The sequence below is a fragment of the Vogesella amnigena genome, assembly GCF_042648905.1.
Classification (GTDB): Bacteria; Pseudomonadota; Gammaproteobacteria; order Burkholderiales; family Chromobacteriaceae; genus Vogesella; species Vogesella amnigena.
The window spans coordinates 108,847-221,668 of the sequence record NZ_JBHRYH010000045.1 but is presented as its reverse complement, the minus strand read 5'-3'; the positions used below and the strand labels follow the sequence as shown (position 1 = coordinate 221,668).

Here is a 112,822-nt window from a genome sequence, read left to right as displayed (position 1 = left end):
CGTCTTGCCGCGGCCTGGCGGGTGGGTCCGGTTGGTGCGGCAGCATATCCTGCCGGCACCCGTCCTCTCGTGTTGGCCGGGAAACCCGGTCGCTCTCTGCTCTATTCCAATGGCAGTTCAGTAACGAGATTAGAAATTCGCCGTAAAAAAACAAGGATTTATCATGACGCAGCGCAGCATGAAATTGCCGTCGTTGCGGGGAAAACCAGCGCCAGCGCTACCGTGGATGGCAGCGGCAGCACCCAGCCCATCGGCATGAAAGCTGTGCTTCAGGCGCCGTAGGGTATTTCCAGCAGCGGCTCGCCAAGGTACTGCTTGAGCGTGGCCAGGTTGTCGGCATAGGCCAGCTGATTGGGCACCACGCGGTTGGCTATCCAGCCTGCCAGCTGGCAGCCGGATGCCTGAATCGCCTGCGCGCTCAACAAGGCATGGTTGATACAGCCCAGGCGCATGCCCACTACCAGGATCACCGGCAGCTGCAGCTGCTGCGCCAGCTCCTGCATGCGGTAGCGGTCGGACAGCGGCGCCAGCCAGCCGCCGGCGCCTTCCACCAGCACCACGTCGGCCTGTGCGGCCAACCTTTGATAGTGATCGGCAATCACCGCCAGGTCGATCTCCACCCCGGCCTCGCGCGCCGCGATATGCGGCGATACCGGCGGCAGAAACCGGTACGGGTTCATCAACGCCAGGTCGGTCTGGCCGGTAGCCGCCACCAGCCGCGCCACGTCGTCGTTGTGCCAGCTGCCATCCGGCAGGATGTCGCAGCCGGAAGCCACCGGCTTCATCGCCAGCACCCGCTTGCCCTGCGCCTGCCAGTGCCGCACCAGCTGCACCGCGCTATGGGTCTTGCCGATCTCGGTGTCGGTGCCGGTAATGAAATAGCCTTGTGCCACGGCGTGCTTCCTGTAGTTGTATCGCCGCTAGATGCGGGCAGAACGGAAAAACTAAAGGGCGCCTCGAAAAGCCGTGATTTCTAAGCTAGACAAGGCGCGAACGAAAAATTTCGACGCAGCATATATTTGATATGTAAGGAGAAATTTTTCGTGAGCAACGCAGTATCGCGACGAAAGCAGGAGATTTTCGAGATGCCCAAAAGCAGACGCGACAATGCCGACCTTGTGGGTCGGCTGTCAGTGTCTGCCCGATATGGCAGCCAGCTTCATAAGGCGGCTTCGTGAGCCTTTGATCTTTAACGCTGCGGCCAACCTTTCCGGGTGGGATGTCCTGCCGCAACGTTTGCGCGCTCTTTAGACCGGACCTTGCGCGTACACCCGCTCGGTCTTGCTATGCAGCTTGTTCAGCGCCGCCAGGTAAGCCTTGGCACTGGCCACGATGATGTCGGTATCGGCGCCCTGGCCATTGGCGATGCGGCCATCCTTGGTCAGACGCACGGTCACTTCACCCTGCGACTCGGTACCCTTGGTGATGGCGTTCACCGAGTACAGTTCCAGCTCGGCCTCGCTCTTCACCACGCTTTCGATCGCCTTGAAGGCGGCATCCACCGGGCCGGAGCCGGTCGACTCGGCACGGCACTCGTTGCCATGCTCCACGAACACGATCTGCGCCTGCGGTGCCTCGCCGGTTTCGGTCGCCACTTTCAGCGATACGAACTTGTAGTCTTCCTGCTCGACGGTCACCAGCTGATCGGACACCAGCGCGTGCAGATCTTCGTCGAAAATCTCGCGTTTCTTGTCGGCCAGCTCCTTGAAGCGGGCAAAAGCGGCATTCAGCGCTTCTTCGCTATCCAGCACGATGCCCAGATCCTGCAGCTTGGTGCGGAAGGCATTGCGGCCGGAGAGCTTGCCCAGCGTCAGGCGGTTGGCAGTCCAGCCCACCGACTCTGCCGACATGATTTCGTAGGTTTCACGATGCTTGAGCACGCCATCCTGGTGGATGCCGGACTCGTGGGCGAAGGCGTTGGCGCCGACGATGGCCTTGTTCGGCTGCACCGGGTAGCCGGTAATGGTGGACACCAGTTTGGACGCTGGCACAATCTGCGTGCTGTCGATCTTGGTTTCCACGCCGAACACGTCCTTGCGGGTTTTCACCGCCATCACGATTTCTTCCATCGCGGCATTGCCGGCGCGCTCGCCCAGGCCGTTGATGGTGCACTCCACCTGACGGGCGCCACCCAGCACGGCAGCCAGGCTGTTGGCCACCGCCATGCCCAGGTCGTTGTGGCAGTGGGCGGACCACACCACCTTGTCGCCGCCCTCGGTCTTGGCGATAAGCTCGCGGAAGAAGGCCTCGGTAATGCGCGGCACGGCGTAGCCAACGGTATCCGGCACGTTGAGCGTCGTGGCGCCGGCCTTGATCACCTCACCGAAGATACGGGCGAGGAAGTCGATATCGGAGCGCAGCGCATCCTCGGCGGAGAATTCCACGTCGTCGGTGTATTCCCGTGCCAGCTTCACTGCCTTCACTGCCGCGGCGACCACTTCGTCCGGGCTCATGCGCAGCTTTTTCTCCATGTGGATCGGGCTGGTGGCAATGAAGGTGTGGATACGCTTCTTCGGCGCCGGGGCCACGGCCTCACCGGCAGCGCGGATATCGCGCTCGTTGGCGCGTGCCAGCGAACAGACGGTGGACTCCTTCACCACTTCGGCAATAGCGCGAATCGCGTCGGCATCGCCAGGGCTGGCAGCAGCAAAGCCAGCCTCGATCACGTCCACACCCAGGCGTTCCAGCTGACGGGCGATACGGACTTTTTCTTCCTTGGTCATGGCAGCGCCCGGCGACTGCTCGCCATCACGCAAGGTGGTATCGAAAATGATGAGACGGTCGCCCATGTCTGGTGATCTCCATTGTCCCGCCGGCTGTACCCCGGTCAGATAGTCGTTGAAATCGAATCGCTTGCCCTGTTGTGCGGCGAGCAGCGCCAGCTTGTTCAGCTGCGCCAGCGGCAGGCTGCCGCGCTCGCGCCATTTGTAGACAGCAGCACGCGTCACCGGCTCGTCGGGGAAGCCTGCCGTCAGCGCGTCCGCGAGTGCGCTGGGGCCGCCGAAATCCTCGATTAGACGCTCGATGTCCAATTGCATTGCTGTCTCCTGTTTATTTCTGGGTCTACCTTAGCGAAATCGAAGACATAGTGTCAAACAAATTTGGTGAAATCAGTATGATTTTCACAAAGCGCCACTGTCAAACCAAGATATTTGGACATATTGTCCAAGCCATGCCAACAAAAAAGGGCGCCGAAGCGCCCGTTTGTCTGTCCGCCACACCGGCACAGCTTCTATTCCGCCCTTACCGGCACAGTCTTGCGGCCCATTCCCAGTGCCGCCATCACGTAGCCGGACAGCGCATAGCAGACAAAGAAGCCGAACAATACCAGCGGCGGCTCCGACATCAGCAACAGCAGCACCACCACCAGCCCCAGCAGCATCACGAACGGCACGCGGCGACGCAGATGAATCTCCTTGAAGCTCCAGAACTTCACATTGGTCACCATGGTGATGCCGGAGAAGGCGGTAAAGCCCAGCGCGATCCACTTCAGCCCCGGCAGGTCGTTGTAGCCGTAGGCATGACAGATCCACACCAGGCCGGCCACCAGCGCCGCAGCAGCCGGGCTAGGCAGGCCGATGAACCAGCGCTTGTCGGTGGAGCCGATCATGGTGTTGAAGCGCGCCAGGCGCAGTGCAGCGCCGGCACAGTGGATGAATGCCACCATCCAGCCCAGCTTGCCCAGGTCCTTCAGCATCCACTCGTAGGCCACCAGCGCCGGCGCCACGCCAAAACTCACCATGTCGGAGAGGCTGTCGAACTCGGCACCGAATGCGCTCTGGCTGTGGGTAAGCCGCGCCACGCGGCCATCCATGCCGTCCAGGATCATGGCGAGGAAAATCGCCACCGCGGCATGTTCGAAATTCTGGTTCATCGCCTGCACGATGGCGTAAAAACCGGCAAACAACGCCGCCAGGGTAAAGGAGTTGGGCAGCAGGTAGATGCCCTGGCGGCGCAGGGACAGCTTGTTCGGGGCCGGATCGATATGCATGGGCTCGCCCTAGTCGTTATTGTTGGCTACAGGTTGATGGCGCGCGGCCAAAGCTTGGCCGCAATCAGCCGTTCATTCTAAAGCGGCGGCCGGCACGGCAAAAGCCAAAGCTGCCGCACAAAACGCAAAAAAGCCGGACAAAGTCCGGCTTTGGCTGACAGCTGACTGGTCCAGATTAGTTCTTGGACTGGTCAACCAGCTTGTTCTTGGAGATCCACGGCATCATTGCGCGCAGTTCGGCGCCAACCTTCTCGATCGGATGCTCGGCGTTCAGACGACGACGAGCAGTCATGCTCGGGTAGTTGGTCTTGCCTTCCAGGATGAACATCTTGGCGTATTCGCCGGACTGGATGCGGTACAGCGCTTTCTTCATCGCTTCCTTGGTGGCGGAGGTCACCACTTCCGGGCCGGTCACGTACTCGCCATACTCCGCGTTGTTGGAGATGGAGTAGTTCATGTTGGCGATGCCGCCTTCGTACATCAGGTCAACGATCAGCTTCAGTTCGTGCAGACATTCGAAGTAGGCCATTTCCGGAGCGTAACCAGCTTCGGTCAGGGTTTCGAAGCCGGCTTTCACCAACTCAACCGCGCCACCACACAGTACCGCCTGCTCACCGAACAGATCGGTTTCGGTTTCTTCGCGGAAGTTGGTTTCGATCACGCCGCCCTTGGTGCCGCCGTTGGCCGCAGCGTAGGACAGGGCGATGTCGCGTGCCTTGCCGGACTTGTCCTGGTACACGGCGATCAGGGTCGGCACGCCGCCGCCCTTCACGTACTCGGAGCGCACGGTGTGGCCCGGGCCTTTCGGGGCGATCATGATCACGTCCAGGTCGGCGCGCGGCACGATCTGGTTGTAGTGAATGTTGAAGCCGTGAGCGAAGGCCAGTGCTGCACCCTGCTTGATGTTGGCCGCGATTTCGTTGTTGTACACCTCCGGCTGCGACTCGTCCGGCAGCAGGATCATTACCACGTCAGCGGCTTTTACCGCGTCGGCAACTTCTTGTACCTGATGGCCGGCGGCCTCAGCTTTTTTCCACGATGCGCCATTCTTGCGCAGACCGACGATCACGTTGACGCCGGATTCCTTCAGGTTCTGCGCGTGGGCGTGGCCTTGGGAGCCGTAACCGATAATGGCGACCTGCTTGCCCTTGATGATGGAGAGGTCAGCGTCTTTGTCGTAGAAAACTTTCATTTTATGTCCCTAGTTGTTCTTGGGCAGCGGGTAGCCGCCCAGGTGATTCAGATCTTCAAAATACGTTCGCCGCGACCAATGCCGGATGCACCGGTACGCACCGTTTCCAGGATCACTGAACGGTCGATCGCCTCGATAAAGGCGTTGAGCTTTTCGCTGGTACCAGTGAGCTCGATGGTGTAGGTCTTTTCCGTCACGTCGATGATGCGGCCACGGAAGATGTCGGCCATGCGCTTCATCTCCTCGCGGTCCTTGCCGGTGGCGCGGACCTTGATCAGCATCATCTCACGTTCGATATGGTCGGACTCGTTGAGGTCAATCACCTTGACCACCTCGATCAGCTTGTTGAGCTGCTTGGTGATCTGTTCGATGACTTCGTCAGACCCGTGGGTGACGATGGTCATGCGAGACAGTGTCGGATCTTCGGTAGTCGACACCGTCAGCGAATCGATATTGTATGCGCGGGCGGAAAAAAGTCCTACTACTCGCGAGAGTGCGCCCGCTTCGTTTTCCAGAAGAATTGAAAGGATGTGTCGCATTCTTACGCCTCAGCACATGTTGCCGTAGTCACGGTTGTTCTCGAACGGAGCGATCTGCAGCTCGCGCATGTGCGGCGGCAAGTCCATCTGGTCCAGGCCCTTGCCGTTCTGGATCATCGGGAACACGTTCTCGGACTGATCGGTACGGAAGTCCAGGAATACCAGACGTTCCTTCAGTGCCGGGCTGAAGGCTTCACGCAACACCGGCTCGACATCGGCCGGGTTTTCCACCTTGATGCCGACGTGACCGTAGGCTTCGGCGATCTTAACGAAATCCGGCAGCGCGTCCATATAGGACTCGGAGTAACGGGTACCGTAGAAGAACTCCTGCCACTGACGCACCATGCCCAGGTAACGGTTATTGAGCGCAATCACCTTCACCGGGGTGTGGTACTGCTTGGCGGTGGACAGCTCCTGGATATTCATCTGGATGGAGCCTTCGCCGGTGATACAGGCCACCTGCGCGTTCGGGTTGGCCAGCTGCGCGCCGATGGCGGCCGGCAGGCCAAAGCCCATGGTGCCGAGGCCACCGGAGTTAAGCCACTGCTTCGGGCGCTTGAACGGGTAGTACTGCGCCGCCCACATCTGGTGCTGGCCCACGTCGGAGGTGATGATGGCATCGCCGCCGGTGATCTCGTACAGCTTCTGCACCACGTACTGCGGCTTGATCAGCTCGCTGGACGGGGTGTACAGCAGGCTGTTGTAGCTGCGCCATTGCTCGATCTGTTTCCACCAGCCAGCCAGATGCTGCTCGTTGGTCTTCAGGCCGGTCTGCTTGAACAGGTCGATCATGTCGCGCAACACGTGTTTCACGTCGCCAACGATAGGCACATCCACCTTCACACGCTTGGCGATGGAGGACGGGTCCACGTCGATGTGCACGATCTTCTTCGGCTGCGACAGGAAGTGCGACGGGATACTGATCACACGGTCATCGAAACGCGCGCCCACGGCAATCAGTACATCGCAGTACTGCATGGCCATGTTGGCCTCGTAGGTGCCGTGCATGCCCAGCATGCCGAGGAACTGCTGATCCTGCCCCGGATAGGCGCCCAGGCCCATCAGGGTGTTGGTACACGGCACGCCCAGCATCTTCACCAGCTCGGTGACTTCTTCCGCGGCATTGCCCTGCACCGCGCCACCGCCCACATAGATGTAGGGGCGCTTGGCTTCGGCCAGCAGGTTGACGGCTTTCTTGATCTGGCCCGGATGACCACGGGTAACCGGTACGTAGGAGCGGATGCTCACGCTTTCCGGGTAGTGGAATTCGGCCTTGGCCTGGGTCACATCCTTGGGCACGTCCACCACCACCGGGCCGGGGCGGCCGGTCTTGGCGATGTAGAACGCCTTCTTGATGGTGGCTGCCAGCTCGTTGATGTCCTTCACCAGGAAGTTGTGCTTCACGCACGGGCGGGTGATGCCCACCATGTCCACTTCCTGGAACGCGTCCAGACCGATGGCGGGTGTCGGCACCTGGCCGGAAATCACCACCATCGGAATGGAGTCCATATAAGCAGTGGCGATGCCGGTGACCGCGTTGGTTGCGCCCGGGCCGGAAGTGACCAGTGCCACGCCGACCTTGTCGCTGGAACGCGAGTAAGCATCAGCGGCATGGACCGCGGCCTGCTCGTGGCGGACCAGTACATGCTTGAACTGCTGCTGACGGAAAATTGCGTCATATATTTCGAGTACCGCGCCGCCGGGGTAGCCGAATACGAATTCGACTCCTTCTTCCTGCAGGCTGCGAACTACGATCTCCGCGCCCGATATCTGCATTTTTGCCTCTTTGTATTTCAGGTTATTTTTGTCCCGTGATGAATGAACTTAACCCAAGCCAGAAAGCACGGTCAAGCGCTTTTGTGCAGGTGCAAAAAAGCGCCAAAAACATTCAAAAACAGCCACTTTTCGGGGGTAGGCGGGGCAAGGGGGCTTTGATACCATGCCGTGCTGACCGCAGATGCGGCCAACCTTTTCGATAACGACACGCTATTTCATGACATCCGCAGCCACGCCTGGTCTTCCCCGCCGCTTTGCCTCCCTCGGCTATGAACTGCTGCTGCTGGCAGCCATCATCTTCACTACCGCTGCGCTGTTCACGCCCTTGCTGGCCTGGGGCAACCATGCGCTGCCTCTGGAATGGCTATACCGCCTCACCATGGCCGGCGTGCTGTACGCTTATTTTGGCTACTGCTGGGTGAAAAGCGGCCAGACGCCGGCGATGAAAACCTGGCGCATCAAGCTGGAACGCGCCGATGGCGGCAAGCTGGACTGGCAATTAGCCGGGGTGCGCTTCGGCATCGCCCTGCTGCTGTTTGTCGGCGTGCCCATCCTGTCCTTCCAGGCCTGGCAGCGCGTCAGCGGCGACACCCGCATCGCGCTGTGGCTGTCACTGGCCTGGTGGCTGCTGCCGCTCATGTGGCCATTGTTCGACCCGCAGCGCCAGTTCCTGCACGACCGCCTGGCCGGCACCCGACTGGTCAGCCTGCGCAAGGGCGAGCGCAGCTAGCATTGCCGCGCCGCCTTGAGCACTTAAGCCGCCCGGCGTTGCCGGCTCCGGTGGCGCCTTCAAATGACAAAGCCCCCGCATTGGCGGGGGCTTTGTCATGCAGCATTCACAGCGTCATCAAAATGCGGCGGCCAACTTGTCTCCACTGGGAGGCAACCATAACCAGTGCCGCTTCCAGGCCCCCACCACCAGGTTGGGATAGGTCGCCTGCCCCAGGCTGCCGTTGTAGCGGCCCAGCGCACGAAACAGGTTGCCGCCTTCCATATCGATGTAATGGCGCAGGATGGTGCAGCCGTAACGCAGATTGGTGGTGAGCTCGAACAGGTTGTGACCCGGCGCGCCGATGCTGCGCACCCAGAACGGCATCACCTGCATCAGCCCACGCGCGCCCACCGGCGAGATGGCGTACTTGTTGAAGCCGCTTTCCACCTGGATCAGGCCCAGCACCAGTTGCGGGTCCAGCCCGGCACGGGTGGCCTCGTACTGTACCGCGGTCAGCAGCCGCTCGCGCATCCACTGGTCCGGAATGCGCGATTGCAGCCGGCGCGACATCTCCGCCAGCCACAGCGGGCCTTCACGCGGGTCTTCAAACACCAGCCGCGGCGCGTTGATATCCGACACACTGCGCGACATCGCCGAGGCCACGTTGGCCGCCAACGCCTCTTCGCGCTGCGCACCTGCCCAGGCCGGGGTAGCGGCAAGCAGGGCAACAGCGAGAACGGCAAACAGCGGAGCGCGCATGACGAGGCAGCCTTGGTTGGTAAGGTAGCGGCGGGCATGGCCAGATGGCCTTTGCCCACCCTACGGTTTAGCCCAGTTTCGCCAGCAGGTGGGCCAGAATCTCGCCGGCAGCCACCGCGGTGGCTTCGCTGTCGCGACGATGCTGGTATTCCACCTTGCCTTCCTTCAGGCCACGGTCACCGATGGTGACGCGGTGTGGCGCACCGATCAGCTCCCAGTCGGCAAACATCGCGCCCGGGCGCTCGCCGCGGTCGTCGATGATCACGTCCACACCCTTGGCCAGCAGTTCGCCGTACAGCTGGTCGGCGGCAGCCTTCACGGCCTCGGAGCGGTCGTAGCCCACCGGACAGATCACCACGTTGAACGGCGCAATGCTGTCCGGCCAGATCATGCCCTTGCCGTCGAAGTTCTGTTCGATGGCGGCGCCCAGGATACGGGTCACGCCGATGCCGTAGCAGCCCATCTCGAAGTGCTTGGGCTTGCCGTCTTCATCCAGGAAGGTGGCGTCCATGGCCTGGGAGTACTTGGTGCCCAGGTAGAACACATGGCCAACTTCGATACCGCGCTGGATCGCCAGCAAACCTTTGCCGTCCGGCGAGGCATCGCCCACCACCACGTTGCGGATGTCGGCCACTTCCGGCTCCACACAATCGCGCACGAAGTTGGCGCCGGTGTAGTGCTGGTCGTCCTCGTTGGCGCCGATCACGAAATCGGCCATCTTGGCCACGGTGCGGTCGGCAATGATGCGGCCCTTGAAGCCCACCGGGCCCAGCGAGCCGGGGTTGGCACCGAAGGCCTTGTTGATCAGCGCCGGGGTGGCCATGGTCAGCGGCTTCTTGATGCCGGCGATCTTCTCGGCTTTCACCTCGTTCAGCTCGTGGTCGCCGCGCACCAGCATCAGCACGGCAGAGCCCTCTTCCTCGCCTTCCACCACCAGCGCCTTCACGGTGGCAGTGATGTCGATGTTCAGGAAGCGCACCAGGTCGGCGATGGTTTTCACGCCCGGAGTGTGCACCTTGGTCAGCGGCTGGCTGGCAGCCGGGCGCTCGCCAGCCGGCGCTACCGCCTCGGCCAGCTCGATGTTGGCCGCGTAGTCGGAATCCGGGCAGTAGACGATAGCGTCTTCGCCGGTTTCGGCAATCACCTGGAATTCATGCGAGCGGTCACCACCGATGGCGCCAGTATCGGCTGCCACCGCACGGTAGGTCAGACCCAGGCGGTCAAAAATGCGGCAGTAGGCGGCGAACATATTGTCGTAGCTCTTGCCGGCGTCCTCGGCGCTGCGGTCGAAGGAGTAGGCATCCTTCATGGTGAACTCGCGGCCACGCATCACGCCAAAGCGCGGACGGCGCTCGTCGCGGAACTTGGTCTGGATCTGGTAGAAGTTCTTCGGCAGCGCGCGGTAGCTGCGCAGCTCGTTGCGGGCGATGTCGGTCACCACTTCCTCGGAAGTCGGCTGGATCACGAAATCGCGCTCGTGGCGATCCTTGAAGCGCAACAGCTCCGGGCCCATGCCGTCGAAGCGGCCGGTTTCCTGCCACAGGCCGGCCGGCTGCACCATCGGCATCACAATCTCGATGGCGCCAGCGCGGTTCATTTCCTCGCGCACGATGTTTTCCACCTTGCGCAACGAGCGCAGGCCCATCGGCATCCAGTTATAGACACCGGCGGCAACTTTACGGATGAAGCCGGCGCGCAGCATCAGCTTCTGGCTGACGATGTCGGCATCGGCGGGGGCTTCCTTCAGGGTGGAAATGAAAAACTGCGAGGCGCGCATGGCTGATCCTTGAAAATTCTGCGAAACAGCGGCGATTGTAGCGGTTAGCGACGCCTGCGCGAAAGCGTGGCTACCGTGTTTGCACTCTACAAACCAGTACTAATCTCTCTTGGCATGCATAATTAATGGCAAGATTTATCCAAATTACATATTGTCGTTGCCGGCAGCGATAGGCACCACTACAACGATGTCACATCTTGTCCTAAGCAAGTCGGTCTCAAAGACAAACCCTCCCCCTGCTTACCACTGACGTAGCCGCACGCGCAGTAGCTTATTGCCAGTAACATGCCATCACCATCTCGACCGCTAAGCCGCTACCCACTACGTGGTGTCACGCATCCGGATAGCGGTAATCCAGCTTCATCCGTCCTTCCGGTGTCAGGGTAAAACTCAGGCCGTCAGGTGCGACACCACCTTGGCTCGTGAGGCTGTCGTACAAAGCATAGGCACCATCTGCAGCAGCTACCATCGCGGCATGATCTGGCACCTTAGGCGCGCGCTGTTTCCCGGCGGCAGTCTCTTGCCAGAAATGCATCCGCACTTGACGTCCTGGCTGATATGTCAGGTCTACGCCGGCCAGGTGCCAGCCGGCTTCATCCTGTGCCTGAAACACACATTGACCAATTGCCTGGTAGGCTTGTTCGGCGGTCATTTGCATGGGTAACGGCTCCGTTGCCAGCAAACCACCAAGCGACTGATTGATTTCATCGCCGGAAATCGTGTCCTCGGTATCTTCATAATCTGCGGGTTTGTTATAGTCGTATTCAATTTCGTACTTGCCACCTGGATACAAAGTAAAGGTCAATCCCCAAATGCGGCATCCACCTTCATTCATAATGCAATCTCGAATACGAAGAAACAATTCTTCAAGCTTAAAAACCATTCTCCCGACTGGCAAATCCTCCACAACTCCATCACATATTTTAATTGACTCAACAGAACTAATGAAATTAGAAAATATTCTGCACTTCAATTTAGTGACTATGATTTTTGAATCAAGCACTTCAGGAAAGGCTCCTTTTATTAATTCTATAATTTTCTCAGCTATTTCTTTCATGATCACTCACTATTGATAAAATGGGTAGCGTTTTATACTACCGTTGATATTTGCTTCAACATAAAATTCACTAGGCCTTAATCCACCCCCAGTCGGATACCCAACATCAATCTTCACACTGACGGTCTTGCCTTCCTTCAATGCTTGTCGGAGCTCATTCTCCATGGCTTTCCAAGCCCCCCTATTCAACATCGATGCCTGCGGCACCAGGTTCACTCGGTCACCCGCACCACCCAGACTGGATGCAATCAGATGGCCGCCATCGTCTCCAGCCTCGCCACACTTGCCTGCGACGCATTGCTGGTAACCATTACGGTCCATTTTGTTCAAGCTCAGTTCGCCCTCTACCGATTTCACTCGACCTGCCGTATCCGTTATATAGGCATGCCCATTATCCAGCACATATGCTGCCTCATACTCCAGTTTGCCGTTGATAGCCCCCTACCACTGTCCAGTCTTATATTTATTGTTCAAATCTCATCAACATTTAAGGGGATATTCCTCACCAAAACCGAGCCCACATCACAATCTGGATAAACCCAATAACTCCAATTCATGATAAGCCACTGAATATCAAAATGACGATTATCGCCACTACCTGTGATACATACACCAGGGAGATTTTGGTAGGGGTTAATTCCTGCCTTGTAGCCAGTTATGGCAACAAGGCTCATCGGAAAATCAACATTACCCGGATTCATGCACAACATCATCACAACAGCATCTTCAAAAGGATAGATTGCAGGGAATTTAAATAACGTCCCCCTTGGCATTTCCTCATCACCATTAAAATCCACAAGCCTTTTCCATTTACTTTCCATATTATTTCACTTTCAAATTATGCCTACCAGAGGTGTCAACTGATCTCTCAACCAACTCCAAAGGGTTTAGCATCTTGTACTCACCCTCATGCGCTCCATTCTTTGGATTAATCCTTTCCCATGCTCCATGCTGAGTATCCAACGAATAAATCTTACCATCTGGCGCTTTATAAACAGCACGACCAGGATTCAATTTCTCAAGTTGCTTATCCCTTTTCCAGCCATACGCATTAACTACTTGTGGAACAATTTCTTTTATCTTTGCTACACGTTCCCCAGGCGGAAGATCAGAAATTCCCTTTGCGAAGTCCACAGACTGTGATGCCAACTGCTCACGCTTGGCAACAATCTCCGCCGCGGCCCTGGCAACCTCTTCACCAGCTTTACCGCTCTTGCCAAGTACTTGCCCGATCTTTTGCAGCACCTTGTTGCCTGGCACTGCCTCTGTTGCCAGACCAATGGCGATTCCTGCTGCAATCTCTTTCGCGTCTTCGTTACGGCCTTCCCGTAATGCCTTGTCCAGCTGCCAGGCGTCATAGGCCGTGATTCCCTTGTCTACCAGCTCCAGTGCCAGCGGTATCAACATCAGCGCGTTGTTACGCATTTCGATGTTGGCCGCATTGCCAGCGCTGCTGGCATCTCCGCCACTCGCTCCTGCAATACCACTGATGAGGGAGGTCAATAGATTACTGCGAGCCTCTCGCTCTTCGGCGCTCAGCGGCCCACTTTGCCCATTGACCTGGTTTAGCAGGTTGTTCAATACCACCGCTGCGCCGGCTCCAGCAGCAGCTCCACCACAGCCTCTCCCTTGTAACGCTGCGCCGGCACATGCATTCAAGGCTTGCAGCGCCGCACGGGCAACCTCTGAGTCGAGGGCATCGGCTAGATGCTTGATTTCCTGCGCCCCCAGGCTCTGCAGGTAGTTCACTGCCATTGCCTGGAAGAATGCGCTGTCCGTGGCGCTGATATTGCCGCCAGCCGCTGCCGTCAGTGCGGTCAGTACGGTGTGACCGATGCCGCCCATGGCCCAAATTTGATTGGCTTGTTGCTGTGATGTCAGTGCTTCCAGCCGTGCCGCATCTCGCTGTCCTGCTGGCTTCTCCAATTCCGCATCAATCTGTTGCTGAACATGATCTTTCTCAAGGGCCCGGTTGTTCAAGAAGGTGGCAGTCTCTCGCTGCAACGCGCCCACGACCTCAAAGCCAGCCTTCAGCTCCTGTTCGTTGAAGATCGGCTTGAGTGCATGCGTGCTGTCCTGCCCGGTCTCTACGTCGCGGTTTAGCCCGGCAACGGTTTGTTCCGCTGTTTGCCCGTTCAGCGTTTGTTGTTGCTGACTATCCCGAATCTCGATCGCACCGCCGCTGATGCCTGACTGGGTGGTACTACTGCTGCTGCCGTTGGCGTTCATGGCAAGCGGCGCGGTGGCCGATAGGCCATTCAGGCTGGGCAGGCTGCTGCCGGGGGTCTGGCTGCCATCGCTGCTTGCCTGTCCTTGCTGGTTTTTACCGACCCCGCTGCCATTGCTGCTGTAACCACCGCCCAGGCTGACGCTCTGCCCGCTGTAGCTGGCGTGGTTGTCGATGTCGCTGTGCGTCAGGGTGCCGGTACTGAGCTGGTTCTTGCCATCCCGCACCGCCTGCTCGCTGCTGCTGATCACCGCGCCCTTGAGGTCGGTATTGCCTTGTACTTGTAGCTGGAAACCGCCGTCGCCGGCTGTCAGACCGGTCTGTTCTGTGACGCTGGCGTAGTCGCTGCCCAGCTTGCTGTTGCCAATGTTGACGCTGCCGGACACCACGCCAGCCCCTACCGAGAGGCTGCCGCCCTGGCTTTGCTGTTTGCTGACGTAGTGGCTGCTGTCTTGCAGGCTTTCGAGTTTGAGGTCGCCGCCAACCTTGGCGGTGATCTGCTTGCCGCTGGCAACGGCGCCTTTGAGGGTGGTGTCGCCGCCGCTTTGCAGTGTGAGTTGTTGCCCGGCGTCGATATGGGTGTTGCGCCAGCTGGTGTCGCTGCCGTCGGCATTGCCGCGATTGCCGCTGGCGCTGACGTTGAGCTGAGGGCCGACGGGGCCGATGCTGACGCCCAGGCTGGCACTGCTGCCGCTGTTAGTGCTGTGCTGGCTGGCGCTGTGTTGTGCGGCCAACAGTTGGATCTGGTTGTCGGCCTGCAGGCTGACGTTGCCCGCCGCCTGGATGTCGCTGCCCTGTACGGTGAGGTTGCTGTGCTGGCCGTCACCCGTGGCGCGCAGGCTGAGGTTGCCGCCGGCACGCAGGGTGGAGGCGCTGCTGCTGTCCTGTTGTTGTTCGCTGTGACTCTGGCTCTGGCTGCTGCCTACGCTGATGCTGAGGTTGATACCGCCGGCCTGGGCCGGGTTCTGGCTGACGGCGTCGTAGGCGTTCTTGCTGGCCAGGGCGGTGGTGGCGGCGGCCAGTGTTTGCATGCGGCTGTCGCTGGTCTGGCTGGCGGCTTGCTGCATTTGCTGCCCGGTTTGCAGGGCGCTGACGACGGGGTTGCTGATGGCGACGCTGAGGCCGTTTTGCTTGAACCGGGTGTCGGTGGTGGTCTGGCTGTGCTGCTGGGCGGCGCTGATGTCGATCTGTTTGGCGGCGATGTCGATGTTGCCTTGCGGCGCCAGTACGTGGCTGCCGCTTTGCTGGTAGTGCTGCCCGGCCTGCAGGGTGACGTCGCCCTGGGTGCTGCCGATAGTGGCAGCGGCGGCCTGGGTGCTGCTGCCGCGCTGGTCTACGCTCTGCTGCCGGGTACCCAGGGTGAAGCCGAGGCCGCCGCCGCTGAACAGGCCGCTTTGGCTTTCGGCACGGTCGTGCTGCTGGCTGAGGGTGTCGGTGGCGGCGGTGATGGCGATGTCGCGTCCGGCCTGCAGTGCGGTGCCGGCGGTGCTGACCACGTTGCTGCCGCTGACGGCGATGTCGCGCCCGGCCTGCAGGCTGGTGGTGTTGCCGGACAGGGTGGTGGCGACGGCCTGGGTCTGGTCCAGGCTGTCGCGGGTGCTGATGGTGGTACTGGAGAAGGCGCTGCTGCTGCCGGTGTGCTGGTGCGCTTCGTCTACGGTTTGGCGGCGGCTGCCTGCGGTCAGCTGGATGTCGTTGCCGGCCCGTGCCTGCACGGCGCCCTGCTCGCTGCCAACGTTGGCCGCACGGGCGGTGAGGTCGTGGCCTGCCAGCAGGGCGATGTCGCCCTTGGCGTGCACCTGGCTGCCGATGTCCTGGCTGCTGCTGTCCCGGCGCTGGTTGTTGTCATCCCACACGATGTGTTGTTGCTGGCTGGTGGTGATGGTGTCCAGTACCAGGTCGTTGCCGGCTGCCAGCTGGGTGCTGCCGCTGCCGCTATTGCCGATGTCGGCAGCGGTGAGGTGCAGGTTGCGCCCAGCGCTGGCGACTAGGGTGCTGCCGGACGGGTTGGTGACGTACAGGCCGGCCACGCGGTTGAGGTGGGTTTCGCTGCCCTGGGCGTTGCTGTTGCTGCGGGTGGTGCTGGTGAGGTTGAGGTCGCGCCCGGCGGTCACTTGCAGGCTGTTGCCGGCATCGATGCTGCCACCGATATTGTTGAGGTCGTTGCGGGCGGCGGCCAACACGTCGTTGCCGGTGATGCGCCCGCCAAGGTTGTTGACGGTGTCGGCGGTAAGAGTAAGCAGGCGACGCCCCGCCAGGGTGCCCTGGTTGTCGAGCTGGCCGCGCAGTTGCAGGTTCAGGCTGTCGCCAGCGATCAGCGCGCCGCTGCTGGCAAGATCGGTGCGGCCTGGACGCAGGTACAGCTGTGGCACCAGCGCCTTGGCGGTGCGGCCGTCCGGCAGGGTCACATCCTGTTCGACCAGCCAGACGATGTCGCTGGTCAGTTGTGCCACTTGCTGCGCGCTCAGTGCCACGCCCGGCCGCAGGCTCCAGGCTTTGGCCACGGTAATGCCCTGGTCCATCAGCGCCTGGTATTGCGCCTGATCACTGGCATAGCCATCCAGGAAACGCCGCCCTGTCAGCTGCGCCACTTGTTCGCGCAGCAGTTTCTGTTCGTAGAAGCCATCGCCCAGGCGTTTTTGTACGCTAGTGGGGTCTACCGACAGGGCCGCCAGCATGTAGTCGGAACCCAGCCATTGCCGGTAGTTGCTAAAACGCGGGTCGGTTTCCACCAGGTAGCCCAGCTTCGGGTCGCTGCTAAGGTGGTAAAGGCTGCTGTCAGGTACGGTCAGCGTCCCGAGGTCGCCGATCTTGGTGCCGGACGCAGGCGGCTGGCTGTTCTGCTGGTAGCGGAAAGGGGCCAGCGAAATGTCGCTGATCGCCACGGGCGGCTGATAGGTACTGGTGCTGCTGCCAGTACTGTCGCGGCCTTTCTGGTGGTCGCGCCAGTAGTTGGTGACTACGCCGATATCGGTGACGTAGTGCTGCCCGGTAACATCAATATTCTGCAAGTCCGTGACATTGGCGGTAAGTTGGCCGCCGGCAATGATGTGGCTTTTGTCGTTGCGCAAGGTGTCGGCGGTAAGGCTCATGTCGCCACCTGCGGTGATCTTGCCCGGGTCGGTCTGGGTGATGGTGGTTTCCTGGATGCTGCGGGTGTAGTCGTATTGGCTCCAGGTTTCAAACGGGCCTTCCGGTGTCATCAGGTGATCGGATTCATCGTTAAAGATGTAGACCCCTGGGTCGCCAGGCCGGTAGCGGTTGGGAGAGCCCGACCCTTGGTATTCGATGATGTGTTCTGGGGTGCCCACCGGTAAGACTTCGGTGGCGAAATGCTCGTTGGTGTTGTTGATGGTATGTGCGGCGATAGCCAGCTTGCCCAAGGCCTCGATGCTGGCGCTGTTGTTGTTGATGCTGCCCGCCAACCCTGTGGCATGGAAGCCGGCATCCAGCGCGCCACCGAATGCCATGTCGCCGGCGCTGAAAATCAGCGCATGCTCCCGGTTGTTGACGGTACCGGCGCCGATATCCAGCTGCGTGCGAGCGGCAATGGTAGGTGCTACGCCGTTTTCAGACAGATTGTTCAGTGTGCCAGCCGCAATGGCCAGTTGATCGCCATAGATGCGGCCACTGCCCAGATTGTTCAGGGTGGCGGCAGACAGCCGGGTCTGCTCGCCATCAATCAGGCCACGATTGGTCAGGTTGTTGCTTAGCGTCAACTGGGTGGATGCGGCACTGATTTCGCCACTGGCTCTGTTATCCAGTGCATCGGCCGTCAGTTGCAAGCTGGCGCCCGCCTGTACGCTACCGCTATTTTCCATGCCGCTGGCAGCCAGGTTGGTATTGCCTACCGCGCCCAGGGTTGCACCCTGCTGGTTATCCAGCTGCAAGGCGCGGATATCCGCATTGCCGCCGGCAATCACCATGCCACTGTTGTCGAATGTGGCTGCTGTCTGCAGCGTGATATCGCCTTGTGCGGAGACAGTGCCGCTGTTCTGGATGCCCGCACTGGCTTGTACCTGGATGTCACCCGTTGCGGCCAGCTTGCCGCTATTGCTGATCTCGCCATCCTGGCGCACCACTATCTCGCCGGCAGCAGCACCAAGCTGGCCGACAAAGCGGGCGCCCAAGCCGTGCTCGGTACCTACCAGCCAGATTTTGCCGGCATACATACCGCCCAGTGCGGCCACATCCAGCGAATAGGCCGGCGCAGGACTAGTGTTGGCCGCAAGCAGTGCCGATGTCTGACTCAAATCGGCATTGCTCTGCCCGGCGCCGCTATGCACACGTAGTTGTGTGGCCCAAATGCCGGCATTTACCTGTATGGCACGCGCCAGCAGGTCGGTGTATTCGGCCTGCCGCCCATCCAGGCCGACGCCGGATATCGTGATGTTGCCCTGCTGTACCCGGTAGCCTTCCAGGCTGCCGTTGTTGAGAATCGGGCTGCCCGTAGTCAACGTTGCCCGGTTCGCGTTAATGAAACCACAGCCATCACAGCTGATGCCTGCCGGGTTGGCGATGACGACCTGTGCGCGATCGCCGGCCACTTCAACGTAACCACGCAATTGACTGGGCAGGCTGCTGTTGACCTCGTTCAGAATCACTCTGGCGGTACCAGCCGCTAGCCAGGGGTTGCCTGCCACCCAGCCACCCAATTGTGTCTGGGCACTGCCACGAGCATTGTTGAGAATCACCCCTTGCTGACCGACATCGAACTGCGTGTAACTGTTGCGAGATACCCCGGCTGCGCTGGGGGTCTGGATATTGACCTGTGGCACACCATTGGCGGTGTTCAGGATCGTTGGCTGCTGCGTCTTCGGGGCATTGCCATCCGCTACCACCTGCGTGGCAGAGGGCATGGCATGCACCAGCCCGCTCGCCACCAAGAGACTAAAGCACACTGGCCGCAGCGCTAGACAGAGCGGCACCGAGCGGCCTGATGCAGCGGTGGTACCAGCACTGGCTTTGCCGTGGCTGGCAACGTTTTCCGCTACCACCATCAACAAGCCACGCGCCTTATTGAACACTATGCGATATAGATGCTTGTTCATGATGCTTACACCTTGTTGTTTCGTTGAGTCTGCTGCGTGTTATCTGCTGGCCAGCAAACTGGATTTGCCGCCTGCCAGGCTCGGGCTTCTACCGGCAGTACCGCCAAGCCGCTGAAGGCTTTTACCTGCAGCCCCCGCTGATTTCCCTTGTGGTACAAGCCGCGCCAACAGCGGGTGGCAAACAGTTGCTGCACCAGTCTGCGCATGCCATTGCTGTGGCCAAATGGCGCAACCCAGTCCAGCACCCACATGCGATCTCCGCTTTGCCAGTCGGTCTCAGGCAGCTGTGACGGATGCAGTTGCAGGTAACGTGCTTCAGCGGCGGGGCTGAACTGTGCCCAGGACAGGTAGAACACCGGTTTGTCAGCGTGGGTAACCAGAATGAATTGCCCGCTCTTGATGGCGGGCAGCAACAGGCGCTGCAGATCCATCAGCGGCGTACGACGGTGAGAAGCCGAATGCATCCACAGCCAGACCACAGCGCCCAGCACGGTAGCCTCGCTGTATGTCCCACCTTGCAGAGCCGGTGCGAGTACTTGTTGGCCAATCATCCGGCTCACCATGTCCAGCTGGCCTGGAAGCCGGTGGTGACGCCAGACGTATGGAAGCCGTCCGGTTTTTTGACGGGGACGCCGGCGAACAAGTCATAGCTCAGGCCACGGTAGCCGCCATGCAGGCCGACCACCGCGCCAGTGAGTCGGGTCCCTAGCTGCATGTCACGGGAAGCGCCGCCAATTTCCCCATGGTCCAGCCCCAGGTAGAGCTCTTGACCGCTCTGACCCAAGGCCAGGCCAAGTTCGTTGCGCCACAGCCAGCCACGTTCGGCGATCAGACTGCTTTCCCCATCAAAACCCCGCACGGTATAGCGGCCACCGATGGCAAAACGATCTTGCGGTACTAGCGGCGTCCGGTTCCATTGCGCGCGCCAGCTGGTCATTACCCGCCAATTACCTCCCCACAGGCGGAAAGGCTGGGCGAACTGAGCATCCGCCGTGATCATCCGCAAACGAGAGGTCCCCCCCCCCAAATGCCTGCTCAGGAGCAGCCAGCGCTGCCAGCGCCCCGGTACCCTGGCGGTAACCCAGGTGTACATCCAGCGACCCGCTGCCCAGGTACTCGCGGTGAGTGATACCGGCCTCCCAACCCGCCATGCGGCGGTGCTGCACCTGCACCTCGGTATCGTCGATATAGTTGCGGGACTCTCGCACCCAGCCGAGCAGATAGCCGCCCGTCTTGCGCTGCGCGTCGCGGTACAGCACTCGGGAAAGCTTCAGTTCGCCATTGCTGCTGTCGCCGCTGTAGACGATGCTCTGGTTACGCCCTGATGCTGTCTGGTGATAACGGGATTGGCTGGCGCTAGCGCCAAGCAACCAATAACCCATGGGAAATTCGTAGTGTGCGGTATAACCTTCGGTGCCCTTGCTGGGGCCATCCGGTATCAAGACGCTGCGATTGGCACTGAGGTAGAACAGGTCGTTGAGCGTCCACCAGTTGTCGTAGGAAACCGTCACCCCGGCTTGGTAGCGGCCTGTCGCCCGGCTGCCGCTGTCATCCAGCGCAACACTCAATCGCAACGGAAACGCTTGCTGCCATTGCACCACCAGGTCGCTATCTCCTGGCTGGGCATCGCTACCGACAGCTGGTGCGATCTTGATGTCGGCATCTACCGTAGGTACACGTTTGAGGTTTTCCAGGCCTTGTTCGATATCCCGCAGGTTGAGCGTATCGCCAGGCTTGGCGGGGATAGCATTTCGCAGCGTGGCACGCCCCGAGGTGCCATCAGCCAGGTGAATGGCATGTATGCGGCCCGGCAGCACGGCGATGTTAAGCGTGCCGCTGGCGAGGTTTTGTGGGGGCACCAGTACCCGAGTAGTGACATAGCCCTTGGCAATCAACGCATTTTGCATGCGGTTGAGCAACACGTTGATACCTTGCGTGCCCAGGCAGCGGCCCACGACTGCCTCCCCGCCATGCTCACTTGCCGGCAGTAACCATGCAAACGAAGGCGCAAGTTCGCCTTGCAGCTGCACCCGCTGAATCACAAAGCAAGGTGACTCACTATCCGGTAATGAATCTGCAAGTTGTTGCTGCTGAGCAGGCTCCGGGCGGATATCAGCAGCCGTCTCTTGCTGTTGGCGCAAGGCGCGCTCGCGCTGTTGCTGGCGGATAAATTCCTGATCCGCTCTTACTGCATCTGGACTTGCTGCCTGAACCTGGGCAACAGCACCCAATGTCATGGCAACAACTAACAGCCCTTGGCGATGAAAGGGGGTAATGCTTGGCATGGGACATCGTATTTCTGGTGAAAAATATCGCCCAGAATCTATAGAAAACAGCCAAGCCAGATTCTAAAAAACCATTAAATGTCGGGCGATTTATTCCCCGCAGCGATTTCCGTCATTTCGTATTGTCTGCCGTTGATTACAGCCATTTACCGCGGTCGCGCCATGTCAAATTGCTGCCGCGTACTGCAATAGCCATCGCCCCCCAGCTTGCCTATGGTGTCCAGCAATGCAGCATCCACCACCCCGTCTTGCAGCAACGCGTCGGCCACGCTGATGCCTACCACATCCAGCAGCAGCAGGCTGCCGCCCATCGGGCCATCACCGATGCGCTGGATATCGCGCAGCCGGCATTCGATGCGTGCGCTGGCCGCCGCCACCCCGGGCGCGGCCACCCACTGGCTGCTGCACGCGGCCAGGCCGGCAGCGGCAAACTCGCTGCTGCCGTAGGGTAATGGGGCGCAGCTGGCGTTCATTGCGCCAGCCAGATCGTGGCTGACCATGTTCACCACGCACTCACCGTTGGCCGCAAGGTTGCGCAAGGTGTCCTTGTCGCCGCCATGGCACGGGTTAACCTGGCTGACCAGCAGCACCGGCGGCGCCAGGCTGGCCACGGTAAAAAAGGAGTATGGCGCCAGGTTAGTAGCGCCATCCGGGCCGGAGGTGCTGATCCAGGCAATAGGGCGTGGCGTTATCAGAGAGGTCAGCAAGCGATAGGCTTGATCTGGTTCCAGTTGGTCATGGCGAAAATGCATGGAAAGCTACCGGCAGCAATGGAAGAACCAATGATGCCTGCTGACGCCAGCTGACGACAATTCAGCGCGGCAGCTGGTAGCAACGCTGCATCTGCTGCTGCAGTTGCTCGGCCAGCTGTGGCTGCTGTACCAGGAAATGGCGCGCCAGGTACAGCCCCAGCGGTTTGTCCTGCAGCAGCACCGAACGCACGCGGTTTTCCGCGCCACGCGACGTGATCAGCGCTTCCATCGCCAGGTTGGCCGCCAACACCGCATCGGCGCGCCCGGCCAGCAGCACGTCCAGCATCTGGTCATGCCCGGGCGGGCTGACGCTGATGTGGTAGCCGTGATCCAGCAGCCACTGGTGCATATTGGAGCCGGCATAGGCGCCAACCTTCGCCTGCTGGATGAACTCCGGCGCCGCCGGATCCAGCCGGCTGTCGCGGCGCAGATACCAGCGCCATTGCTGCTGTGCCGCCGGGCCGATCCACAGCGCACGCTCATCGCGCTGCGGGTTGCGTGAGGCCGGGAAATAACCATCGGCCTCGCCACTCTCCACCAGCCGCTGTGCCCGTGACCAGGACACGAAGCGGATCACCGCCGTCTGCCCGCTGCGCTGCAAGGCGCAACGTATGGTCTGCAGGGCCAGGCCCTGCTGGCTACCATCCGCCATTTGCACGGAATACGGAGCCTGTTGCTGGGTAAGCAGCAGCATGGGGCTGGCGCTGGCTAGGGCGGACAGCAGCATGCTGCCTAGTAGAAGCAAGGCGCGCACGTGGAAAAACTCTCTGCAATAGGTTCAGGCCGTCAGCATAATCAAATCGCCACAGTTGCGAATATTTTTTATTGAAAAATCTCAATTTCGGTAGAAATTCTTGCCGAATCATAAGCGGCGGCACGGCCATGTTCACGATTGTGGCAAACCGTCTACTTCATATGCATAAAACAGCAGACAAAGCGCACTAAGCCATGGCAGTTTGCCTTGCCGCGGAGTACGCTGCGCGCTCACCTGTGGCAACAATATTGCGGCGCAACATTCACTGTGCCGCCGGACACGACTCAATATACAAAAATCATGCAGTCAACAAACAAGCAAGCCCTTGCCGGCATTACCCTGGCAGCCATGGGCGTGGTCTATGGCGACATCGGCACCAGCCCGCTGTACACGCTGAAGGAGTGCTTCAGCCCGCACCTGGGCCTGGAGGTGAACGAGGCCAATGTGCTGGGCATCCTGTCGCTGATCGTCTGGGGTCTGCTGCTGGTGGTATCGCTGAAGTATCTGGCCTTTGTATTGCGCGCAGATAACCGCGGCGAAGGCGGCATCCTCACCCTGATGGCGCTGGCGCGCCGCTACGTTGGCCCCAAGGCCTGGCTGCTGGGAGCGCTGGGCCTGATGGGCGGCGGCTTCTTCTATGGCGAGGTGGTGATCACACCGGCCATCTCGGTGCTGTCGGCGGTGGAAGGTCTGGAGGTGATTACCCCGGCCTTCAAACCTTACGTGCTGCCGATCGCCATCACCGTGCTGGTGGGCCTGTTCCTGATCCAGAAACATGGCACCGCCAGCGTGGGCAAGCTGTTCGGCCCGGTGATGATGCTGTGGTTCGCCGCGCTGGCCGCGCTGGGACTGCATGGCATTGCTGGTAATACGGCGGTACTGGCGGCGCTCAATCCGGCCTGGGGGCTGCAATTCCTGCTGCACCACCAGGCGGTAGGCTTCCTGGCGCTGGGTTCGGTAGTGCTGGCGCTGACTGGCGCCGAGGCACTGTATGCCGACATGGGCCACTTTGGCGCCAAGCCGATCCGCCTGGCGTGGTTCAGTTTCGTACTGCCGGCGCTGCTGCTGAATTACTTTGGCCAGGGCGCGGAGATTCTGGCCAGCCCGGAGGCACGCGCCAACCCGTTCTTCCACCTGGCACCACAATGGGCACTGCTGCCGATGGTGATCCTGTCCACCTGCGCCACCGTCATCGCCTCGCAGGCGGTAATTTCCGGCGTGTTCTCGCTGACGCGTCAGGCAGTGCAGCTGGGCTTTCTGCCACGCATGGAGATCACCCACACTTCCGATCATGAAATCGGCCAGATCTATATCCCGCTGATCAACTGGGGCCTGCTGGTGGCGGTGGTGGCGGTGGTGGTGATGTTCCAGAATTCCAGCGCGCTGGCTGGTGCCTATGGCATTGCCGTTACCGGCACCATGGTGATTACCTCGATTCTGGCCTGCACCGTGGCGCTGCGTGGCTGGCACTGGCCGGCCTGGCTGGTGGCGCCGCTCCTGGCGGCACTGCTTACCATCGACGTGCCGCTGTTTGCGGCCAACGTGGTGAAGATTCTGGCCGGTGGCTGGCTGCCGCTGCTGATCGGCATTGCCGCTTTCATGCTGATGAGCACCTGGAAACAGGGCCGCAAGCTGCTGATGCAACGCCTGAACGAGATGGCCATTCCGCTGGATGGTTTCATCGAGAACATGGAAACCTATTCGCCAGACCGGGTGCAGGGCACCGCGGTATTCCTCACCAGTACCACCGATGGCGTGCCACATGCGCTGCTGCATAACCTGAAGCACAACAAGGTGCTGCACGAGCGCGTGGTGCTGATGACGATACGCAGCGAGGAAGTGCCGTATGTCGAGCAGGCGCAGCGGGTACGCATCGAACGGTTGTCCAACAGCTTCTGGCGGGTGCTGGCGTCCTACGGTTTCAAAGAAACGCCGAACGTGCAGGAAATCCTGGAGCTGTGCGAGCAGCAGGAACTGCATTTCGAGCTGATGGATACCTCGTTCTTCCTGTCGCGCGAAACGCTGATCCAGACCGACCGCGAGGGCATGGCGCCGTGGCGCGAGAAGCTGTTCGTGTGGATGAGCAAGAACGCGCTGCGCGCCACCGACTTCTTCCAGATTCCCTCCAACCGCGTGGTGGAAATGGGCGCGCAGGTAGAGCTGTAAGGGCGCAAGGCTGGCCGCAGGGTTGGCCATAAGCAACAAGGGCAAGCCGCATGACTTGCCCTTGCTTTTTGCCGCTACCGGCTCAGTTCTCCGGCAAGTGCCGACCGAGGCTGGCCGACAGCCGCGCCCAGTCGAAATACGGGCCGGGATCGGTCTTGCGTCCCGGGGCGATGTGCTCGTGGCCGGTAATGGCCGTCACGCCACAGTCACGCTGCAGCAAGGCCGCCAGCGCCGCCAGCGTGCGGTACTGCGCATGGCTGAACGGTTCGAAATCGCAGCCTTCCAGCTCGATACCCAGCGAGAAATCATTGCAGCGCTCGCGGCCGCGCCACTGCGATACCCCGGCATGCCAGGCGCGGCGCGTGGTGGGTACGAACTGCAGCAGGCTGCCATCGCGGCGGATGAAGAAATGGCAGGACACCCGCAGGCCGGCGATGGCGGCGTAATACGGGTGTTCCTGCGGGTCCAGACTATTGCTGAACAGCTGCGGCACGCCCGGCCCGCCGTACTGGTAGGGCGGCAGGCTGATGTTGTGGATCACCAGCAGCGGGGTAGCGCACGGTTCCGCATAGTCATCGCAATTGGGCGACGGCAGTTTTTGCGCCTCCAGCACCCAGCCATCGGCATCCAGCTGCAGCGGCAATGGGCTATCGTCGCGCTGCCAGGCCAGCGCCACTAGCGGCAAGCCATCCGGTGCGGCAAATTCACGCTCCACGCTGAAGCCGGCCTTGCGGTAGCAGCGCAGCGCCGCCCGGTTGGCCGCAGCTGTCATTACCGTGGCCTGCGCCACCGGCGCCAGCGCAGCGGTGAGCAGGCGCCCGGCCCAGCCTTCGCCCAGCCGCTGCGGCGACACCAGCGTGCGCTCGATATCGATAGCGCCATCCGGCTGCGTGCTGGCCAGCAGCAGACCGCACAGCACACCGGCCTCGTCATACGCTGCCAGCAGCTGTCGCGACTCGGCGGCAATGTCCGCCACACCCTGCCACAGCCGGGGCAGCGGGTAGCCCTGCAGCCAGGCCACTTCCAGCGCGTGGGCGGCATCATGCAGCGCCAGCGCGGCGTCCAGGTTGGCCGCATCGCGCGGCAGCGGGCAGACATGGAAGGGAACGGTCATCGCGGCAATCCGTCTCACGGGCAAAGGCGCACTTTACCGCAACAGTCGGCACTGCGGCATACGGCAGAAATTGAGCGGCGTCATACGCCAGCAACCATGGCCGCGCGATACTGCGGCCAACCCTTAATCGCAGGAGACTGCCATGCTCAAGCTTGATTCGCTGTCCGCCGCCGCGCCGTCGTTCGATGCCCCGCTGGAAATGCTGCACGCCTGTCACGACAAGGTACGCCACTTCTGCCAGCAGCTGGATGCGCTGCCGGCCTACATTGCGGCCAACGGCAACAGCCCGGCGGTTGGCAACACCATCACCGGCATCGTGCGCTATTTCGAGGTGGCCGGCCCGGCGCATCACCAGGACGAAGAAGACGAGCTGTTTCCGCTGATCATGGCGCGCCAGCCGGAGGCCGCCCCCAAGATCGAACAGCTGCTGGGCGAGCACGGCTATCTGCACGCCCGCTGGAACGCCATCCGCGACGACCTGAACGCCTACGCCGCCGGCACCCTGGGCACGCTGAATGCCGGCGAGATCCACGAGTTCACCCGCCTGTACCGCGAGCACGCCGCCCGCGAGGAAGCCTGGCTGTTCCCCACTGCCGGCGCGCTGATCAGCGAGCAGGAGCTGCGCACCGCCGGCCAGCGCATGGCGGCACGGCGTGGCGGCAAATAAGCGGCCACGCCAACAGGTTTCGATAACACTGCCGATCCGCGTCTGGCGTGCTACGGTAAAGGCAGGGCAGTTGTACTGCGACCGCGCAGTCGACTGCGTCTCCTGTCCGCATGAAGCAAGGCCATGACGCAATCCCCGCTCTCCAACGACCAGCTTGCCGCCATCCTGGCGGCACTGCCCGACCCGGTGTTCATCCTGACCCGCAGCGGCCGCTATGCCTCGGTATTCGGCGGCGCCGACCAGCGCTACTACCACGATGGCAGCAGCCTGGTGGGGCTGAAGATAGGCGATGTGATTAATGCGGAAAAAGCGAACTGGTTCCTGGGCGAGATTGCCACCGCCCTGGCCAGCGGCGGTCTGCACATTGTCGAGTACACCCTGTCCGGCGCCGATGTGAAAGGCCTGCCGGCCGGCGGGCCGGAACAGCCGATCTGGTTTGAAGGCCGCGTGCAGGCGCTACCGTTCCCGGTGGCCGGCGAAGACGCAGTGCTGTGGGTAGCCAGTAATATCACCCCGCGCCACGCACTGGAAGCCCAGCTGCGCGCGCAAAGCGAAACCGACCCGCTGACCGGGCTGGCCAATCGCCGCAAGCTGATGCAGGCGCTACAGCAGCAGTTCGAACTGTTCTGCCGCTATGGCACGCCGGCAACGATCCTGGCGTTCGATATCGACCACCTGAAGCAGATCAACGATGTACACGGCCACCTGGTAGGCGATCGGGTGATTACCACCCTGGCAAGCGTATGCCGCGCGGAGCTGCGGCAGGCCGACCTACCGGCCCGCTACGGCGGCGACGAATTCGTGGCGCTGCTGCCGCAGACCAGGCTGCAGCAGGCACACGCCATTGCCCAGCGCCTGCGCGAACAGGCGCAACAGGCGTTTGCCGCGCTTGGCATTGCCGGCGCCACAGCCACCATCAGCATCGGGCTGAGTGAGTTCAGCAGCAGCGATCAGGATTTCGAGGCCGCACTGGAACGGGCCGACAATGCCCTATACCGCGCCAAGGATCAGGGCCGCAACCAGGTGGTGTACTAGCCAGGTGGTGTACTAGCAGGCTGCCACCCGCAAACCACAAGGGCTCCTGCAGGGAGCCCTTGTTCATTACCTCAACCGCCGCCTCAAGCAGTCAGTAGCAGCAGCTCGGCAAACGCTTTCTCGAACAGTACCAGGCCATCCTGCTGCAGCTTCTCGCCCACCGCATCGAAATCCACACCGGCAGCAGCCGCTGCGGCCAACGTTGCCTGCGCCGCAGCCACGTCCTGCGTCAGGGTGGCGGCGGCGTTGCCATGGTCGCGGAACAGCGCAAGGGTGGCATCCGGCACGGTGTTCACGGTTTCGTCGCCGATCAGGCTTTCCACGTACAGCACGTCGGAGTAGGCCTTGTTCTTGGTGCCGGTGGAGGCCCACAACAGGAACTGCGCACGGGCACCGGCGGCTTTCAGCGCGGCGAATTCTGCGCCGTGGAAGCGCTCCAGGTAGCGCTGGTAGGCCACGCGCGACAGCGCCACCGCCACCTTGCCCTGCAGCTCGCCCGGTAATTGTTCGTCCAGCAGGCTGTCCACCCGCGACAGGAAGAAGCTGGCCACCGCCTTGACGTGGCCCAGCGGCTGGCCGGCGGCGTGGCGCGCGGCCAGGCCAGCGATGTAGGCATCCCACACCGCCTCTACCTGGCGCAAAGAGAACAGCAGGGTGATATTGACGTTGACGCCCTCGGCGGTGAGCTGGCGGAAGGCGGCGATGCCCTCGGCAGTGGCCGGGATCTTGATCATGGCGTTGGGACGATCGATCGCCGCCCACAGCCGGCGCGCGGCGGCCAGGGTGCCGGCCTCGTCGCGCGACAGTGCCGGCGACACTTCCAGCGATACATAGCCGTCGTCGCCAGCGGTAGCGCGGTACTGCGGCAGGTTCAGATCACAGGCAGCCTGGATGTCGGCAATCACCAGCGTCTCGTAGCGCTGCTCGGCGCTGAGAGAGGCATTGGTTTTCAGCTGCGCCAGTTCTTCGCGGTAGCGCGGGTCGGTGCTGATGGCCTTGTGGAAGATCGCCGGGTTGGAAGTAACGCCGGCGATGCCGTCTTCCTGCAGCAGGCGGGCGAGCTCGCCGGAGGCCAGCAGTTCACGGGACAGGTTGTCCAGCCAGATGCGCTGGCCGAACGGGCGGATGGCTTGCAGTCGATTCATGTGTGCTACTCGAAAATGGCTGGAAAACAGGGCATGTGGACACGCCGGCAACAGGGAATGGCGTCAGGCCATCCTAACCCGATGCTGCGCTGAAGCAAAGCCACTACAGCGTGCTGGCCGGGTCGATAAAATCGAATACCAGCGCCGCCGCCAGCAAGGGCTGCACCATGGCGACGAATTGCTGGTGCGCCGGGTGCACCAGGTAGGCATCACGCTCGGCGCTGCCGGCAAACTGCAGCAGCCAGCCGTGGGTAAAGCCCTGCGCCAGCCCTTCCGGGCTGCAATCCGGACCGTGGCGGAAGTCGCGGATCAGGCCGGTGGCCGCCACCAGCGCGGCAAATTCGGCATGCACCATGGCGATAGTGTCGGCGTCGATATGGTCGTGAAAGCGGAACAGCACGATGTGATGCAGCATGGCGATCCTTTCAAAATAAAAAAGGTTGGCCGCGGCCAACCTTTTTACTGTAACTCAAGGGCGCCTCGAAAAACCCGGATTTCTAAGCGAGACAAGGCGCGAACGAAAAATTTCGACGCAGCATATGTTTGATATGTAAGGAGAAGTTTTTCGTGAGCAACGCAGTATCGCGACGAAAGCAGGAATTTTTCGAGATGCCCTCAAGCTACCTGCTCGGGGCTGAACACTACGCTGAACTCGCTGCCCTTGTCCGGCTCGCTGCGAATCTCCAGCCTGGCGTGATGCCGCATCAACACATGCTTGACGATGGCCAGGCCGAGGCCGGTGCCGCCGCTGCTGCGCGAGCGGCCGCGATCCACGCGGTAGAAACGCTCGGTAAGGCGCGGCAGGTGCTCGGCCGGAATGCCGATGCCGGTATCCGCCACCGAGAACGCCATGCGGCCATCGTCCAGCTCGCGCCAGCGCAAGGTGATGCTGCCGCCTTCCGGCGTATAGCGCACCGCATTGGACACCAGGTTGCCGAATGCCGAGTGCAGCTCCTGCTGGTTGCCCAGCAGCTTGCGACTGCTGTCGCGCTGCAGTTCGATGTGGTGCCGCCCCTGCGACAGGCCCTCGGCCTCCACCTGCAGCGTATCGAGCAAGGCCTCCATGTCCACCGGCTCCTGCACCGCTTGCAGCGGGCTGTTCTCGATACGCGACAGGGTGAGCAGGTCTTCCACCAGGCCCTGCATGCGCCGCGACTGTTCCAGCATCATCGGCAGGAAGTGCTGCAGCGTGGCGGCATCCACTTGCTCCATGTCCGACAGCGTTTCCAGAAAGCCGCCTACCACGGTGAGCGGCGTACGCAGCTCGTGCGACACGTTGGCCACAAAGTCGCGGTGCACGGTCTGCACCCGCTCCAGCTGGGTGATGTCGCGCGTCAGCAGCAGCTTGCGCTTGATGTCGAATGGCACCAGCTGCACGGACAGCACCAGCTCCTGGCCGCTGACGCTGTTACGCAGGATCAACGGCTGGCTGTAGCGCTGCTCGGCCATGTACTCGTGGAATTCCGGCTCACGCACCAGGTTCAGGATCTGGCTGCCGATATCGCGGCGGCGGTCCAGCCCCAGGTGCTCCACCGCCATCGGGTTGATCCACTCGATGCGGTCGTACTCGTCCAGCACCACCACGCCGTCCGGCATCGCCTCGCTGGCGTTGATGAAGCGGTCCAGCACGATGGCCAGCCGGCGCTTGCTCTGCTTCTGCCGCCGCGCCTGGCGGTACAGCGCCATGAACACGGTGTTCCACGGGCCGAAACCATCCGGCACGCGACGCGGCGCTGGGCGCTCCAGCCAGCGCAACAGCTGCGCCAGGTGGTAGAGATGAAAGCCCAGCCACAGCACCAGCAGGCACAGCATCAAGGCTACGCCTGGCAGCAGCCCCCAGATCAGGCCGCACATCAGGGAGACAGCGGCGATGACAGCCAGCGCCACCAGCCGCAGAATGAGAAATTCGGCCAAGACTTACCCCTGCGCCGAGAAACGGTAGCCGGTACCGCGCACGGTCTGGATCAGCGCGTCGTGGCCGGTGGGCTCCAGCGCGCTGCGCAGGCGGCGGATATGCACGTCCACGGTGCGCTCTTCCACGAACACGTGGTCGCCCCACACCTGGTCCAGCAGCTGGGTGCGCGAGTGCACGCGCTCGGCGTGGGTCATGAAGAAATGCAGCAGGCGGAATTCGGTGGGACCGAGGTCGATGGTGTCACCGTTGCCCTGCACACGGTGGGTAACCGGGTCCAGGCGCAGGCCCTTCACCTCTACCGCGTCGTCGGTCATCTGCGGCGCGCGGCGGCGCAGCACCGCCTTGATGCGCGCCAGCAGCTCGCGCGGCGAAAACGGCTTGGTGATGTAATCGTCAGCGCCGGCCTCCAGGCCCTGCACCTTGTCCTGCTCGTCGGAACGGGCGGTAAGCATGATGATGGGAATCTGGCGGGTACGCTCGTCGGCGCGCAGCTTGCGAGCGATTTCCACGCCGGAGGCACCCGGCAGCATCCAGTCCAGCAGCACCAAATCCGGCAGGGCGTTCTTGACCAGGGTCAGCGCCACCTCGGCGGTGCTGGCTCGCAGTACATGGTGCCCGGCCTGAACCAGGTTGAAGGCGATCAGTTCCTGGATCGCCGGCTCGTCTTCCACGAGCAAAATATTGGCTGGCATTGCGCTTTATCCTCCGATGGCAATTATGGCAAGGATAGAAAGCGGTGGTTACAGAAATATGACACTTCACCATGCTGGCCGCAGATAAGCAAAAGCCCCGGCGCAGAGCGCAGGGGCTTTTGGGCTGACAACAGCGGCCTTGCCGCCCGGCTTAACCGGCCAGCGCGGCGGCCAGCTTGCTGCGATGCGCTGCCAGCTGCGGCGGCAGACGGTCGGCCAGCTTGGCGAACCAGTCGTCATGCGCGGCCAGTTCCTGCTGCCAGGCTTGCGGGTCCAGCGCCATCAGCTGCGCGAAGTGCTCGGCGCTGAAGGCGTCCAGCCCGGCCCAGTTCAGGTGGCTGTACTCCGGCACCCAGCCCAGCGCATTGCGCTGCGCCTCGGCCTGGCCCTGCACGCGGCCAACCATCCACTCCAGCACGCGCATATTGTCGCCGAAGCCCGGCCACAGGAAGTTGCCGTCCTTGTCGGTGCGGAACCAGTTCACGCAGAAGATGCGCGGCAGCTGCTGCAGCTGGCCGGCCATCTGCAGCCAGTGGTTGAAGTAGTCGCCCATGTGGTAGCCGCAGAACGGCAACATGGCGAACGGGTCGCGGCGGGTAACACCCTGCGCGCCAAAGGCGGCGGCGGTGGTTTCCGAACCCATGGTGGCTGCCAGGTACACGCCTTCTTCCCAGCTGGCGGCTTCGAACACCAGCGGCACGGTGCTGGAGCGGCGGCCGCCGAAGATGAAGGCCGAGATCGGCACGCCGGCCGGGTCGTTCCAGGCGGCATCCAGCGACGGACACTGCGTGGCGGACACGGTAAAGCGCGCATTCGGGTGTGCCGCCTTGCGGCCGGTCTCCTTGCCGATTTCCGGGGTCCAGTCCTTGCCCTGCCAGTCGATCAGGTGCGCCGGCGCCTGCTTGCTCATGCCTTCCCACCACACGTCGCCGTCATCGGTCAGCGCCACGTTGGTGAAGATCACGTTCTCGCGCAGCATGGCCATGGCGTTGGGGTTGGATTTCTCCGAGGTGCCCGGCGCCACGCCGAAGTAGCCGTTTTCCGGGTTGATGGCGTACAGGCGGCCATCCTGACCCGGCTTGATCCAGGCAATATCGTCGCCCACGGTAGTGACTTTCCAGCCGTCGTAAGTCTTGGGCGGGATCAGCATGGCGAAGTTGGTCTTGCCGCAGGCACTGGGGAAGGCGGCAGCCACGTAGGATTTCTCGCCCTTGGGGTTTTCCACACCCAGGATCAGCATGTGCTCGGCCAGCCAGCCCTGATCGCGGCCCATGGTGGAAGCGATGCGCAGCGCGAAGCACTTCTTGCCCAGCAGCGCGTTGCCGCCGTAGCCGGAGCCGTAAGACCAGATCTCGCGGCTTTCCGGGAAGTGCACGATGTACTTGGTGTCCGGGTTGCACGGCCATGGCTTGTCAGCCTGGCCTGCGGCCAACGGTGCGCCCACGGAATGCACGCAGGGCACGAAATCGCCGTCGCTACCCAGCACTTCGTACACATTGCGGCCCATGCGGGTCATGATGCGCATCGACGCCACCACGTACGGCGAGTCGGTGATCTCGATGCCGATGTGGGCGATCGGGCTGCCCAGCGGGCCCATGCTGAACGGAATCACGTACATGGTGCGGCCGGCCATGCAGCCGTCGAACAGGCCGTTCAGCGTGCCACGCATCTCGGCCGGCGCCTGCCAGTTGTTGTTCGGGCCGGCATCCTCGCGCTTTTCGCTGCACACGAAGGTGCGGTCTTCCACCCGGGCCACGTCGGACGGGTCGGAGAAGGCGGCGTAGGAATTGGGGCGCTTTTCCGGATTCAGCTGCTTGAGCGTGCCGGCGGCGACCATCTGTGCCAGCAGCTGGCGGTTTTCCGCTTCGGAGCCGTCCACCCAGTGAATGGCGGCCGGCTTGGTAAGGGCGGCGACTTCGGCCACCCAGGCGATAAGTTTCTGGTGCTGGATATAGGAGGGTGCTTGCAAGGACATGTCTACCTCTGCGGTTTCAATGGCAGAGCAACCGACAAAACCCGCCTGGACACAGCGGCCAGGTCAGGTCTGGTAGGTCGCCCTGAGTAGGGGCTGCGGCATTATCGCCGAGCTGTAGCCGCACAGGTTCAGAGACGACGGAATTCTGCTGTGCCACGACGCTTTTTATGCATCGTGCACGGCTTTTTGTTGCGCAAAAAGCGCAAATCGACCGGACGCCGCAACCGGCAAGTAGTAGAGCAACTACTTTATTGCCGAAACGGCCGCCGCCGCTGCAGGCATGAAAAACGCCGCCCACCAGGCAGGTGGACGGCGCGCGGGCGCGCAACTGGGCGGTGCTTAGTCGGCCAGTTCAGCCTCTTCGTCCGGATCCAGCTCCTCGCCGAGGAAACCGCCGCTCTGGTGCGCCCACAGCCGCGCATACAGGCCGCCGCGCGCCAGCAGGCTGGCGTGGTCGCCCTCTTCCACTATGCGGCCCTTGTCCAGCACGATCAGCCGGTCCATGGCGGCGATGGTGGACAGTCGATGCGCAATCGCCACCACGGTCTTGCCTTCCATCAGCCGGTACAGGCTTCCCTGGATCGCCGCTTCCACCTCGGAATCCAGCGCGCTGGTGGCCTCGTCCAGCAGCAGAATGGGCGCGTCCTTCAGCATCACCCGGGCGATGGCTACCCGCTGGCGCTGGCCGCCGGACAGCTTCACGCCGCGCTCGCCCACGTGGGCATCGTAGCCGCGGCGACCGTGCGGGTCGGTCAATTCCTGGATGAACTCGTGCGCCTCGGCGCGCTGCGCGGCGGTGAGCATCTCCGCCTCGCTGGCATCCGGCCGGCCATACAGCAGGTTGTCGCGCACCGAGCGGTGCAGCAGCGAAGTGTCCTGCGTCACCATGCCCACCTGCGCGCGCAGACTGTCCTGCGTCACCGCGCGCACATCCTGGCCGTCGATCAGGATGCGCCCGCCCTCCACGTCGTAGAAGCGCAGCAGCAGGTTGACGATGGTGGACTTGCCGGCCCCGCTGCGGCCAACCAGGCCGATCTTCTCACCGGGGCGAATGGTGAGGTTCAGATGCTCCACCACCGGCCGCTCGCCACCATAGGCGAAGCTGACATTGTCGAAACGGATTTCGCCGCGGCGGACCTGCAGCGGCGCCGCATCCGGCGCATCGGTGATGGCGATCGGCCGTGCCAGGGTGTTGATGCCGTCCTGCACCGTGCCGATATGCTCGAACAGGCTGGACATCTCCCACATGATCCAGTGCGAGATGCCGTTCAGCCGCAAGGCCATGGCGGTAGCCGCCGCCACCGCGCCGATGCCTACCTCGCCACGGCTCCACAGCCACAGCGTGGCGCCGGCGGTGCTGGCGATCAGCCCCATGCTCAGCACGTGGTTGACCATCTCGAAGCCGCTGACCAGGCGCATCTGGCGGTAGGCGGTGGCCATGAACTCGCGCATGGCGCTTCGGGCAAAACCGGCCTCATGCGCGCTGTGCGAAAACAGCTTCACGGTAGCGATATTGGTGTAGGCATCGGTAACGCGGCCGGTCATCAGGCTGCGGGCATCGGCCTGCGCCTTGGACGCCTTGCCCAGACGCGGCACGAAAAAGCGCAACGTCAGCACATACAGGCCCAGCCAGACGATAAACGGCCACAGCAGCAGACGGTCGAAGCTGCCGGCCACCGCCGCCATGGTGACAAAGTAGATCACCACGAATACCAGGATATCGGTGACGATCATCACCGTATCGCGCACTGCCAGCGCGGTCTGCATCACCTTGGCGGACACCCGGCCGGCGAACTCGTCCTGGTAGAAGCTCATGCTCTGGCCCAGCAGGTGGCGGTGATACTGCCAGCGCAGGCGCATCGGGAAATTACCGGCCAGGCCCTGGTATTTGCACAGCGCCTGCAGTGCGATCAGCAGCGGGCTGGCCAGCAGGATGCCTGCCAGTAGCAGCAGGTTGTGCTTTTCCTTGCTCCACAGCTCGCCCGGCGCCACGTGGCTGAGCCAGTCGACGATGGAGCCGAGCATGGAAAACAGCAGCGCCTCGAAGGCGCCGATGGCGGCAGTACATAGCGTCATGGCCAGGATCAGGCCACGCAGCCCGGCGGTGGCAGACCAGACAAAGGGCAGCAAGCCGGCCGGCGGCTGTACCGGCGGCGCATCGGGGTAGGGATCAATACGACGTTCGAACCACGAAAACATAAAGAACACTCCTATGCCGCGAGTGAAGTTGCCACTACGGTCAGGTTATCGGGGGGCGAAAAATAACATTGGCATTAATAACTTGCAATGCCACCCGGTCTCTCGGCCAGTTACGCCAGGCATCACACCTATAGCAAGGTGGTAACCGCGGCAACCCACACTGGATTTTAATGCGGCCAACGTGTTCTGCTGGCTGCGTTATGCTGCACACAGTGTTTCCCAGCCGAGCGTCATCATGAGGGCGCCTCGAAAAACCCTGCTTTCTAAGCGAGACAAGGCGCGGCCGAGCGTCATCATGAGGGCGCCTCGAAAAACCCTGCTTTCTAAGCGAGACAAGGCGCGAACGAAAAATGTCGACGCAGCATATATCTGATATGTAAGGAGACATTTTTCGTGAGTAACGCAGTATCGCGACGAAAGCGGGAATTTTTCGAGGTGCCCATGAGCCACACCCTGTTATCCCTGCCCGCCGCCCGTGCGCTGCACCTGTCTGCCCAAGGCATGTTGGCCGCACCGCGCCGCAAGGCCGCCAAGGCCGATGTGCTTGCCGCCATCCGCCGCATGGCGCTGCTGCAGATCGACACCATCAGCGTGGTGGCGCGCAGCCCCTACCTGGTGCTGTTCAGCCGCCTGGGCGCCTACGACCCTGCCTGGCTGGACGAGCTGCTGGCCGAAGGCGCGCTGTTCGAATACTGGGCGCACGAGGCCTGTTTCGTGCCGCGCGAGGATTACCGCCTGCTGCGCCACCGCATGCTGAACCCGGCGGCCATGGGCTGGAAGTTTTCGGTGGAATGGATGCACAAACACCAGGCCGATATCGAGCAGCTGGTCGCCCACATCCGCGACAACGGCCCGGTACGCTCGCGCGACTTCGAGCGCCAGAGCGGCAAGGGCAATGGCTGGTGGGACTGGAAGCCGGAAAAACGCCACCTGGAAGTGCTGTTCACCAGCGGCCGGCTGATGGTGCGCGAACGGCAGAACTTCCAGCGCGTGTACGACCTGGCCGAGCGCGTGCTGCCGGAGTGGGACGACACACAGCATCTGCCTACCGAGGCAGATGCACGGCTGGAGGCGATACGCGCCAGCTGCCGCGCCCTGGGGCTGGTGAGGGCCGGCTGGGTGGCGGACTACTACCGGCTGCGCCGCGGCAACGATGCCGCCAGCCTGCATGCGCTGGCCGACGCCGGCGAGCTGCTGCCGGTGCGGGTGGATGGGCTCAAGGGTGACTTCTTCGTGCACCACAGTCTGCAGCCGCAGCTAACGTTGGCCGCAAATGACCAGCTCGGCGCCAGCGCCTGCAGCGCGCTGTCGCCGTTCGACCCCATCGTGTGGGACCGCAAGCGCGCCAGCGAGCTGTTTGGCTTCGACTACCGCATCGAGTGCTATACCCCGGCACCCAAACGCCAGTACGGCTACTTCGTGCTGCCGCTACTGCTGCGCGGCAGGCTGGTGGGGCGGCTGGATGCCAAGGCACATCGTGCGCAAGGCGTGTTCGAGGTAAAGGCGCTGTATCTGGAACCGGGGATCCGCCTCAGCCAGCGCCTGCGCGAGGACACGCTCAAGGCGCTACAGCGGCTGGCCGACTGGCACGGCACGCCACAGTTACGGTTTGGCCTGCTGCCGGCTGGCTGGTAACGGTGTGGCGTCTGTCTGCGGACCGGCCAGTGCCTGGCACAGGCTGCGCTGCAGTTGCTGACGGTCATGCGGCGGGGTCAGAAACTGGCGGAACGCCGGTAGCGCCTGCTCGCGCAACAGTGGTATCGCATCCCGATCGAAGAACGATGACAGCCGCTCTGCCTTGCGCAGCCAGGCCTTGCCCTGGCGCATGATCGCGTCTTTCGGCGCCGGCCCGTGGCGTAACGGGGCCAGCTGATAGGCGCTATCGCCATAACGCGCCAGCAAGTCCGGCCGGCTGAACAGGAAGCTGGCAAAACGTCGGGCCTCCAATGCATGCTGGCTGCGCGTGGGCCACACCAGCACATCCAGCGGCGCATCCTCGCCACGGGGCACGCGCGTGCCCATGTCCGGAAACGGGAAAAACCCGAGGTCCTGTCGAATGGCGCGCGGTATGTGCGCCAGCACAAAGGAGCCGGTCAGCACCATGCCCACCCGGCCGTGATACAGGTAAGGTAGCACCGCTTGCCAGTCGAGCTGCGGGCTTTCCGGCAACAGCATGCCGGCCCCCAGCAGCTGCTGCCAGGCCTGCAGCGTGACCTCCAGCCGCGCATCACGGCAATCCACCCGCCCCGCCAGCAGCTGGCGGTGAAACAATGCGCCATGCAGGCGCATGTTCAGGTAATCGAACCAGGCGGCCGCCGGCCAGCCACTCTTGCCGCCCACTGCAATCGGCACCATGCCGCCGTACTGCAACTGCCGCATGGTAAGCAGAAACTGTGGCCAGTTTTCCGGCTCGCGCAAACCAAGTGCGGCAAAGATGGAACGCCGGTACAGCAGGCCCCACGGGTAATAGCTGACCGGCAGCGCCCAATACTGCCCGCTCTGGCGCAAGGCACGTAGTACCGCTGGTTCTACCTGCGCCCACTGCTCGCCCGTCAGCAGCGTGCCTAACGGCTGCACGGTGCCGTTGGCGATCAGCTGCGTCAGCTTGTGGCCGGCAAACCAGAACGCCAGATCCACCTGTCGTTGCTGCAGCAGGGTGTCGAAGCGTTGCTTGTAGTCTTCCTGCGCGTACACCAGATTGGTGACGTGAATATCCGGGTTGGCCGCACGAAAGCTGTCCACGATATCCAGCCAGGCACTGCGCTGCGCACCGGAGGTGATCATGAACGCCAGAGTCAGGCTGCGCGGTTCGGCGGCCGCCAGCACGGGGCTGCTCAACAGCAGCAGTAGCAGACAGCGCCTGAGGAGTGCCATGTTTGCCTCATTTCATCGCAGTGGCATGAAGTGTGGCGGCAGTATAGGGGCCTGCTGTTTGTCTCGATAAAACAGCTATTTACGACACGGCAGCCCGCTCAGCGCGCAGGCAGCGCTCGCTGCTGGCGCAGGGTGTGAATGCCGGTAAGCACGATGGCGCCCCAGATCGGGCCGTAGGTCAGCAGGCTGTCGGCAGTCAGCGGTTCGCCCAGCAGGCCAATGGCCAGCACGAACAACAGCGCTGGCTCGACATAACCCAGCAGCCCCCACAGTCCCATCGGCAGCAAATGACTGGCGGCAATATTGCACAGCAACGCCACCGAGCTCACCAGGCCCAGCCCCGGCAACAGCAACCAGTACTTGACCTCGTGCAGCACGATCCAGCCGGATGGCTCCTGCCAGGCCAGCATCAGCAGCGCCAGTGGTAGCATCAGCACCATTTCCAGCGCAAAGCCGCACACCGCATCCAGCCCGGTCAGGCGCCGCAGCACAAAATACGGCGGGTAGCCCAGCACTACCAGTAGCGTCGGCCAGGCCAGCCCCTGGGTACGCCAGACTTCGTGCACCACCCCCAGCAGCGCCAGCGTCACCGCGATGGCCTGCAGCCGGTACAGCCTTTCGCCATACAGCAGGCGGCCAACCAGTACCATCACCAGCGGCGCCAGAAAATAGCCCAACGACACCGCCACCACCTGGCCGTGGAACGGCGCCCACAGGAACAGCCACAGCTGCACCCCCATCATCGCCGACATCAGCGGCACCAGCAGCATCAGCCGGGGCTCGCGCAGCATGCGGCGGCAGGCATCGACAAATGCCTGCCGCTTGCCGGACAACTGCAGGATCAACAACACGCCGGGCAAGGTGCAGACAATCCGCCAGGCAAAGATGGCCACGCTGTCCAGCGGCGCCAGCCAGGTGACATAGCCGGGCAGCATGGCAAACAGCGACGACGCCAGCAGCGACAGGGCGATACCACGTGGGGATGGAGCGACAGCAACAGACATGACAAAACCGTTCGATAGATGGGGAACCCTATCCTGCCTGTGCTGCGCCGCAGCAGCAAGCCTGATGCGCCCTGTTCCGGCGCATGGCCGACGCAAACGCCTAACGCACGGCGGCGCCGGGCTCGCCCGGCTGCAGCGTGGCGCGCAGGCGCGGCAGCACGAAATCGAGAAACACCTGGTATTTGCGCGGCATGGGCTGGCGGTAGGGATGCACCAGGAACACCGGCCAGCGGTCGCTGTGCCAGTCCGGCAGCACCCGCCGCAGCTGGCCGGCGGCCAGCGCCGGCTGCACCAGGAAATCCGGCAGCGCGCCGATACCACGCCCCTGCAGCGTCAGCGTCAGATTGTTCTGGTACAGGTTGCAGTCCAGCAGCGGCGACGCCAGTGACAGGGTGCGCAACTCCTCGCCACGACACAGCGTCAGGCAGCGGCCGTCCATGATCAGCCGGTGCGCGGCCAGCGCTTCCGGTTCCTGCGGCCAACCTTGTGTCGCCAGGTAGTCCGGAGTGGCATACAGCGCCTCTTCCACCCAGCCCAGCGGCCGCGCCACCAGTGAGTCGTCGTGCACCTTGCGCGAACGCACGCAGAAATCCAGCACGTCGGCGATCGGGTCCTGCACGCGGTTGTTCACCTCCAGCCGCAACTGCAAACCGGGCTGCTCGCACGCCAGCTCGGCCAGAATCGGCGCCAGCAACTGCGACACCGACACATAGGTACTGATCACCAGCGGGCCTTCCACCGCGCACTGCGCGCTGTCCACCGCCGGCTGCATCTGCAGCAGGCTCTGCCGCAGCGCCTGGGCGTGCGGCAGCATGCGCTGGCCGGCCTCGGTCAGCGCCAGCCGCCGCGTGGTGCGCAACACCAGCACCGCGCCCAGCTGCTTCTCCAGCGCCTTCAGCCGCAGGCTGACCATGCTCTTGGTGCAGCCTAGCGCCTCGGCGGCGGAGGTGAAGCTGCCGCAGCGCGCCAGTGCTTCGAATGCCAGCACTTCGTCTGGCGATGGCATTGTTTTCATTTTCTCGACAAAGTATCAAGGAAACAGCGGTTTATCTGCTTCATGCAACAGATTAGGCTGACAACTGTACCAACTATTCAACAGTGAGAGTGCCATGAAACTGTTACGCCGCCTAGTTACCTACTGGTCCAGCCGCTGGTCGCTACTGCCGGACTGCCAGCTATCCTGCGCCGAACACAAGCTGGAGCAGCTGCGTCACCAGGCTGATAGCCTCAGCCGTGGTCGCTGGATGTGATCCCGGCCAAGCGGACGGCTGCCGGCGCTGCCGTCCGCCGCTACAATGCCGTTTTCCCGCCACGCCAGCTGCCATGTCATTGATCTACCACGCCCACGTCTACTTTCTGCCCGAGCAGGCCGATTTCGCCGCCGCGCTGCACGCCACCCTGGCGGCGCAGCTGCCGCCGGGCTGCTGGCTGGGGCGGCTGATCCACCGCGAGGTAGGTCCGCACACCCGGCCGATGTTCGAGATCGACTTTGCCGACAGCCTGCTACCCAGCGTGCGCGCACTGCTGGAAGCACACCGCGGCCAGCTACCGGTGCTGCTGCACCCGCAACTGGCCGATGAACTGGCCGCCCACACCACGGCAGCCAGCTGGCTGGGTGAGCCACTGCCGCTGAAGCTGGCCACACTCAGCCGCGCCTAAGCCGGCCCGTCCGCCTCCGGTGGCTGCTTGCCCTGCTGCGCCAGCAACCCCTGCTTGAGCAGCTGCAGATCGGACAGCACCTCCCAGGTCAGGTGATCCAGCCGCTTGTGCAGACCATCTATCGCCGCCTCGGCTTTCAGATTCACCTCGAAATCGCGAATCATGGTCATGCGGTCACGCGCGGCCTGACGATTCTGCGACATCAGAATGATGGGAGCCTGGATGGCAGCCAGCATCGACAGCATCAGGTTGAGAAAGATATACGGATAGGGATCGACCGCATGCGTGCCCAGCAGCTCGCTATTGATGAATGCCCAGCCCAGCAAAAAGCAGAGGAACAGCAGGATAAAGGTCCAGGAGCCACCAAACTCGGCCACCCGGTCCGCCAGCCGCTCCCCCACCGTAGGGCCGTGATCCGGTAGCGCCTGCTCCGGGCGCACCGACTGCAATTTGCGTGAAATGCGCATCAGCGCCTGCCGTTCACGCTCGGCCAGCCCCCCAACACCGGTGTGAAGCAGGTGCTCGGCCAGGTACTTGATGTCTTTGTTGCCAGGATGCATGGCGGGTCTCCGAACAGGTCAATGCGGCAAGACTGCATTGTGCTATCTGGCGCGGAACTGGCAAGTAACGCGATGTGTAGCCGTGCCGCCACCAGCATGAAAACGGGCTGCCCGCAGGCAGCCCGTTAGCCATCATCAAGCCACAGCCCGATCAGCCACTGTTGCGCAGACCGGCGGAGATACCGTTGATGGTGAGGTGAATGGCGTACAGCGCTTCTTCGTCGTCCGGGTTGTCACGCAGGCGCTTGAGCAGCTCCACCTGCAGCAGGTTGAGCGCGTCCAGGTAGGGCAGGCGGGTATCCAGCGAGCGCGCCAGCGTCGGGTTGCCCTGCAGCAGCTTGTCCTGACCGGTGATGGCGAAGAATGCGGCCAAGGTGGCGTCGAACTCGGCCTGCAAGCGGCCGAACAGGCGGTCGGCCAGCGCCTCGCTGCCCACCAGCGCGGCGTAGCGGCGCGCAATCTGCAGGTCGGCCTTGGCCAGCACCTGCTCCATATTGGACAGCATCACCTGCAGGAAGGGCGAGCCGGTGTACAGCTCGCGCAGGCGCGCCAGGCCGGCCGCTTCGCCGTGGGCGTCGAGGAAGGCGCGCACCGCGCTGCCAAAACCGTACCAGCCCGGCAGCATCACCCGCGATTGCGACCAGGAGAACACCCACGGAATGGCGCGCAGGTCCTTGATGCTGGCCAGCGTCTTGCGCGACGCCGGGCGGCTGCCGATGTTGAGCTTGGCGATGGCGCCGATCGGCGTGGCTTCCATGAAGTACTGCATGAAGCCTTCCGACTCCACCAGCGCGCGGTAGGCGCGGAAGGCGCTATCGGACAGCTCGGCTACCGCGCTTTCGTCGGTAATGCGGCTGTCGCCGTGTGCCAGAGTGGATTCCAGCGTGGCGGCCACCAGTGCTTCCAGGTTGCGGGTGGCGTTGTCCGGATCGGCGAACTTGGCGGTGATCACCTCGCCCTGTTCGGTAATGCGGATGCGGCCAACCACGGTGCCGGCCGGCTGCGCCATGATGGCCTCGTAGGACGGGCCGCCACCACGGCCCACCGAGCCGCCACGGCCGTGGAACAGGCGCATCTTGATGCCGGCATTGTCGAACACACGCACCAGACGCTGCTCGGCCTGGTACAGCTGCCACTGGCTGGTGACGTAGCCGCCGTCCTTGTTGCTGTCGGAGTAGCCCAGCATCACCTCCTGCACGCCGCCACGGCTCTTCAGCAGCTGCTGGTACCACGGCTGGGCGAACAGTTGCTGCATGATGCTGGCGGAGGCGTCCAGGTCGGCAATGGTTTCGAACAGCGGCACCAGGTTCAGGCTGATGGCCGGCACACCGCCATCCAGGCGCAGCAGGCCGCATTCCTTGCACAGCAGCGCCAGTGCCAGGATGTCGGACACGCTGGCGCAGTTGGAGATGATGCACTGCGCGATGGCGCCGTCGCCGAACTGGCGCTGCACCAGCGCCGCCTCGCGGAAGATGCCCAGCTCTTTTTCGCTGTCGGCGCTGTAGCTGAGGAACGGCGAGTACAGCAGGCGCGGCGTAGCCAGCTCACGCAGCAGCACGCGCACGCGCGCCGCTTCGTCCAGCGCGTCGTATTGTTCCAGGTTGGCGTGGGCGAACAGCTCGCTCACCACGGCGGCGTGTTTTTCGGCGTGCTGGCGCAGATCCAGCGGCATCAGGTAGAAGCCGAACACATCCACCGCGCGCAGCAGCTTGCCCAGGCGGCCGTCGATCAGCAGCGCACTGCCATGCTCGGCCAGCGAATCGGCCAGGGTTTGCAGCTCGGCCTGCATTTCCTGGGCCGAGGCATACGGCGCACCGGCAGTCCAGCGACCGCGTGCGGCCAACCCGAGGCCGGCGGCGGTAGCCGACAGGCGGCCTTCGATGGTGGCCAGTGCCAGCCGGTACGGCTCTTCCTTGCGGCTGATGGCGCCATCCGGCGAGGCGGCAGCCAGGCACTGCACACCGGCGGATACCTGCACATGGCGCTGCGACAGCGACAGCTCGCGGTACAGCCCGGCCAGCTCGTAGAAGTAGTGCTTGAATGCCACCTCGGCTTGACGCTTCACCGCATGACGCAGCACAGCAGCATCGACATTGGGGTTGCCGTCGCGGTCGCCGCCGATCCAGCTGCCCACGCGCAGGAAGGACGGAATCTCGGCGCGCTCGCCCCACAGCTCGCGAATCTGCTTGCCCAGGCGGTCGTACAGCGCCGGGATGGACTGGAAGAAGGACAGCGGGTGGTAGGCAACGCCGTTTTCGATTTCATCGGCCACCGTCATCTTGAACGGGCGGATCTCGGTGGTCTGCCACAGCGCGTGGATCACGCGGGTAAGCTTGGCTTCCACTTCCTGCTCTTCTTCCGGAGTGATCTCGACAGAAGACAGCTGTTGCAGGAATTTGCGCACCGCGCGGTGACCATCCAGCACGCTCTGACGCTGCACCTCGGTGGGGTGGGCGGTGAGCACGGCGCTGACGCTGGCATCCTGCAGCGCTGCGGCCAACTGCCCGAACGGCACACCGGCTTCGTGGATGGTAGTCAGCGCCCGCGACAGGCTGCCGCGCTGCGGCGCGCTGCCGGCACGCTGGTGGGCGCGGCGACGGCGGGCGTGGTGCAGGTCCTCGGCAATATTGAACAACTGCGAATACAGACCACAGGCGCGCACCAGCGCGGTAATGGCGGCCGGGGTGAGCCGCTGCACCAGCTCGTCGGCGCGTTTATCGTGCTGCAGCGCGCCGGCGGGAATGGCGCGGATTTCTTCCACCACCTCGTCGCCGGCTTGCTCGCGCAGCAGCTCCTCCAGCAATCTGTTGAGACGCGCGAGGTCTTCGCGCAGGGGCAAGTCCTTGTCCAGATCAGTCATCTTCCGTTTTCCCTGATAGTCATTGTCATCGAATCCCTGCAGAATCAGCACATGCATCCAGCCCTCGTGTTACTACCGGACTTCCTGCTGATCCTGTGCGGCTTCGCGCTACGGCGTAGCGGCTTTATCTCTGCCGCTTTTCTCTCCGAAGCGGAGCGCTTCATCTATTTCGTACTGTTTCCACCCCTGCTGTTCCGTGCACTGGCACGGGCAGAGCTGGATTTTGCCGCCAGCGTGCCCATGCTGGCCGCTGGCCTAGTATTCACCCTTGCCGCCTTCCTGCTGGGCTGCGGTGCCAAGCCACTGTTCCGCCTACCGCAGCCGGCATTCGCCGCCGGCAACCAGGGCGCCTACCGCTTCAACAGCTATGTGGCGTTCGCCGTCATGGGGGCACTGGCCGGCGAGCCCGGCATCGCCACCATCGCATTGCTGTGCGGCGCCATGGTGCCGGTGGTCAATGTACTGGCAGTGTGGCAGCTGGCACACGGCAGCGGACGCGGCATGGCCCACGAGCTTATCCGCAATCCCATCATCTGGGGTATCTGCAGTGGGCTGGCGGCCAATGTATCCGGCCTGACCATTCCGGCACCATTGTTCAGCAGCATCAGCCATCTGGCCGACGCGGCGCTGCCGCTGGGGCTGATCACCGTGGGCGCCGGGCTGCGCTTTGCATCGCTGCGCCACTTTGCCGGCCCGCTGCTGTACTGGAACAGTATCAAACTGCTGGCCGCGCCCCTGATCGCACTGTTTGCGGCAAACTTGCTGGCGCTGGACGGCATCTATCGTCAGGCACTGCTGGTGATGAGCATGCTGCCCACCGCCACCTCGGCCTATATCCTGGCCGTGCGCATGCAGGGCGATGGCAAACTGGCGGCGGCAGTGGTAACCACCTCCACGCTGGCGGCCATGCTGACCATGCCGGCACTGTTGTCCTGGCTGCGCTGAACTGCTGCTGACAGGCTGTTTATCCTGCCGTAAATCCCCCATTTCGTGTAGTTAAACTACACGTACTGTTGCAGCTACACACACTGCCCTGCATCAAGGCCGGGCGCGGCGAGCGTGCTAGAATCGCGCATCCTTTTTTTGCGCAGGACCGCCGTTCATGAACAAGCTCGTCATCGCCAGCCGCGAAAGCAAACTCGCCATGTGGCAGGCCGAACACATCAAGGCCCGCCTGGAAGCACTGTACCCACAGCTGGCCGTGGAAATCCTCGGCATGACCACCCAGGGCGACCAGATCCTGGACAAGACGCTGTCCAAGATCGGTGGCAAGGGCCTGTTCGTGAAAGAGCTGGAACAGGCGCTGCAGGATGGCCGCGCCGACATCGCCGTGCACTCCATCAAGGACGTGCCGATGAACCTGCCGGCCGGTTTTGCGCTGGCCGCGATCTGCGAACGCGAAGACCCGCGCGACGCCTTTGTTTCCAACAACTACGCCAGCCTGCACGAGCTGCCGGCCGGCGCGGTAGTGGGCACTTCCAGCCTGCGCCGCGAATCGCAGATTCGCGCCCGCTTCCCGCACCTCACCATCAAGCCGCTGCGCGGCAATGTGCAGACCCGCCTGCGCAAGCTGGACGAGGGCGAGTTCGACGCCATCATCCTGGCCGCCGCCGGGCTGAAACGCCTGGAGCTGGCCGAGCGCATCCGCTGCGAGCTGGCGCCGTCGGAAAGCCTGCCGGCAGTGGGGCAGGGCGCGCTGGGCATCGAAATCCGCGCCGACCGCAGCGATCTTCTGGAACTGCTGGCGCCGCTGAACCATGCCGACACCGCCGCCTGCGTCACGGCCGAGCGTTCGCTGTCGCGCGTGCTGGGCGGCAGCTGCCAGATCCCGATCGGCGGCTTTGCCACCATCACCGACGACGTGATCACCCTCGGCGGCTTCGTGGCACACCCGGATGGCTCGGTAATGCTCACCGCCAGCGCCAGCGCGCCGCGCGACTACGCCGACGCACTGGGCCGCGCAGTGGCCAAGAAGCTGCTGGAGCAGGACGCCGGCCCGCTGATCGAGGCTGTCATCGCCGAACAGGCCGACAAGTAAGATGCCCGGCACACTGCCAGCGACGCTGTTACTGGTGCGGCCGCAGGCGCAGGCCCAGCGCCAGCAGGCCGAGCTGGCAGCACGGGGCATCCACAGCCTGCCGTTCTGCGCGCTGGACACTGTGGCGAACAGCACGGCGTTGGCCGCACTACCACAGCAAGCCGCCGGCAGCGACGGCGTGATCTTCGTCAGCCCTTCCGCCATCGATATCGGTTGGCCGGCCATCGCCGCCAGCCTGCCACCGCACACCCTACTGGCCTGTGTCGGCGCCGGTAGCGCCGGCAAGCTGGCCGCCCTCAGTGGCAAGCCGGTCATCTCACCGGCCCAGGGCAACGACAGCGATGCGCTGCTGACCCACCCGGCACTGCAACAACTGGCAGGCCAGCAATGGCTGATCGTGCGCGGAGCCGACGGTCGCGCGCAACTGGGGCAGACCCTTGCCGCCCGCGGCGCGGCAGTCAGCTACGCCGACATCTACCGCCGCAAGCCACAGCCACTGGACTGGGTACTGTTCGAGCAACTGCAGCAGCACGGCACGCTTGCCGGCCTGCTGGTAGCCTCCAGCGAAGCCGCCGATGCGCTGTTTGCCGCCGCCGGCGCCACGCGGCAAACAGCGCTGGCCGCAGCTCGCTTCTTCACCCTGCATCCGCGCATTGCCAAGCGCCTGCGGCTGCTGGGCGTCAGCGATATCGTGCTGTGCGATGGCAGCAGTGCGGCGCTGGCTGCGCTGCTTGCCGACTAAGCGCAGGCTCACACTTCTGGCAGCCCATGGTCTTGGGCGTTACAATGCCCTGCAATACCCGGCGTAGATACGCCCCTCTGCTAACCCGGCCGCGCCTTGCGGCCAACTTGCGGTTACCTGCATCCCATGAGCGAAGCCAATTCCGTCAACAGCGGCAGCGCACTGCCCGCGAAGAAATCCGTCAATCTGGCGCTGATCATCGCCATCGCGGCGCTGGGCGTGACCGGCTGGCAGTACTTCGAAACCCGCCAGCAGCTGAGCGAGGCGCAGACTGCGCTGGCCAGCCGTCTGGCCGACGCCGGTGGCAGCACCAAGGCCATCCAGACCCAGACCGAGCAGGCACTGGCCGCCACCCGCGCGGCCGAGGCCAAGCTGGCGCTGCTGGAAGCGCGGGTGAATGAATCCGCCGGCCAGTACGCCACCCTGGGCGCCATGTATCAGGAACTGACCAAGAATCGCAGCGACTGGCTGCTGTCCGAGGTGGAGCACACCCTGGCAGTAGCCAGCCAGCAGCTGCAGCTGGCCGGCAACGTCAGCGGCGCCATCACCGCGCTGGAAATGGTCAGCGACCGCCTGGGCCGCTTCGACAACCCGGCGCTGATTCCGGTGAAAAAAGCGGTGGCCAAGGATCTGGAAACCCTGAAAGCCCTGCCGTATCTCGATAGCGTGGGCCTGACGGTGAAACTGGACACCCTGATGCTGGGCGCGGAAACCCTGCCGCTAGTAATCGACCACCACCGCCTGGCCAGCAATGTTGCCCCAAGCAGCCTGCCGGCCACCGCGCCATGGTGGGAACGCCTGCTGGCCGATGTCAGCCACAGCCTGGGCGAAATGGTGCGCATCCGTCGCATGGACAAGCCGGAAGCCCTGCTGCTGGCACCGGAGCAGGCATTCTTCCTGCGCGAGAACCTCAAGCTGCGGCTGCTGGATGCCCGTCTGGCGCTGACCCAGCGTGACGGCGCCACCTATCAGGCCGACCTGGCCGCCGCCGGCCAGTACGCCAAGCGCTACTTCGACGGCAATGCACCGGCCACGCAGAAATGGCTGGCTACCCTGGGCGAGCTGGCCGCAGCCCGCCTCAACATTACCCTGCCGGACCTGTCCGCCAGCCTGAAAGCCGTGCGCGATGCGCAAGGCAGCAGCGTGGAGTAAGCCGTGAGATTCGTATTCTGGATTGTCGGGCTGTTTGCCCTGGCGGTGCTGATCGGCCTCGCCTCCACCATCAACACCGGTTACGCCATCCTGTTCGTGCCGCCGTACCGCATGGAGGTGTCGTTCAACCTGCTGATCGTCGCCATCGTGGTGCTGATCCTGCTGGCCTATGGCGCATTGCGCCTGGTGGGCCTGGCGGCCAACCTGCCGGCCGAGGTGCGTGCCTTCCAGCGCCAGAAGCGCCTGAAAGCTTCCCGCCATGCCCTGCGCGAAGCCGCGCTGGCCATGTTCGAAGGCCGCTACCAGCGCGCCGAGCGCGAAGCGCTGAAGTCCATCGACGATGAATACTCCAGCGATAACCAGGCACTGGCGCTGCTGATTGCCGCCCGCTCCGCTGCCAGCGTGGGCGACAACGCCAAGCGCGATGGCTACCTGTCGCGGCTGGAAAGCATGCCGGAACGCAGCCAGCTGGCCCGCCACATGGTGGAAGCGCAGATCCGGCTGGATGCCAAGCAGCCGCTGGAAGCACTGGCGGCAGTCGAACGCGCCCGTGCCATCAGCAGCAACCTTACCTCCGCGCTGCGGCTGGAGCTGAAAATCCGCCTGATGCTGAAACAGCCGGAACAGGTATTACAGCTCACCGAGAAACTGCTGAAAGCCGATGCGCTGGATGCCGAACAGGCGCGCCGCTACCGCCTGGCGGCCTATCGCCAGCAGCTGGCCGGCTTTGCCGGCGAGCGCGAAGTGCGCGACTGGCTGAAACGCATCCCGGAAGTGGAACGCCAGAACCCGGACCTGGTGTCCGACACCGCCAAGCAGCTGATTGCGCTGCAGGCCTTCGGCGCGGCGGCCGAGCTGATTGCCGGTGCCCTGTCCAATGACGAGCAGGCAACGCCGGAACTGGCGCGCGAGCTGGGCATGCTGGCCGAGCACATCGACAGCCAGCGCCGGCTGACGCTGATGCGCGATGCGGAAAACTGGCTCAAGTCGCGCCCGCACGACCATATGCTGCTGCTGGCGCTGGGCCGTCTGGCACGGGCAGAACAGCTGTGGGGCAAGGCGCAGAGCTATCTGGAGGCCAGCCTGTCGGTGCAACCGACGCTGTGCGCACACGCCGAACTGCACCAGCTGTTTGCCACCATCGGCAAGGAAGAAAAAGCCGCGCAGCACCAGGCGCTGGCACTGGAGATCGCGCTACAGCAAGGCTGCTGAGCCGTTCGCCGCCATAAAAAAACCGCCCTTCGGGGCGGTTTTTTTATGGCTTGCTGCGCGGCAGCGGCTCAGGCCGGCCCGAAACCCAATGCGGCCAACTCTGCCGCCGTGAGGTGGCGCCATTCCCCTTCGGCCAAGTCTCCCAGCGTCACCGCACCCAGCGCCAGCCGGTGCAGCTGCTCCACCCGGTTGCCGGCAGCCGCCACCATGCGCTTCACCTGGTGGTATTTGCCCTGGGTAATCGCCATGTCCAGCACGCACTCCGCTACCTGCTCCACCTGCTCCGCCGCCAGGGTTTCGTTTTCGTCGTGCAACAGCACGCCATCGCGCAGCCGCTGCAGCAGCTCCGCCGTTACCGGGTGTTTGGTGGTGACTCGGTACAGCTTGGCCACCTGTTTCTTCGGTGAAGTCATCGCGTGCACGAACTGGCCATCGCTGCTGAACAGCAGCAGGCCGGTGGTATCCACATCCAGCCGCCCCACTGCACTGACATCCAGCCGGCTGAACTGCTCCGGCAGCAAGCGGTACACGCTGGGGTGGTGCATGGGCTGATGCGATGTTTCGTAATTGGCCGGCTTGTGCAGCAGCAGGTAGAGCGGCAAACGCAGCAGCGGCCAGTCCTCGCCATCCACGGTCAGCGTGCTGATGCTTTCCACCGCTACCGGCGCCCGCCAGTCATCGATGACTTCCCCATCCACGGCCACCAGACCGTAGGAAATCAGTTGCCGGCATTCCTTGCGGCTGCCAAACCCTTGTTGTTGCAGTAGTCGATACAGTTCCATCGCGCCATTCTAGCACTGCCAGCCTGCGGCCCGACCTGCCTGCCCCGCCCGCGCCTGCTCGCACCGCGGCAAAAGCCAGAAGTTTAATTACGTAATAAATGCACGTATTCCGTAAATAAATTACGTTTTCCCCATTGGTTCGCCAGCAGCTGTACTTGATGCCTGAAAGCCACCCCGGAGAAATCAGGCTGGAAACCGGCATGTTGCGTACCGGCCCCGGGTTCACAATGCCCATCGCACACTGCACAATGGCTGCAGGGTGCTGCACTACCCACGCCCCTTGAGGCTGCCCTGCCACATGCCGCCATGCATGCGTCAGCGACTCGGCTTATCACGCTGCTCAACTTCAGGTTTCCGGGGGGCCCGCCTCGGAGCGACACGAAGCCGCTGGAGGGAGCCGGGGTGGCGCCATATGCGTTTTTCGGCAATGAAGCTGGCTGATGTTTCTTGATAGCAGCCAGATAGTGATTTTTCAGCGCAATACATTGCTGCATTCTGACCACGAGACCGACATGCTGCTGACACCGGAACAGTTGTTTGCCTTTCTTCCCGCCGCCGTACTGATCACCCTGTCACCGGGGCCGGACAATCTGATGGTGCTGAGCCTGGGCATCGCCCGTGGCCGCCGTGCCGGCATGGTGTTCGGGCTGGGCTGCGCGCTGGGTTGCCTGAGCCATACCCTGCTGGCGGCGCTGGGCATCAGCGCGTTGCTGGCCGCCACACCCTGGGCATTGCAGGGCTTGAAAATCGCCGGTGGCGGCTATCTGATCTGGTTGGGCTGGCAGGCGCTGCGCAGCAGCGGCAGCACTCTGCAACAGACAGCGGGCAGTGGCGCACCGCCATCCCTGGCACGCCTGTTCGGCAAGGGCCTGCTCGCCAATGCCATCAACCCCAAGGTGGTGCTGTTTTTCCTGGCCTTCCTGCCGCAGTTCATCCAGAGCAATGAGCACGCGCCGGCGCAGACTGCGCAGCTGGGCGTGCTGTTCACCCTGCAGGCGGCACTGCTGTTCGGCACCCTGGGCTACTTTGCCGGCCACGCCGGCCGCTGGCTGAATACCTCGCCACGGCGCGGCATGTGGCTGGACCGGCTGGCTGGCGGCGTATTTGTCGCCCTGGGCTTGCGGCTGCTGGTATCGCGTTGAGCGGAAGCCAGGGTGCCTAACGCGTAAAAGCGACAGCTTTTCGATACATTTTGCATAAACTGTAGCCACATTCTATAAATGGCCAGGCAAACCATGTGGCAAACACAGGCTTCATGCCAGAATGCATCCAGCTCAATTCATGCCTGCAGCCATGCCAGATACAGCGCCCCTGCCCAGTGTCCACGGTCAACGCCTGAAAGTGATTGCCGCCGGCATCATGATCAGCCTGTTGTTACTGGCAGGCGGCAGCATCGAACTGGTCAACTCCTACCGCGCGACCCTGGAACAGGGTTACCACCAGACACAGCTCAACAGCCTGCTGTTTGCCGCCTGGATGCAGCAGGATCTGCGCGAAGTGGAGCTGATGCAGAACATGCTGGCCGAGCAACTGGAGGAGCCGGATTTCATCATCCGCAGCGGCCCGCAGCGCAATGCGCTGGAAGCCCGGCTGGTACACGCCATGCGCGGCATCCCCCAGGCCTACGACATCATGCTGGTGGACAACCGTTGCCAGCTGGTGCTGTCGTTCAAGGTATCACCCGGCTTCGATGCCAGCGAAAGCAGCTATTGCAAAGCCATGCTGGCGCCCACCCGTGACGATCGTTTTGTCAGCAGCCGTTTCCAGAACAGCAGTGGCGAAACGGTGGTAGTGGCCACCCAGCGGGTGCGCGGCCTCAGCGGGCGTGTAATCGGCCTGATCGGCACTGTGATCCGCACCAGCCATTTCCAGCAATTGCTCGATCGCTCGCTGATCAGCGGCCGCTACGACGAAATGGGTTTCATGGACAGCCAGCTGCAGTTGCTGGCCAGGCTGCCAACCCTGACCAGCCTGCCGACACAGCCGCAGAGCGATGCACAAGCGCGCGCCATGCTGGCCCGCAGCGACAGTGAAGCCAGCTACGAACGCGTCTCGCCACTGGATGGCCGCCTGCGGCTGTACTCCACCCGCAAGATAGAACGCCTGCCGCTGCTGGTCACCGTGGGGCTGGACAAGAGCACGCTACTGGCCGGCTGGTACACCAGGGCCTGGCTGTACCTGTCGTGCTGGCTGCTGATCAGCCTGCTGCTGGCCTATTGCCTGCTGCGCTATCGGCAGGGCAGCCGGCGGCTGGAGCAACTGGCCATCCGCAGCATCGCCATGGACCACGCCGCCGAGGCGATTGCCATTGCCAATGCCGATGGCGTGGTGGAGTACGCCAACCCGGCATTCGAGCGGCTATCCGGCTACAGCAATGCCGAACTGCAGGGCAAGGCGCAGCTGGATGCCTTGTTGCTGGCCGATCACCCGGAACTGCAGGGCGACATGCTGCAGGCGCTGATCGCCGGTGACACCTGGCGCGGCGAGCTGGCCAGCAAGCATCGCGATGGCCATGAGTACTTCGAGACCGTGTCGGTGGCGCCGGTGCTGTCGCCGGAAGGCCGCGTGCAATACACCGTGGCGATCAAACACGACATCAGCGACGCCAAACAGCTGCAGGCCGAGCTGCAGCGGCTGGCCAATACCGACGAGCTGACCGGCCTGTACAACCGCCGCCAGTTCATGCAGCGCACCAGCGAGGAAATCGCCCGCAGCCAGCGCTGGGAGCGCCCGCTGACCCTGGCAATGCTGGACCTGGACCACTTCAAGCAACTGAACGACCGCTACGGCCACCCGTTTGGCGACGAGGTACTGCGCCGCTTTGCCGCCTGTTGCCAGACCACGGTGCGGCTGGAGGACGTCTGCGGCCGCCTGGGCGGCGAGGAGTTTGCCATCCTGCTGCCGGACACCGACCGCTACAGCGCCAGCCAGGTCATGGAGCGGGTACGCGATGCCGTGGCCAATCTGCAGCTGGACAACCCGCAGGGAGGCGCACCGGTGCAGTTCACTGTCAGCATCGGCATCAGTGAGCTGTACCCGGGCGATACCACCTCCACGCCGATGATGGCGCGTGCCGACGCCGCGCTGTACCTGGCCAAGCAGGAAGGCCGCAACCAGGTGCGTAGCGGCTGAGCGGTTTGCGTCAGCGCAAACGTTGGCCGCAAGCCGTGGCTGTGCCCGCCAACTGCCTGCCATCTGTGCCTGTTTGCTCTCCCGGCGACTGCCTAAGCTCGGCGGCAGTCAACACTCCGGGCGCAGATCATGGCCACCACCATTCCCATTCATTTCGTTTCCAGCAAGGTATACCCGCGGCTTACCGGCGGGCGTTTCAATAACTGGCGCATCGGCTTCGTGCTGCTCACCCAGCTGCTGTACTTCGGCCTGCCGTGGCTGAACTGGAACGGCCACCAGGCGGTGCGCTTCGACTTTGCCAGCATGCGCGGCTACCTGTTCGGCCTGACGCTGCTGCCACAGGACCTGGTGTACCTGGCCGGCAGCCTGATCATTGCCGCGCTGGGGCTGTTTCTGTGGACCATGCTGGCCGGGCGGCTGTGGTGCGGCTTTTCCTGTCCGCAAACCGTGTACAGCCAGATCATGCTGTGGCTGGAACGCTGGGTGGAAGGCCCGCCCAATGCCCGCCGCAAGCTGGATGCCGCACCGTGGGGCGTAGAAAAGGTCCTGAAGAAAAGCAGCACGCAAAGCCTGATGCTGCTGTTCTCGCTGTGGACCGGCCTGACGCTGGTGGGCTATTTCACTCCGATGCGCCAGCTGGCGGCCAACCTGCTGGCCGGCCACATCGGCCCGTGGGAAGCCATGTTCGCGCTGGGCTATGCCGGCTTTACCTGGCTGCTGGCCGGCCACCTGCGCGAGCAGGTGTGCAAGCACATGTGCCCGTATGCGCGCTTTCAGGGCGCGATGTTCGATGACCACACCCTGCTGGTGGCCTATGACAGCACCCGTGGCGAGCCGCGCGGCGCCCGGCGCAAGGATGCGGCCAACGCGGCAGCGCAGGGCGACTGCGTAGACTGCGGGCTATGCGTGCAGGTATGCCCCACCGGCATCGATATCCGCGCCGGGCTGCAGTACGAGTGCATCGGCTGCGGCCTGTGCGTGGATGCCTGCGACGAGGTAATGGACAAGCTGGCGGCACCGCGCGGGCTGATCCGCCTCACCACCCAGCACGCCATGCAGCAGGGTAGCCGCCCGCGGCTGTGGCAGCGGCCACGCGCGCTGGTCTATGCCGCGCTGATCGCCACGGTCACCATCGCCATGCTGGTGAGCCTGGCGCTGCGCCAGCCGTTCCGTGTGGATATCCTGCGCGACCGTGCGGTAATGGCGCGCGAAACGCCGGACGGCAATATCGAGAATGCCTACACCGTGCGCATCTTCAACACCCTGCCGCAGGCGCGGCAGTACCGGCTGGCGGTGAGCGGCGAGGGCGTGGTGGCCACGGCGCCGGCCGAACCGCTGCTGGTGCCGGCCGATGGCGAGCGCAGTTTCATCGTTACCGTGGCCGCCGACCCGAACGTGCTGGAGCGTGGCAGCCATGCGGTGCAGTTCACGCTGCAGGATGCGGCCAACCCTCAGCAGCGGGTGAGCGAGGAGGCGCGGCTGCTGATGCCGTGAACTGGCCTGAACTGTTCTCGCTTAGATCGTTGAATCCGCTACGCGGATGATGATTTTGGTGCCGGTTTCGCCCGGCGAACGAGGAAGGGGCCGACCGCCGGCCCCTTTCCATTCCCCGGCTCCCCGGGGCTTGCTCGAAACCCCGGGCAAAATGGCACGCCCCAGGCGACGCCGAACTCGCCCCTCGCTAACGGCTCGGGACTCAAACAAATCGGCGTCTTAAAACCTGGGGCGCACCTTTTTTCCCGGCTCGCGCCAACGGGTTCATGGCAAGCTGCCACCGTTTTAACAGCTGAGTAACGGGTGTGATTTTCAAAGAAAACCATGACAACTCAGCCGCCCCGCCGCCAGGCGCGCGCCAGCCAGTCCAGCGCCGGCTGCTGGCTGGCGGGGTCGAAATAGCTGGCATTCAGCCGCAACGCGTGGCGGCCGGCCTCGCCCGGCTGGCACAGCGTGCCTGCCGCCAGCTGGATGCCTTGCTGCTGCGCCTCGGCGGCCAGCTGTTCACAATCGGCCGGCAGGTTTTCCAGCCACACGAAATAACCGCCCTCGGCTGGCTGCAGGACAGCGCCAGCCGGCAGGGCTGGCCGCAGCGCCGCCTCCAGCGCCCGTACCCGGCTGGCCAGTTGCTGCCGCAGCCGGCGCAGGCCGGGCAGGTGGCGGCCACCGGACAACAGCTCGGCCAGTGCCAGCTGGTTGGGCAGCGGGCTGGCCAGGGTCTGTGCCAGCTTCAGGCGCCGCGCCAGCTCGGCGTAGCGACCCGGCAACAGCCAGCCCACGCGGTAGCCCGGTGCCAGCGACTTGGAAAACGTGCCGCATAGCAGCACACGGCCAGCGTGATCTTCGGCACGCAAAGGCAGCGGCATGTGATGGTCAAACCCCAGCTGGCGGTAGGCATCGTCCTCGATCAGCGCCACATCGAAGCGTGCCGCCAGCGCCAGCAGTTGTTGCCGCGTGGCTGCCGGCAGGCTGCGGCCATGCGGATGGGCGAATGCCGACATCAGCGCAATGCCCTGTACCTCGCCACGTGCCAGCGCCGCCTCCAGCTCGGCAGTGGCAACACTGCCATCCGCCGCCTGCTGCAAGGGCAGCAACCGCACATTGTGCTCGGCCAGCCAGCCCAGCAAGCCGGGAAAGGCCGGCAGCAGCACCGCCAGCGTTGGCCGCACCACGCCGTGGGTAACGGCGGCAATGGCCAGCGACAGCGCCTCCATGCCACCACAGGTAATCAGCACCTCGTCGGCATGCAGCTCCCACCCCTCCGCCGCCGCCTCGCGCGCCAGCTGACGCCGCAGCGCGGGCAGGCCGGCCAGCGCCGGCTCGGCCAGCGCATCGTGGTAATGGCGCATGGCGCCGATGAAGGCATGGCTGAGTGCGCGGGTGTCGTACAGCGCCGGGTGGGGAAACGGCGCCCCCAGCGGCGCCGCCAGGCTGTCGCCGGCAGCGCTGGCGCCGGCAGCCACCACATAACCGCGCCGTGGCTGCGCCTCGGCAAAGCCCAGCCGCTCCAGCTCGTAGTAGGCGCGCCGCGCGGTATTGAGGCTGACGGCATGCTGCTGCACCAGCTGGCGCAGCGACGGCAGGGCATCGCCACGGCGGTAGTCGCCACGCTCGATGGCATGGATGATGCCCTGCACCAGTTGCCCGTATTTGCTCACCGTCTGCCTTTCTGCCGGAAAAGGCGATTATGCCCGCTGCCGGCAGCCGGGCAAATCAGCGCTGCCGTCGCTCCAGCTCGGCATAGACTTCCTGCCGACTGCTGGCCAGCAGGTTGGCAAACTCGCCGCTGTCGCGCATTTTCTTCAGCTCGCGGTTGAAGCGCGCCAGCAGCTCCGTCGCACGCGGGTGCTTGCGCGATACGGCAATACACAGCGGCGTGCTCCAGTAGGCACGATCCTGCGGCACGATGCGCCGGGCGTCCGCCGGGCTGAGGTTGAGCAGGGTGGTGAGCATGCCGGCCTCGCTTTCCATGGGAAACAGGTCGATGCGGCCGGCGGCCAGCTTGCGCAGATTGCTGACATCATCCCCGCTGATGTCCACTTTCAGCACCCCTTTTTCCTGCAGCTGGGTAAAGGTATCGGAGTAGAAATTGCCGATGGTGATGCCGAAGCGATAGGGCGCCAGATCGGCCAGGCTTTGCCACGGATAGTTTTCGCCACGGCGCTGGAACAGCACCATGCGAAACGGCAGCACCTCGTCGCTGAACAGCAGATCGCGGCGCCGGTCGTCGTTCGGCGTCCAACCCACGCTGCCATCCACATCGCCATTGCGCGCCAGCTGGATGGCGCGGTTGTTCGGGTACCAGCTGTACCGCACGCTGACGCGGCCACGACGGAATATCTCGCTGACCAGCCGCGTCATCACGCCGCCATAGCGCAGCTTTTCGCCAATCAGCGGCGCGTATTCCGAGTTGGAAAAATGTACTGACAGCGGTGTCTCCGCCGCCATTGCCCATAGCGGCAGCACAGCCAGCCAGGCCACTGCGATCTTGCGCCACATAGCTTTCCCCTTGTCACTTCCACTTTTTTATAGGTGTTAGCCTAATCGCTCTGCAGCCTGAAAAACAAACGCCAGGCGGACAGGTAACAGCGGGCACGCAGGCAAAGTGGCCCTGGTGCAAACCGATAAACTGGCCCTATATCAGGAGCCACCTGTCGGCGATCATGGCTGCATTGCCTAGCCGGAGCCTGCCATGCCGTTCTACCAGCCCCCTTCCTTTGTTGCCGCCCCCGATGTTGGCCGCGAGCTGGCCAGCGACTTTCCGTTCGCCACCCTGATTACGCCGCAACCGGATGGCACGCCGTGGATCAGCCACCTGGTGCTGCTGCCCGATCCACAACAGCCGGACTGCCTGCTGGGCCACCTCGCCGCCGCCAACGGCCACAGCCAGGCGGTGCTGCAAGCTCCCAGCGTGGCGATCTTCCATGGCGAGCACGACTACATCTCGCCGCGCTGGTATGCCACCCCCGGCATGGTGCCTACCTGGAATTACCGCGTGGCCCACGCCCACGGCCAGGCCAGCATGGTGGACGGCGCTGAACTACCGGCCTTGCTGCGGCAGCTTGCCGCTCGCTTCGAAGGAGCGGAGGGCTGGAACATGGATACGGTGCCGGAAAAAGCGCTGGCAGCGATGCAGCGCGCCATCGTCGGCTTCCGGCTGCGGGTAGCACGCTGGGAGGTAAAGGAAAAACTCAGCCAGAACCGCACGCCGCAGGATGTGGCCGGCGCGGTGCAGGCGCTGCAGACCGGCAGCCCGGCACAGCAGCAGCTGGCCACGCGCATGCAGGCGGCGGCCAGCTCGCGACAGGCTGGCGACTGAGACAGCAGGTGCCTGCACGCGGCCGTGCGACTATACTTGCGGCCCCTGTAGCCGCCACGAAAGCCCGCCATGGCCCTGAAAGCCACCATTTACAAAGCCGATCTCGCCATTTCCGACATGGATCGCGGCTACTACGCCAGCCACAACCTGACCCTGGCGCAGCACCCGTCGGAAACCATCGAGCGCATGATGCTGCGCCTGGCGGTGTTCGCGCTGCATGCCGACGAGCGGCTGCAGTTCAGCAAGGGCATCAGCGCCGACGACGAGCCGGACCTGTGGCGCAAGAATTACGGCGACGAGGTGGAACAGTGGATCGAGCTGGGCGAGCCGGATGAAAAGCGCCTGCGCCAGGTATGCGGCCGCGCCGAGCAGGTGTGGATCTACAGCTATGGCGGTCGTGCCGCCGACGTGTGGTGGGAAGGCATGGCCGGCAAGGCCAGCCGTTTCGAGCACCTGAACATCATGAGCGTGCCGCCGGAAACGCTGGCCGAACTGGCAACACTGTGCCAGCGCAATATGCAGCTCACTGCCACGGTGCAGGACGGCGCGCTGTGGTTCAGCAGCGAACAGGGCAGTGTCACGGTTACGCCGCAACGGCTGTACGGCAGCGGCGAGCGCTAGGCAGCCCCGCCCCGCTGACCGGTAAGCAGCGCAAAACCGCGTCGCGCCAGCTGTTCCGCATTGGCGCGCCCCAGCAGTTTGCGGTCGTGATGCGCGCTCTGCACCAGGCCGAACAGCATGAAGGCCAGCAAGGCCGGATCGCTGCCGGCCGGCAGCTCGCCATTGTCGGCCGCGTCCTGCAGCATGCGCTGCAGGCTGTCGCGCAGGCGCCCCTGGCCGGCCATCAGCGCATCGCGCACCACGCCCGGCTGGTCATCGAACTCATAACATGCGGCCAACACCGGGCAGCCGCCCGGATAGCGCCCACCCTCCAGCCGGCCTACCCAGGCCTCGAACAGCGCCCGCAGGCGCGCCATGCCACGCGGCAGTTGCAGCACCGGCTGCAGGGTCTCGCTGACAAACTGTGCCTGCGCTGCCTCCACCACGGCCAGCTGCAGCGCCTCCTTGCTGCCGAAATGCGCGAACAGCCCGCTCTTGGACATGCCGCTGGCCGCCGCCAGCTCGCCGATGGTCAGCGCCGCGATGCCGGTTTCGCTGGCCAGCGCCAGAGCCTGTTGCAGGATTGCCTCCCGGGTAAGTGCTTTTTTGTTCATTGCTGTTGCCTTGCCTGCCGATACATGCAAAATAGCACGATCGTTCTTTTTTGAAAGCCCGCCGCATGAGCCTGTTCAGTAAAACCGTGGAAATCCGCTGGTCCGACATCGACGCCAACCAGCACCTGCGCCACAGCGCCTATGCCGACCTGTGCGCCCACAGCCGCATCGAATGGCTGCAGGCCGCCGGTTTCGGCCCGGAAGCCTTCAAGCGGCTGGGTTTCGGCCCGGTACTGTTCCGCGAGAGCACCGAATACCGTCGCGAAATCCACCTGGGCGAGCGTATCACCATCCAGCTGAGCCTGGCGGCAGCCAGCCCCGACAACGGCCGCTGGACCTTCCGCCACGAGCTGTACAAGCCGGACGGCCAGCTGGCCGCCATCCACGAGGTAACAGGCGCCTGGCTGAGCCTGGCCGAGCGCAAGCTGGTACCGCCGCCGGCCGAACTGCAGCCACTGCTGGCCGAGCTGGCGCACTGCAGCGACTTTGCCCAGCTGCCACAGCCGGTCTACAAGTAAACCATCTGTCCGGAGCATTGCCATGCTGCTTGCCGCCCGTATCGCCATCACCATCGTGGCGCTGATCCACATTTACATCATGCTGCTGGAAATGCTGCTGTGGACGCGCCCCGCCGGCCGTCGCGCCTTTGGTCTGAGTGCGCAGTTTGCCGCCGACAGCCGGGTGCTGGCGGCCAACCAGGGGCTGTACAACGGCTTTCTGGCCGCCGGCCTGCTGTGGAGCCTGCTGCCGGGCAGTCCGAACGGCATCGCACCGTTCTTTCTGGGCTGCGTGCTGGTCGCCGGCGTGTTCGGCGCCATCACCGCCAGCCGCAAGATACTGTTTGTGCAGGCACTACCGGCTGCCGTTGCCTTGGCACTGCAGCTAAGCTGACGAACGGGCCTAGCCCCACAACCGGGGCAGCCAGCCGCGTCGTGGAGTAGGCAGGCTGCGATAGACCGTCGCTACCAGCTCGTCGATCAACTCACTGTCCGGAACCGGCTGGCGTGCGGCAACCGGGTCACGCGTACCGGCAGGGGCCAGGGCTAGGGTCTGCCCGTGCCGCACCACCCGGTAGCCACTGGCGCAATTGGGGCAGAAGACCTGCGCACCATCCTTCTGACGCCGTGGCACGGCGATGATCGGGCCGCACATGGCACAGTGCTGCATCGGAATCCCCGGCTCGCTGTGACCGACAACGTGCGCCAGCTTGCCCGCCTCACCCAGCGCCAGGAAAGCACGCCCGGCTGACGCATCGAACTGGTTGCCCAGCTGCTCGCGGATGATCTGCAGCGCCTTTTCCACCGGCATGCCCTGCCGGTACGGACGGCTGCTGGTCATGGCATCGAAAGCATCGCATACGGCCACGATGCGGGCCGCCAGTGGTATCGCCTCGCCGGCAAGCCCCTGCGGATAACCGCCGCCATTGGGCATCTCATGGTGCATGTACACGGCTTCGTGTGCCAGGCTGGCCAGCGGGTGCCCGGCCAGCAAGTCGGCCCCGACCTGCGGGTGGGTCTTGATCACCGCATACTCTTCCTCGCTGAGGCGCTCCCGCTTGTTGAGAATGGCATCCGGTACGCCCACCTTGCCCAGATCGTGCAGAAAACCGCCCAGTTCAATGCGGGCGACCTCGCCCGGCGGCAGGTGCAGCGCCTGCGCGAGCAGACGGGAAAATTGGGAAACCCGCCACAGGTGCCCACCGGTGTAGGCATCGCGCGCCTCCACTACCATAGCCATGCTGTACAACGATTTGATCAGCTCCAGCGCGTAATTCATATCTCTCCCCGTTTGGCCACCACCGTCATCAGTCGCGGCTGGTAGCGGATTCTTACAGCTTAGCCGCCCACGATAAAGTCAACCGGGTACAATGCCGCCATCCGGCCGGAGCAGCTGCTACCGGCCGCCCTTTTTGCAGAGCGAGAAACCATGTCCACCCTGACCGAACAGCTACAGGCCGCCGACGCGCGCCGCGCCGCGCTGATTACCCGCCTGGCGGAAGAACATACCAATGCCTACCGCCTGTTCCACGGCAGCGCCGAAGGTCGCCCAGGCCTGACCATCGACCGTTACGGCGACGTGCTGCTGCTGCAGACCTTCCACCACCCGCTGAGCGACGACGAGCATGCCACCATCCTGGCGCACTACGCGCCGCTGGGCCTGCACGCGGTGTACAACGATCGCAGCGGCGCCAACTCGCGCATCGGCAACCCGCTGCCGCCGGAGGAGCTGGAGCAGGCACAACTGCCGCGCCAGATCTGCGAGCTGGGTGTGAACTACCACTTCCAGGCGCGCCACCAGGGCCAGGACCCATGGCTGTTCCTCGACCTGCGCGCCGGCCGCCGCCGCGTGATGCAGCTGGCCGCCGGCAAGAGTGTGCTCAACCTGTTCGCCTACACCGGCGGGGTGGGCGTGGCCGCGGCCAAGGCCGGCGCCAGCTTCGTGATGAACGTGGACTTTGCCGAATCCAGCCTGCAGGTGGCTCGCGCCAACGCCAAGCTGAATGCGCTGGCTACCCGCCCGCGCTGCGTGCAGAGCGACTGCTTTGCCGCCATGCGCCAACTGGCCGGCATCGGCCAGCCCAAGCTGGTACGCGGCAAGAAAATGCCCCCGTTCCCGGAGCTGGAAGCGCGCCAGTTCGACGTGGTGTTCCTCGACCCGCCGCGCTACGCCAAGAGCCCGTTCGGCGTGGTGGACCTGGTGAACGACTACCCGGCACTATTCAAGCCGGCACTGCTGAGCACCGCCCCCGGCGGCGTGCTGATCTGCTGCAACAATGTGGCGCAGGTGGATCGCGAAGCCTGGCTGGCACAGCTGCTGCGCAGCGCCGAGAAGGCCGGCCGCCCGGTACAGGGCCACGAGTGGATCGCGCCGGAAGACGATTTCCCCACCTTCGACGGCCAGCCGCCGCTGAAGATGGCGCTGCTGCACGTGTAAGCGTGCCTGCATCCCGCATGTGACAAGGCCCGGCCATGCCGGGCCTTGTGCTTTGCCGGCGCCTGTCAGCCCATTCTGTTCGATAAAACATCATCAAGCTGTTTATACAGTCAGCTTCAAGACTGCCTCGGAATTTCCTACACTGAAAATGGTTTCCGGAGGAATCGCATGCAAGCACCCGCCACGCCTGTCGGCGAGCAGGCCAGACTTGCCCTGTTGCACCGGGCGGCCCTGCTGGATACCCCTCCCGAGCCAGAGCTGGACCGCGTGGTTGCCCTGGCGGCCTCGCTGTTCGGCACCAGCAGCGCCATGCTGAGCCTGGTAGACAGCCAGCGCCAGTGGTTCAAGGCGCGCCATGGCACCAGCCTGTGCCAGACACCGCGCACGGTCTCCCTGTGCGGCCATGCCATCGCCGCTGGCGCCATGCTGGTAGTGACCGACACACTGCTGGATCCCCGCTTTGCCGACAACCCGCTGGTGCTTGAGCACGGCATCCGCTTTTATGCCGGTGCACCGCTGTGGCTGGACGGGCAGCATGCCATCGGTACGCTGTGCGTGGTGGATGGCCAGCCACGCACCTTCGGCCAACAGCAGCAGCAGCAATTGCAGCAGCTGGCCGACACGGTATGCGACCTGTTGCGTCAGCGCATGGCGCTGCGCACCGCGCAGCACCAGTGCGAGCGCCTGCTCAGCGTCAACCAGGCCCAGGCTGGCTATCTGTTGCACCGCGACATGGCACCGGCCAGCCAGACCATACTGGCACCATTGCTGGCCAGCAGCGGCAGCAAGCTGGGCTTCATCGCCAGCTGCCAGCTGGATCCGGAAGGCAATCTGTATCTGGACATTCTCGGCCTGGCGCAGGATGACCCGGTCGCCATGGACTGGCTGCTGCCCTTGCTGCAACAGCATGAGGGGCGCTACCGGCTGTATGGCTTCGACCACATCCTGGCCTCGGCGCTGAGCGAGGGCGAACCGCTGGTGATCAACCAGCCGCGGCTGTTTGCCGAGGACGACAGCCGGCTGGCACGGCTCACCTCGCTGCTGGCGATTCCCTGTTTCTGCCACGGCACGGTAAAGGGGTTGATGGTGCTGGCCGATCGTCCGGACGGCTACGAACAGGCGCTGGTGGCGCAGCTGTCCACCCTGGCAGATACCGTAGGCTCGCTGCTGCATGTGCGCGACCTGGAGCTGGCGCGGCAGGCTGCCGAGGCAGAGCTGGCGCGCCAGGCCAGCGTGGATCCGCTCACTGGCCTCGCAAACCGCCGCACCTTCCTGGAACGCTGCCAGGGCGCGCTGTTGCTGCTGCAGCGCTACCGCTGCAGCTTCAGTGTGCTGCTGCTGGACCTGGATCACTTCAAACTGGTGAACGATGGCCTGGGTCATGATGCCGGCGACTATGTGCTGTGCGAGATCGCCCAGCTGCTGCGCCAGCAGTTGCGCGACACCGACCAGCTCGCCCGCTGGGGCGGCGAGGAGTTCTGCATATTGCTGCCACAGGAAAGCAGCAGCCACGCCATGCAGCTGGCGCAGCGGCTATGCGATGCGGTGGCCAGCCTGGAGCTGAGCTGGCACGAGCAGCCAATCCGCCTTACCGCCAGTATCGGCGTGGCCAGCACGCTGTCGGCACAGGACAATGTCGATACCCTGCTGGCGCGGGCCGACCAGGCGCTGGCGGTAGCCAAACAGGCCGGACGCAACTGTTGCCGGCAGGCAGCGCCGTAAGGCCGCGCAGGCTGCTGACAAACTAGCCACTTATGGATTTCCGGACCCGGCAAAGCCGGGCCGCCCCTGCCAAGCACTTGAATCGGCAGCCTTTCTGTTTATGAAACAAAGTCCTTTCGCGAAGCGGAAGGACTTTGCCAACACGCAGAGCGGCCCAAGGCCACGCTACAATGCGCCCATGCTCCAGATCAAATACCTAGCCGGCTACCCGGAATCGCTACTGCTGCAGGTGGCCACGCTGATGGACAGCGGCCAGCTGGGCAACTGGCTGGCCAAGCGTTACCCGGAACGCCACGACATCCAGACCGACCGCGCGCTGTACGACTACGTCAGCGAACTCAAGCAGCGCTACCTGAAGAACACACCGGCGCTGGCGCGGGTGCAATACGACAACAAGCTGCACCCGGTGAAGGGCACGCTGGGCACCAATGCCTTCGTGTCACGGGTGCAGGGCGGCAAGCTCAAGAGCAAGAACGAGATCCGCATCGCCACGCTGTTTCGCGACACCCCGCCGCAGTTGCTGCGCATGATCGTGGTACACGAGCTGGCGCACCTGAAAGTGAAAGACCACGACAAGGCGTTCTACCAGCTGTGCTGCCACATGGAGCCGCACTATCACCAGCTGGAGTTTGACCTGCGCTTGTGGCTGCTGGCGCGCGAACTGGAAACCGCCACAGGAAACTGAGCCTGTAGCGGATGCGGCCAACCCGGCTCAGATGCGGAACTGGTTGACCGCTGCCCGCAGCGCCTCGGCGCGGCCGTAGATAGCCTCCACCTGCTGCACGGCGCTGTCTGCCGCCGACAACGCATCTTCCACCACCACGGCCACCTGCTCCACGCTACCGGCAATGCTGGTGCCGGCCTTGCTCTGCTCCGCCATGGCCTGCGCGACGGCATGGATGTGCTGCAGCGAAGCGTGAGCACGGTGGTTGATGCTATCCAGCGCCTGCGAGGCGGCCTGCACCTGATCGACACCACGCGCCACTGCCGGCGAAATTGCCTGTACCCGCTCAGTCACGCTACCGGTTTCCGCCACCACCGCCTGCACGATGCTGGCGATTTCGTCAGTCGCCAGCGCGGTTCGCTCCGCCAGCTTGCGCACCTCGTCCGCCACCACCGCAAACCCTCTGCCAGATTCGCCGGCACGCGCGGCCTCGATGGCCGCGTTCAGCGCCAGCAGGTTGGTCTGGTTGGCGATATCCCGGATGGTTTCGGCAATGCCGCTGATGTGGCGGGTACGCTCCGACAGCGACTCCACCAGCCCATTCACCTCCTGCACCTGGCCGGATATCTGCTGAATACTGCCCATGGCCTGACCGGTGAGGGCACTGCCATCGCTGGCTTCGGTCACGGTATGCTGCGCCCCCTGCTCGGTTTCGCGTGCACTGGCAGAAACGTGGTCGATGCTCACCGATAGCTGCTCGATGGCAGCCGCGGCTGACGATGTGGACTCGCTGGCATTGTGTGATACCGCGCGCAGGTGCGACATCTGCCCCTGCAGCAACTGGCCGGAATCGGCAATCTGATGGCTGCCATCGCGGATCTGCGAAATGATGCGGGCGAGACCTGCCTGCATGCGTTGCATACTGCCCAGCACACTGTCTTCCGGCCCACGCACGCTGATCGGCTGGGTAAGGTCCCCCTCGGCAATACGGCCCACCACCTCGGCGGCATATCCCGGGTCGCCGCCCAGGGAGCGCAGAATGCTGCGCGCCATGACTTGCGCCAGCCCGCCCACCAGCAATATCCCCAGCACCACCAGACCCAGCATGTAGCGCGCCTGGCGCCAGAACACGGTATCGATGTCATCGACAAAAAAGCCGGTGCCGATAACCCAGCCCCATGGCTGCACCCTTACCACGCCGTTGAGCTTGGGAATTTCCTGCGTGCTGCCAGGACGGGAGGCCGGCACATACACCAGCCCATAGCGTTGCTGCTGCAGCGCCTCGGCATAGACCTCCACCGAGGTGCGGCCATCCGCCATCTTGCCGCCATCGTCTACCTTGCCGACCCGCTCCGCCTTGGGGTGCAGCAGCATCACGTTTGTGCTGTCACGGGCAAAGAAGTACACATCCGCAGTACGCATCAACGCCAGCGCCTGCAGCGCCTGCCGTTTGGCATCGGCTTCCTGCAGCTTGCCGTCCGCTACCTGCTTTACCTGCTGGGCCACCACATGCTCGGCCATCTGTAGCAGATGGGTGATCTGCTGTTCCTTTTCATTCACCAGCGTGCTGCGAATGGACTGCAAGGCAAAGCCGCCCAGCAACAACAGCGCCAACAAGCTGGCTGCAATCAGCACCAGCAAACGGGTAGATAGCTTCATGTCCCGCCCCCCTTGGTTTTATGCCTGTGTTATGGCAGGCCAGCGGGAACTTGCCTAGGAAAAATCCACAGCCATCAGCTACGCCCCGTTACCGTCGGCATAGACCTCAGCAAGTAGTGCATCCAGCGACAACGTCGGCTGCAGCTGCTGCAAGAGCGCGCGGGCTTCCGTCACACTGCGCGTGAGATGGCGCTGCGACTGCCGTGCCACGCCGGCCATCATCTGGTCCAGCATATGGCGCTGCAGATTCACCATCGACACGATATTGATGCTGTGTGCCAGCTCGTGCTCCTCGCACCACTGCATCAGCTCATGCAGCGGAGGGATCACCTCCGGGCCGCCCAGCTGCCAGTCGCGGATATCGGTCACCCGGATCCATGGTCCCGGCCCCAGTGTCTGCGCCGCCGCCCGCACGGCATCGCGGTAGTCACAGGCGAACGGGTAATTGATGCCGCCGCTGACCGTAATCCACAGCACCCGCGCCATTGTGTGTATCCGATATTCACCATGTACCCGCATTGCCAGCCCGCCACCGCCTGTCGTGATATTGCTCAGTATAGCGGCCAACCCGACCCTGCCACCGCCGCCAGCCACCGCATCCTGGCAGCCCCTTTGCGGTATCATCTGCCCCTTGCCCTCCAGGAGAACCGTCATGACCGACACCAGCACCAGCCCGAAACCGTGTTTCAAGTGCGGCTCGCCCGCCGAGCTGGTTAAGGCCGGGTCCCGCCGCTTCTGGGTGCAATGCACGCGTTATGCCGGCCAGGGCAACTGCAGTGCCATCGGCCCGCAGGCCGACAACAAGAAAGAGGCCATCGCCGGCTGGAACAAGCTGCGCTGAGCGCGGTCTTTCCCCCGGCCCCCAGACAACCCCCACAGGCCGCCCTCGCGGCCTGTTCCGCAAGCGAACACAGGCATGGAGCTGTTCAAAAAGCTGCACACGCTGGGTCAGCGTGTGCGCGACACCCTGAGCATGGAACATGGCGACGGCGTGAGCGAGCCGGCGCCATCCCCCGTTGACGAGCCCGCGGCCAACCCCGGCGCCGCTGCCAAACCGCGCCGCAACCTGGTCAGCGAAGTGCTGGACGACCTGCCGGCGGCACCGGCCCTCGCGGCCGACAGTACGCCACAGCCGGAAATCATCACCCTGCCGCCACGGCCCCCCAAACCGCAGCCGGCTCCCCAGCCGGAGCCGGAAATCATCCGCGAACTGCCCAACCAGCTGCCGCAGTACAAGCAGCCACTGACGCCACCGCCTGCCGAGCCGCTGCCGGTGATCGGCCTGGCCGAGGTACAGCACAATTTGCAACGCGACCTGAAACGCCGTGGCCACCACCAGCAACCGGTAGCGCGCCAGCCCAAGCCGGCACGCGACCTGCCGCTGATCGACCCGGAAGAAGTCCGCGCCAGCCTGCAGCAACTGCATGGCAAGCGCTACCGCTCGCCGGATGCCGTACTCGGCAGCCCGGAACCGGCAACGCACTCCAGCCTGGCGGCGTATTACCCGCCGGACCCGATACCGCATTTCGAGCCGCCGCTGCCGCCGGATGAACGAGAGCGCGCCGCCAGCGCCTTGTTCGGCCCCAAGTCGCGCTTTACCAGCCGGACTGAACCCGAGGTGGCAAGCGAACCGCTGAGCGCCGCAACGCCGACTGAGCAATACGAGGCAGCCGCGTTCGACACGGCTGAGCAGATCGAGGCGGCAGCGCAGGGCAGCGACGAAGACGCCAGCGCCAGCGTGCCGCCGTCCCCGGTGTTCGCCGCAAGCCAGCCCGACAGCACGCCCGCAGCCAGCACGCAACCGGCGCCGCTGCCGCCGGCTGGCAGCAGCCCGGCACCGCGTACGCCGTGGCAGCAACGTCAGCAGGACAACTGGCGTGTCAGCGCACCCGCACAGCTTGCCCCGCGCACGCCGCCGGCCCCGCCGGAGGAGATAGCAAACGAAACGCCAGCCGAGCCGGCAATCGCGCAGCCAGCTCCCCCTACCGTACCGGCCAGCCAGTTGCCGCCGGCGATGGAACCCCGCCTGGCAGCCACGCTGCAGCCTGCGGCCGACCCGCCGGCCGAAGCTGCGGCCTCTACAGCCCCGTGGGATGACGCGCCGCGCCCGGCCAGCTGGCAACAGCAGCCATCGCGCAGCGGCGACATCGTCTGGCATGTGCTGGCAGATGAGGGCACTGTGGACGACGCCGAGCCGGAGCATGGCTCGCCAGCGCCGCACACAGCGGCCACGAACAGCCCCCTGGTGTGGCAGGTGCTGGATGACGATGCCACGCCGCATGAAGACGACAGCGAAGCTGTGCCGCCCGGCCACGACAGCAGCTGGCAAGCCGCTCCGCAGCAGCTGCCGCTGATGCCGCCGCCGCGCCACATCCCGGTGGTGTACGGCGACGTGACGCTGCCGTCGCTGGAGCTGCTGCGCCCCCCCGAGGCGCACAAGGCGGTACAGAGCGAGGATTACCTGATCGAGCGCGGCATCCTGATCGAGGAAAAGTGCGCCGAGTTCAAGGTAAAGGTGGCGGTGGTGGATGCCTACGCCGGCCCGGTGATTACCCGCTACGAAGTGGAGCCGGCAGTAGGCGTGCGCGGCAGCCAGGTAGTGAACCTCAGCAAGGACTTGTCGCGCGCACTGGGCCTGGCGTCGATCCGCGTGGTGGAAACCATCCCCGGCAAGACCTGCATGGGGCTGGAGCTGCCCAACCCGCAGCGGCAGATGATCCGCCTGTCGGAGATCTTCGGCGCCGAGGTGTTCACCCAGTCCGCCTCCAAGCTCACGCTGGCGCTGGGCCACGACATCACCGGCGCGCCGGTGGTGACCGACCTTGCCAAGGCGCCGCACCTGCTGGTGGCCGGCACCACCGGCTCCGGCAAGTCGGTGGGCGTCAACGCCATGATCCTGTCCATGCTGTACAAGGCCACGCCGGACGAAGTGCGCTTCATCATGATCGACCCCAAGATGCTGGAGCTGTCGGTGTACAACGACATCCCGCACCTCTTGGCGCCGGTGGTGACCGACATGAAGCTGGCGGCCAACGCGTTGAACTGGTGTGTGGGCGAGATGGAAAAGCGCTACCGGCTGATGAGCCACCTCGGGGTGCGCAATATCGCCGGCTACAACGACAAGGTGCGCGCCGCCGAGGCCGCTGACCTGCGGCTCACCAACCCGTTCACGCTGACTCCGGAAACCCCGGAACCGCTGACCACGCTGCCGTTCATCGTGGTGGTGGTGGATGAGTTCGCCGACCTGATGATGGTGGCCGGCAAGAAGATCGAGGAACTGATCGCCCGGCTGGCGCAGAAGGCGCGCGCCGCCGGTATCCATTTGATTCTGGCTACGCAGCGGCCGTCGGTGGACGTGATCACCGGCCTGATCAAGGCCAACATCCCCACCCGCGTGGCGTTCCAGGTATCCAGCAAGATCGACAGCCGCACCATCCTCGACCAGATGGGCGCCGAAAGCCTGCTGGGCCAGGGCGACATGCTGTTCCTGCCACCAGGCACCGGCTACCCGCAGCGCGTGCACGGCGCCTTCGTTACCGACGAGGAAGTGCACGCCATCGTGGAATACCTGAAACAGTGGGGCGAGCCGGACTACGTGGAAGGCCTGCTCACCGGCGAATCGGTGGCCGACGACGACCAGGCCGACGCCAAGGGCCGCGCCGCTGCCGGCACGGAAACCGACCCGCTGTATGACGAGGCGGTGGAGATCGTGCTGCGCACCCGCAAGGCGTCGATCTCCTCGGTGCAGCGCCAGCTGCGCATTGGCTACAACCGTGCTGCACGGCTGATCGAGGACATGGAAGCCGCCGGCATCGTGTCGGCGATGGAAAGCAACGGCAACCGCACGGTGCTGGTGCCGCAGCGGGATTATTGAGCGATCGTCCTCCCCGGATGCGCCTCTGGCGTATCCGGGGTACTGCTGGGCACCTCGAAAAATCTCATTTTCCAAAATTTCGGCGTAACGAAAACCGATAAGTTACGAAGCAATTTTTGCAAAAAGGTAGGGATTTTCGAGGCGCCAGTTGGTGTCCATAGATTGGTCTGGCTCTGTTGATGAAGAAAAAATTTCCGTGAGCAACGCAATATCTCGACGAAAGCTGGATTTACCAAGACAACCTTTCAATATTTGCCATCAGTTGGTTATTTTGAAGTAATACCAAATTCCTCGCAGCTTTATTTGTTGAAAAATTCGTCACCTTCCTGTTGCGCAGTTTATAGAATCAAATTGCTCTTTTGTTTCTGGCATGCCACCGCTTATTGAAAATTTTGGCCATTGAGATGTTTCAATTTGCATCCAGAATCTTTCGCTACCATTTGATAGCTTTCGCTCACAAACAATTACATTCCCTCCGCGGCCAGCAGGTAGATCACACCTAAATTTTATGGTAGCGCCATCAGGGTAGTCATCGTGCCACGGGGATATAGATAGAAATCGGCAAATACTATCTTATACGAGCTTTTCCAGCGCCTATCTGGAATTTCTGTAACAACATCGCAAGTCAAATTTCGGAATTCGTCAATTTTAACGTAGTCGAAATATATATAGGCCACTAGTAAAACTGGAAGTAACACAACAAACGAGACCGCTATCAGCACAAATCGCAAAAACCTATTTACCATTAAATTGTTCGTTCCAAAATTTAGGGGTCTCTCGAAAACCCGAATTTCTAAGCTAAACAATACGTGAAACACAGCATATGTTTGATATGCAAGGGGAAATTTCCCGTTAGTAACACAGTATCGCAATAAAAGCTGATGTTTTTAGATGTCACCTCAATTGTTATGCCAAATTAGGGGCAAGCTGCTGCCCAGCGGCGCCCGAAGCTCGTCGTTGAGCAGCCCCGCTTGACCGCAGTGTTAGCCACGCTGTCGCGACGCCACAGCTATGGCAACCCGCCCCCCCCTATGCAACGCAATTGCTGCGAAACCCGCGTAAGACCAGACCAAGAAACGCCTACATTCATTTGCTGCTCCGGTGCGGTGTTGAGTGCCAAACTTGCGGCCAGCCTTTGCTCTGAGCCCAACGTTTGACATGAGCAGTGGCCAACCGATGCAGTTGGTTGGGCGTTCGCTTGATGGAAGGGTTAGGCATCACTTTTGCGACCAACAGCGAAGCCATTGTCTTCGGCCCAGCGAAGAAGTGCAGCCTTCGTAGCCGCCCCCTCGAACTCATACCACTGCTCAAGAAGATGAGCACGCTCAAGAATCGCCTTGAACTTCCCGTACGCCCCCTTCTGGCGGAATACCGAATGCAATTGTGCTTCGAGTTGCGGCGCCTTTGAGCTAGCAAATTCGAATACCAACTCGCGACCGAGATCAAGGTCGTTCCTGTGCGGCATCGCGATGTAGTGCGTCCCGTCTTCAATGTCTTCAGGTAGCTCTTCCCCGAAGTCTCCATGGAGCGACTGGAAATGTAGCGAGCCAGTCAGGCGGTCAATGAACGCCTGATTTTCGAAAGGGTCACCTGCTGATGACCAGTCTAGCGCAGCCTCAAGGTCAGCCATGTTGATTAGGACAAGTGTCGCCATTGAGTAACGCCTCACGCAGAGTAAGTTATGGCCGTGCCAAAGGCTTCGGCCTTGAACGAGTTGTTAGAGCGCTGAAGCGAGTTCATGATTTGCCTACTTGAACAATGCGAACCCCAAGAGTGATTAAGGGAAAAGCGCAGGGAGTGCAACTGAGTGTCCATTTGACGCCTAACGTTGGAGGTAAGGGGCGCGCAGCCGGCTTGCCGGCGGAGCGTCCCTCTTGACCGTAGTGTTAGCCATCGGTGTCAGATATCTCTAATGCCTTCACTCGAATATTCATATCACGGGAGAGCACGTAGTAAAGCGAGACTAGACCGTCATAGGCAAGAACTTGGCCGACCGATTGGTTCGTCAATGCGCGCACCACGGGCGAACACCAATCCATTCGTTTTAGATTTTCCCGTGCGAATTGGAGAGCTTTTGTAGTTGGCTTTGACCGGGCGATTTCTTGGAACACGATGTACTGAGCAGCAAGACAAGCCTGTGTTTCGGTTTCTACGTTTGCTAGGCGCATGGGCGTCAAACCGACAAATGAGGCCACTTTATGAGTCGAAGTATGAATCAAGGACAATCTCTCTCAGCAGTGCTTGCTGCTGAGCCGTGAACTTTGGGTTGGTGAGAAACCGGACAACCTCGTCAGTAGCGTGAGTTTCGGCAATTGCTGGCAACGCCGGTAGCGCGGCCAGCAATGACAGAACCACTGCGAGAAATAGCGGCATATGGGCTCCTGATGATGGCTAACGTTGGGCGTAACGGGCGCCGGAGCGCAGCGGAAGGAGCCAAAATGCGAAGCATTTTGGCGTCCCGGTGACGGACTTGTTAGGCGAATTGTTCATTACCGATATGCGTCCAGTTCGGTCTTCAAGCCAGATGCCTCGTAGGCTTTTCCTTTGAGATAAAGCAGGCGCTCCCCTTTGCGAATGGAAAAACTTATTTCTTCTGAGTTGCCCGGATACTTTCGTAAAGAAATAGTGAGTATTTCGCCTTCTTCCTTTGCTCCGACCATGTCCCATAGGCTGCCCGTTAGATCGAGCAAGACGTTTCCCGTGGCCGTTTCCTCCACCTTTGGGGCATAAACCCAGTGAGACATACGCATTTCATGTGGAACTGCGGTAACCATTAGCAAGCCATCGAAATATGTGCTTACTTCTTCCATGATGCGCTCTACGAAGATGGGTAAATTGGCATTCGCCTAACGTTGACCGAAAGGTTACCTCTGTACTCGCAAACGAGGCGACACTTTGTTTTCAAATGAGATTCTATATTTAGCATAACCATGCTTGCAGATTATGCGACACCCGCCAGCTGTCACCTGATCTTGCAATTCGGCGGCGACATTGGCATTAGAGGCGGTTGTTGACGACTGAAAAACAAGAATCATCCTAGAAAATAAGGTGAGTTTGGCAGGGGCGGCGGTATGCGCTGGTGATACTGCGCATGTGCTGGTGATTGGCGGCTTGCGGCCACTTGATCGGGCACCTCGGCTGCCATTGCCGGCAAAAACCTGAGTGCATGTGCTGCTGTCGGCGTGATGTCCACTGCTGGCTCAGGCGAATGCCGAGCATGATCGGCAAGGTCAAACAACATCCGCGCAGCAGATACAAAAGCACCGCCAAGGTTGGCCGCACGGTGCGGCCAACCTATAATCGTTGCCCATAGTCGTCGCACACTTACGGTCACCTCGAAAAACGCCAGCTTTCGTCGCGATACTGCGTTGCTCACGCCTTGTCTCGCTTAGAAATCCGGGTTTTTCGAGGCGCCCTTACAACTTTGGGACATCCATCATGCAAGACTCGCACGCCTGGTCCGGCCGCTTCTCCGAACCGGTTTCCGAACTGGTGAAGAAATACACCGCCTCCGTAACCTTCGACAACCGCCTGGCCGAGTTCGACATCGAAGGCTCGCTGGCGCATGCCGCCATGCTCAACAAGTCCGGCGTGCTGTCCGATGCCGACCTGGCAGCGATCCGCCAGGGCATGAGTGAGATCATCGCCGACATCCGCGAAGGCCGCTTCGAATGGAGCGTGGACCTGGAAGACGTGCACATGAACGTGGAGCGCCGCCTCACCGACAAGATCGGCGACGCCGGCAAGCGCCTGCACACCGGCCGCAGCCGTAACGACCAGGTAGCCACCGACATCCGCCTGTGGCTGCGCGCCCAGATCGATGGCATCGTCGGCCTGATCGCCGAGCTGCAGACCAGCCTGCTGGACCTGGCTGAAGCCAATGCCGACACCGTGATGCCGGGCTTCACCCACCTGCAGGTGGCGCAGCCGGTAACCTTCGGCCACCACATGCTGGCCTACGTGGAAATGCTGGGCCGCGACGCCGAGCGCATGACCGACTGCCGCAAACGCGTGAATCGCCTGCCGCTGGGCGCCGCTGCGCTGGCCGGCACCACCTTCCCCATCGACCGCTTCTACACCGCGCAGCTGCTGGGCTTCGACGACGTGTGCCACAACTCGCTGGACGCGGTGTCCGACCGTGACTTCGCCATCGAATTCACCGCCGCCGCCAGCCTGGTGATGGTGCATTTGAGCCGCCTGTCGGAAGAGCTGATCCTGTGGATGAGCCCGCGCGTCGGCTTCATCGACATCGCCGACCGCTTCTGCACCGGCTCCTCCATCATGCCGCAGAAGAAAAACCCGGACGTGCCGGAGCTGGTACGCGGCAAATCCGGCCGCGTGGTGGGCCACCTGATCGCGCTGGTTACCCTGATGAAGGCGCAGCCGCTGGCCTACAACAAGGACAACCAGGAAGACAAGGAGCCGCTGTTCGATACCGCCGACACGCTGATCGACACCCTGCGTATCTACGCCGACATGATGCGCGGCATCACCGTGAAGCCGGAGGCGATGCGCGCCGCGGTACTGCAGGGTTTTGCCACTGCCACCGACCTGGCCGACTACCTGGTGAAAAAAGGCATGCCGTTCCGCGACAGCCACGAAGTGGTGGCGCTGACCGTACGCCATGCCGAATTGCAGGGTGTGGACATTGCCGACCTGAGCCTGGAAAAGCTGCGCGAGTTCAGCACGCTGATCGAGCAGGATGTGTTCACCGTGCTGACGCCGGAAGGCAGCTTGGCGCAGCGTGACCACGTGGGCGGCACCGCGCCGAACCAGGTGCGCGCGCAGATTGCCCGCCACCGCGCCCGCCTGGCCGGCTAAACCGCCGGAGCCAGCAAACAAAACGCCGCGTCCTGATCTCCAGGCGCGGCGTTTTGCATGCATGCGGCCAACTTACTGTTCGTACTCCTTGGCGCGCTGGCGATACAGCGTATCGCGGCGCTCGGCAATCTGCTGCCACATGCATTGCACGGTCTGCGGGTTGCTGGCGGCAAAGGCCAGGCTGAACGGCAGGAAGTAATCCTTGGTAACAATCGGTGGGGTCAGCGCCACGAGGTCGCTCCGATCCTGCAGGTAGGAATCCACGATAATGTTCTGCGCCGCGTAGACCTTGATGCGCCCCAGCCGCAGTTTGCCAAGATTGGCCGGCACGCCTACCGCGTTTTCCACCGCAATGCCCAGCTGCTCCAGGTCTTTCACCACCGACCAGCCCAGGTCGGTGCCCACCTTGCCGCTAAAGCCGCTCAGCACCCGCCCATCCCAGCGGATATTGCTGTCGCTGCGTACGTAAAAGCTGTAACTGAGCGTAGTCAGCCGATAGCGGCTGTCCGGCACGCCATCGCGCAGCGGGTAGTGGGCATAACCGCCACGCTCCGCGTTATAGGACAACAGCAGCGCGGCATCGGCCATGCCGGTGCGCAGGTTCTGCAGCAGACGCAAACTGGCCTGGCGGTCGATTTCCAGCCGTACTGCACAGTGTCTGGCGGCCTGTTGTACCAGCTCCATGGCAAGGCCAGGCGGGTTGGCCAGCTCGCGGCCAACCCCTGCCAGATAGGGCGGGCCCGCCTGGTCGCTCATCACCAGCCGCAGGCTGGTATCTGCCTGCGCCGGCAGCGCAGCCAACAGTAGCGTAGCAATCAACAAGCGTCGCATTTTGCCAGCCCTCATGAAACACCATTAACTTTGGATTACTAATTTCTATAGTCAAGCAGCCACACTTGCCGGAGATCAGTTGCCATAGCTGGGCCCCCGCCGCTGGTACAGTACAGCACGCCGGCCGGCAGTCTGCTGCCACATGCATTGCACCACTTGGCCGTACTGCTGGCTGAACTGCAGGCTGAATGGCAGGTAGTAATCCTTGGTGACAATCGCTGGTCGCAATGCCACCAGGCCGTGGTCGCCCTGCAGAAGCGCAGCCACCAGCACATCCTGTGCGGCATAGACATCTATCCGCCCAAGCCGCAGCTTGGCCAGGTTGGTGGCCACCCCGACGGCGTTTTCCACCGCAATACCCAGCCGGGCCAGATCGCCCGCCACTGACCAGCCCAGGTCGGTACCGACCTTGCCGCGATAGCCACTGAGCTGCTTGCCGTCCCAGCGCACCGGGCTGCCTTTGCGAACATAAAAGCTGTAAGCGAGCGTGGTGAGTCGGAAGCGTGGATCAGGCTGACCATGCCGCATGGGGTAGCTGGCATATTGCGCGCGTTCAGGGCTGTACGACAGCAGCGGCACGGCATCCGCATTACCAGTGCGCAAGCTCTGCAGCTGCCGCAGGCTGGACTGCCGCTCTACCTGCAAGCTGACATCGCAGGCCTGCGCCGCCTGTTGCACCAGCTCCACCACCAGCCCCGGCGGGTTTTCCAGCTCGGCGCCGTTGCCCAGCAGATACGGCGGGCTGCTCTGGTCATTCAGTACCAGGCGCAGCGGCACCGCGGCGCAGACACTTTGCATGGCAAGCGGTAACAGCATGAGCGACAAAACATGACGTGACAGCATCATCTTGTACGGTTTCCTCAAGCCGGTAGCGGATAGCCACTGTGACCGAGGCGGATACCCCGGTCAACCTGGGCTGGCACACGTGCATGTTTCGTTAGTTTCTTATGACTTTATTGTAAAGTTCATCGTATAAGGATTGCGCTGCCCCACCCGGCAGCGCAATATCGCCGTCATGTCCCCCGTGAAAGGAAGCACCATGCGCAAACTGTTGCTGCTGGCCATTCTGGCCGTATCCGCCTCTGGCGCCTTTGCCGCCGATGCCAGCTGTGAAGCCAAGGCTGCCGAGAAAAAACTGGCAGGCGCCGCCAAGAACAGCTTCATCCAGAAGTGTCAGAAAGACATGAAGGCTGCAACACCGGCCACGCCGGCAACACCAGCCAGCCCGGCCAGCTGCGAAGCCAAGGCCGCCGACAAGAAACTGGCCGGCGCGGCCAAGAACAGCTTCATCCAGAAGTGCCAGAAAGACATGAAGGCCCAGGCACCTGGTGCGCAGGGCGTATGCGAGAACAAGGCCGCCGAGAAGAAACTGGCCGGCGCCGCCAAGAAGAGCTTTATCCAGAAGTGCGTGAAGGACGCCGGCAGCAACTAAACCTGCTACCCGCGCCAATGACAACGCCCCGGCTTGCCGGGGCGTTTTGTTTGTACTGGGCGCCCCGAAAAGCACCCGATTTCCAGGCGAGACAAGGCGCGAATGAAAAACCCCCACGCCGCATAGGCTTGCTATGTAAGGCGGGATTTTTCGTGAGCAACGCAGTATCGCGACGAAAGCGGGCGCTTTTCGCGGTGGCCTAGCTGCCGCGCGCGCGCCGCACAGTTACGCTTTCTCCGCCGATGCCCCAGTTGTCGGTATCCACCTCGTCGATCACCACCACGGTGGTGGCCGGGTTCTTGCCCAGCACGTCCTGCAGCAGTCGGGTCACCCCGGCAATCAACTCTGCCTTCTGCTCGCTGCTGGCACCCTCACGGGTAATCTTGATGTTCACGTACGGCATGTCTGCTCCTTGTGGCAGGGGTTGCTCCAACTGTCCGGCCGGCATGCAGCCAGCGCCAGGCAACACCTTGCACCATGCCACTCTGTCCTGCAATCCACCGCCATCCACTGCACGACACCAGCCACTGCCGCAGCTGCGGCCAACCTTGCCCACGGCAGCATCAGCAACGGCAGCGGTAATGCCCGCAGCAGGGCCAGACAGTCGAAATCGTCGTGCGATCAAGGCACTAGCAAACGGTTGATGCGCATCAACATGCCTGACATGCCATGTCTATAAGATTGCATTTACATAATGTAAAGAGATTTATTCTCAATATAGTTTTATATAAATCCACCCTGCAGTACCAACCCACCACTGACCCCATGCCTACCACCACACACCACTCACTCTCCCTGGCACAGAAGCTCGGCCTGCTGCTGAGCATCGCCCTGCTGCTGGTTCTCGGCCTCGCCACCCTGCTGCTGGGCAACTGGCTGGGCGATCGCATCGAAAACCGCGCCATCGCCAACATGCAGACCACCAACCAGCAAGTAGTGGACACCATCGACGCCTATGCCCGGGTGCTGGAAAACAACGCCCGACAAAGCACCGCCTTGCTGGCCACCACGCTGCCACGGCCGCTGCGGGTGGATGCCTCCGGCGCCACCCCGGCACTGTACGCCGGCAGCCAGCAGCTGAACGACAACAACACCCTGGTGGACAACTACCAGCAGGCCACCGGCAATGTGGCCACCGTCTTCGTCAAGCAGGGTAGCGACTTCCTGCGCATCAGCTCCTCGCTGAAAAAAGAAAGCGGCCTGCGCGCCACCGGCACCACGCTGGCGCATGATCACCCTGCCTACCAGCTGCTGTCGCAGGGGCAGCCCTATACCGGCCCGGCACAGCTGTTCGGCCGCGACTACATGACACACTACCAGCCGCTCAGCGATGACACCGGCCAGGTGGTGGGCGCGCTGTTCGTCGGCATCGACAGCACCGACGGCCTGCAGGCACTGAAACAGAAAATCCTGTCGATCAAGATTGGCGACACTGGCTACGTCTACGTGGTGGACGCCAAACTGCGCCCGGGCGAGCTGCTGATCCACCCGTCGGCAGCCGGCAAGAACCTGCTGGACAAGACCGATGCCGACGGCAAGCCGTTCATCCGCAACATGCTGCAGCAGGGCAATGGCCAGGTCAGCTACCTGTGGCTGGACCCGGGCGCCAGCGAACCACGCCGCAAGCTGGCGGCATTCCAGAGCTACCCGCGCTGGGGCTGGATGGTAGCCACCGGCGCCTACCAGGACGAGCTGGTGCGCGAGCCGCATGAAATGCAGCTGAAAATGCTGCTGGGCGCACTGCTGGTGCTGGCCGCACTGCTGCTGATCGTGCACTTCGCCATGCGCTACTGGGTAAGCCAGCCGCTGGCTCGGCTGGTGGCGGTAACCGACCGCATCGCCGCCGGCGACCTGACCGCGGAAATCGAAGTGGATCGCCACGACGAAATCGGCAAGGTGCTGGCCGCCAGCAACCACATGTGCCAGGAATTGCGCCAGCTGATCAGCGAAGTGAACCAGGGGGTATCCGGTCTGGGCCGCAATGCGCAGAACGTGTCGCAGCTGGCCGATGACGTGGCGCAGAGCTCCAGCGAGCAGAGCGCGGCTGTTTCCGCCATGGCCGCCTGCGTGGAAGAGATGACCCACAGCATCAGCCAGGTCAGCCAGCATGCCGGCAGTGCGCGAGAACTGGCAGTGCAGTCCGACCAGGTATCGCGCAGTGGCGAAGTGATTGTTGGCCGCACGGTAGAGACCATGCGCGAAATCGCCGCCGCCTCCGGTGACACCGCCCAGACCGTGACCCAGCTGGGCGAACGTTCGGAGCAGATCAGCCGCGTGGTCACCGTGATCCGCGACATTGCCGACCAGACCAACCTGCTGGCGCTGAACGCCGCCATCGAGGCCGCCCGCGCCGGCGAAATGGGCCGCGGCTTCTCGGTGGTAGCCGATGAAGTGCGCCAGCTGGCCGAGCGCACCACCCAGTCCACGCAGGAGATCACCGGCATTGTCAGCCGCATCCAGAGCGAGGCGCAGCTGGCGGTGGAAAGCATGAACTGCGCGGCACTGCAGGTGGAAAGCGGCGTGAAAGCCGCCAGCGAAGCCGGCGACAGCCTGCAGGACATCCGCGACGGTGCGCGCCAGGTGGAGCAGGCGGTAGTGGGCATCTCCGATGCGCTGCGTGAGCAGAGCACCGCCAGCATGGATATCGCCCACAACGTGGAGCGGGTGGCGCAGCAGGCCGACCAGAACCACCACAAGGCCCGCGACGCCTCGCTGGCCGCCTGCGAGATGACCGCACTGGCACAGCAACTGCGCCAGGCAGTGGCGCGCTTCACGGTGTAAGCAGACCTTGGCCGCATCACCCCGTAGCCCGGATAAGTGCAGCGCATCCGGGGAGATGCGGCAGGCGCTCCCGGATGCGCTGCGCTTATCCGGGCTACATGTGCACCATCAGCCTCAGCCTTCCTTCATCCCCAATCGTTCCAGCCGGTAGCGCAGCGAGCGGAAGCTCACCCCCAGCAGCTTGGCCGCCTGGGTGCGGTTGCCGCCGCTTTGCGTCAGCGCCGCCTCGATGGCGCTGCGCTCCACCCGGTCCAGATAGTCCTGCAGGGTTTCACTGGCGGACGGCACGCTGCCAGCCGCCTGGGCCGGCTCCACCGCGCGCAGTTGCAGGTCTACCGGCTCGATCATGCCATCGCTGCACAACGCCACGGCCCGTTCCAGGATGTTCTCCAGCTCGCGGAAATTGCCGGGGTAGTGATAGCCCAGCAGCGCCTGTACCGCCTCCGGGCTCAACCGCGGCCGCTCGCTGCCGGCAAAACGCTCCAGCAGGGCACCGATGAAGCGCGGCAGGTCTTCGCGCAGTTCGCGCAGCGCCGGCATGGCCAGGCTGATCACGTTCAGCCGATAGTACAAGTCCTGGCGGAAAGCGCCATCGGCCACCAGTTGCGCCAGGTTCTTGTGGCTGGCAGACAGGATGCGCACATCCACCGCTTCTTCCTGCGCCGCGCCCAGCCGGCGCACGGTTTTTTCCTGGATCGCCCGCAGCAGCTTTACCTGCATCGCCAGCGGCAGGTCGGCCACTTCATCCAGGAACAGCGTGCCGCCATGCGCCTGCTGGAAGAAGCCTTCGCGGTCGGCGTCGGCGCCGGTGAAGGCGCCCTTCTTGCTGCCGAAGAATTCGCTTTCCACCAGCGTTTCCGGTATCGCACCGCAGTTCACCGCCACGAACGGCTTGTCGGCACGCGGCCCCAGTTCGTGGATGCTGCGCGCCGCCTGTTCCTTGCCGGTGCCGGATTCCCCGCTGATGCATACCGCCGCCTGGCTGCGCGCTAGCTTGGCGATCAGGCGTTGCACCTCCTGCATTGCCGGCGATTCTCCCTGCAGGCGGGCCCCCGGCAGCGGGGTGGCCGCGCTGGCCTCGTGCACCCCCAGCGCCGATTTCACCAGCGAGCGCAGGGAGGCAAGGCTCAGCGGTTTGGCCAGGTAATCGAAGGCGCCGGCCTTCATCGCCGCCACCGCGTTCTCGGTGCTGCCGTAGGCGGTAATCACCGCCACCGGCACGTCCAGCCCGCTTTCGGCGATGTACTGCACCACCTGGATGCCCTCGCCGTCCGGCAGCCGCATATCGGTAAGCGCCAGATCGTAATGGCTGGCCGCCAGCCGGCTTCTGGCATCGGCCACCGTGCCGACGGTATCCACGCTCAAGCCCATCTTGCCCAGCGTCAGCGCCAGCAGCTCGCGGATATCCGGCTCGTCATCAACAATCAGTACTCGGCTCATGGCTTGCTTTCTGGCTGCGGCCGGTATCAGGCCTGTTTGGGCAGGGTCAGCACGAAACAGCCACCCGGCCCCTGGTAATTGAGTTCGGCACCGTTGGCCTCGGCCAGCTCGCGGGCGATGTACAGCCCGAGGCCGGTGCCGGTGCTTTCGGTAGTGTAGAACGGTTCGAACAGCCGGCTCTGCGCCTGCTCGTCCACGCCGGGACCGTCGTCACGCACGCGAATGGATTCGGCATCCACCTCGATGCTGACCGCACCCGGCGCCTGGCTACTGTAACGCCAGCCGTTGCTGACCAGATTGGTGAGAATCTGCTGCAAATGGCCGCGATCAAAGCGGACAGGCAGGTCCTGCGGGATGCGGGTGGCGATGCCGCCGACAGCCGACGGGTTGGCCAGCAGGAAGTTGTCCACCAGTGCCAGCAGGAACGGGCGCAGCGCGATCTGCTCCGGCTTGACCCTGTCGCGGCGGTTCAGTTGCAGCACCTCTTCCACCAGGTGGTTGATGCGCCGGCTGTTGGCATGCACCATCGCCGCCAGCCGGCGGCTACCTTCGTCCGCCGCATCTTCGCCCAGCAGTTCGGCCGCCTGGCTGATGGCGGCCAGCGGGTTGCGGATTTCATGGGCGATATTGGCGGTAAGCCGGCCCAGCGCGGTGAGCTTGATACGCTGCGCCTCGGCAGCCAGATCGGCCACGTTCTGCAGAAAGATCACCACCAGCCGCACCTCGCCCACCGCCAGCGGCAGCATGCGACCCAGCAGCTGTTGGCCGCGCACGTTCATGTCCAGCGTCTGCGCATGTGCAGGGCAGCCCTGCTGCCGCCAGCGGCGCAGCACCGGCTCCAGCTCCGGCAGGGTGGCGGCGCGCTGTACGCGGCCGAACACGCGCTCGGCACGGCTGTTGAAGTGCTGTACCTGCCCGCTTTCATCCAGCACTACCACCGCCTCGCGCAGTGCCTGCAGCACCAGCGCATTCAGCCGGTTGAGGCTGGCCAGCTCGCTGCTGCGCGCTGCGGCCAGTTGTTCGGAGGCTCGTGCCTTGCTACCCAGCAGCGAGGTCACCGCGGCGGTGACGAAGCCGGCGGTGGCCAGCATGGCGGCCTGGAACAATTCGCGCGCCGGCAACACGCCACCAGCAGACCACAGCACACTGCCGAATACCGCCAGCGTCGCCAGTGCGGCATAGAAGGCGGCGATGCGCGGCGACACCAGCATGCCGGCCACGGCCAGGAACGGCAGCAGCAGCATGCCGAAGCCGCTCTGCACCCCGCCGTAGTGCTGCATGAAGGTCACCAGCAGCAGGATGTCGCCGCACAGCGTCAGCGTCAGCGCCCAGGTAAGCGGCAGACGCAAGCGTGGCAGCAGCACGGCAAAGGTGATCAGCCCGGCATACAGCCATACCCAGCCGCCCAGCCCGCGGCTTGGCACCAGCATCGGCGATGCCCACTGCGTCATGATCAGCAGCACCGCCACGCTCACCAGCCGGAACAGGTTGAAATAATGCAGCACCCGGGTGGTGGACAACGGCGGCGCTACCGGCGTTTGCATGGTTTATTCCAGATCGCGGATGGCGGTAATGGTCCACTTCTTCGGCAGCAGCTTGCCCTTGCGGCCGCGCTTGCCGTCGAACTCGGCCAGCGGCAGTTTCTCGTCCGCCAGCTTGCCGCGCACCGAGGTAGTGGCCAGCAGCGCGCGCTCGCCGGCCACCAGGCCGAAGGCGGTTACCGCCTCGCCGTCGTCCAGCGCCAGCAGCATCAGGCCGCGGCCCTTGGCCAGCTCCTTCAGCTCGCTGGCCGGGAAGGCCAGCAGGCGGCCGCCGTCGCTGGCTACCACCAGCCGCAGGCCGTCAAGCTTGGCCGCTGCCTTCACCGGCGCCAGCACCGCTTCGCCATCGTCCAGGGTGAGGAAGGCCTTGCCGGCCTTCACCCGCCCGGCCATGTCGGCAATCTTGGCGATGAAGCCGTAGCCGCCGCTACCACCGACGATGAAGCGCTCCTCATCCTTGCCGGAGATCATCTGCGCCGGCTTGGCGCCGTCCTGCAGCTCCACCAGGCTGGCCACCGGCACGCCGTCGCCACGGCCGGTAGGCACGTCGGCCGGGTCGATGGTGTAGGCGCGGCCCTTGCTGTCCAGCACGATCAGCGACCACACGGTGCGGGTTTCCACCACCGTGTGCAGCGCATCGCCATCCTTGAAGCTCAAGGCGGACAGGTCCAGGTTGTGGCCGACGCGGGCGCGGATCCAGCCCTTCTGCGACAGGATCACCGTCACCGGCTCATCGGCCACGGTCTGGGTGAGCACCGCGCGCTCGGCCGGTTTCATCTCGCTGCGGCGCGCATCGCCGTACTTGGCCGCATCCTCGCGGATTTCCTCGGCCATCTTGCCGCGCAACGCGGCCTCGCTGGCCAGCAGGTAGCGCAGGCGGTCGCGCTCTTCGCGCAGCTCGGACAGCTCCTTCTCCAGCTTGAAGCCTTCCAGCCGCGCCAGTTGCCGCAGGCGGATTTCCAGGATGTCCTCGGCCTGGATCTCGGTGAGGCCGAAGGCCTTCATCAGCTCCGGCTTGGGCTCGTCCGACTCGCGGATCACGCGGATCACTTCATCGATATGGATGAAGGCGATCATGCGCCCTTCCAGGATGTGGATGCGCTTGTCCACCTGGCCCAGGCGGTAGTTCAACCGGCGGGTGATGGTGTGCTGGCGGAACTGCAGCCACTCGGCAAGGATGCTCTTCAGCCCCTTCTGCGCCGGACGGCCGTCCATGCCTATCATCACCAGGTTGAGCGAGGCATTGCCTTCCAGGCTGGTCTGCGCCAGCAGGATGTTCATGAACTCGTCCGGGTCCTGGCGGCTGGATTTGGGTTCGAACACCAGCCGCACCGGCTGCTCGCTGTCGGATTCGTCGCGCACGCGGTCCAGGAGCGACAGCATCAGGCTCTTCAGGTTCTGTTGCTCCTGGGTCAGCGCCTTCTTGCCGGATTTCACCTTCGGGTTGGTGGCCTCCTCGATCTCGGCCAGCACCTTCTGCGCGCTGGAGCCGGGCGGCAGCTCGGACACGATCACCCGCCACTGGCCGCGCGCCAGCTTTTCCACTTCCCACTTGGCGCGCACGCGCACGCTGCCGCGGCCAAGCTCATAGGCAGCCTGGATGTCCTCGGCCGGGGTGATGATCTGGCCGCCACCGGGGAAATCCGGCCCCGGCACATGCTGCATCAGCTCGGCAGTGGTGAGATCCGGATTGGCCAGCAGCGCCAGCGCGGCGGAGGCCACTTCCTTCAGGTTGTGCGGCGGAATCTCGGTGGCCATGCCCACGGCAATGCCGGAGGCGCCGTTGAGCAGCACCATCGGCAGGCGTGCCGGCAGCAGTGCCGGCTCGTCGAAGGCGCCGTCGTAGTTGGGCACGAAGTCAACGGTGCCCATGTCGATCTCGGACAGCAGCAGCTCGGCAATCGGGGTCAGCCGCGCTTCGGTGTAACGCATCGCCGCCGCACCGTCGCCATCGCGGCTGCCGAAGTTGCCCTGACCGTCGATCAGCGGGTAGCGCAGGGTGAAATCCTGCGCCATGCGCACCAGCGCCTCGTAGGCCGAGCTGTCACCGTGCGGGTGGTATTTACCCAGGATCTCGCCCACCACGCGGGCGGATTTCACCGGCTTGGCGCCGTGGGTCAGGCCCATGTCGCGCATGGCGTACAGGATGCGGCGCTGCACCGGCTTCTGGCCGTCGGCCACCTCCGGCAGCGCGCGGCCCTTCACCACGCTCATCGCGTACTCGAGGTAGGCGCGCTCGGCGTACAGGTCGAGCGGAATGCTGCCGTCGTCCACGGCAAGGTTGGCCGCGGGCGGGGCCGGCGGCGGCGGCTCGGATACGTCGGGCACGTCAAACAGGTCGTTGTGGCTCATATGCAGGGAAGTCGCGGCCGGCATGCAGGGCGCACGCCGTGGTATGTTCGGATCACGAAATGTGAGAGTTCGAGGATTGTACTATGGCAATTCAAGTACGGTGGCAATGCCACGGTTTTGGCGATTTCACCGCACAGGCGCTGTATGAAGTGCTGCAACTGCGCGACCGGGTGTTCGTACTGGAGCAGCAATCGCTATACGGCGATATCGACGGTGTGGACCTGGACTGCTGGCACCTGTCCGGCCGCGACGCGCAGGGCCAGCTGCTGGCCTACGCCCGGCTGATCGCCCCCGGCGTGAAATACCCGGATGCCAGCGCCATCGGCCGGGTGGTGATTCCGCAACCGCTGCGCGGCAGCGGTCTGGCCAAGCCGCTGCTGCAACAGGCGGTAAGCCAGTGCCAGATGCTGTTCCCAGGCCGCGCCATCATGCTGTCGGCACAGGCCGATCGCCAGGGTTTCTACGAAAGCTTCGGCTTCCGCCCGGTATCGGCGCCCTACGACGACGGCGGCATCCCGCACCTGGACATGCGCCGCGATTAAGCAGCGACGGTTGGCCGCAAGCCGGCAGCCATCAAGGGCGGGCCGGCTCTGAGGCCACGCCGGCACCTGCGCGCTTCCGGTCGCGATAATCCCCCGGCATCCAGTCCCACATCTCATAGCGGGTAACCAGCTCACGGTAGGCATTGCCCTTGCGCCAGTTCACGAAGGCCGCAGCGAATTCACTGGCCTGACGCGGGCCCTCTCCCTGGTTGCGGAAGGCAATGTATACTGGGCTGCCGTCAAACCGCGCGCCCTCCAGCCGCACGATCTGGCGCAGCAATGCCGGCTCTTCCGGCGCCGACATTTGCAGTGAGCGGATGCCACCTATTGCCACATCAATGCGGTTTATCACCAGCATCCGCAACAGCTGGGTTGTCGTTTTGGCAGTCCGGTCGACTGAGACACCGCTACGCAGCGCGTCGTCGAGCTCCTCGCCCAGGAAATAGTCGGCAGGCGCACCAAAGCGCCAGGCCTGCATCATGGTCGTTACCGGCGGTTGATAGCGGATACGCTTCGCATCCTTGATGCGGACAAACAAGGCCATGTGCTGCACCGTCAGCAGGTTGTCCTCCAGAAACAACGCATATTGCTGCCGCTCCGGGGTTTTGCCCATATAGGTCACTGCATCAACGTCGCCATTGGCCAGCATCGCCTGCACCCGCTTCCACGGTAGCCGCACGAATCTGACCTCCCAGCCCAGCTGCTTGCATACCGCCCGCACAATGTCGGTATGGAAACCGATGAGGCTGCCATCTTCGGCCAGGTATTCGAATGGCCGGTTGTCGGCATCCTCCTGTGCCACCAGCAAGGTTTCTGCTGCCGCCAGCTGATACAGCATCAGCCAGCCAAAGCACAAAAACAGTAGGCGCTTGTGCATGTTCACCCCTTCCAGGCCACTGGCCTGGTTCATGCCAAGCCCGAACCGCTATCGACACCAGGCAAAAACAGCGAGGCGGTATCTCACCAGTGTAGTTGGCACGGCAGCGCCTGCCCGGATAGTGGCAGCCAAGCACGGAGCCACCGGCGAACACCGGCCACCCAGGCCTTCAGCGCTGCGGCAGCCCGTCGCCGAACACATCCTGCCAGGCGGTGTAGACGGTAACGAACATCACCGGCAGCCACAGCAGCAGGCCCAGCCCGGCCGGCAGCAGGGCGATGAACAGCAGCACCGCCAGCACCACGCCGCACAGCAGCACCGCCTGCCAGTTGAGCAGGCCGCCGGCCAGACTGCGGCGCATGGCGCGCAGCGGGTCGAAACCGGCCAGCACCACGGCCGCCGGCGCAAACCAGTACAGCAGCGAGGCCACGAACAGGCCGCCCCCCATCAGCAACATGCCCACCAGCTGCTTGCCCAGCGGCAGTGCCTGCATTTTTTCCGGATCGTGCATGCCACCCAGCATCGCCATCAATGCCAGCATCAGCAGCAGCATGGTCAGCACCAGCAGGCCGAAATAGCTCAGCCCCAGCCCGATCAGCGGGCGGGCGAATTCCTGAAAGCCGGCCAGCACATCACCGGGGCGCAAGGTATCGCCGCGGTCGGCGCGCTGTGCCGCTAGCACGAAACTACCGGCAAACACCGGCGCCAGCATGATGGCCAGCAGCTGGCCGATGGCCGGCAGCATGCCCAGCACGATGTGCAGCAGCAGGTAGCTGCTGGCGAACAGTACCCAGGTCAGCGGCTGCTCGCGCACCAGGCGAAAGGCCTGCAGCACCCATTGCCAGCCATGGGCAAGGGGAACGCGGCGCGGGGCAAAGGCATGGGAAGGCGGGGCTGGAATCACGCAAATACTCCGTTTCGGTACTGCCGCAACGACATGTGGCGGCAAGGTAATTTTATTACGCCGCAAAGCCAGTAGCGGCGCGGGTTAGCCAGGTTGCCGCGCTGCGGCAAAATCAGCGATAATTCCATGATTTCGCAACGGTTAGGTCGTCGTCACCAGCGACAGGTCGCCGTTGTTCCGGTTCCCTACAAATTGAGGTTTTCCCCGAATGGTCACCCGAACCGAGCTAGCCAATGCCGTGCGTTTCCTGTCCATGGACGCCGTGGAAAAGGCAAAATCCGGTCACCCCGGCGCCCCGATGGGCATGGCGGATATCGCTGAAGTATTGTGGCGCGATCATCTGAAACACAACCCCGCCCATCCGGACTGGGCCAACCGCGACCGCTTCGTGCTGTCCAACGGCCATGGCTCGATGCTGCTGTACAGCCTGCTGCACCTCACCGGCTACGACCTGTCGATCGAAGACCTCAAGAACTTCCGCCAGCTGCACAGCAAGACCCCGGGTCACCCGGAATACGGCTACGCACCGGGCGTGGAAACCACCACCGGCCCGCTGGGCCAGGGCATCACCAATGCGGTAGGCATGGCGCTGGCAGAAAAGATCCTGGCCGCCGAGTTCAACCGTGACGGCTTCCCGGTAGTGGATCACTACACCTACGCCTTCATGGGCGATGGCTGTCTGATGGAAGGCATCAGCCACGAAGCCTGCTCGCTGGCCGGCACCTGGGGCCTATCCAAGCTGATCGCGTTCTACGACGATAACGGCATCTCCATCGACGGCGATGTGGACGGCTGGTTCACCGACGATACCCCGGCGCGCTTCGAAGCCTACGGCTGGCAGGTAATCCGCAACGTGGACGGCCACGACGCGGAAGAAATCCAGACCGCCATCGACACCGCCAAGAAGAGCAGCGACCGCCCGACCCTGATCTGCTGCAAGACCGTGATCGGCAAGGGTGCGCCGAACAAGCAGGGCGGCCACGATGTACACGGCGCACCGCTGGGCAGCGCCGAAATCGCCGCCGCGCGCGCCAACCTGCAATGGGCCTACGAGCCGTTCGTGGTGCCGCAGCACATCCAGGAAGCCTGGGACTGCCGCGCCAAGGGCGCCGGTCTGCAAGCCGCCTGGGACAAGCTGTTCGCCGACTACGCCGCCGCCTACCCGGAACTGGCTGCCGAGTTCACCCGCCGCATGGCAGGCGAATTGCCGGCCGGCTGGGATGCGCACGTAGCCGCCAAGATCGCTGCGGCCAACGACAAGGGTGAAACCATCGCCACCCGCAAGGCTTCGCAGAACGCCATCGCCGCCTTTGCCGAGGTACTGCCGGAACTGCTGGGCGGCTCCGCCGACCTCACCCCGTCCAACCTCACCAACTGGCCGGGTTCGGTAGCGGTTACCCCGGAAGCCGGCGGTAACTACGTGCACTACGGCGTGCGCGAATTCGGCATGGCCGCCATCATCAACGGCCTGGCGCTGCATGGCGGCGTGAAGCCGTTCGGCGCCACCTTCCTGATGTTCAGCGAATACGCGCGCAATGCCCTGCGCATGGCGGCGCTGATGAAGATCAACCCGATCTTCGTGTTCACCCACGACTCCATCGGTCTGGGCGAAGACGGCCCCACCCACCAGCCGGTGGAGCAGATCGCCACCCTGCGCCTGATCCCCAACATGGCAGTATGGCGCCCGTGCGACACCGTGGAATCCATGGTGGCCTGGGCCGAGGCGCTGGCCGCCAAGGATCACCCGTCCTGCCTGATCTTCAGCCGCCAGAACCTGCCGTTCGTCAGCCGTGACGCCGCGCAGATCGAAGGCGTGAAGAAGGGTGGTTACGTACTGCGCGATGCGGAGGGCCCGCAGGCGGTGCTGATCGCCACCGGCTCGGAAGTGGAACTGGCACTGAAAGCGCAGGAAGCGCTGGCTGCCGAAGGCATCGCCGTACGCGTGGTGTCCATGCCTTGCACCCGCGCCTTCGACCAGCAGGACAAGGCCTACATCGCCTCCGTGCTGCCGGCAGGCGTGCCGCGCGTGGCGATCGAAGCCGGCGTGACCGATGGCTGGCGCAAGTATGTGGGTCTGGAAGGCGACGTGGTCGGCATCGACCACTTCGGCGAATCCGCCCCGGCCGGCGTGCTGTTCAAGGAATTCGGCTTTACCGTGGAAAACGTGGTTGCCAAGACCAAGGGCGTGATCCGCGCATAACACCCAGGCCGCCCCCGTACGCGATGGGCGGCCGCTTCATTTCTATGTGCCACCAGATCGGCTATAGCCGGCAGACATGGGCACTTTCCAGCTTCAGACATTTTTCTTGGGAGAGAAAACATGACCATCCGTATCGCGATCAACGGCTACGGCCGTATCGGCCGCCAGGCACTGCGTTCCATCTACGAATACAAGCTGGGCAACGATTTCCAGATCGTGGCAGTGAACGCCTCCGGCGACCTGGCCACCAATGCGCACCTGACCAAGTTCGACACCGTGCACGGCCGTTTCGACGCCGACGTGAGCCACGACGAGCACAACCTGATCGTCAACGGCGACGTGATTCCGTTCTTCTCCACCCGCAACCCGGCCGAACTGCCGTGGGACAAGCTGCAGGTGGACCTGGTGCTGGAATGTACCGGCTCGTTCACCACCAAGGAAAAGTGCCAGGCGCACCTGAACGCCGGCGCCAAGAAGGTGCTGATCTCCGCTCCGGGTGGTGACGATGTTGACGCCACCATCGTGTACGGCGTGAACCACGACGTGCTGCGCGCCGACATGACCGTGGTGTCCAACGCATCCTGCACCACCAACTGCCTGGCCCCGGTGGCCAAGGCGCTGAACGACGCCATCGGCATCAAGAAGGGCCTGATGACCACCATTCACGCCTTCACCAACGACCAGGTGCTGACCGACGTGCGTCACAAGGACCTGCGCCGCGCCCGTTCCGCCACCGACAACCTGATCCCGACCAAGACCGGCGCCGCCAAGGCGGTGGGCCTGGTGCTGCCGGAGCTGAAGGGCCGTCTGGATGGCTTCTCGGTACGCGTGCCGACCATCAACGTATCGCTGGTAGACCTCACCTTCACCGCCATGCGCGACACCACCAAGGACGAGATCAACGAGATCGTGCTGAAGGCGTCCGAAGGCAGCATGAAGGGCACCCTGGGCTACAACACCCTGCCGCTGGTATCCAGCGACTTCAACCACAGCACCGAAGGCTCCATCTTCGACGCCACCCTGACCAAGGTCACCGGCGGCAATATGGTGAAGGTGCTGGCCTGGTACGACAACGAGTGGGGCTTCTGCCAGCAGATGCTGAAAACCGCCAAGGCAATGTTCGAGGCGAAGTAAACCGGGACTGATGCGGCCAACCTGCGGGTTGGCGCCAGCCTGGTAGGGTGGGCCGCTTGCGGCCCACGCCAATTACCCATTTGCCGCTGTCCGGCTTGCCGGCAGCGGCACAATGACTATGGCGGGCCCAAGCCCGCCCTGCCCAGCTGAGGAGAAAACATGCAATTCAAGAAACTCACCGACCTGGCCCTGGCCGGCAAGCGCGTACTGATCCGTGTGGACATGAACGTGCCGGTAAAAAATGGCGTGATCGGCGACGACACCCGCATCCGTGCCAGCCTGCCGTCCATCGAGCACTGCCTCAAGGCCGGCGCCAGCGTGATCCTGATGACCCACCTGGGCCGCCCCACCGAAGGCGAGCCGAAGCCGGAAGACAGCCTGGCACCGGTTGCCGCCCGCCTGTCCGAGCTGCTGGGCAAGGCCGTTACCGTGTCCGACAACTGGCAGGCTGGCCTGCAGTTGGCCGCAGGTGACGTGGTGATGCTGGAAAACGTGCGCCTGAACAAGGGCGAGAAAAAGAACAACGAAGAGCTGGGCCGTGCCTACGCCAGCCTGTGCGACATCTTCGTCAACGATGCTTTCGGCACCGCGCACCGCGCCGAAGCTTCCACCCATGCCGTGGCCAAGTTCGCCCCGGTAGCCTGCGCCGGCGTGCTGCTGGCTGCCGAGCTGGAAGCGCTGGGCAAGGCGCTGCAGGCACCGGCCCGCCCGCTGGTGGCGATTGTTGCCGGCTCCAAGGTGTCCACCAAGCTCACCATCCTGGAGGCGCTGGCCGACAAGGTGGATCAGCTGATCGTGGGCGGCGGTATCGCCAACACCTTCCTGCTGGCTGAAGGCAAGACCATCGGCAAATCGCTGGCCGAGGCCGACCTGGTGGAAGAGGCGAAGAAAGTCATCGCCAAGATCCGCGCCCGTGGTGGCAATGTGCCGCTGCCGAGCGACGTGGTGTGTGCCGGCGAGTTCGCCGAAACCGCCGCCGCCACGCTGAAGAACGTGGCCGAGGTGACCGCCAACGACATGATCCTGGACATCGGCCCGCAATCCGCCGCCGAGCTGGCCCAGATCGTGGCCAAGGCCGGCACCGTGGTGTGGAACGGCCCGGTGGGCGTGTTCGAGTTCGCGCAGTTCAGCGACGGCACTCGCGTGCTGGGCGAAGCCATCGCCAAGTCGCCGGCGTTCTCGATTGCCGGCGGTGGCGACACCCTGGCGGCCATCGCCAAGTTCGGCCTCACCGACGACATCAGCTACATCTCCACCGGTGGTGGTGCTTTCCTGGAGTTCCTGGAAGGCAAGGAGCTGCCGGCGGTGGCGATTCTGGCCGAGCGCGCCTGAGCGTAACCCTGATGCTTGCGGCCAACCCTGGCCGCAAGCTGGCGGTATCAACCGCGTGTAACTTGCCGGGTACAGGCCCTGAGCCTAGACTCGGCAAGACAGTTTTCAAGGAGCTGCGAGCATGGCATTCAATACCTGGCTGATCTTCGTGGTGACGGTGTTTTTCGTGTCCGCCACCCCCGGCCCCAACATGCTGCTGGCGATGAGCCACGGCATCCGCTTCGGCCTGCGTGGCGCGCTGCCGACCATGGCCGGGCTGCTGCTGGCGCTGGGCTTGATCATGGCGGGCTCCGCCGCCGGCCTGGGCGCGTTGCTGGCAGCCTCCGAACTGCTGTTTTCCATCGTCAAGTACGCCGGCGCCGGCTACCTGGTGTGGCTGGGCTACCAGGCCTGGCGCGCGCCGGTAAACGAGCGCATGGGCAGCGATGACGACAGCGCAGCCGGCGTCAGTGCCTGGCAGCGCTTTCGCAGCGGTTTCCTGGTGGCGATGAGCAACCCGAAGGCCTTCGTATTCTTTGCCGCGCTGTTCCCGCAGTTCATGCGTGCCGATGCGCCGCAGCTGCCGCAGCTGCTGGTGCTGGCCAGCACCTTCTACGTGATCGAAAGCAGCTGGCAAGTGGTGTACGCCTTCGGCGGCGCCAAGCTCAAGCACTGGATCACCAGCCCGCTGCGCCAGCGCCTGATGAACCGTTTTGCCGGCGGCTCCTTCATGGCGGCCGGCGTGGCGCTGAGCACCGTCAGCCACGCCTGAGCCTGGTCTGAACGGCCCGCGGCCAACCCCTTTTCCCGCGCCAGCCACGGCTGGCGCGACAGCATTCAACTACTGGAGACACACACCATGGCACTCGTTTCGATGCGTCAGCTGCTGGATCATGCAGCAGAATTCAGCTACGGCCTGCCGGCCTTCAACGTGAACAACCTGGAGCAGATGCGCGCCATCATGGAAGCCGCCGACAAGGTGGATGCTCCGGTGATCGTGCAAGCTTCCGCCGGCGCCCGCAAATACGCCGGCGCGCCGTTCCTGCGCCACCTGATCCTGGCGGCGGTGGAAGAATTTCCGCATATCCCGGTGGTGATGCACCAGGATCACGGCACCAGCCCGGACGTGTGCCAGCGCTCCATCCAGCTGGGCTTCTCCTCGGTGATGATGGACGGCTCGCTGAAGAGCGACGGCAAGACCCCGGCCGACTACGACTACAACGTGGACGTTACCCGCACCGTGGTGAACTTCGCCCACGCCTGCGGCGTGTCGGTGGAAGGCGAGATCGGCTGCCTGGGTAGCCTGGAAACCGGCATGGCCGGCGAGGAAGACGGCGTGGGTGCCGAAGGCGTGCTGGATCACAGCCAGCTGCTGACCGACCCGGAAGAAGCCGCCCGCTTCGTGAAAGACACCGGCGTGGACGCGCTGGCCATCGCCATCGGCACCAGCCACGGCGCTTACAAGTTCACCAAGAAGCCCACCGGCGACGTGCTGCGTATCGACCGCATCAAGGAAATCCACGCCCGCATCCCCAACACCCACCTGGTGATGCACGGCTCCTCCAGCGTGCCGCAGGAATGGCTGCAGATCATCAACGAATTCGGCGGCGACCTGGGCGAGACCTACGGCGTGCCGGTGGAAGAGATCGTGGAAGGCATCAAGCACGGCGTGCGCAAGGTGAACATCGACACCGACCTGCGCCTGGCCTCCACCGGCGCCATCCGCCGCTTCCTGGCGCAGAACCCGAAAGAATTCGACCCGCGCAAATACCTGAAGGTATCTACCGACGCGATGCGCGACATCGTGCTGGCGCGTTACGAAGCCTTCGGCGCCGCCGGCATGGCCAGCAAGATCAAGCCGGTAAGCCTGGATGCCATGGCCAATCTGTACATGAAAGGCCAGCTGGCACAGATCGTGAAGTAATCACGACTTGCCAATGCAAAACGCCACTCCGCGGAGTGGCGTTTTTTGTTGCCTGCGGCCAACGTTGGCCACATGGTTCGGCGCCATGAGGGGTAGGGCGGAAGGCCGCAAAGCGGGCGTTCCGCCATTATGTAAACACGCGCTGGCGGAACGCCCGGTGGCGCCGGGCTTCCGCCCTAGCGGGCATCCCCGCCATGCAGCCGGTCGCGGAACAGCGCGGCGATCAGGTCTGACTGGCTGATCATGCCGACCAGCGTGCCATCGGTGGCCAGCACTGGCACATGGTGCAGGCCGCGTTCGGCGAACAGCGGCACCAGTTCCACCAGATGCAGGTCTTCCCGCACGCTGATCGCCGGGCTGCTCATGATCGCCGCTACGCGGTTGCCGGCGCCACGGCCACCCAGCAGCCGCGCCAGGCGCTCGCGCAGACCTTCCGGCGTGCCGTCCAGCCGCTTGAGGAAGTCCACCAGCGACACCATGCCCAGCACCTGGCCGAATTCACCCACCACTGGCAGCGCACGTACCTTGTGACGGCGCAGCAGACGCCAGGCGTCCTGCAGGCTGGCATCCGGCGCCAGACTCACCACATCGCGGGTCATGAAGTCACGGCAGCGCACATCGCCCAGCCGGCGACGGTAGGCGTGCATCTCGGCCAGGGTCAGCACCTGCTCCAGGTCATCGCGGCTGATGTCCAGCAGGTGGTCGAAACCAGCCAACGCAGCGTTGACGTCATCATCACGGATGCCCATGCGTGCCAGCGGTGTCGGGTCGCTGACCAGGTGGCGATTCGGTGCCGGCAACGGGCGCGGATAGGGGCGGCGCAGCAGGTAGCGATTCAGGCCCAACGCCAGCAGCAGCATCAGCAGGGCGTTGCAGCTCACCAGCCAGACAAAGCCAAAGCCCATGGCGTGCACCGCCGGCCCGCCGATCACCGCATTTAGCGCAATGGCGCCGCCCGGTGGATGCAGGCAGCGCAGCACGATCATGGCAAAGATCGCCAGCCCCACCGCCAGGCCGGCAGCCAGTGCCGGCTGCGCCACAAAGTGCGCACACAGCACGCCGACACTGGCCGATACCAGGTGGCCGCCCACCAGCGGCCATGGCTGTGCCAGCGGGCTGCTGGGCAGCGCATACAGCAGCACCGCCGCTGCGCCCATCGACGCCACCAGCATGGGCTCCGGGCCCAAGAGCGCATGAGTGAACAGCCCGGTAACGGCAATGGCCAGCAATGATGCCAGCGCCACCAGCATGCGTTCGCGGCGGCTGATCAGCAGCGGCTCCGGCCACCAGCGCTGTAGTTGGCCGCGCAGGGCGGCAGGAAGGAATGGCAGATGGTTTTGCATCGAAACATTGTAGGGAAGATGTATTTCATTTGTCACTTACAGGGAGATAACGATCGGCTTGGCCCTGTTGTCTGGCTTGCGTACACTGCCGACATGAGCGAACTGTTTACTCCCCTGGAATGGGTGTTTGTCATCATCCTGGCGCTGGTGCCGCTTGCCGGCATCGTGCTGCACCTGTGGATCATGCTGCTGCGACCGCCGAAAACACCGCCGGATGACGACAAGGCCGGCTCCTGAGCCGACTCCCTCCGCCCGCGATGGCGCGCGACAACCCGTACTGCACTGAAAGGAAGCTGCAATGGCAATGGATGTGATCGACTACGAAATCCACGGCGACGACATGCAATACGTGGAGGTGGAACTGGACCCGGGCGAGGCCGCGGTGGGCGAGGCCGGCGCCATGTACTACATGGAAGACGGCGTGAGCATGGACACGGTGTTCGGTGACGGCTCCGCCAGCGAAGGCGGGCTGTTCGGCAAGCTGCTGGGCGCCGGCAAACGGCTGATCACCGGCGAATCGCTGTTCACCACGGTGTTCCTTAACCAGAGCAGCCAGAAACGCAAGGTGGCGTTTGCCGCCAGCTATCCGGGCAAGATCGTGCCGGTGCACCTGCTGGAGCTGGGCGGCATGCTGTATGCGCAGAAGGACAGTTTTCTGGCTGGCGCCAAGGGCGTGAGCCTGGGGCTGGCATTCCAGAAGAAAATCGGCGCCGGCCTGTTCGGCGGCGAAGGCTTCATCATGCAGAAGCTGGAGGGCGACGGCTATGTGTTCCTGCATGCCGGCGGCACGCTGACCAGCCGCCAGCTGCAGCCGGGCGAAACGCTGCGGGTGGATACCGGCTGCGTGGTGGCCTACCAGCCCAGCGTGGATTTCGACATCGAATACGTGGGCAAGGTGAAAACCGCGCTGTTCAGCGGCGAGGGGGTGTTTTTTGCCCGCCTAACCGGCCCAGGCCGGGTGTGGCTGCAGTCGCTGCCGCTATCGCGCCTGGCAGACCGCATCGTGGCCGCCAGCCCGCGCGCCGGAGGCGGCAGCAGCGAGCAGGGCTCGGTACTGGGAGGGCTGGGCAATCTGCTGGACGGCAAGGACTGAATCACCGATCCGGTTGGCCGCAAATGCTCACGTGCGGCTAGCCGGGATGCAAATAAAACAGCCCGCGCAAATGCGCGGGCTGTTTTACTGTTACCGCTCCTGGCTTACTTGCCGGCAGTGCCGAACTTGCTGCGACGCGCCTTCACCGCGTCAGCCAGGGTAACCAGCAGCGACTCGGTATCGTCCCAGCCGATGCAGGCATCGGTGATGCTCTGGCCGTAGGTCAGCGCGCAGCCCGGTTTCAGGTCCTGGCGGCCTTCCACCAGGTGGCTTTCCACCATCACGCCGAAGATATGGGTATCGCCGGCAGCCATCTGACTGGCTACGTCCTGACACACTTCCATCTGGCGCTTGTAGTCCTTGCGGCTGTTGGCGTGGCTGAAGTCCACCATCAGCTTCTGCGCCAGGCCGACGGCGGCCAGTTCACCAGCGGCGGCCTTCACGAAGCGCTCTTCGTAGTTCGGCTCCTTGCCACCACGCAGGATCACGTGGCAGTCCGGGTTGCCACCGGTTTCCACGATGGCGGAGTGGCCGGTCTTGGTCACCGACAGGAAATGGTGCGATACGCTGGCGGAGCGGATGGCGTCCACGGCGATCTTCAGGTTGCCGTCGGTGCCGTTCTTGAAGCCCACCGGGCAGGACAGGCCGGATGCCAGCTCGCGGTGCACCTGCGATTCGGTGGTACGCGCGCCGATGGCACCCCAGCTGATCAGGTCGGCCAGGTACTGCGGGGTAATCATGTCGAGGAATTCGGTAGCGGCCGGCATGCCCATGCTGTTCAGGTTCAGCAGCAGGCGACGACCGATGCGCAGACCGGCATTGATGTCGTAGGACTCGTCCAGGTGCGGATCGTTGATCAGACCCTTCCAGCCCACGGTGGTACGCGGCTTTTCAAAGTACACGCGCATTACCACTTCCAGCTCGCCGGCGTATTTTTCGCGCAGCGGCAGCAGGCGGCGGGCGTACTCCTCGGCAGCAGCCGGGTCATGAATGGAACAGGGGCCGATCACCACCAGCAGACGGTCGTCTTCGCTGCGCAGCAGGCGCGCGATGTTGCGGCGGGTGTGGTAGATCAGTTCGGCGGCCTGCTCGTTGATCGGCAGCTCGTACAGGTGGGCGATCGGCGGCAGCAGTTCCTTGATATCGCGGATTCGTACGTCATCGGTCTGGCGGTGCATGATTTGTTTTCCTTGCCTGTCTGGCTATCTCTTTGCATAGCAACATTACCTGCTTGAGCCCGCTGTGCCAAGCGTTTGACGGCAAACAAAAGGCCACCCCGCGGGGTGGCCAGGCTGCAGACCGGCAACTGGTGCTGGTGCTACCGGCCCCGGTCTGGTGACCGAATCGGCAGCCTTCATGTGTTACAGCACAAAGCCCTTCCTGGATGCGGAAGAGCTTTGTCGATAAAAACAGGGCACCCCGCGGGGTGCCCTGGATGGCAGACAAGCTTGCAGCTTAGTCGGCGTACTGACGCTTCATGCGTTCGCGGCGCTCCTGAGCCTCCACCGACAGGGTAGCGGTCGGGCGGGCCAGCAGACGCTTGAGGCCGATCGGTTCGCCGGTGTCTTCGCAGTAGCCGTAGGAACCGTCATCGATCAGACGCAGGGTGGACTGGATTTTCTGCAGCAGCTTGCGCTCGCGGTCGCGGGTGCGCAGTTCCAGAGCGTACTCTTCTTCCAGCGTGGCGCGGTCAGCCGGATCCGGCGTGGCCTCCTGCTCTTGCAGATGGCTGGCCGTGGCATTGGCGTTGCCCAACAGCTCTTGCTGCATCTGCAGCAGGCGCTCCTTGAAGAACTCAAGGTGGTCGGCGTTCATGTAGTCGTCGCCGGACCAGTTGAGGATGTCTTGTTCAGTCAGCTTGGCCATGATTTGAGCTTCCAGCTATTAAGAGTTTTGGCAAACAGGCGTGGAAGATTACCGACGGCATAGGGAAAGTGCAACAGCGGTAACGGTTACTGAGGGAATCATCTATTTGTATAGTGCGATTCCGCATAAAGCTCAAGCCAGCCTGGCGAGGCGCAGACCATGCGACAAGGCATGTCATGGCTGCGCCGGCTGGGGTGGCAGCGCCAGTATCCACTTTACCAGCGCCCGCAGGTCGGCATCTCCCACTTGCGGGTTCGGCGGCATCGGCAGCTTGCCCCACGCGCCGCTGCCACCGTTGCGCACTTTCTGTATCAGGCGCGCTTCCGCGCCCTGCTTGCCGGCATAGGTTCTGGCAACCGTGCGGAAGGGTGGCCCGACCAGCGGCTTGTCCAGGGCATGGCAGGCCATGCAGCTGTGTTTTTGCGCCAGCGCCAGGCTGGCGGCTGCCGGCAGCGGCAGCAGGGCGCCCAGCAGGGCAACAATCAGCATCCTGTTCATGATATGGCCTCCACCCCGGCTTATACCGCCAGCTGCAACTGGGTCAGGAACAGTTGTTCCAGCAGCCGCAGCGGCAACATCTGGATCACCTGGATGATCAGCAGCACGATCAGCGGCGACAGGTCCACCCCGGCAATGTTGGCCGCACGGAACGGTTTCAGGAACGGGCGGGTAAGCGCATCCAGCATCGGTGTCAGCGCGTTGTACGGGCTTACCCAGCTAAGCACGGCCTGCACGATGATGGCGCCGGTCAGCAGGTTCAGCGACTGGCGGAACAGCTCCAGCACCGCCAGCAGCAGCAGGCCGAACCAGGTTTGCGGGCTGGCAAAGTTGTAGGGCAGCAGCGGGTTGAGCAGCAGCACCAGTGCCAGCAGCAGCAACTGCACCAGCAGCGCCGACAGCAGCGAGGCGCTGTCGTAGCCATGCCAGGCTGGGATCCGTCGCCGCAATGGCAGCACCATGAAATTGGTGACCGCCATCACGAACTGGTTGAACGGGTGCTTGTGCGGCGCCCGCGCCAGCTGCAGGTAGAAACGCAGCAGCAGCACCAGCACGAACAGCCCGCCCACAGTGCGGATAAGAAACGTCAGGGTTTCCAGAAACAGCATGCATCAGTCCTTGGAAAGTTCTTCGCCCATTTCCACCGAGCGGGCGCGGCAATCCATCGCGCCGGCGATGATGGCCTGTTTAACACCTTCCGCCTCGAAGCGGAAGATGGCGCGCTCGGTGGTACCGCCCTTGGACATCACGTTCTGGCGCAAGGTTGCCACCGGTAGCGGGCTCTGGCGGGCCAGCTCCACCGCGCCATCGAAGGTGGCCAGCACCAGGCGGCGCGCTTCTTCAGGGCTGAAGCCGGACTGCTCTGCAGCCTCGATCATGCTTTCGATGAAATAGAACACGTAGGCCGGGCCGCTGCCGGACACGCAGGTGATATCGTCGATACCGCTTTCCTGCGCGAGCCAGGTAGTGGTACCCACCGCCTGCATGATGCTGGTGGCGGCGGCACGGTCGGCCTCACCCACGTTGGCCGCGGCATACAGGCCGGACACGCCCTTGCCGACCATGGCTGGGGTGTTGGGCATCACGCGCACGATACGTTCGCTGCCCAGCCAGCGCGCCAGCGCATCGGCACGGATGCCGGCGGCGATCGATACCACCAGCGCGCCACCCAGCTTCGGCGCCAGCGCCAGGCAAACCTCGCGCAGTGCCTGCGGTTTCACCGCCAGCACGATCACATCGTTGGCCGCAAACTGTGCCGGCAGCTCCGCCAGCGGCTGTACGCCAAACTGCTGCTGCAGCTGCGTGCGCTTCTCTTCGTGCAGCTCCACCACGCGAATGTGATGTTCGCCGCTGCTCGCCAGGCCGCCGATGATGGCCGCTGCCATATTGCCGCCGCCGATGAAGGTAATCTGCATTTTTATCCCCTTTGTAGATTGTATACAGCTATTGATCTGTCGATGATAGCTCAGGCCGGATAGTGGCGGGAGCCAAAAATAGCGGTTCCCACCCGCACCATGGTGCTACCGGCAGCCACTGCCTGCGGCATGTCGGCCGACATGCCCATGGACAGCGTATCCAGCTGCATGCCCTCGGCTGCCATCTGCTGTTGCAGCTGGCGTAATACGCCGAAGCGCGCGGCCAACAGCGCGGCATCCGGCGTGGGTTCCGGAATGCACATCAGCCCACGCAGGCGCAGATTGGGCAGTGCGGCCACGGCGCGCAGCAACGCCGGCGCCTCCTCCAGTGCACAGCCGCTCTTGCTGTCCTCGCCGGAGACATTCACCTGCACACAGACATTCAGCGGCGGCATGCCTGCTGGACGCTGCGCCGACAGCCGCTCGGCCACTTTCAGGCGATCTATCGAATGCACCCAGTGCGCCACTTCGGCCACCTGGCGGGTCTTGTTGGATTGCAAGGGGCCGATGAAATGCCATTCAATAGCCAGGTCGGCCAGCTCCGCCGCCTTGCCCGCCAGTTCCTGCACGTAGTTCTCGCCGAATGCCCGCTGGCCAGCTGCGTATACTGCGCGGATGGCGTCAGCCGGAAAGGTCTTGCTGACGGCAAGCAGGGTTACCTCGGCCGGTTGGCGGCCAGCGGCCTGTGCCGCAGCGGCCAGGCTGTCGCGTACGGAATGCAGGGCTTGTGCGAGTTGGGTCATGATGGTTGTGCTTGTTCGTTAGATTCTGGTAACAGGTAACTGCGTTACATTGTCATGCTGCCGTGGCGGCGGCATGGTAGCGTCTGCCCAGCACCCGCAAGCGCGGCGCGCCACAGGCAAAGCAGCAGCTGGCTGCCTAGAATGCCATGTAGACCGACTGGCTGCGTCATCGGCATGACATTGTCTGCCGGCGAACCGGAAAGGGGCGATGTTTCCCGGCCTGCCGGACATGAAAAACGGTGCCACCGGCACCCTGGAGAATTATATGGAAATTTCAGACCTGCTGGCCTTCACGGTCAAGAACAAGGCTTCCGACCTGCACCTGTCCGCCGGGCTGCCGCCGCTGATCCGGGTGCACGGCGACATTCGCCGCATCAACCTGCCGGCCATGGAGCACCGTGACGTGCACGACATGGTGTACGACATCATGAACGACTTCCAGCGCAAGATCTTCGAAGACACGCTGGAGTGTGACTTCTCGTTCGAAGTGCCCAACCTGGCGCGTTTCCGGGTGAACACCTTCATGCAGAACCGCGGCATGGGCGCAGTGTTCCGCGTGATTCCTTCCAAGGTGCTGTCGCTGGAAGACCTCAACGCCCCGAAAATCTTCCGCGACATTTCCGAATACCCGCGCGGCATCGTGCTGGTCACCGGGCCGACCGGCTCCGGCAAGTCCACCACGCTGGCGGCGATGATCGACTACATCAACAGCAACTTCTACTCGCACATCCTCACCGCCGAAGATCCGATCGAATTCGTGCACGAGAGCAAGAAGGCGCTGATCAACCAGCGCGAACTGGGCACCCAGACCCGCAGCTTTGCCAATGCGCTGAAAAGCGCGCTGCGCGAGGACCCGGACGTGATCCTGGTGGGTGAAATGCGCGACCTGGAAACCATCCGCCTGGCACTGACCGCGGCGGAAACCGGCCACCTGGTGTTCGGCACCCTGCACACCAGCAGTGCCGCCAAGACCATCGACCGTATCGTGGACGTGTTCCCGGCGGCGGAAAAGGACATGGTGCGCGCCATGCTGTCGGAAAGCCTGCGCGCGGTGATTTCGCAGGCGCTGCTGAAAACCAAGGATGGCGGCGGCCGGGTAGCGGCGCACGAGATCATGATCGGCACCCCGGCGGTGCGCAACCTGATCCGCGAGAACAAGCTGGCGCAGATCAACTCCATGATCCAGACCGGCCAGCAGTACGGCATGCAGACCCTGGACCAGTGCCTGACCGACCTGGTGCGGCGCAATATCGTGTCCGACGAGGAAGCCCGCGCCAAGGCCACCAACAAGGACAACTTCCAATAAGCGGAGCCAGTGATGGAAAAGGAACAGGCATCAAAATTCATTCACGATCTCTTGCGCCACGCCATCAGCAAGAACGCCTCCGATATCTTCATTGCCGCCGAGTTTCCGCCGGCGATGAAGATCGACGGCAAGATCACCCCGGTATCGCCGCAGCCACTGTCTGGCCAGCACACCAAGGAGCTGGTGCGCGCGGTGATGAACGACCGCCAGACCGAGGAGTTCGAGGCCAACAAGGAGGCCAACTTCGCAATCAGCCCGCCGGGCATCGGCCGCTTCCGCGTCAGCGCCTACATCCAGCAGGGCAAGGCCGGCATGGTGCTGCGCAAGATCAACACCGAGATTCCCACCTTCGAGCAGCTGCAGCTGCCGGAGGTGCTGAAGGATATCGCCATGATCAAGCGCGGGCTGGTGATCTTCGTCGGCGGCACCGGCTCGGGTAAGTCCACCTCACTGGCGGCGCTGGTAGATTTCCGCAACAGCAACAGTGCCGATCACATCATCACCATCGAAGACCCGGTGGAGTACGTGCACCCGCACAAGAAGAGCATCGTTACCCAGCGCGAGATCGGCGTGGATACCGACAGCTGGGAGATCGCGCTGAAGAACACGCTGCGCCAGGCGCCGGACGTGATTCTGATGGGTGAGATCCGCGACCGCGAAACCATGATGTACGGCCTGCAGTTCGCCGAAACCGGCCACCTGTGCCTGGCCACGCTGCACGCCAACAACGCCAACCAGGCGCTGGACCGCATCCTGAACTTCTTCCCGGAGGAGCGTCACCAGCAGGTGCTGATGGACATGTCGCTGAATATGAAGGCCATCATCTCGCAGCGGCTGGTGCCGCTGAAGACCGGCAAGGGCCGTACTGCCGCCATCGAGATCCTGATCAACAGCCCGCTGATCGCCGACCTGATCTTCAAGGGCGAGGTGTCCAGCATCAAGGAAGTGATGGGGCGCTCGCGCGAATCCGGCATGCAGACTTTCGACCAGGCGCTGTTCGACCTGTTCGAAGCCGGCAAGATCAGTTACGAGGATGCGCTGCGCAATGCCGACTCGGTGAACGACCTGCGACTGCAGATCAAGCTGCACAGCGAAACCGCCAAGCACATGGGGCTGGAGCAGGGCGGCATCGACCACCTGGATATCATCTAGCCGGCTCCAGCCCAGGGTTGGCCGCAATGCACCAGGCCGGTCGCGTGACCGGCCTTTGCTTATCTGCCAGCGCTGGCATCAGTGTGGCAGGTTGTCCTGCCACAGTTGCTTCACCCATTCCAGCGCCCCCAGCTGCAGGCGGTTGAAACGCTCGGCATCCACGCTGGGCAGCGGGTTCTCGCTCTGGCGACATTCCACCAGCTCCACCTGCTGCAACAACTCGCCCAGCACGCCACGGCGATGCAGCAAGGCATCCTCCACCGGCGGGTGCAGCGCCAGGCTGCCCACCAGGTCGCTCATCGGCGTGGCCAGCAGGCTGTCGGCCAGCGACAGGATGCCGGCCATGAAGGCATCGTCGCTGTCGTGGCCCAGCTCGTTCGCCAGCAGCTCCATCATGCGGCCGCGCACCGCCGCCATTTCCAGCAGCGGATTGGGCCCCAGCGTCGGGCTGCAATCGGCGGCAAACAGCAGGATCAGCGCCCAGCGCTTCAGCCGGGCGCTGCCCAGCAACATCAGCGCCTCGCGGATGGACGACACCGGCCGCCGGTAGTTTTCGGCGGCGTTCACCAGCCGCAGCAGGCCCAGTACCAGGTCGGGCGCCGCCTTGAATACCTCTTCCAGCTTGCCGATATCCGCTTCCTGCAGCACCAGGCCCAGCAGGCGCAGGGTCAGCGCGCGGTTGGGGTGGGCGCGGTTGTGGCTCAGCACCGTTGGCCGCGCAAAGAAATAGCCCTGGAACAACGAGATGCCCAGTGCCTTGCAGGCTTCGAACTCCTCGATGGAATCCACCTTCTCCGCCAGTAACCGCCCCTGGAAGCCCTGCAAGCGCGCCACCACCTCCGGCAGGGTGGCCAGCGGAATCTCGCGCAGATCGAACTTGATGTAATCCACCAGCGGCAGCATGCCCAGCACATCCGGCGTGATGGCCACCACATCGTCCAGCGCAAAGTGGTAGCCCATCGCCCTGAGCTCGCTGCAACGCGCACGCACCGAGTCGTCCAGTGGCACGTTTTCCAGGATTTCCAGAATGATGTTTTCCGGCGGCATCAGCTCGATCAGCGGGCTCTTGAGCAGTGTCTCGTTGACATTGATGAAGCCTGGGCAGCCTTCCAGCACCCGCGACAGCCCCAGGTCGATGAAGGTGTGACGGATCACCGCCGCAGTGGCATTGATGTCGTCCTGGAACAGGGCACGATTTTCCGGGCTGGAACGAAACAGCAGCTCATACGCCACGCGCTGCTGCTGCAGGTCGACAATCGGCTGCCGGCCAAGATAGATGGTGGAGTGCATGTTCACGGGGCCAGGCTGAGACAGTTCGATAGTAGCCGAAAGCGCTACCGTGGGCAGCAGCCATTACCGCGGCCGAGCGCTGCCGCAGGCGGCTTGCAACAAAATTGCAACTAGCATGCCGCTGTTTCATGTGAAACCAGCGCCAGCAGCGGCCGGGAGTACAAAACAAAGGCCTTTCGCATGGCGAAAGGCCTTTGTCAGTGCACTTGCAGCTGGCCTTGCAGCCAACTGCTGGCTTAATGCTGCAGGATCTTGGACAGGAACTGCTTGGCACGCTCGGAACGGGCGTCCGGATTACCGAAGAACTCCTCCTTGGCGCAGTCTTCCACGATATGGCCGCGATCCATGAAGATCACACGGTTCGCCACCTTGCGCGCGAAGCCCATTTCGTGGGTCACGCACATCATGGTCATGCCTTCGTGCGCCAGCTCCACCATCACATCCAGCACTTCGTTCACCATTTCCGGGTCCAGCGCCGAGGTCGGCTCGTCGAACAGCATGGCGATCGGGTCCATGGCCAGCGCACGGGCAATCGCCACGCGCTGCTGCTGGCCACCGGACAGCTGCCCCGGAAACTTGTGCGCATGCGCCTTCAGGCCCACGCGGTCCAGGTAGTGCATGCCTTTCTGCATTGCCTCTTCCTGGCTGCGCCCCAGCACACGCTGTTGTGCGATGGTGAGGTTCTCGGTAATCGACAGGTGCGGGAACAGTTCGAAGTTCTGGAACACCATGCCGATGCGGGCGCGCAGCTTGGGCAGATCGGTCTTCGGATCGCCCACCGAGATGCCATCGACAATGATCTCGCCTTTCTGGAACGGCTCCAGCGCGTTGACCGTCTTGATCAGCGTGGATTTACCGGAGCCGGACGGGCCGCACACCACCACCACTTCACCTTTGTTCACGTCGGTCGTGCAGTCGGTAAGCACCTGGAACTCGCCATACCATTTGCTGACGTTCTTGATGGAAATCATGCTCATACTGCCAACCTCTTTTGCAGGCGCTTCACCAGGGTGGAGGCGCCGAAACTGATCACAAAGTACACCGCACCGGCAAAAATCAGGAACTCATGCGGCAGACCGACGATATCGCCCTTCGAGCGAGCCATGTTGAGGAAGTCCATCAGGCCCACGGCATACACCAGCGAGGTGTCCTGGAACAGGATGATGGACTGCTGCAGCAGCAGCGGCATCATCTTGCGGAACGCCTGCGGCAGGATGATCAGCCGCATGGCCTGGCCGTAGGTCATGCCCAGCGCGTAGGCAGCGTTCAGCTGGCCACTGGAAATGGACTGGATACCGGCACGCACGATCTCGCAGTAGTAGGCGGCCTCGAACATCATGAAGGCCACCAGGCAGGAGGTGAAGGCGCCGACGGCGACAAACTCGCCGGTAATCCAGTTCAGCAGCATCGGCACCGCCAGGTAGAACCAGGTGATCACCAGCAGCAGCGGAATGGAACGGAAGTAATTGACATAGGCCTTGGCCGCACCGGACAGCAGCGGGCTACTGGACAGGCGCATCAGCGCCAGCACGGTACCCAGAGCCACCCCGCCGACCACGGCCAGCAGCAGCAGCTTGAGGGTCAGCAGCATGCCATCCAGCAGCGCTGGCAACGATGGAACAATCTGGCTGAAATCCATTATTTGGCACCTCCCATCATGCCCGGCACGCGCACCTTGCGCTCCACCCAGCCCATCAGGCCCATCAGGCTCATGTTCAGCACGAAGTAGATCACCGTGGCCAGGGTAAAGGCTTCAAACATGTTGGCGGTGAATTCCGCGGTCTGCTTGGTCTGTGCCAGCAGTTCCATCAAGCCGATCAGCGAGGCTACCGACGAGTTCTTGAAGATGTTGAGAAACTCGCTGGTAAGCGGCGGGATGATGATGCGGAACGCCTGCGGCAGCAGTACGTGGCGGTACATCTGCGCCTGGTTGAAGCCCACTGCCATGGCGGCGGCACTCTGCCCCTTGGGCAATGCCTGGATGCCGGTACGTACCTGCTCGCAGACACGGGCGGCAGTAAACAGTGCCAGGCATACCACTACCGAGATATAAGCCGAAGTGGTGGGCGCCAGCTCCTGCTTGAACCAGATCTGGGTGCTTTCCGGCAGCAGGTCCGGCACCAGGAAGTACCATACGAACAACTGCACCAGCAGCGGCACGTTACGGAACAGCTCGACATAGGCGGTGGCAATGCCGGCTGCAGCCTTGTTCGGCAGCGTGCGCATCACCCCCAGAATGGAACCGATGAGCAGCGCCACCGTCCAGGCCACCAGCGCCACGGCAATGGTCCAGCCCAGGCCGGAGATGAACCAGTCAAGGTAGATCTCGCTGCCGATACCGGTGGACTTGAAGAATACATTCCAGTCCCAGTTGTAATTCATTGATGTCTCCAAAGAAAAAGGGGCGCAAGCCGCGCCCCTTCGCAAGCGGGTGGGGGAACTCCCCCAGCCCGGTCACGTTGGCCGCAAGCCGAACTCACCCGCTTGTATGAGCATGTCGCCTTACATCTGCTCCGCAGACTTGTCAGTCGGTTTGGCGATCAGGTCCTTCAGCTCGTCGGACATCGGGAAGTTCAGGTTCAGGCCCTTCGGCGGTACCGGGTTCATGAACCACTTGCTGTAGATCTTGTTGATTTCGCCGGACTTGAACGTGGCCTTGATCGCATCGTCCACCACTTTCTTGAAGGCCGGATCATCCTTGCGCACCATGCAGCCATAGATTTCGAACGACTGCGGCTTGCCGGTCACTACCCAGTTGGCCGGGTTCTTGGCCTTGGCCAGTTCGCCGTACAGCAGGGCGTCGTCCATCATGAAGGCTACGGCACGGCCCGATTCCAGCATCAGGAACGATTCGCCGTGATCCTTGGCGGAGATGATGTTCATGCCCATCTGCTTCTCGGCGTTCATTGCCTTGATCAGGCGCTCGGAAGTGGTACCGGCGGTGGTCACCACGTTCTTGCCCTTCAGATCCGGGAAGTCCTTCACGCCGGAAGTCTTGGCGGTCAGCAGGCGGGTACCGATTTCAAAGATGCCCACCGAGAACGCCACCTGTTTCTGGCGCTCCAGGTTGTTGGTGGTGGAGCCACATTCCAGGTCCACGGTACCGTTCTGTACCAGCGGGATACGGGTCTGCGAGGTTACCAGGGTGTAACGGGTTTGCAGGTTCGGCAGCTTCAGCTGCTTTTTCACAGCCTCCACCACTTTCAGCTGCAGGTCATGCGAATAGCCCACCGGGCTCTGGCCATCAGCCAGGTAAGAGAACGGGATCGAAGCATCGCGGTGGCCCAGCACAATCACGCCGGATTGCTTGATCTTGTCCAGAGTGCCTTCGGCCATGGCCGGTGCGGCAACAGCAGAAGCGATGACAGCAGTAGTCAGCAGTCGGGTAGTAAAACGCATGAGTTTCTCCATTTTTTCTCGGGTTTTTGCTGCTTGTCCTGACCGCGCCCGGTCACTGCGCGGCCATGAAATTATTATCAGTTCATCGGGGTCAGCAACTGGCGCAGGAACTGCTTGGCGCGGTCGTGCTGCGGGTTGGTAAAGAAGTCTTCCGGATGTGCCTGCTCGATGATCTCGCCGTGGTCGACAAACACCACGCGGTCGGCCACTTCACGGGCAAAGCCCATTTCGTGGGTCACCACCATCATGGTCATGCCGGATTCGGCCAGGTCTTTCATCACTTTCAGCACTTCGCCGATCATTTCCGGGTCCAGCGCCGAGGTCGGTTCATCGAACAGCATTACGCGCGGCTCCATGGCCAGGCCACGGGCAATGGCCACGCGCTGCTGCTGGCCGCCGGACAGCTGCGACGGGAAGGCATCCTTCTTGTGCGACAGCCCGACCTTTTCCAGCAGGCTGACTGCCAGCTTTTCCGCCGCCGCCTTGTCCATGCCTTTTACCTTGATAGGCGATAGCGTGATGTTTTCCAGTACCGAAAGATGCGGGTACAGGTTGAAGTGCTGGAATACGAAGCCCACTTCGGCACGCAGGGCGTTGAGATTGGTCTTCGGGTCGGTGACATTGATGCCGTCCACCCAGATCTCGCCCTCGTTGATGGACTCCAGCTGATTGACGGTGCGGATCAGCGTGGACTTGCCCGAACCGGACGGGCCGCATACCACCACCACCTCGCCCTGCTTCACCTCCAGGCTGACGCCCTTGAGCACATGCAGATCCTTGAACCACTTGTGCACATTGTTGAATCGGATCATGACTTCCCTTTTCCCACCGTATGTAGAAGATTCCCGTCGTCGCTGCCGCGATCTTTTATGACGGAACATGCAAAGCGCCGATTGTGCGCGGCGACAGGCTTGCTAACAAGCCGCAGTGCAACAAACGCCTCAGCCAGCCAGGGCGTTGGCAATTGCCACGTACTGCTCCACGCTCAGGTTTTCCGCACGCAGGCCGGCATCGATACCCAATGCGGCCAACGCTTCATCGCTGATGACACCTTTCAGGTTGTTGCGCAGCGTCTTGCGGCGCTGGGCAAAGGCCTTGGTTACCAACTCTTCCAACAGCGCCTCGTCACGGGCTATGCCACAACGCCCGGGCACGGGAATCATCCGCACCACCGCCGAGTCCACCTTCGGCGGCGGGTAGAACGAACCGGGCGGTACCAGCAAGATCTGTTCCATGTCGTAACGGTACTGCAACATCACCGTCAACCGACCGTAATCGGGGGTGCCTGGCACCGCCACCATGCGGTCCACCACCTCTTTTTGCAGCATGAAATGCATGTCGATCACCCGCTCGCCGTAGCTGGCCAGGTGGAACAGCAGCGGGGTGGAAATGTTGTACGGCAGGTTGCCCACCAGCTTGAATTTACCGTCGGTAACGGTACCGAAATCGAACGCCAGCGCATCGCCTTCGTGAATGGTAAGCCGTTCTGGCGGGTATTCCTTCTTCAGCCGGGCAATGATGTCGCGGTCTATCTCCGCCACATGCAAATGGTCTAAACGCTGCAGCAGCGGCTTGGTCAGCGCCCCCAGGCCCGGGCCGATCTCCACCACCACGTCGCTGCGCTGCGCGCCCACGGCGTTGACAATGTCCTCGATCACTTTCTGGTCCTGCAGAAAGTTCTGGCCGAATCGCTTGCGCGGAATGTGTTTGCTCATGAAATGTCCGGGTAGCTGATAACGCGTACAGCCGGCACCACTTAACGCCGGCTGCGGTCGGAAAAAACGGGGCACCGTTGCACTGCGGCTGTCGCCGGCAACGCTGCTGCCATCAAATAAACAACAAGGGCGCGCCTTAGTGGCAACGCGCACGGAAAACCGAACAACTGTTCAGTCGGCATTCGCTCCGCCGAATGCCACAAGCACTAGCGGGCACCGCCCAGCCACAGCATGCCGGCCACCAGTACCGCGTAACGGGCAAATTTACCCACCGCGATCCAGGCGGCACAGGCCAGCCACGGCAGGCGCAGCCAGCCAGCGGCCAGCGGCAGCGCATCGCCCAGCAGCGGCACCCAGCTGAGCAGCAAGGCCGCCGGCCCGAAGCGGGCAAACCAGTTGGCCGCACGCGGCGGCAACGGCCGTGGCGGCACGCGTCTGCCAAGCCAGAAGCTGGTGAGACTGCCGGCACTATTGGCCACGGTGGCAATCAGCAAGGCCGGCAACCACAGCTGTGGCGCCGCCAGCAGCACGCCGCCCAGCGCCAGCTCCGAGCTGCCGGGCAGCACGGTGGCGGACAGGAAGGCGGAACCGGCCAGGCCTGCCAGCAGCAGCGTGCTGTCCACCGCTTATACGCTGAACTGGAAGGTTTCGCCGGCGGCAGCGCTCACCACCTGCGACAACGTGGCGCCGAACTCGGCGCCGTCGCGGGCGGCAATCCACTGGCCGTCACGGCGGGCAAAATGGAAGCCGCCACTTTTGGCGGCAATCCACAGCTCCTGGTTGGGCACATGGCGGTTCACCACTACCTTGGCGCCATCGTCGAACTCGATCTCCAGCACATTGCCGCTGATGACGCAGTCCACATCCAGCCCGGCGTCGTCCAGCGCGTTTTCGATGCGGCGGAAGATGTCGTCACTGATGCTCAGGAATTCGGTTTCGCTCATTGCTTGTCCTGTCCAAAAGGGCGGCCGCGGTGCTTGGGAGTGGCTACCGCGGCCTGTTAGACTGCCATTTTGCCATAGCTGACCACTGGAATCCTTATGCGTACCGTCCTGGTAGTTGCCCTGCTGTCACTCACCGTTGCCGCCTGCGGCTACAAAGGCCCGCTATACCTGCCTGCGCCGCCTGCCGGGCAGCTGGATGCGAGTGCTGCAAAATGAGTGCGCTGCGGGTTCGTGCGGCCAGGCTGGCCGACCCTGCCGAGCGCGAACTGCTGGTACGGCTGACCGATGGCTACGCCCGTGACCCGATGGGCGGCGGCGACGGACTATCCAGCCATGCCCGCCAGCAGCTGGCCGATGCGCTGGGCCGGCACCCCGGCCTGTTCGCGGTCATTGCCGAGCTGGATGGCGAGCCGGTAGGCCATGCGCTGTGCGTGCTGGGCTTTTCCAGCTTCTACGCGGCGCCGGTGTGCAATCTGCACGACCTGTCGGTACTGGCCGCTGGCCGTGGCAAGGGGCTGGGCCGGCTGCTGATGCAGGCCGTGGAGGCCGCCGCGCGCGAACGCGGCTGCGCCAAGGTGACGCTGGAAGTCCGCGAGGACAACCATGTCGGACTCGGGCTGTACCAGAGCGAAGGCTTTGCCAATTCCGGGCTGGGCGGCACCCGCTACCTGATGATGGAGAAGCCGCTGTAAATCCCTGTGCTAGCTGCTGCCGGACAGCTGCAAGCGGTTGCGGCCGTTGCGCTTGGCGGTATACAGCGCCAGGTCGGCGGCGCGCAGTGCCTGCTCCCAGGTCTGCGGCACCTCGCACCAGTGCACGCCAAAGCTGGCGGTAACATGCAGCAGCGGGTGCACGTCCTGCCAGCTGTAATCCATGATCGCCAGCCGCAGCCGCTCGCAACAGGCCAGCGTGCTTTCCACCACATCCTCCTGCAGCAGCAGCACGAACTCCTCGCCGCCAAAGCGCGCCACCAGGTCGCTGCTGCGGGTGCGCAGGGTAATCAGCTGCGCCACTTTTTTCAGCGCCTCGTCACCCACGGCATGGCCAAAGCGGTCGTTGATGCTCTTGAAGTGATCCAGGTCCACTACCACCACCGCCAGACCACCGGTTTCGGTACCCAGCCGCGCCAAGCGGGCAGGGCCTTCCAGATCCAGCGAGCGGCGATTGGCCACCCCGGTCAACGGGTCATACAGCGCCGCCTGCTCCAGCTCGTTCATGCGGGCATCGGCCAGCGCCTTTTCCGCCTCCAGCCGCGCGGCGCGCAGCCGCTCGCGCTCGGCCTGCAAGCGCTCG

Annotated in this window: 104 protein-coding genes and 1 pseudogene (2 of these 105 running past the window's edge); 40 read left to right on the top strand and 65 right to left on the bottom strand. The window is 63.3% G+C overall.

Annotation, left to right across the window (positions count from 1 at the left end; all coding sequences use genetic code 11):
- Positions 1-282: the 3' portion of a hypothetical protein gene (locus tag ACFOKJ_RS15415; RefSeq protein ID WP_390281209.1), read on the top strand. It extends 36 nt beyond the left edge of the window; only the last 282 of its 318 coding nucleotides appear in the window; its start codon lies beyond the left edge, outside the window; it ends in the stop codon at positions 280-282.
- Here the strand turns inward: ACFOKJ_RS15415 and bioD are convergent.
- The 6 genes from bioD to ilvB all read right to left on the bottom strand — a co-directional run bounded on the left by bioD (position 270) and on the right by ilvB (position 7,498).
- Positions 270-893, bottom strand: a complete 624-nt coding sequence (gene bioD, locus ACFOKJ_RS15410) for a dethiobiotin synthase (protein ID WP_390281207.1) — start codon at positions 891-893, stop codon at positions 270-272. The genes ACFOKJ_RS15415 and bioD overlap by 13 nt on opposite strands.
- Positions 894-1,247: 354 nt before the next feature.
- A complete protein-coding gene (locus tag ACFOKJ_RS15405; RefSeq protein WP_390281205.1) occupies positions 1,248-3,038 on the bottom strand; it encodes a 2-isopropylmalate synthase in 1,791 nt (596 codons plus the stop codon).
- Between the two features lie 194 nt (positions 3,039-3,232).
- Positions 3,233-3,991: a CDP-diacylglycerol--serine O-phosphatidyltransferase gene (gene pssA / locus ACFOKJ_RS15400; RefSeq protein ID WP_390281203.1), complete on the bottom strand. Its 759-nt coding sequence runs from the start codon at positions 3,989-3,991 to the stop codon at positions 3,233-3,235.
- Positions 3,992-4,166: 175 nt separating this feature from the next.
- A complete protein-coding gene (gene ilvC / locus ACFOKJ_RS15395; protein WP_390281201.1) occupies positions 4,167-5,183 on the bottom strand; it encodes a ketol-acid reductoisomerase in 1,017 nt (338 codons plus the stop codon).
- Positions 5,184-5,230: 47 nt separating this feature from the next.
- Complete coding sequence (ilvN, locus tag ACFOKJ_RS15390) at positions 5,231-5,722, bottom strand: acetolactate synthase small subunit (RefSeq protein ID WP_088966057.1); 492 nt, start codon at positions 5,720-5,722, stop codon at positions 5,231-5,233.
- Positions 5,723-5,731: 9 nt separating this feature from the next.
- The gene (ilvB, locus tag ACFOKJ_RS15385) at positions 5,732-7,498 is read right to left on the bottom strand and encodes a biosynthetic-type acetolactate synthase large subunit (RefSeq protein ID WP_390281199.1); all 1,767 of its coding nucleotides are present in this window, start codon (positions 7,496-7,498) and stop codon (positions 5,732-5,734) included.
- A 217-nt stretch (positions 7,499-7,715) separates the two neighbouring features.
- On the opposite strand from ilvB, the gene ACFOKJ_RS15380 reads away from it, so the two are divergent.
- Entirely contained in the window at positions 7,716-8,228 is a 513-nt protein-coding gene (locus tag ACFOKJ_RS15380; protein WP_390281197.1) for an RDD family protein, read from the top strand.
- Positions 8,229-8,345: 117 nt separating this feature from the next.
- Here the strand turns inward: ACFOKJ_RS15380 and ACFOKJ_RS15375 are convergent, their stop codons facing one another.
- The 11 genes from ACFOKJ_RS15375 to ACFOKJ_RS15325 all read right to left on the bottom strand — a co-directional run bounded on the left by ACFOKJ_RS15375 (position 8,346) and on the right by ACFOKJ_RS15325 (position 22,872).
- Positions 8,346-8,969 (bottom strand): lytic transglycosylase domain-containing protein, encoded by a 624-nt coding sequence (locus tag ACFOKJ_RS15375; RefSeq protein WP_390281195.1) that lies wholly within the window; start codon positions 8,967-8,969, stop codon positions 8,346-8,348.
- Between the two features lie 67 nt (positions 8,970-9,036).
- Positions 9,037-10,746: a proline--tRNA ligase gene (locus tag ACFOKJ_RS15370; RefSeq protein WP_390281193.1), complete on the bottom strand. Its 1,710-nt coding sequence runs from the start codon at positions 10,744-10,746 to the stop codon at positions 9,037-9,039.
- Between the two features lie 331 nt (positions 10,747-11,077).
- Complete coding sequence (locus tag ACFOKJ_RS15365; RefSeq protein WP_390281191.1) at positions 11,078-11,803, bottom strand: hypothetical protein; 726 nt, start codon at positions 11,801-11,803, stop codon at positions 11,078-11,080.
- Positions 11,804-11,812: 9 nt separating this feature from the next.
- Complete coding sequence (locus ACFOKJ_RS15360; protein ID WP_390281189.1) at positions 11,813-12,205, bottom strand: DNA/RNA non-specific endonuclease; 393 nt, start codon at positions 12,203-12,205, stop codon at positions 11,813-11,815.
- A gap of 68 nt (positions 12,206-12,273) precedes the next feature.
- Positions 12,274-12,624, bottom strand: a complete 351-nt coding sequence (gene imm45 / locus ACFOKJ_RS15355; protein ID WP_390281187.1) for an Imm45 family immunity protein — start codon at positions 12,622-12,624, stop codon at positions 12,274-12,276.
- Position 12,625: 1 nt separating this feature from the next.
- On the bottom strand, positions 12,626-19,081 hold the full coding sequence (locus ACFOKJ_RS15350) for a hemagglutinin repeat-containing protein (protein ID WP_390281185.1): 6,456 nt from the start codon (positions 19,079-19,081) through the stop codon (positions 12,626-12,628).
- 5 nt (positions 19,082-19,086) lie between these two features.
- A complete protein-coding gene (locus tag ACFOKJ_RS15345; protein WP_390281183.1) occupies positions 19,087-19,632 on the bottom strand; it encodes a toxin-activating lysine-acyltransferase in 546 nt (181 codons plus the stop codon).
- A 5-nt stretch (positions 19,633-19,637) separates the two neighbouring features.
- On the bottom strand, positions 19,638-20,081 hold the full coding sequence (locus ACFOKJ_RS15340) for a ShlB/FhaC/HecB family hemolysin secretion/activation protein (RefSeq protein ID WP_390281318.1): 444 nt from the start codon (positions 20,079-20,081) through the stop codon (positions 19,638-19,640).
- Positions 20,029-21,366, bottom strand: coding sequence for a ShlB/FhaC/HecB family hemolysin secretion/activation protein (locus ACFOKJ_RS15335; RefSeq protein ID WP_390281181.1), 1,338 nt, complete (start codon positions 21,364-21,366; stop codon positions 20,029-20,031). The genes ACFOKJ_RS15340 and ACFOKJ_RS15335 overlap by 53 nt, the downstream gene beginning before the upstream one ends.
- A gap of 146 nt (positions 21,367-21,512) precedes the next feature.
- Positions 21,513-22,073 carry a flavin reductase family protein gene (locus ACFOKJ_RS15330; protein ID WP_390281179.1) on the bottom strand — a complete coding sequence of 187 codons (561 nt, stop codon included), beginning with the start codon at positions 22,071-22,073 and terminating at the stop codon, positions 21,513-21,515.
- A gap of 106 nt (positions 22,074-22,179) precedes the next feature.
- Positions 22,180-22,872 (bottom strand): substrate-binding periplasmic protein, encoded by a 693-nt coding sequence (locus ACFOKJ_RS15325; RefSeq protein WP_390281177.1) that lies wholly within the window; start codon positions 22,870-22,872, stop codon positions 22,180-22,182.
- A 300-nt stretch (positions 22,873-23,172) separates the two neighbouring features.
- Between ACFOKJ_RS15325 and kup the strand changes: the two genes are divergently transcribed.
- Positions 23,173-25,038 carry a low affinity potassium transporter Kup gene (kup, locus tag ACFOKJ_RS15320; RefSeq protein WP_390281175.1) on the top strand — a complete coding sequence of 622 codons (1,866 nt, stop codon included), beginning with the start codon at positions 23,173-23,175 and terminating at the stop codon, positions 25,036-25,038.
- Between the two features lie 82 nt (positions 25,039-25,120).
- On the opposite strand, the gene ampD is transcribed toward kup, so the two are convergent.
- A complete protein-coding gene (gene ampD, locus ACFOKJ_RS15315) occupies positions 25,121-25,675 on the bottom strand; it encodes a 1,6-anhydro-N-acetylmuramyl-L-alanine amidase AmpD (RefSeq protein WP_390281316.1) in 555 nt (184 codons plus the stop codon).
- 93 nt (positions 25,676-25,768) lie between these two features.
- Positions 25,769-26,152: pseudogene (locus ACFOKJ_RS15310) on the bottom strand (GNAT family N-acetyltransferase); the annotation flags it as partial.
- A gap of 142 nt (positions 26,153-26,294) precedes the next feature.
- On the opposite strand from ACFOKJ_RS15310, the gene ACFOKJ_RS15305 reads away from it, so the two are divergent.
- Entirely contained in the window at positions 26,295-26,819 is a 525-nt protein-coding gene (locus ACFOKJ_RS15305; protein WP_390281172.1) for a hemerythrin domain-containing protein, read from the top strand.
- Positions 26,820-26,942: 123 nt separating this feature from the next.
- Positions 26,943-27,854 carry a GGDEF domain-containing protein gene (locus tag ACFOKJ_RS15300; RefSeq protein WP_390281170.1) on the top strand — a complete coding sequence of 304 codons (912 nt, stop codon included), beginning with the start codon at positions 26,943-26,945 and terminating at the stop codon, positions 27,852-27,854.
- An 83-nt stretch (positions 27,855-27,937) separates the two neighbouring features.
- Here ACFOKJ_RS15300 and tal read toward each other — a convergent pair whose 3' ends face one another.
- The 6 genes from tal to ACFOKJ_RS15270 form a co-directional block, all read right to left on the bottom strand.
- Complete coding sequence (gene tal / locus ACFOKJ_RS15295) at positions 27,938-28,999, bottom strand: transaldolase (protein WP_390281168.1); 1,062 nt, start codon at positions 28,997-28,999, stop codon at positions 27,938-27,940.
- Positions 29,000-29,102: 103 nt separating this feature from the next.
- Positions 29,103-29,414, bottom strand: coding sequence for a Dabb family protein (locus tag ACFOKJ_RS15290; RefSeq protein ID WP_390281166.1), 312 nt, complete (start codon positions 29,412-29,414; stop codon positions 29,103-29,105).
- 200 nt (positions 29,415-29,614) lie between these two features.
- Complete coding sequence (phoR, locus tag ACFOKJ_RS15285; RefSeq protein WP_390281164.1) at positions 29,615-30,913, bottom strand: phosphate regulon sensor histidine kinase PhoR; 1,299 nt, start codon at positions 30,911-30,913, stop codon at positions 29,615-29,617.
- Positions 30,914-30,916: 3 nt separating this feature from the next.
- The gene (phoB, locus tag ACFOKJ_RS15280) at positions 30,917-31,606 is read right to left on the bottom strand and encodes a phosphate regulon transcriptional regulator PhoB (RefSeq protein WP_390281163.1); all 690 of its coding nucleotides are present in this window, start codon (positions 31,604-31,606) and stop codon (positions 30,917-30,919) included.
- Positions 31,607-31,757: 151 nt separating this feature from the next.
- On the bottom strand, positions 31,758-33,581 hold the full coding sequence (locus ACFOKJ_RS15275; protein ID WP_390281161.1) for a phosphoenolpyruvate carboxykinase (GTP): 1,824 nt from the start codon (positions 33,579-33,581) through the stop codon (positions 31,758-31,760).
- Between the two features lie 339 nt (positions 33,582-33,920).
- Positions 33,921-35,780: an ABC transporter ATP-binding protein gene (locus ACFOKJ_RS15270; RefSeq protein WP_390281159.1), complete on the bottom strand. Its 1,860-nt coding sequence runs from the start codon at positions 35,778-35,780 to the stop codon at positions 33,921-33,923.
- 441 nt (positions 35,781-36,221) lie between these two features.
- Between ACFOKJ_RS15270 and ACFOKJ_RS15265 the strand changes: the two genes are divergently transcribed.
- Positions 36,222-37,415: a winged helix-turn-helix domain-containing protein gene (locus tag ACFOKJ_RS15265; RefSeq protein ID WP_390281157.1), complete on the top strand. Its 1,194-nt coding sequence runs from the start codon at positions 36,222-36,224 to the stop codon at positions 37,413-37,415.
- Here the strand turns inward: ACFOKJ_RS15265 and ACFOKJ_RS15260 are convergent.
- From ACFOKJ_RS15260 to ACFOKJ_RS15250, 3 genes are all read right to left on the bottom strand, one after another.
- Positions 37,383-38,654: an ABC transporter substrate-binding protein gene (locus ACFOKJ_RS15260; RefSeq protein WP_390281155.1), complete on the bottom strand. Its 1,272-nt coding sequence runs from the start codon at positions 38,652-38,654 to the stop codon at positions 37,383-37,385. The two genes, ACFOKJ_RS15265 and ACFOKJ_RS15260, sit on opposite strands and share 33 nt — an antisense overlap.
- Before the next feature lie 98 nt (positions 38,655-38,752).
- The gene (rarD, locus tag ACFOKJ_RS15255) at positions 38,753-39,658 is read right to left on the bottom strand and encodes an EamA family transporter RarD (RefSeq protein WP_390281153.1); all 906 of its coding nucleotides are present in this window, start codon (positions 39,656-39,658) and stop codon (positions 38,753-38,755) included.
- A gap of 100 nt (positions 39,659-39,758) precedes the next feature.
- Positions 39,759-40,664: a LysR family transcriptional regulator gene (locus tag ACFOKJ_RS15250; protein ID WP_390281151.1), complete on the bottom strand. Its 906-nt coding sequence runs from the start codon at positions 40,662-40,664 to the stop codon at positions 39,759-39,761.
- Positions 40,665-40,767: 103 nt separating this feature from the next.
- Here ACFOKJ_RS15250 and ACFOKJ_RS15245 point away from each other — a divergent pair, with 103 nt between their 5' ends.
- Together ACFOKJ_RS15245 and ACFOKJ_RS15240 are read left to right on the top strand one after the other, a co-directional pair.
- On the top strand, positions 40,768-40,908 hold the full coding sequence (locus ACFOKJ_RS15245) for a hypothetical protein (RefSeq protein ID WP_390281149.1): 141 nt from the start codon (positions 40,768-40,770) through the stop codon (positions 40,906-40,908).
- A gap of 73 nt (positions 40,909-40,981) precedes the next feature.
- Complete coding sequence (locus ACFOKJ_RS15240) at positions 40,982-41,317, top strand: DOPA 4,5-dioxygenase family protein (RefSeq protein ID WP_390281147.1); 336 nt, start codon at positions 40,982-40,984, stop codon at positions 41,315-41,317.
- On the opposite strand, the gene ACFOKJ_RS15235 is transcribed toward ACFOKJ_RS15240, so the two are convergent.
- Together ACFOKJ_RS15235 and ppc are read right to left on the bottom strand one after the other, a co-directional pair.
- Positions 41,314-41,877 (bottom strand): DUF1003 domain-containing protein, encoded by a 564-nt coding sequence (locus ACFOKJ_RS15235; RefSeq protein WP_390281145.1) that lies wholly within the window; start codon positions 41,875-41,877, stop codon positions 41,314-41,316. The genes ACFOKJ_RS15240 and ACFOKJ_RS15235 overlap by 4 nt on opposite strands.
- A 151-nt stretch (positions 41,878-42,028) precedes the next feature.
- Positions 42,029-44,737, bottom strand: a complete 2,709-nt coding sequence (ppc, locus tag ACFOKJ_RS15230) for a phosphoenolpyruvate carboxylase (protein WP_390281142.1) — start codon at positions 44,735-44,737, stop codon at positions 42,029-42,031.
- Between the two features lie 51 nt (positions 44,738-44,788).
- Here ppc and ACFOKJ_RS15225 point away from each other — a divergent pair, with 51 nt between their 5' ends.
- From ACFOKJ_RS15225 to ACFOKJ_RS15205, 5 genes are all read left to right on the top strand, one after another.
- A complete protein-coding gene (locus ACFOKJ_RS15225) occupies positions 44,789-45,682 on the top strand; it encodes an AEC family transporter (protein WP_390281140.1) in 894 nt (297 codons plus the stop codon).
- Positions 45,683-45,839: 157 nt separating this feature from the next.
- Positions 45,840-46,775: a hydroxymethylbilane synthase gene (gene hemC, locus ACFOKJ_RS15220; RefSeq protein ID WP_390281138.1), complete on the top strand. Its 936-nt coding sequence runs from the start codon at positions 45,840-45,842 to the stop codon at positions 46,773-46,775.
- Position 46,776: 1 nt separating this feature from the next.
- Positions 46,777-47,517, top strand: a complete 741-nt coding sequence (locus ACFOKJ_RS15215; protein ID WP_390281136.1) for a uroporphyrinogen-III synthase — start codon at positions 46,777-46,779, stop codon at positions 47,515-47,517.
- Between the two features lie 126 nt (positions 47,518-47,643).
- Positions 47,644-48,669, top strand: a complete 1,026-nt coding sequence (locus ACFOKJ_RS15210) for a uroporphyrinogen-III C-methyltransferase (RefSeq protein WP_390281134.1) — start codon at positions 47,644-47,646, stop codon at positions 48,667-48,669.
- Positions 48,670-48,672: 3 nt separating this feature from the next.
- A complete protein-coding gene (locus ACFOKJ_RS15205; RefSeq protein WP_390281132.1) occupies positions 48,673-49,881 on the top strand; it encodes a heme biosynthesis HemY N-terminal domain-containing protein in 1,209 nt (402 codons plus the stop codon).
- 68 nt (positions 49,882-49,949) lie between these two features.
- On the opposite strand, the gene ACFOKJ_RS15200 is transcribed toward ACFOKJ_RS15205, so the two are convergent.
- Positions 49,950-50,663, bottom strand: a complete 714-nt coding sequence (locus ACFOKJ_RS15200; RefSeq protein ID WP_390281130.1) for a pseudouridine synthase — start codon at positions 50,661-50,663, stop codon at positions 49,950-49,952.
- 512 nt (positions 50,664-51,175) lie between these two features.
- On the opposite strand from ACFOKJ_RS15200, the gene ACFOKJ_RS15195 reads away from it, so the two are divergent.
- From ACFOKJ_RS15195 to ccoG, 3 genes are all read left to right on the top strand, one after another.
- Positions 51,176-51,805, top strand: a complete 630-nt coding sequence (locus ACFOKJ_RS15195; protein ID WP_390281128.1) for a LysE family translocator — start codon at positions 51,176-51,178, stop codon at positions 51,803-51,805.
- A gap of 151 nt (positions 51,806-51,956) precedes the next feature.
- Complete coding sequence (locus ACFOKJ_RS15190) at positions 51,957-53,795, top strand: diguanylate cyclase (RefSeq protein ID WP_390281126.1); 1,839 nt, start codon at positions 51,957-51,959, stop codon at positions 53,793-53,795.
- A gap of 129 nt (positions 53,796-53,924) precedes the next feature.
- Positions 53,925-55,289, top strand: a complete 1,365-nt coding sequence (gene ccoG / locus ACFOKJ_RS15185; RefSeq protein ID WP_390281124.1) for a cytochrome c oxidase accessory protein CcoG — start codon at positions 53,925-53,927, stop codon at positions 55,287-55,289.
- Positions 55,290-55,621: 332 nt separating this feature from the next.
- Here the strand turns inward: ccoG and ACFOKJ_RS15180 are convergent, their stop codons facing one another.
- A complete protein-coding gene (locus ACFOKJ_RS15180) occupies positions 55,622-56,947 on the bottom strand; it encodes an aminotransferase-like domain-containing protein (protein ID WP_390281122.1) in 1,326 nt (441 codons plus the stop codon).
- A 55-nt stretch (positions 56,948-57,002) separates the two neighbouring features.
- Positions 57,003-57,788 (bottom strand): substrate-binding periplasmic protein, encoded by a 786-nt coding sequence (locus ACFOKJ_RS15175; protein ID WP_390281120.1) that lies wholly within the window; start codon positions 57,786-57,788, stop codon positions 57,003-57,005.
- Between the two features lie 193 nt (positions 57,789-57,981).
- Between ACFOKJ_RS15175 and ACFOKJ_RS15170 the strand changes: the two genes are divergently transcribed.
- Positions 57,982-58,608, top strand: a complete 627-nt coding sequence (locus ACFOKJ_RS15170; protein ID WP_390281118.1) for an FMN-binding negative transcriptional regulator — start codon at positions 57,982-57,984, stop codon at positions 58,606-58,608.
- 69 nt (positions 58,609-58,677) lie between these two features.
- Entirely contained in the window at positions 58,678-59,229 is a 552-nt protein-coding gene (locus ACFOKJ_RS15165) for a YaeQ family protein (RefSeq protein ID WP_390281116.1), read from the top strand.
- Here the strand turns inward: ACFOKJ_RS15165 and ACFOKJ_RS15160 are convergent.
- The gene (locus ACFOKJ_RS15160; protein WP_390281114.1) at positions 59,226-59,822 is read right to left on the bottom strand and encodes a TetR/AcrR family transcriptional regulator; all 597 of its coding nucleotides are present in this window, start codon (positions 59,820-59,822) and stop codon (positions 59,226-59,228) included. The genes ACFOKJ_RS15165 and ACFOKJ_RS15160 overlap by 4 nt on opposite strands.
- Positions 59,823-59,887: 65 nt before the next feature.
- Between ACFOKJ_RS15160 and ACFOKJ_RS15155 the strand changes: the two genes are divergently transcribed.
- Positions 59,888-60,340 carry an acyl-CoA thioesterase gene (locus tag ACFOKJ_RS15155; RefSeq protein ID WP_390281112.1) on the top strand — a complete coding sequence of 151 codons (453 nt, stop codon included), beginning with the start codon at positions 59,888-59,890 and terminating at the stop codon, positions 60,338-60,340.
- 22 nt (positions 60,341-60,362) lie between these two features.
- Positions 60,363-60,713, top strand: coding sequence for a DUF1304 domain-containing protein (locus tag ACFOKJ_RS15150; protein WP_390281111.1), 351 nt, complete (start codon positions 60,363-60,365; stop codon positions 60,711-60,713).
- Positions 60,714-60,722: 9 nt separating this feature from the next.
- On the opposite strand, the gene ACFOKJ_RS15145 is transcribed toward ACFOKJ_RS15150, so the two are convergent.
- The gene (locus ACFOKJ_RS15145) at positions 60,723-61,598 is read right to left on the bottom strand and encodes an HD domain-containing phosphohydrolase (RefSeq protein ID WP_390281109.1); all 876 of its coding nucleotides are present in this window, start codon (positions 61,596-61,598) and stop codon (positions 60,723-60,725) included.
- 150 nt (positions 61,599-61,748) lie between these two features.
- Here ACFOKJ_RS15145 and ACFOKJ_RS15140 point away from each other — a divergent pair, with 150 nt between their 5' ends.
- The 3 genes from ACFOKJ_RS15140 (at position 61,749) to ACFOKJ_RS15130 (ending at position 65,163) form a co-directional block, all read left to right on the top strand.
- Entirely contained in the window at positions 61,749-62,756 is a 1,008-nt protein-coding gene (locus tag ACFOKJ_RS15140; RefSeq protein ID WP_390281107.1) for a class I SAM-dependent rRNA methyltransferase, read from the top strand.
- A 168-nt stretch (positions 62,757-62,924) separates the two neighbouring features.
- Positions 62,925-64,478 (top strand): sensor domain-containing diguanylate cyclase, encoded by a 1,554-nt coding sequence (locus ACFOKJ_RS15135; RefSeq protein ID WP_390281105.1) that lies wholly within the window; start codon positions 62,925-62,927, stop codon positions 64,476-64,478.
- 178 nt (positions 64,479-64,656) lie between these two features.
- Positions 64,657-65,163 carry a YgjP-like metallopeptidase domain-containing protein gene (locus tag ACFOKJ_RS15130; protein ID WP_390281103.1) on the top strand — a complete coding sequence of 169 codons (507 nt, stop codon included), beginning with the start codon at positions 64,657-64,659 and terminating at the stop codon, positions 65,161-65,163.
- 27 nt (positions 65,164-65,190) lie between these two features.
- On the opposite strand, the gene ACFOKJ_RS15125 is transcribed toward ACFOKJ_RS15130, so the two are convergent.
- Together ACFOKJ_RS15125 and ACFOKJ_RS15120 are read right to left on the bottom strand one after the other, a co-directional pair.
- Positions 65,191-66,801, bottom strand: coding sequence for a methyl-accepting chemotaxis protein (locus ACFOKJ_RS15125; RefSeq protein ID WP_390281101.1), 1,611 nt, complete (start codon positions 66,799-66,801; stop codon positions 65,191-65,193).
- Positions 66,802-66,879: 78 nt separating this feature from the next.
- Positions 66,880-67,455, bottom strand: coding sequence for a hypothetical protein (locus tag ACFOKJ_RS15120; protein WP_390281099.1), 576 nt, complete (start codon positions 67,453-67,455; stop codon positions 66,880-66,882).
- Here ACFOKJ_RS15120 and ACFOKJ_RS15115 point away from each other — a divergent pair.
- Positions 67,454-67,642 (top strand): Lar family restriction alleviation protein, encoded by a 189-nt coding sequence (locus ACFOKJ_RS15115; RefSeq protein WP_390281097.1) that lies wholly within the window; start codon positions 67,454-67,456, stop codon positions 67,640-67,642. The genes ACFOKJ_RS15120 and ACFOKJ_RS15115 overlap by 2 nt on opposite strands.
- Before the next feature lie 75 nt (positions 67,643-67,717).
- Entirely contained in the window at positions 67,718-70,675 is a 2,958-nt protein-coding gene (locus ACFOKJ_RS15110; RefSeq protein WP_390281095.1) for a DNA translocase FtsK, read from the top strand.
- A gap of 1,210 nt (positions 70,676-71,885) precedes the next feature.
- On the opposite strand, the gene ACFOKJ_RS15105 is transcribed toward ACFOKJ_RS15110, so the two are convergent.
- The 3 genes from ACFOKJ_RS15105 to ACFOKJ_RS15095 form a co-directional block, all read right to left on the bottom strand.
- Entirely contained in the window at positions 71,886-72,329 is a 444-nt protein-coding gene (locus ACFOKJ_RS15105; RefSeq protein WP_390281093.1) for a hypothetical protein, read from the bottom strand.
- A 542-nt stretch (positions 72,330-72,871) separates the two neighbouring features.
- Positions 72,872-73,048 (bottom strand): hypothetical protein, encoded by a 177-nt coding sequence (locus tag ACFOKJ_RS15100; protein ID WP_390281091.1) that lies wholly within the window; start codon positions 73,046-73,048, stop codon positions 72,872-72,874.
- Between the two features lie 116 nt (positions 73,049-73,164).
- On the bottom strand, positions 73,165-73,485 hold the full coding sequence (locus tag ACFOKJ_RS15095; protein WP_390281089.1) for a hypothetical protein: 321 nt from the start codon (positions 73,483-73,485) through the stop codon (positions 73,165-73,167).
- A gap of 628 nt (positions 73,486-74,113) precedes the next feature.
- Here ACFOKJ_RS15095 and argH point away from each other — a divergent pair.
- Positions 74,114-75,496, top strand: a complete 1,383-nt coding sequence (argH, locus tag ACFOKJ_RS15090) for an argininosuccinate lyase (RefSeq protein WP_390281087.1) — start codon at positions 74,114-74,116, stop codon at positions 75,494-75,496.
- Positions 75,497-75,568: 72 nt separating this feature from the next.
- Here the strand turns inward: argH and ACFOKJ_RS15085 are convergent, their stop codons facing one another.
- Positions 75,569-76,327 carry a hypothetical protein gene (locus ACFOKJ_RS15085; protein ID WP_390281085.1) on the bottom strand — a complete coding sequence of 253 codons (759 nt, stop codon included), beginning with the start codon at positions 76,325-76,327 and terminating at the stop codon, positions 75,569-75,571.
- Positions 76,328-76,402: 75 nt separating this feature from the next.
- A complete protein-coding gene (locus tag ACFOKJ_RS15080) occupies positions 76,403-77,143 on the bottom strand; it encodes a substrate-binding periplasmic protein (protein ID WP_390281083.1) in 741 nt (246 codons plus the stop codon).
- A 223-nt stretch (positions 77,144-77,366) separates the two neighbouring features.
- Between ACFOKJ_RS15080 and ACFOKJ_RS15075 the strand changes: the two genes are divergently transcribed.
- Entirely contained in the window at positions 77,367-77,759 is a 393-nt protein-coding gene (locus ACFOKJ_RS15075; protein ID WP_390281081.1) for a hypothetical protein, read from the top strand.
- Between the two features lie 199 nt (positions 77,760-77,958).
- Here the strand turns inward: ACFOKJ_RS15075 and ACFOKJ_RS15070 are convergent, their stop codons facing one another.
- The gene (locus ACFOKJ_RS15070; protein WP_390281079.1) at positions 77,959-78,162 is read right to left on the bottom strand and encodes a tautomerase family protein; all 204 of its coding nucleotides are present in this window, start codon (positions 78,160-78,162) and stop codon (positions 77,959-77,961) included.
- 362 nt (positions 78,163-78,524) lie between these two features.
- On the opposite strand from ACFOKJ_RS15070, the gene ACFOKJ_RS15065 reads away from it, so the two are divergent.
- Entirely contained in the window at positions 78,525-80,540 is a 2,016-nt protein-coding gene (locus ACFOKJ_RS15065) for a methyl-accepting chemotaxis protein (RefSeq protein WP_390281077.1), read from the top strand.
- Positions 80,541-80,654: 114 nt separating this feature from the next.
- Here ACFOKJ_RS15065 and ACFOKJ_RS15060 read toward each other — a convergent pair whose 3' ends face one another.
- From ACFOKJ_RS15060 to parC, 3 genes are read right to left on the bottom strand one after another with little or no spacing between them, the layout of a single operon-like run.
- A complete protein-coding gene (locus ACFOKJ_RS15060; RefSeq protein WP_390281075.1) occupies positions 80,655-81,980 on the bottom strand; it encodes a sigma-54-dependent transcriptional regulator in 1,326 nt (441 codons plus the stop codon).
- Between the two features lie 26 nt (positions 81,981-82,006).
- Positions 82,007-83,524 (bottom strand): two-component system sensor histidine kinase NtrB, encoded by a 1,518-nt coding sequence (locus ACFOKJ_RS15055; RefSeq protein WP_390281073.1) that lies wholly within the window; start codon positions 83,522-83,524, stop codon positions 82,007-82,009.
- Positions 83,525-83,527: 3 nt separating this feature from the next.
- Positions 83,528-85,873 (bottom strand): DNA topoisomerase IV subunit A, encoded by a 2,346-nt coding sequence (parC, locus tag ACFOKJ_RS15050; RefSeq protein WP_390281071.1) that lies wholly within the window; start codon positions 85,871-85,873, stop codon positions 83,528-83,530.
- Positions 85,874-85,956: 83 nt separating this feature from the next.
- On the opposite strand from parC, the gene ACFOKJ_RS15045 reads away from it, so the two are divergent.
- Complete coding sequence (locus ACFOKJ_RS15045) at positions 85,957-86,415, top strand: GNAT family N-acetyltransferase (protein ID WP_390281069.1); 459 nt, start codon at positions 85,957-85,959, stop codon at positions 86,413-86,415.
- A gap of 31 nt (positions 86,416-86,446) precedes the next feature.
- Here ACFOKJ_RS15045 and ACFOKJ_RS15040 read toward each other — a convergent pair whose 3' ends face one another.
- Together ACFOKJ_RS15040 and ACFOKJ_RS15035 are read right to left on the bottom strand one after the other, a co-directional pair.
- Positions 86,447-87,253 carry a substrate-binding periplasmic protein gene (locus tag ACFOKJ_RS15040; protein WP_390281067.1) on the bottom strand — a complete coding sequence of 269 codons (807 nt, stop codon included), beginning with the start codon at positions 87,251-87,253 and terminating at the stop codon, positions 86,447-86,449.
- 208 nt (positions 87,254-87,461) lie between these two features.
- Positions 87,462-88,196 carry a BPSS1780 family membrane protein gene (locus ACFOKJ_RS15035; RefSeq protein ID WP_390281065.1) on the bottom strand — a complete coding sequence of 245 codons (735 nt, stop codon included), beginning with the start codon at positions 88,194-88,196 and terminating at the stop codon, positions 87,462-87,464.
- A gap of 208 nt (positions 88,197-88,404) precedes the next feature.
- On the opposite strand from ACFOKJ_RS15035, the gene tkt reads away from it, so the two are divergent.
- The 5 genes from tkt to fba all read left to right on the top strand — a co-directional run bounded on the left by tkt (position 88,405) and on the right by fba (position 94,765).
- A complete protein-coding gene (gene tkt / locus ACFOKJ_RS15030; protein ID WP_390281063.1) occupies positions 88,405-90,396 on the top strand; it encodes a transketolase in 1,992 nt (663 codons plus the stop codon).
- A gap of 120 nt (positions 90,397-90,516) precedes the next feature.
- Positions 90,517-91,530, top strand: a complete 1,014-nt coding sequence (gap, locus tag ACFOKJ_RS15025; protein ID WP_390281061.1) for a type I glyceraldehyde-3-phosphate dehydrogenase — start codon at positions 90,517-90,519, stop codon at positions 91,528-91,530.
- 159 nt (positions 91,531-91,689) lie between these two features.
- Positions 91,690-92,862 (top strand): phosphoglycerate kinase, encoded by a 1,173-nt coding sequence (locus ACFOKJ_RS15020; protein WP_390281059.1) that lies wholly within the window; start codon positions 91,690-91,692, stop codon positions 92,860-92,862.
- Between the two features lie 121 nt (positions 92,863-92,983).
- Positions 92,984-93,613: a LysE family translocator gene (locus ACFOKJ_RS15015; protein WP_390281057.1), complete on the top strand. Its 630-nt coding sequence runs from the start codon at positions 92,984-92,986 to the stop codon at positions 93,611-93,613.
- An 87-nt stretch (positions 93,614-93,700) separates the two neighbouring features.
- Entirely contained in the window at positions 93,701-94,765 is a 1,065-nt protein-coding gene (gene fba, locus ACFOKJ_RS15010) for a class II fructose-bisphosphate aldolase (RefSeq protein WP_390281055.1), read from the top strand.
- A 176-nt stretch (positions 94,766-94,941) separates the two neighbouring features.
- On the opposite strand, the gene ACFOKJ_RS15005 is transcribed toward fba, so the two are convergent.
- Positions 94,942-96,108, bottom strand: coding sequence for an HPP family protein (locus ACFOKJ_RS15005; RefSeq protein WP_390281053.1), 1,167 nt, complete (start codon positions 96,106-96,108; stop codon positions 94,942-94,944).
- A gap of 93 nt (positions 96,109-96,201) precedes the next feature.
- Between ACFOKJ_RS15005 and ACFOKJ_RS15000 the strand changes: the two genes are divergently transcribed.
- Positions 96,202-96,345 (top strand): hypothetical protein, encoded by a 144-nt coding sequence (locus ACFOKJ_RS15000; RefSeq protein ID WP_390281051.1) that lies wholly within the window; start codon positions 96,202-96,204, stop codon positions 96,343-96,345.
- 61 nt (positions 96,346-96,406) lie between these two features.
- Positions 96,407-97,201 (top strand): TIGR00266 family protein, encoded by a 795-nt coding sequence (locus tag ACFOKJ_RS14995; RefSeq protein ID WP_390281050.1) that lies wholly within the window; start codon positions 96,407-96,409, stop codon positions 97,199-97,201.
- Between the two features lie 104 nt (positions 97,202-97,305).
- Here ACFOKJ_RS14995 and aroG read toward each other — a convergent pair whose 3' ends face one another.
- The 6 genes from aroG to ACFOKJ_RS14965 all read right to left on the bottom strand — a co-directional run bounded on the left by aroG (position 97,306) and on the right by ACFOKJ_RS14965 (position 101,723).
- Positions 97,306-98,379, bottom strand: coding sequence for a 3-deoxy-7-phosphoheptulonate synthase AroG (aroG, locus tag ACFOKJ_RS14990; RefSeq protein ID WP_390281048.1), 1,074 nt, complete (start codon positions 98,377-98,379; stop codon positions 97,306-97,308).
- Between the two features lie 277 nt (positions 98,380-98,656).
- Positions 98,657-99,067 carry an RNA polymerase-binding protein DksA gene (dksA, locus tag ACFOKJ_RS14985; protein ID WP_390281046.1) on the bottom strand — a complete coding sequence of 137 codons (411 nt, stop codon included), beginning with the start codon at positions 99,065-99,067 and terminating at the stop codon, positions 98,657-98,659.
- Positions 99,068-99,241: 174 nt separating this feature from the next.
- Positions 99,242-99,565, bottom strand: a complete 324-nt coding sequence (locus ACFOKJ_RS14980) for a c-type cytochrome (protein WP_390281044.1) — start codon at positions 99,563-99,565, stop codon at positions 99,242-99,244.
- Between the two features lie 20 nt (positions 99,566-99,585).
- Positions 99,586-100,173, bottom strand: a complete 588-nt coding sequence (locus tag ACFOKJ_RS14975) for a YggT family protein (protein WP_390281042.1) — start codon at positions 100,171-100,173, stop codon at positions 99,586-99,588.
- Positions 100,174-100,176: 3 nt separating this feature from the next.
- Positions 100,177-100,980: a pyrroline-5-carboxylate reductase gene (gene proC, locus ACFOKJ_RS14970; RefSeq protein ID WP_390281040.1), complete on the bottom strand. Its 804-nt coding sequence runs from the start codon at positions 100,978-100,980 to the stop codon at positions 100,177-100,179.
- Positions 100,981-101,030: 50 nt separating this feature from the next.
- Complete coding sequence (locus ACFOKJ_RS14965; protein WP_390281038.1) at positions 101,031-101,723, bottom strand: YggS family pyridoxal phosphate-dependent enzyme; 693 nt, start codon at positions 101,721-101,723, stop codon at positions 101,031-101,033.
- Between the two features lie 265 nt (positions 101,724-101,988).
- On the opposite strand from ACFOKJ_RS14965, the gene ACFOKJ_RS14960 reads away from it, so the two are divergent.
- Together ACFOKJ_RS14960 and ACFOKJ_RS14955 are read left to right on the top strand one after the other, a co-directional pair.
- A complete protein-coding gene (locus tag ACFOKJ_RS14960; protein ID WP_390281036.1) occupies positions 101,989-103,029 on the top strand; it encodes a type IV pilus twitching motility protein PilT in 1,041 nt (346 codons plus the stop codon).
- A gap of 12 nt (positions 103,030-103,041) precedes the next feature.
- On the top strand, positions 103,042-104,181 hold the full coding sequence (locus ACFOKJ_RS14955; RefSeq protein WP_390281034.1) for a PilT/PilU family type 4a pilus ATPase: 1,140 nt from the start codon (positions 103,042-103,044) through the stop codon (positions 104,179-104,181).
- A gap of 78 nt (positions 104,182-104,259) precedes the next feature.
- Here the strand turns inward: ACFOKJ_RS14955 and ACFOKJ_RS14950 are convergent, their stop codons facing one another.
- The 9 genes from ACFOKJ_RS14950 to cyaY all read right to left on the bottom strand — a co-directional run bounded on the left by ACFOKJ_RS14950 (position 104,260) and on the right by cyaY (position 111,529).
- The gene (locus tag ACFOKJ_RS14950; RefSeq protein WP_390281032.1) at positions 104,260-105,471 is read right to left on the bottom strand and encodes an EAL and HDOD domain-containing protein; all 1,212 of its coding nucleotides are present in this window, start codon (positions 105,469-105,471) and stop codon (positions 104,260-104,262) included.
- 236 nt (positions 105,472-105,707) lie between these two features.
- Positions 105,708-106,442, bottom strand: a complete 735-nt coding sequence (locus ACFOKJ_RS14945; RefSeq protein ID WP_390281314.1) for an amino acid ABC transporter ATP-binding protein — start codon at positions 106,440-106,442, stop codon at positions 105,708-105,710.
- Between the two features lie 2 nt (positions 106,443-106,444).
- Positions 106,445-107,110 (bottom strand): ABC transporter permease subunit, encoded by a 666-nt coding sequence (locus tag ACFOKJ_RS14940; RefSeq protein ID WP_390281030.1) that lies wholly within the window; start codon positions 107,108-107,110, stop codon positions 106,445-106,447.
- Positions 107,110-107,853: an amino acid ABC transporter permease gene (locus ACFOKJ_RS14935; RefSeq protein WP_390281028.1), complete on the bottom strand. Its 744-nt coding sequence runs from the start codon at positions 107,851-107,853 to the stop codon at positions 107,110-107,112. The genes ACFOKJ_RS14940 and ACFOKJ_RS14935 overlap by 1 nt, the downstream gene beginning before the upstream one ends.
- 120 nt (positions 107,854-107,973) lie before the next feature.
- Positions 107,974-108,870 (bottom strand): glutamate/aspartate ABC transporter substrate-binding protein, encoded by an 897-nt coding sequence (locus tag ACFOKJ_RS14930; protein ID WP_390281026.1) that lies wholly within the window; start codon positions 108,868-108,870, stop codon positions 107,974-107,976.
- Between the two features lie 77 nt (positions 108,871-108,947).
- Positions 108,948-109,682, bottom strand: a complete 735-nt coding sequence (locus ACFOKJ_RS14925) for an amino acid ABC transporter ATP-binding protein (protein ID WP_390281024.1) — start codon at positions 109,680-109,682, stop codon at positions 108,948-108,950.
- Positions 109,683-109,811: 129 nt separating this feature from the next.
- Positions 109,812-110,585, bottom strand: coding sequence for a 16S rRNA (adenine(1518)-N(6)/adenine(1519)-N(6))-dimethyltransferase RsmA (gene rsmA / locus ACFOKJ_RS14920; protein WP_390281022.1), 774 nt, complete (start codon positions 110,583-110,585; stop codon positions 109,812-109,814).
- Between the two features lie 206 nt (positions 110,586-110,791).
- Complete coding sequence (locus ACFOKJ_RS14915) at positions 110,792-111,208, bottom strand: YqaA family protein (RefSeq protein ID WP_390281021.1); 417 nt, start codon at positions 111,206-111,208, stop codon at positions 110,792-110,794.
- Positions 111,209-111,211: 3 nt separating this feature from the next.
- Positions 111,212-111,529 (bottom strand): iron donor protein CyaY, encoded by a 318-nt coding sequence (gene cyaY, locus ACFOKJ_RS14910; RefSeq protein WP_390281020.1) that lies wholly within the window; start codon positions 111,527-111,529, stop codon positions 111,212-111,214.
- 96 nt (positions 111,530-111,625) lie between these two features.
- Between cyaY and lptM the strand changes: the two genes are divergently transcribed.
- Together lptM and ACFOKJ_RS14900 are read left to right on the top strand one after the other, a co-directional pair.
- On the top strand, positions 111,626-111,745 hold the full coding sequence (gene lptM, locus ACFOKJ_RS14905) for an LPS translocon maturation chaperone LptM (protein ID WP_390281018.1): 120 nt from the start codon (positions 111,626-111,628) through the stop codon (positions 111,743-111,745).
- Entirely contained in the window at positions 111,742-112,221 is a 480-nt protein-coding gene (locus ACFOKJ_RS14900; protein WP_390281016.1) for a GNAT family N-acetyltransferase, read from the top strand. The genes lptM and ACFOKJ_RS14900 overlap by 4 nt, the downstream gene beginning before the upstream one ends.
- 9 nt (positions 112,222-112,230) lie before the next feature.
- Here ACFOKJ_RS14900 and ACFOKJ_RS14895 read toward each other — a convergent pair whose 3' ends face one another.
- Positions 112,231-112,822 carry the 3' end of a GGDEF domain-containing protein gene (locus ACFOKJ_RS14895; RefSeq protein WP_390281014.1) on the bottom strand. Its footprint extends 1,139 nt past the window's final position, so 592 of the gene's 1,731 nt are visible here — the last part of the coding sequence; its start codon lies off the right edge, out of view; it ends in the stop codon at positions 112,231-112,233.

What these genes read in the sequence shown, in the direction of transcription:
- ACFOKJ_RS15405 (WP_390281205.1), bottom strand. Translation starts at nt 3,038, where the DNA reads ATGCAATTGGACATCGAGCGTCTAATCGAGGATTTCGGCGGCCCCAGC.
- pssA (WP_390281203.1), bottom strand. Translation starts at nt 3,991, where the DNA reads ATGCATATCGATCCGGCCCCGAACAAGCTGTCCCTGCGCCGCCAGGGC.
- ilvC (WP_390281201.1), bottom strand. Translation starts at nt 5,183, where the DNA reads ATGAAAGTTTTCTACGACAAAGACGCTGACCTCTCCATCATCAAGGGC.
- ilvN (WP_088966057.1), bottom strand. Translation starts at nt 5,722, where the DNA reads ATGCGACACATCCTTTCAATTCTTCTGGAAAACGAAGCGGGCGCACTC.
- ilvB (WP_390281199.1), bottom strand. Translation starts at nt 7,498, where the DNA reads ATGCAGATATCGGGCGCGGAGATCGTAGTTCGCAGCCTGCAGGAAGAA.
- ACFOKJ_RS15380 (WP_390281197.1), top strand. Translation starts at nt 7,716, where the DNA reads ATGACATCCGCAGCCACGCCTGGTCTTCCCCGCCGCTTTGCCTCCCTC.
- ACFOKJ_RS15375 (WP_390281195.1), bottom strand. Translation starts at nt 8,969, where the DNA reads ATGCGCGCTCCGCTGTTTGCCGTTCTCGCTGTTGCCCTGCTTGCCGCT.
- ACFOKJ_RS15370 (WP_390281193.1), bottom strand. Translation starts at nt 10,746, where the DNA reads ATGCGCGCCTCGCAGTTTTTCATTTCCACCCTGAAGGAAGCCCCCGCC.
- ACFOKJ_RS15365 (WP_390281191.1), bottom strand. Translation starts at nt 11,803, where the DNA reads ATGAAAGAAATAGCTGAGAAAATTATAGAATTAATAAAAGGAGCCTTT.
- imm45 (WP_390281187.1), bottom strand. Translation starts at nt 12,624, where the DNA reads ATGGAAAGTAAATGGAAAAGGCTTGTGGATTTTAATGGTGATGAGGAA.
- ACFOKJ_RS15350 (WP_390281185.1), bottom strand. Translation starts at nt 19,081, where the DNA reads ATGAACAAGCATCTATATCGCATAGTGTTCAATAAGGCGCGTGGCTTG.
- ACFOKJ_RS15345 (WP_390281183.1), bottom strand. Translation starts at nt 19,632, where the DNA reads ATGATTGGCCAACAAGTACTCGCACCGGCTCTGCAAGGTGGGACATAC.
- ACFOKJ_RS15340 (WP_390281318.1), bottom strand. Translation starts at nt 20,081, where the DNA reads ATGATCACGGCGGATGCTCAGTTCGCCCAGCCTTTCCGCCTGTGGGGA.
- ACFOKJ_RS15335 (WP_390281181.1), bottom strand. Translation starts at nt 21,366, where the DNA reads ATGCCAAGCATTACCCCCTTTCATCGCCAAGGGCTGTTAGTTGTTGCC.
- kup (WP_390281175.1), top strand. Translation starts at nt 23,173, where the DNA reads ATGCAGTCAACAAACAAGCAAGCCCTTGCCGGCATTACCCTGGCAGCC.
- ACFOKJ_RS15305 (WP_390281172.1), top strand. Translation starts at nt 26,295, where the DNA reads ATGCTCAAGCTTGATTCGCTGTCCGCCGCCGCGCCGTCGTTCGATGCC.
- ACFOKJ_RS15300 (WP_390281170.1), top strand. Translation starts at nt 26,943, where the DNA reads ATGACGCAATCCCCGCTCTCCAACGACCAGCTTGCCGCCATCCTGGCG.
- tal (WP_390281168.1), bottom strand. Translation starts at nt 28,999, where the DNA reads ATGAATCGACTGCAAGCCATCCGCCCGTTCGGCCAGCGCATCTGGCTG.
- ACFOKJ_RS15290 (WP_390281166.1), bottom strand. Translation starts at nt 29,414, where the DNA reads ATGCTGCATCACATCGTGCTGTTCCGCTTTCACGACCATATCGACGCC.
- phoB (WP_390281163.1), bottom strand. Translation starts at nt 31,606, where the DNA reads ATGCCAGCCAATATTTTGCTCGTGGAAGACGAGCCGGCGATCCAGGAA.
- ACFOKJ_RS15275 (WP_390281161.1), bottom strand. Translation starts at nt 33,581, where the DNA reads ATGTCCTTGCAAGCACCCTCCTATATCCAGCACCAGAAACTTATCGCC.
- ACFOKJ_RS15270 (WP_390281159.1), bottom strand. Translation starts at nt 35,780, where the DNA reads ATGTTTTCGTGGTTCGAACGTCGTATTGATCCCTACCCCGATGCGCCG.
- ACFOKJ_RS15265 (WP_390281157.1), top strand. Translation starts at nt 36,222, where the DNA reads ATGAGCCACACCCTGTTATCCCTGCCCGCCGCCCGTGCGCTGCACCTG.
- ACFOKJ_RS15260 (WP_390281155.1), bottom strand. Translation starts at nt 38,654, where the DNA reads ATGGCACTCCTCAGGCGCTGTCTGCTACTGCTGCTGTTGAGCAGCCCC.
- rarD (WP_390281153.1), bottom strand. Translation starts at nt 39,658, where the DNA reads ATGTCTGTTGCTGTCGCTCCATCCCCACGTGGTATCGCCCTGTCGCTG.
- ACFOKJ_RS15250 (WP_390281151.1), bottom strand. Translation starts at nt 40,664, where the DNA reads ATGCCATCGCCAGACGAAGTGCTGGCATTCGAAGCACTGGCGCGCTGC.
- ACFOKJ_RS15245 (WP_390281149.1), top strand. Translation starts at nt 40,768, where the DNA reads ATGAAACTGTTACGCCGCCTAGTTACCTACTGGTCCAGCCGCTGGTCG.
- ACFOKJ_RS15240 (WP_390281147.1), top strand. Translation starts at nt 40,982, where the DNA reads ATGTCATTGATCTACCACGCCCACGTCTACTTTCTGCCCGAGCAGGCC.
- ACFOKJ_RS15235 (WP_390281145.1), bottom strand. Translation starts at nt 41,877, where the DNA reads ATGCATCCTGGCAACAAAGACATCAAGTACCTGGCCGAGCACCTGCTT.
- ppc (WP_390281142.1), bottom strand. Translation starts at nt 44,737, where the DNA reads ATGACTGATCTGGACAAGGACTTGCCCCTGCGCGAAGACCTCGCGCGT.
- ACFOKJ_RS15225 (WP_390281140.1), top strand. Translation starts at nt 44,789, where the DNA reads ATGCATCCAGCCCTCGTGTTACTACCGGACTTCCTGCTGATCCTGTGC.
- hemC (WP_390281138.1), top strand. Translation starts at nt 45,840, where the DNA reads ATGAACAAGCTCGTCATCGCCAGCCGCGAAAGCAAACTCGCCATGTGG.
- ACFOKJ_RS15215 (WP_390281136.1), top strand. Translation starts at nt 46,777, where the DNA reads ATGCCCGGCACACTGCCAGCGACGCTGTTACTGGTGCGGCCGCAGGCG.
- ACFOKJ_RS15210 (WP_390281134.1), top strand. Translation starts at nt 47,644, where the DNA reads ATGAGCGAAGCCAATTCCGTCAACAGCGGCAGCGCACTGCCCGCGAAG.
- ACFOKJ_RS15200 (WP_390281130.1), bottom strand. Translation starts at nt 50,663, where the DNA reads ATGGAACTGTATCGACTACTGCAACAACAAGGGTTTGGCAGCCGCAAG.
- ACFOKJ_RS15195 (WP_390281128.1), top strand. Translation starts at nt 51,176, where the DNA reads ATGCTGCTGACACCGGAACAGTTGTTTGCCTTTCTTCCCGCCGCCGTA.
- ACFOKJ_RS15190 (WP_390281126.1), top strand. Translation starts at nt 51,957, where the DNA reads ATGCCAGATACAGCGCCCCTGCCCAGTGTCCACGGTCAACGCCTGAAA.
- ccoG (WP_390281124.1), top strand. Translation starts at nt 53,925, where the DNA reads ATGGCCACCACCATTCCCATTCATTTCGTTTCCAGCAAGGTATACCCG.
- ACFOKJ_RS15175 (WP_390281120.1), bottom strand. Translation starts at nt 57,788, where the DNA reads ATGTGGCGCAAGATCGCAGTGGCCTGGCTGGCTGTGCTGCCGCTATGG.
- ACFOKJ_RS15170 (WP_390281118.1), top strand. Translation starts at nt 57,982, where the DNA reads ATGCCGTTCTACCAGCCCCCTTCCTTTGTTGCCGCCCCCGATGTTGGC.
- ACFOKJ_RS15165 (WP_390281116.1), top strand. Translation starts at nt 58,678, where the DNA reads ATGGCCCTGAAAGCCACCATTTACAAAGCCGATCTCGCCATTTCCGAC.
- ACFOKJ_RS15160 (WP_390281114.1), bottom strand. Translation starts at nt 59,822, where the DNA reads ATGAACAAAAAAGCACTTACCCGGGAGGCAATCCTGCAACAGGCTCTG.
- ACFOKJ_RS15155 (WP_390281112.1), top strand. Translation starts at nt 59,888, where the DNA reads ATGAGCCTGTTCAGTAAAACCGTGGAAATCCGCTGGTCCGACATCGAC.
- ACFOKJ_RS15150 (WP_390281111.1), top strand. Translation starts at nt 60,363, where the DNA reads ATGCTGCTTGCCGCCCGTATCGCCATCACCATCGTGGCGCTGATCCAC.
- ACFOKJ_RS15145 (WP_390281109.1), bottom strand. Translation starts at nt 61,598, where the DNA reads ATGAATTACGCGCTGGAGCTGATCAAATCGTTGTACAGCATGGCTATG.
- ACFOKJ_RS15140 (WP_390281107.1), top strand. Translation starts at nt 61,749, where the DNA reads ATGTCCACCCTGACCGAACAGCTACAGGCCGCCGACGCGCGCCGCGCC.
- ACFOKJ_RS15135 (WP_390281105.1), top strand. Translation starts at nt 62,925, where the DNA reads ATGCAAGCACCCGCCACGCCTGTCGGCGAGCAGGCCAGACTTGCCCTG.
- ACFOKJ_RS15130 (WP_390281103.1), top strand. Translation starts at nt 64,657, where the DNA reads ATGCTCCAGATCAAATACCTAGCCGGCTACCCGGAATCGCTACTGCTG.
- ACFOKJ_RS15125 (WP_390281101.1), bottom strand. Translation starts at nt 66,801, where the DNA reads ATGAAGCTATCTACCCGTTTGCTGGTGCTGATTGCAGCCAGCTTGTTG.
- ACFOKJ_RS15115 (WP_390281097.1), top strand. Translation starts at nt 67,454, where the DNA reads ATGACCGACACCAGCACCAGCCCGAAACCGTGTTTCAAGTGCGGCTCG.
- ACFOKJ_RS15120 (WP_390281099.1), bottom strand. Translation starts at nt 67,455, where the DNA reads ATGACGGTTCTCCTGGAGGGCAAGGGGCAGATGATACCGCAAAGGGGC.
- ACFOKJ_RS15110 (WP_390281095.1), top strand. Translation starts at nt 67,718, where the DNA reads ATGGAGCTGTTCAAAAAGCTGCACACGCTGGGTCAGCGTGTGCGCGAC.
- ACFOKJ_RS15105 (WP_390281093.1), bottom strand. Translation starts at nt 72,329, where the DNA reads ATGGCGACACTTGTCCTAATCAACATGGCTGACCTTGAGGCTGCGCTA.
- ACFOKJ_RS15100 (WP_390281091.1), bottom strand. Translation starts at nt 73,048, where the DNA reads ATGCCGCTATTTCTCGCAGTGGTTCTGTCATTGCTGGCCGCGCTACCG.
- ACFOKJ_RS15095 (WP_390281089.1), bottom strand. Translation starts at nt 73,485, where the DNA reads ATGGAAGAAGTAAGCACATATTTCGATGGCTTGCTAATGGTTACCGCA.
- argH (WP_390281087.1), top strand. Translation starts at nt 74,114, where the DNA reads ATGCAAGACTCGCACGCCTGGTCCGGCCGCTTCTCCGAACCGGTTTCC.
- ACFOKJ_RS15085 (WP_390281085.1), bottom strand. Translation starts at nt 76,327, where the DNA reads ATGCGACGCTTGTTGATTGCTACGCTACTGTTGGCTGCGCTGCCGGCG.
- ACFOKJ_RS15080 (WP_390281083.1), bottom strand. Translation starts at nt 77,143, where the DNA reads ATGCTGTTACCGCTTGCCATGCAAAGTGTCTGCGCCGCGGTGCCGCTG.
- ACFOKJ_RS15075 (WP_390281081.1), top strand. Translation starts at nt 77,367, where the DNA reads ATGCGCAAACTGTTGCTGCTGGCCATTCTGGCCGTATCCGCCTCTGGC.
- ACFOKJ_RS15070 (WP_390281079.1), bottom strand. Translation starts at nt 78,162, where the DNA reads ATGCCGTACGTGAACATCAAGATTACCCGTGAGGGTGCCAGCAGCGAG.
- ACFOKJ_RS15065 (WP_390281077.1), top strand. Translation starts at nt 78,525, where the DNA reads ATGCCTACCACCACACACCACTCACTCTCCCTGGCACAGAAGCTCGGC.
- ACFOKJ_RS15060 (WP_390281075.1), bottom strand. Translation starts at nt 81,980, where the DNA reads ATGAGCCGAGTACTGATTGTTGATGACGAGCCGGATATCCGCGAGCTG.
- ACFOKJ_RS15055 (WP_390281073.1), bottom strand. Translation starts at nt 83,524, where the DNA reads ATGCAAACGCCGGTAGCGCCGCCGTTGTCCACCACCCGGGTGCTGCAT.
- parC (WP_390281071.1), bottom strand. Translation starts at nt 85,873, where the DNA reads ATGAGCCACAACGACCTGTTTGACGTGCCCGACGTATCCGAGCCGCCG.
- ACFOKJ_RS15045 (WP_390281069.1), top strand. Translation starts at nt 85,957, where the DNA reads ATGGCAATTCAAGTACGGTGGCAATGCCACGGTTTTGGCGATTTCACC.
- ACFOKJ_RS15040 (WP_390281067.1), bottom strand. Translation starts at nt 87,253, where the DNA reads ATGCTGTATCAGCTGGCGGCAGCAGAAACCTTGCTGGTGGCACAGGAG.
- tkt (WP_390281063.1), top strand. Translation starts at nt 88,405, where the DNA reads ATGGTCACCCGAACCGAGCTAGCCAATGCCGTGCGTTTCCTGTCCATG.
- gap (WP_390281061.1), top strand. Translation starts at nt 90,517, where the DNA reads ATGACCATCCGTATCGCGATCAACGGCTACGGCCGTATCGGCCGCCAG.
- ACFOKJ_RS15020 (WP_390281059.1), top strand. Translation starts at nt 91,690, where the DNA reads ATGCAATTCAAGAAACTCACCGACCTGGCCCTGGCCGGCAAGCGCGTA.
- ACFOKJ_RS15015 (WP_390281057.1), top strand. Translation starts at nt 92,984, where the DNA reads ATGGCATTCAATACCTGGCTGATCTTCGTGGTGACGGTGTTTTTCGTG.
- fba (WP_390281055.1), top strand. Translation starts at nt 93,701, where the DNA reads ATGGCACTCGTTTCGATGCGTCAGCTGCTGGATCATGCAGCAGAATTC.
- ACFOKJ_RS15005 (WP_390281053.1), bottom strand. Translation starts at nt 96,108, where the DNA reads ATGCAAAACCATCTGCCATTCCTTCCTGCCGCCCTGCGCGGCCAACTA.
- ACFOKJ_RS15000 (WP_390281051.1), top strand. Translation starts at nt 96,202, where the DNA reads ATGAGCGAACTGTTTACTCCCCTGGAATGGGTGTTTGTCATCATCCTG.
- ACFOKJ_RS14995 (WP_390281050.1), top strand. Translation starts at nt 96,407, where the DNA reads ATGGCAATGGATGTGATCGACTACGAAATCCACGGCGACGACATGCAA.
- aroG (WP_390281048.1), bottom strand. Translation starts at nt 98,379, where the DNA reads ATGCACCGCCAGACCGATGACGTACGAATCCGCGATATCAAGGAACTG.
- dksA (WP_390281046.1), bottom strand. Translation starts at nt 99,067, where the DNA reads ATGGCCAAGCTGACTGAACAAGACATCCTCAACTGGTCCGGCGACGAC.
- ACFOKJ_RS14980 (WP_390281044.1), bottom strand. Translation starts at nt 99,565, where the DNA reads ATGAACAGGATGCTGATTGTTGCCCTGCTGGGCGCCCTGCTGCCGCTG.
- ACFOKJ_RS14975 (WP_390281042.1), bottom strand. Translation starts at nt 100,173, where the DNA reads ATGCTGTTTCTGGAAACCCTGACGTTTCTTATCCGCACTGTGGGCGGG.
- proC (WP_390281040.1), bottom strand. Translation starts at nt 100,980, where the DNA reads ATGCAGATTACCTTCATCGGCGGCGGCAATATGGCAGCGGCCATCATC.
- ACFOKJ_RS14965 (WP_390281038.1), bottom strand. Translation starts at nt 101,723, where the DNA reads ATGACCCAACTCGCACAAGCCCTGCATTCCGTACGCGACAGCCTGGCC.
- ACFOKJ_RS14960 (WP_390281036.1), top strand. Translation starts at nt 101,989, where the DNA reads ATGGAAATTTCAGACCTGCTGGCCTTCACGGTCAAGAACAAGGCTTCC.
- ACFOKJ_RS14955 (WP_390281034.1), top strand. Translation starts at nt 103,042, where the DNA reads ATGGAAAAGGAACAGGCATCAAAATTCATTCACGATCTCTTGCGCCAC.
- ACFOKJ_RS14950 (WP_390281032.1), bottom strand. Translation starts at nt 105,471, where the DNA reads ATGCACTCCACCATCTATCTTGGCCGGCAGCCGATTGTCGACCTGCAG.
- ACFOKJ_RS14945 (WP_390281314.1), bottom strand. Translation starts at nt 106,442, where the DNA reads ATGATTTCCATCAAGAACGTCAGCAAATGGTATGGCGAGTTCCAGGTG.
- ACFOKJ_RS14940 (WP_390281030.1), bottom strand. Translation starts at nt 107,110, where the DNA reads ATGGATTTCAGCCAGATTGTTCCATCGTTGCCAGCGCTGCTGGATGGC.
- ACFOKJ_RS14935 (WP_390281028.1), bottom strand. Translation starts at nt 107,853, where the DNA reads ATGAATTACAACTGGGACTGGAATGTATTCTTCAAGTCCACCGGTATC.
- ACFOKJ_RS14930 (WP_390281026.1), bottom strand. Translation starts at nt 108,870, where the DNA reads ATGCGTTTTACTACCCGACTGCTGACTACTGCTGTCATCGCTTCTGCT.
- ACFOKJ_RS14925 (WP_390281024.1), bottom strand. Translation starts at nt 109,682, where the DNA reads ATGATCCGATTCAACAATGTGCACAAGTGGTTCAAGGATCTGCATGTG.
- rsmA (WP_390281022.1), bottom strand. Translation starts at nt 110,585, where the DNA reads ATGAGCAAACACATTCCGCGCAAGCGATTCGGCCAGAACTTTCTGCAG.
- cyaY (WP_390281020.1), bottom strand. Translation starts at nt 111,529, where the DNA reads ATGAGCGAAACCGAATTCCTGAGCATCAGTGACGACATCTTCCGCCGC.
- lptM (WP_390281018.1), top strand. Translation starts at nt 111,626, where the DNA reads ATGCGTACCGTCCTGGTAGTTGCCCTGCTGTCACTCACCGTTGCCGCC.
- ACFOKJ_RS14900 (WP_390281016.1), top strand. Translation starts at nt 111,742, where the DNA reads ATGAGTGCGCTGCGGGTTCGTGCGGCCAGGCTGGCCGACCCTGCCGAG.